Annotated in this window: 65 protein-coding genes and 1 pseudogene (2 of these 66 running past the window's edge); 32 read left to right on the plus strand and 34 right to left on the minus strand. The window is 73.4% G+C overall.

Features of this window, described 5'->3' with window-relative positions; all coding sequences use genetic code 11:
• Window positions 1-2512, plus strand: the 3' portion of a protein-coding gene (locus tag AB0H12_RS24440) for a GH92 family glycosyl hydrolase (RefSeq protein ID WP_499625546.1). It extends 716 nt beyond the left edge of the window; 2512 of the gene's 3228 nt are visible here — the last part of the coding sequence; its start codon lies beyond the left edge, outside the window; the stop codon is at window positions 2510-2512.
• A 140-nt stretch (window positions 2513-2652) separates the two neighbouring features.
• On the plus strand, window positions 2653-3021 hold the full coding sequence (locus tag AB0H12_RS24445) for an STAS domain-containing protein (RefSeq protein WP_230565333.1): 369 nt from the start codon (window positions 2653-2655) through the stop codon (window positions 3019-3021).
• A gap of 53 nt (window positions 3022-3074) precedes the next feature.
• On the opposite strand, the gene AB0H12_RS24450 is transcribed toward AB0H12_RS24445, so the two are convergent.
• From AB0H12_RS24450 to AB0H12_RS24460, 3 genes and pseudogenes are all read right to left on the minus strand, one after another.
• Window positions 3075-5384, minus strand: coding sequence for a hypothetical protein (locus tag AB0H12_RS24450; protein ID WP_499625548.1), 2310 nt, complete (start codon window positions 5382-5384; stop codon window positions 3075-3077).
• The gene (locus tag AB0H12_RS24455) at window positions 5381-6142 is read right to left on the minus strand and encodes a 5'-methylthioadenosine/S-adenosylhomocysteine nucleosidase family protein (RefSeq protein ID WP_499625550.1); all 762 of its coding nucleotides are present in this window, start codon (window positions 6140-6142) and stop codon (window positions 5381-5383) included. Before AB0H12_RS24455 ends, AB0H12_RS24450 begins: the two co-directional genes overlap by 4 nt.
• 19 nt (window positions 6143-6161) lie before the next feature.
• A pseudogene (locus AB0H12_RS24460) lies at window positions 6162-6521 on the minus strand (phosphorylase family protein); the annotation flags it as partial.
• A 238-nt stretch (window positions 6522-6759) separates the two neighbouring features.
• Here AB0H12_RS24460 and AB0H12_RS24465 point away from each other — a divergent pair.
• The 3 genes from AB0H12_RS24465 (at window position 6760) to AB0H12_RS24475 (ending at window position 10160) form a co-directional block, all read left to right on the plus strand.
• A complete protein-coding gene (locus tag AB0H12_RS24465; RefSeq protein WP_499625551.1) occupies window positions 6760-7458 on the plus strand; it encodes an NUDIX hydrolase in 699 nt (232 codons plus the stop codon).
• 79 nt (window positions 7459-7537) lie between these two features.
• Entirely contained in the window at window positions 7538-8401 is an 864-nt protein-coding gene (locus AB0H12_RS24470; RefSeq protein WP_499625553.1) for a TIGR03619 family F420-dependent LLM class oxidoreductase, read from the plus strand.
• A gap of 214 nt (window positions 8402-8615) precedes the next feature.
• The gene (locus tag AB0H12_RS24475) at window positions 8616-10160 is read left to right on the plus strand and encodes a S8 family peptidase (RefSeq protein ID WP_499625555.1); all 1545 of its coding nucleotides are present in this window, start codon (window positions 8616-8618) and stop codon (window positions 10158-10160) included.
• Between the two features lie 81 nt (window positions 10161-10241).
• Here AB0H12_RS24475 and AB0H12_RS24480 read toward each other — a convergent pair whose 3' ends face one another.
• Window positions 10242-12107, minus strand: coding sequence for an ABC transporter ATP-binding protein (locus AB0H12_RS24480; protein WP_499625556.1), 1866 nt, complete (start codon window positions 12105-12107; stop codon window positions 10242-10244).
• A complete protein-coding gene (locus AB0H12_RS24485) occupies window positions 12104-13837 on the minus strand; it encodes an ABC transporter ATP-binding protein (RefSeq protein ID WP_499625558.1) in 1734 nt (577 codons plus the stop codon). The genes AB0H12_RS24480 and AB0H12_RS24485 overlap by 4 nt, the downstream gene beginning before the upstream one ends.
• A 189-nt stretch (window positions 13838-14026) precedes the next feature.
• Here AB0H12_RS24485 and AB0H12_RS24490 point away from each other — a divergent pair, with 189 nt between their 5' ends.
• Window positions 14027-14635 (plus strand): TetR/AcrR family transcriptional regulator, encoded by a 609-nt coding sequence (locus AB0H12_RS24490; protein ID WP_499625560.1) that lies wholly within the window; start codon window positions 14027-14029, stop codon window positions 14633-14635.
• A 6-nt stretch (window positions 14636-14641) separates the two neighbouring features.
• Here the strand turns inward: AB0H12_RS24490 and AB0H12_RS24495 are convergent, their stop codons facing one another.
• The 15 genes from AB0H12_RS24495 to AB0H12_RS24565 all read right to left on the minus strand — a co-directional run bounded on the left by AB0H12_RS24495 (window position 14642) and on the right by AB0H12_RS24565 (window position 36371).
• Complete coding sequence (locus AB0H12_RS24495; RefSeq protein WP_499625561.1) at window positions 14642-15535, minus strand: Vgb family protein; 894 nt, start codon at window positions 15533-15535, stop codon at window positions 14642-14644.
• 201 nt (window positions 15536-15736) lie between these two features.
• Entirely contained in the window at window positions 15737-17182 is a 1446-nt protein-coding gene (locus AB0H12_RS24500; protein WP_499625562.1) for a protein kinase domain-containing protein, read from the minus strand.
• A 359-nt stretch (window positions 17183-17541) separates the two neighbouring features.
• Window positions 17542-18555, minus strand: coding sequence for a hypothetical protein (locus AB0H12_RS24505; RefSeq protein ID WP_499625564.1), 1014 nt, complete (start codon window positions 18553-18555; stop codon window positions 17542-17544).
• Window positions 18556-18642: 87 nt separating this feature from the next.
• The gene (qhpG, locus tag AB0H12_RS24510) at window positions 18643-19986 is read right to left on the minus strand and encodes a flavin-dependent monooxygenase QhpG (RefSeq protein ID WP_499625566.1); all 1344 of its coding nucleotides are present in this window, start codon (window positions 19984-19986) and stop codon (window positions 18643-18645) included.
• Window positions 19983-21314, minus strand: coding sequence for an SPASM domain-containing protein (locus tag AB0H12_RS24515; protein WP_499625567.1), 1332 nt, complete (start codon window positions 21312-21314; stop codon window positions 19983-19985). Before AB0H12_RS24515 ends, qhpG begins: the two co-directional genes overlap by 4 nt.
• The gene (locus AB0H12_RS24520; RefSeq protein WP_499625569.1) at window positions 21311-22177 is read right to left on the minus strand and encodes a hypothetical protein; all 867 of its coding nucleotides are present in this window, start codon (window positions 22175-22177) and stop codon (window positions 21311-21313) included. The genes AB0H12_RS24515 and AB0H12_RS24520 overlap by 4 nt, the downstream gene beginning before the upstream one ends.
• Window positions 22174-23565 (minus strand): hypothetical protein, encoded by a 1392-nt coding sequence (locus AB0H12_RS24525; RefSeq protein ID WP_499625571.1) that lies wholly within the window; start codon window positions 23563-23565, stop codon window positions 22174-22176. The genes AB0H12_RS24520 and AB0H12_RS24525 overlap by 4 nt, the downstream gene beginning before the upstream one ends.
• Window positions 23562-24989 carry a ferritin-like domain-containing protein gene (locus tag AB0H12_RS24530; protein ID WP_499625572.1) on the minus strand — a complete coding sequence of 476 codons (1428 nt, stop codon included), beginning with the start codon at window positions 24987-24989 and terminating at the stop codon, window positions 23562-23564. Before AB0H12_RS24530 ends, AB0H12_RS24525 begins: the two co-directional genes overlap by 4 nt.
• 235 nt (window positions 24990-25224) lie before the next feature.
• Complete coding sequence (locus AB0H12_RS24535; protein WP_499625574.1) at window positions 25225-25602, minus strand: hypothetical protein; 378 nt, start codon at window positions 25600-25602, stop codon at window positions 25225-25227.
• Window positions 25599-27965 carry a CHAT domain-containing protein gene (locus tag AB0H12_RS24540; protein ID WP_499625576.1) on the minus strand — a complete coding sequence of 789 codons (2367 nt, stop codon included), beginning with the start codon at window positions 27963-27965 and terminating at the stop codon, window positions 25599-25601. Before AB0H12_RS24540 ends, AB0H12_RS24535 begins: the two co-directional genes overlap by 4 nt.
• A 103-nt stretch (window positions 27966-28068) precedes the next feature.
• Complete coding sequence (locus AB0H12_RS24545) at window positions 28069-30852, minus strand: helix-turn-helix transcriptional regulator (RefSeq protein ID WP_499625578.1); 2784 nt, start codon at window positions 30850-30852, stop codon at window positions 28069-28071.
• A gap of 81 nt (window positions 30853-30933) precedes the next feature.
• Entirely contained in the window at window positions 30934-31329 is a 396-nt protein-coding gene (locus tag AB0H12_RS24550; RefSeq protein ID WP_499625580.1) for a hypothetical protein, read from the minus strand.
• 446 nt (window positions 31330-31775) lie between these two features.
• On the minus strand, window positions 31776-33899 hold the full coding sequence (locus AB0H12_RS24555; protein ID WP_499625582.1) for an ATP-binding protein: 2124 nt from the start codon (window positions 33897-33899) through the stop codon (window positions 31776-31778).
• An 82-nt stretch (window positions 33900-33981) separates the two neighbouring features.
• Window positions 33982-35481 (minus strand): MFS transporter, encoded by a 1500-nt coding sequence (locus AB0H12_RS24560; protein WP_499625584.1) that lies wholly within the window; start codon window positions 35479-35481, stop codon window positions 33982-33984.
• A gap of 35 nt (window positions 35482-35516) precedes the next feature.
• Window positions 35517-36371 (minus strand): NAD(P)-dependent oxidoreductase, encoded by an 855-nt coding sequence (locus AB0H12_RS24565; RefSeq protein WP_499625586.1) that lies wholly within the window; start codon window positions 36369-36371, stop codon window positions 35517-35519.
• Window positions 36372-36565: 194 nt separating this feature from the next.
• On the opposite strand from AB0H12_RS24565, the gene AB0H12_RS24570 reads away from it, so the two are divergent.
• Window positions 36566-39730: an AfsR/SARP family transcriptional regulator gene (locus tag AB0H12_RS24570; protein WP_499625588.1), complete on the plus strand. Its 3165-nt coding sequence runs from the start codon at window positions 36566-36568 to the stop codon at window positions 39728-39730.
• 349 nt (window positions 39731-40079) lie between these two features.
• Here AB0H12_RS24570 and AB0H12_RS24575 read toward each other — a convergent pair whose 3' ends face one another.
• Window positions 40080-40964, minus strand: a complete 885-nt coding sequence (locus tag AB0H12_RS24575; protein ID WP_499625590.1) for an NAD(P)-dependent oxidoreductase — start codon at window positions 40962-40964, stop codon at window positions 40080-40082.
• Window positions 40965-41268: 304 nt separating this feature from the next.
• On the opposite strand from AB0H12_RS24575, the gene AB0H12_RS24580 reads away from it, so the two are divergent.
• The 8 genes from AB0H12_RS24580 to AB0H12_RS24615 all read left to right on the plus strand — a co-directional run bounded on the left by AB0H12_RS24580 (window position 41269) and on the right by AB0H12_RS24615 (window position 51007).
• Complete coding sequence (locus AB0H12_RS24580; protein WP_499625592.1) at window positions 41269-42825, plus strand: aspartate aminotransferase family protein; 1557 nt, start codon at window positions 41269-41271, stop codon at window positions 42823-42825.
• The gene (locus AB0H12_RS24585; protein WP_499625594.1) at window positions 42822-44075 is read left to right on the plus strand and encodes a cytochrome P450 family protein; all 1254 of its coding nucleotides are present in this window, start codon (window positions 42822-42824) and stop codon (window positions 44073-44075) included. Before AB0H12_RS24580 ends, AB0H12_RS24585 begins: the two co-directional genes overlap by 4 nt.
• The gene (locus tag AB0H12_RS24590) at window positions 44072-45226 is read left to right on the plus strand and encodes an acyl-CoA dehydrogenase family protein (protein WP_499625596.1); all 1155 of its coding nucleotides are present in this window, start codon (window positions 44072-44074) and stop codon (window positions 45224-45226) included. Before AB0H12_RS24585 ends, AB0H12_RS24590 begins: the two co-directional genes overlap by 4 nt.
• A 28-nt stretch (window positions 45227-45254) precedes the next feature.
• The gene (locus tag AB0H12_RS24595; RefSeq protein ID WP_499625598.1) at window positions 45255-46667 is read left to right on the plus strand and encodes a flavin monoamine oxidase family protein; all 1413 of its coding nucleotides are present in this window, start codon (window positions 45255-45257) and stop codon (window positions 46665-46667) included.
• 31 nt (window positions 46668-46698) lie between these two features.
• The gene (locus AB0H12_RS24600; RefSeq protein WP_499625600.1) at window positions 46699-48231 is read left to right on the plus strand and encodes a GMC family oxidoreductase; all 1533 of its coding nucleotides are present in this window, start codon (window positions 46699-46701) and stop codon (window positions 48229-48231) included.
• Window positions 48232-48421: 190 nt separating this feature from the next.
• Complete coding sequence (locus AB0H12_RS24605; RefSeq protein WP_499625602.1) at window positions 48422-48838, plus strand: YybH family protein; 417 nt, start codon at window positions 48422-48424, stop codon at window positions 48836-48838.
• 64 nt (window positions 48839-48902) lie between these two features.
• Window positions 48903-49427, plus strand: a complete 525-nt coding sequence (locus AB0H12_RS24610) for a flavin reductase family protein (RefSeq protein WP_499625603.1) — start codon at window positions 48903-48905, stop codon at window positions 49425-49427.
• Complete coding sequence (locus AB0H12_RS24615) at window positions 49424-51007, plus strand: acyl-CoA carboxylase subunit beta (protein WP_499625604.1); 1584 nt, start codon at window positions 49424-49426, stop codon at window positions 51005-51007. Before AB0H12_RS24610 ends, AB0H12_RS24615 begins: the two co-directional genes overlap by 4 nt.
• Window positions 51008-51061: 54 nt before the next feature.
• On the opposite strand, the gene AB0H12_RS24620 is transcribed toward AB0H12_RS24615, so the two are convergent.
• On the minus strand, window positions 51062-51370 hold the full coding sequence (locus tag AB0H12_RS24620) for a hypothetical protein (RefSeq protein WP_499625605.1): 309 nt from the start codon (window positions 51368-51370) through the stop codon (window positions 51062-51064).
• A 108-nt stretch (window positions 51371-51478) separates the two neighbouring features.
• Here AB0H12_RS24620 and AB0H12_RS24625 point away from each other — a divergent pair, with 108 nt between their 5' ends.
• Entirely contained in the window at window positions 51479-52318 is an 840-nt protein-coding gene (locus AB0H12_RS24625; protein ID WP_230565365.1) for a helix-turn-helix domain-containing protein, read from the plus strand.
• 9 nt (window positions 52319-52327) lie between these two features.
• Window positions 52328-52489, plus strand: coding sequence for a DUF397 domain-containing protein (locus tag AB0H12_RS24630; RefSeq protein WP_230565366.1), 162 nt, complete (start codon window positions 52328-52330; stop codon window positions 52487-52489).
• A gap of 68 nt (window positions 52490-52557) precedes the next feature.
• Here AB0H12_RS24630 and AB0H12_RS24635 read toward each other — a convergent pair whose 3' ends face one another.
• Together AB0H12_RS24635 and AB0H12_RS24640 are read right to left on the minus strand one after the other, a co-directional pair.
• On the minus strand, window positions 52558-54006 hold the full coding sequence (locus tag AB0H12_RS24635) for an aspartate aminotransferase family protein (RefSeq protein WP_499625607.1): 1449 nt from the start codon (window positions 54004-54006) through the stop codon (window positions 52558-52560).
• 1 nt (window position 54007) lies between these two features.
• Complete coding sequence (locus AB0H12_RS24640) at window positions 54008-54382, minus strand: YybH family protein (RefSeq protein ID WP_499625609.1); 375 nt, start codon at window positions 54380-54382, stop codon at window positions 54008-54010.
• A 196-nt stretch (window positions 54383-54578) separates the two neighbouring features.
• On the opposite strand from AB0H12_RS24640, the gene AB0H12_RS24645 reads away from it, so the two are divergent.
• The 3 genes from AB0H12_RS24645 to AB0H12_RS24655 are packed head-to-tail and all read left to right on the plus strand — an operon-like array spanning window position 54579 to window position 81957.
• Window positions 54579-67031, plus strand: a complete 12453-nt coding sequence (locus tag AB0H12_RS24645; RefSeq protein ID WP_499625610.1) for an SDR family NAD(P)-dependent oxidoreductase — start codon at window positions 54579-54581, stop codon at window positions 67029-67031.
• Between the two features lie 8 nt (window positions 67032-67039).
• Window positions 67040-76003, plus strand: coding sequence for a type I polyketide synthase (locus AB0H12_RS24650; RefSeq protein ID WP_499625612.1), 8964 nt, complete (start codon window positions 67040-67042; stop codon window positions 76001-76003).
• Complete coding sequence (locus tag AB0H12_RS24655) at window positions 75904-81957, plus strand: thioester reductase domain-containing protein (RefSeq protein WP_499625687.1); 6054 nt, start codon at window positions 75904-75906, stop codon at window positions 81955-81957. The genes AB0H12_RS24650 and AB0H12_RS24655 overlap by 100 nt, the downstream gene beginning before the upstream one ends.
• Window positions 81958-81979: 22 nt before the next feature.
• Here the strand turns inward: AB0H12_RS24655 and AB0H12_RS24660 are convergent, their stop codons facing one another.
• The 8 genes from AB0H12_RS24660 to AB0H12_RS24695 form a co-directional block, all read right to left on the minus strand.
• Complete coding sequence (locus AB0H12_RS24660) at window positions 81980-82486, minus strand: MOSC domain-containing protein (protein WP_499625614.1); 507 nt, start codon at window positions 82484-82486, stop codon at window positions 81980-81982.
• Window positions 82483-82986 carry a peptide-methionine (S)-S-oxide reductase MsrA gene (msrA, locus tag AB0H12_RS24665; RefSeq protein WP_499625616.1) on the minus strand — a complete coding sequence of 168 codons (504 nt, stop codon included), beginning with the start codon at window positions 82984-82986 and terminating at the stop codon, window positions 82483-82485. Before msrA ends, AB0H12_RS24660 begins: the two co-directional genes overlap by 4 nt.
• A 202-nt stretch (window positions 82987-83188) precedes the next feature.
• Window positions 83189-84817: a glucuronyl esterase domain-containing protein gene (locus tag AB0H12_RS24670; protein ID WP_499625617.1), complete on the minus strand. Its 1629-nt coding sequence runs from the start codon at window positions 84815-84817 to the stop codon at window positions 83189-83191.
• 201 nt (window positions 84818-85018) lie between these two features.
• Window positions 85019-87163, minus strand: coding sequence for a hypothetical protein (locus AB0H12_RS24675; RefSeq protein ID WP_499625619.1), 2145 nt, complete (start codon window positions 87161-87163; stop codon window positions 85019-85021).
• Entirely contained in the window at window positions 87126-87911 is a 786-nt protein-coding gene (locus AB0H12_RS24680; protein WP_499625621.1) for a protein phosphatase 2C domain-containing protein, read from the minus strand. The genes AB0H12_RS24675 and AB0H12_RS24680 overlap by 38 nt, the downstream gene beginning before the upstream one ends.
• Window positions 87912-87919: 8 nt before the next feature.
• Window positions 87920-88753, minus strand: a complete 834-nt coding sequence (locus tag AB0H12_RS24685) for a vWA domain-containing protein (protein WP_499625623.1) — start codon at window positions 88751-88753, stop codon at window positions 87920-87922.
• 88 nt (window positions 88754-88841) lie between these two features.
• Window positions 88842-89276 (minus strand): PPOX class F420-dependent oxidoreductase, encoded by a 435-nt coding sequence (locus AB0H12_RS24690; protein ID WP_499625624.1) that lies wholly within the window; start codon window positions 89274-89276, stop codon window positions 88842-88844.
• A gap of 55 nt (window positions 89277-89331) precedes the next feature.
• The gene (locus AB0H12_RS24695) at window positions 89332-90129 is read right to left on the minus strand and encodes a hypothetical protein (protein ID WP_499625625.1); all 798 of its coding nucleotides are present in this window, start codon (window positions 90127-90129) and stop codon (window positions 89332-89334) included.
• A 125-nt stretch (window positions 90130-90254) separates the two neighbouring features.
• Here AB0H12_RS24695 and AB0H12_RS24700 point away from each other — a divergent pair, with 125 nt between their 5' ends.
• From AB0H12_RS24700 to AB0H12_RS24715, 4 genes are all read left to right on the plus strand, one after another.
• Entirely contained in the window at window positions 90255-90818 is a 564-nt protein-coding gene (locus AB0H12_RS24700) for a PadR family transcriptional regulator (RefSeq protein WP_499625627.1), read from the plus strand.
• Window positions 90815-91435, plus strand: coding sequence for a GyrI-like domain-containing protein (locus AB0H12_RS24705; protein WP_499625629.1), 621 nt, complete (start codon window positions 90815-90817; stop codon window positions 91433-91435). Before AB0H12_RS24700 ends, AB0H12_RS24705 begins: the two co-directional genes overlap by 4 nt.
• A gap of 588 nt (window positions 91436-92023) precedes the next feature.
• Window positions 92024-92527: an inclusion body family protein gene (locus AB0H12_RS24710; protein WP_499625631.1), complete on the plus strand. Its 504-nt coding sequence runs from the start codon at window positions 92024-92026 to the stop codon at window positions 92525-92527.
• Window positions 92528-92758: 231 nt separating this feature from the next.
• Entirely contained in the window at window positions 92759-93607 is an 849-nt protein-coding gene (locus tag AB0H12_RS24715) for an NAD(P)H-binding protein (RefSeq protein ID WP_499625633.1), read from the plus strand.
• A gap of 449 nt (window positions 93608-94056) precedes the next feature.
• On the opposite strand, the gene AB0H12_RS24720 is transcribed toward AB0H12_RS24715, so the two are convergent.
• The gene (locus tag AB0H12_RS24720; protein WP_499625635.1) at window positions 94057-95157 is read right to left on the minus strand and encodes a serine/threonine-protein kinase; all 1101 of its coding nucleotides are present in this window, start codon (window positions 95155-95157) and stop codon (window positions 94057-94059) included.
• Between the two features lie 265 nt (window positions 95158-95422).
• Between AB0H12_RS24720 and AB0H12_RS24725 the strand changes: the two genes are divergently transcribed.
• Genes AB0H12_RS24725 through AB0H12_RS24740 form a run of 4 tightly spaced genes read left to right on the plus strand, consistent with a single transcriptional unit; the run spans window position 95423 to window position 100607 of the window.
• On the plus strand, window positions 95423-96409 hold the full coding sequence (locus AB0H12_RS24725; RefSeq protein WP_499625637.1) for a gluconate 2-dehydrogenase subunit 3 family protein: 987 nt from the start codon (window positions 95423-95425) through the stop codon (window positions 96407-96409).
• A gap of 4 nt (window positions 96410-96413) precedes the next feature.
• Entirely contained in the window at window positions 96414-98207 is a 1794-nt protein-coding gene (locus tag AB0H12_RS24730; protein ID WP_499625639.1) for a GMC oxidoreductase, read from the plus strand.
• 5 nt (window positions 98208-98212) lie between these two features.
• Window positions 98213-99349, plus strand: a complete 1137-nt coding sequence (locus AB0H12_RS24735) for a cupin domain-containing protein (RefSeq protein ID WP_499625640.1) — start codon at window positions 98213-98215, stop codon at window positions 99347-99349.
• A 25-nt stretch (window positions 99350-99374) separates the two neighbouring features.
• Complete coding sequence (locus AB0H12_RS24740) at window positions 99375-100607, plus strand: cupin domain-containing protein (protein ID WP_499625642.1); 1233 nt, start codon at window positions 99375-99377, stop codon at window positions 100605-100607.
• Here AB0H12_RS24740 and AB0H12_RS24745 read toward each other — a convergent pair.
• Window positions 100598-105835: an NACHT domain-containing protein gene (locus AB0H12_RS24745; protein ID WP_499625689.1), complete on the minus strand. Its 5238-nt coding sequence runs from the start codon at window positions 105833-105835 to the stop codon at window positions 100598-100600. The two genes, AB0H12_RS24740 and AB0H12_RS24745, sit on opposite strands and share 10 nt — an antisense overlap.
• A gap of 499 nt (window positions 105836-106334) precedes the next feature.
• On the opposite strand from AB0H12_RS24745, the gene AB0H12_RS24750 reads away from it, so the two are divergent.
• The 4 genes in view from AB0H12_RS24750 to AB0H12_RS24765 are tightly spaced (each overlapping or abutting the next) and all read left to right on the plus strand, a layout consistent with a single transcriptional unit that may run on beyond the window.
• Complete coding sequence (locus tag AB0H12_RS24750) at window positions 106335-108305, plus strand: CHAT domain-containing protein (RefSeq protein WP_499625644.1); 1971 nt, start codon at window positions 106335-106337, stop codon at window positions 108303-108305.
• Window positions 108302-113461 carry a peptidoglycan-binding protein gene (locus tag AB0H12_RS24755; protein ID WP_499625646.1) on the plus strand — a complete coding sequence of 1720 codons (5160 nt, stop codon included), beginning with the start codon at window positions 108302-108304 and terminating at the stop codon, window positions 113459-113461. The genes AB0H12_RS24750 and AB0H12_RS24755 overlap by 4 nt, the downstream gene beginning before the upstream one ends.
• Window positions 113458-114783, plus strand: coding sequence for a hypothetical protein (locus AB0H12_RS24760; protein WP_499625648.1), 1326 nt, complete (start codon window positions 113458-113460; stop codon window positions 114781-114783). Before AB0H12_RS24755 ends, AB0H12_RS24760 begins: the two co-directional genes overlap by 4 nt.
• A protein-coding gene (locus AB0H12_RS24765) for a S1 family peptidase (protein ID WP_499625649.1) crosses the window boundary here: on the plus strand, window positions 114767-115343 show its 5' portion. 395 nt of this gene lie beyond the right edge of the window; the window shows 577 of its 972 coding nt (coding positions 1-577); it begins with the start codon at window positions 114767-114769; its stop codon lies off the right edge, out of view. Before AB0H12_RS24760 ends, AB0H12_RS24765 begins: the two co-directional genes overlap by 17 nt.

Genomic DNA, 115343 nt, shown 5'->3' on the forward strand with positions numbered 1-115343 from the left:
CCAGGGCGGCAACGGCGCCTGGGTGACCTTCGACGCCACGGCCGACCGGGACGTGGTGCTCAAGGTCGGACTGTCCTACACCGGGATGGACGGCGCGCGGAAGAACCTCGCCGCCGAGACCGGGGACTCCTACGACTTCGAGGCGACGAAGGCCGAGGCGCACCGGGCGTGGGTGCAGCGGCTGGACTCGATCAAGATCGAGGGTGGCGCGCCGGAGCGGCGGACCGCGTTCTACACCGCGCTCTACCACTCGTTGCTGCACCCGAACCTGGCCGGTGACGTGGACGGCCGGTACATGGGCTTCGACGGCCGACCGCACGTCGCGGACGGCTTCACGCCGTACCAGAACCTGTCGTTGTGGGACACCTACCGGCCGCAGAACCAGCTGTTGGAGCTGCTGGAACCCCAGGTCGCCCGGGACGTGGCGCTGTCGGTGGTCGCGAGCGGCCGGGACGGCGGGTGGCTGCCGCGCTGGGCGCTGGCCAACAGCGAGACCAACATCATGACCGGTGACCCGGTGACGCCGTTCCTGGTCGAGGCGTGGTCGAAGGGCCTGCTCGCCGGGCACGAGGAAGAGGCGTACGAGCTGCTCAAGCGCAACGCCACCAGCGTTCCGCCGGCGGACTCGCCGTACAACGGGCGCTCCGGTGTGGAGTTCTACCTCGACCGCGGCTACGTCCCGTCCGGTCTGAAGCTCGGCGTCGACTGCGCGCACAAGGGCGGCGACAACGACTGCGTGCACCCGGCGTCCGCCACGTTGGAGTACGCGGCGGCCGACGCTTCGCTCGCCATCATGGCGCGCGGCCTGGGCAAGCACGGCGACGCGCGTGTGTTCGCCGAGCGCGGGCAGTGGTACCGCAACCTGTGGGACGCCTCGACCGGCCACTTCCGGCCCCGCACGGCCGAGGGCACGTGGGTGACGCCGTACAACCCGGTCGACGCCGGTCACCAGTTCCACGAGGGCGGCGCGTTCCAGTACCAGTGGCTCGTGCCGCAGGACCCGAACGGCCTGGTGCAGCTGATGGGTGGACGGCGGGCGACCGAGCAGCGGCTGGACGCGTTCTTCGCCTACGACAAGCTGCTCGCCGACCCGGCCGGGACCGTGCGCGAGGACTGGATCACCCAGCCGTACGACTACTACGGCAAGCCGACGTACAACCCGAACAACGAACCCGACCTGCTCGCGCCGTACTTCTACCTGTCCACCGGCACGCCCGCGAAGACGGCGACCGTGGTGCGCGCGGCGATGACGTTGTTCACCACCGGTCCGGACGGCATGACCGGCAACGACGACCTGGGCACGATGTCGGCCTGGTACGTGTTCTCGTCGCTCGGCCTGTACCCGACGATGAGCGGCGGCGACTTCCTCGCGTTGTCCAGCCCGCAGTTCCCGGGCGCGACCGTCCGAACGGGACAGCAGACGCTGACCATCACCGCGCCGGGCGCCAGTGACGCCAACCGGTACGTCCAGCAGGTGTCGTTCAACGGCCGGGACGTGCGCGAGACGTGGCTGGACTGGGACACCGTGGCCGGCGGCGGCACGTTGGCGCACCGGCTCGGCACCGCGCCGTCGTCCTGGGGCACCGGTGCCGGTGCCGAGCCGCCGTCGGTCAACCGCGCGCAGGCCGACGGGCGGCGGCACGTGGACGCGTCGCTGCGGCAGGCGTCGGCGGTCGTGCCGACCTCGGACGCGCCGCAGACCGTCGAGCTGACCCTGGACGTGCTCGTGCAGGCGCCCGGCACGGTGCCGGTCGGCATCACGGCGACCGCGCCGGACGGCTGGTCGGTGACGACCTCCGGGCAGCTGCTGATCAAGTCGGGCCGGTTGCCGACCCAGCGGTCGGTGCAGGTGGTGGTGACGGTGCCGGCCGGCACGCCGATCGGCCGCTACCCGGTGCGGGTCACCGTCGCGGGGCCGAACACCGTGGTGCGCGAGGCCGTGGTGGAGGTCCGGAAGGCGGCGACGTGCGCGGTGGCGGGCGCGCAGTGCGCGGTCGACCTGGGCGGCGAGCTCAACCACGACGGCACGGCCACGGTCGCCGCGTCCGACCAGGGCGACTTCGACGGCTCGGGCTGGAGCTACGACGCCGCGCTGCTGCCCGCACCCGGCCCGGTGGTGCTGGGCGGCGTGACCTACCAGGCGCCGGACGCGTCCGGCACGGCGGCGAACTTCGTGGAGGCACGCGGGCAGGCGGTGCTGCTGCCCGGCGGCGAGCACTCCGCGCTGCGACTCGTGGCGGCGTCGCACAACGGCCCGGTGACCACGGCCGTGACCATCCGGTACGCCGACGGCAGCACGGCGGAGGCGCCGATGGCAGTCGGCGACTGGGCCGGCTCCGGCAGCACGGTGGTGCTGGAGATGCCACACCGCATCAAGGCCGGTCAGGGCGTGGACGGCCCGCCGGTGCGCCTGTTCGGCCTCTCCCTGCCGCTCGACCCGGCCAAGGCGGTGCACTCCGTGACCTTGCCGAACGACCCGCGGGTGGAGGTGTACGCGATCACGCTGACCTGAGGCCGCCGCGCCGCGGCCCTCGCCCTGCGCCGGGGAAAAGTCCGCCCATCGAGGTTTGCCGGTCGACGAAGCAGGGAATCGGTACGAGGCCGGCGGCCGCCGGTGATCCGATTCGCTGGTGGACTGCCGTGAGGGGCGGAATGAGTCTGCATATTGCCGGTGACGATGACGTGGTCGTGTCGTTCGAACGGCGGGGGGCGGCCTCGGTGCTGGTGGTGCGAGGCTGCGTCGACACCGAAACGGTCCGGGTGCTGCGGGAGCACCTGGACCCGGCGCCGGGAGGTCCGGGTGGCGTGGTGGTGGACCTGAGCGATGTCTCCTTCTTCTCGACGGCCGGCGCGGCGGTGCTGGCGTCGGTGAACCGCCGGGTCCGGCTGCACGTCGTCGTGACCCCGTTGATCCGCCAGGTCCTGCACGAGGCGGGTGTGGCCGACTCGCTCGACCTGCACGACTTCCCCGCTGAGGCCGAGGAGGCGGCGACCCCGTCCCCCCTGCTGCTGGTGGGCTGACGACCGCGCCCTGTCGTGCCCCCCCGGCACGGCAGGGCGCACGGCCCGCCCGGTCAGAGGTCGTCGTCGAGGGACGTGAACGGCGGGTCGTCGTCCAGCCAGGGGTCCTCGACGATCGGCGTCTCGTCGAGGCCGAGCGCGAGCGGGTCGACGTGCGGCGCGGCGTCCAGGATCGACGGGTCCAGCACCTCCGCCCGCTTCCAGTCCTCGAATCCCCGGTCGCGCCTGCGGCGTTCCTCGGTGATCCACCCGCGCCCCTCGACCGCCACGGCTTCCAGGATGCGCAGCGCCGACGTGATCCCGGAGGCTCCGAGGGCCAGCTCCTCCAGCTGTTCCTTGTTCTCCTCCTCCTTGTCGCTGAGCTCCTCGAAGTTCTCCACCAGCAGGCTGATGTCGCGGCTGTTCTTCAGCGACAGGCACAGCGCCCGGCTGTGCACCGTGCTGCGGCGCGAGTCCGGCAGGGTCTTGACGTCGTTGTCCCGCAGGATGACGATCTTGCGCTCCTTGCCGGCGAACTCCACGCCCACCTCCTTGACCTCGACCAGCACCAGCGCGCCGTAGCTGAAGGAGGCGCGTTGCTCGTTGCGCACCGCGGCGTTCTCGAACTGCAGGTCGAACCGGAACTCGCGCACGCCGTTCTCCGTCAGCAGGAAGACCAGCACGAGGTACTCGGAGTAGCGGGGCGGTCCGTAGATCACCCGCGCGCGCTTGGCCCAGGGCAGCCCTTCGGTGAGGACGACGTGCGCGATGACGTCGCGGTTGTACAGACCGGCCCGTTTCATGGCCACGGTCTTGAGGTGGGTCTTGTCGAAGTCGAACCACCGCGCCATCTCGGCGTCCGTCGGGCGGTCGGTGAGCTGCTCGAGCCAACGCCTCCGCCCGGCCCGCTCGTCCTCCAGCAGCGCCTGGCACTCGGCGCGCTCGCGCGCCGCCGCCATCCGGCGGCCGACCAGGTCCGCCGCACCGATGCCGCCCACGAGGACGCCGACGACCGTCGCGATCGAGGTCGGGCCCAACGGCGACACGACGCCCAGTGTGGTGTGGGCGCCCGCGACGCCGCCGATCGCGATCAGGACGCCCAGCAGCCCGGCCAGGTCCTGCACCACCTCGGCGCGCGTGACCTTCCGGAAGCCGAAGAAGCGTCCGGCGGACCACCGGTCCGCCCACCGGCCCACGTGCATCCTGATGAGCCAGTGCAGTGCCCACGCGCTGATCTCGCGCTTGAGTGCACGTCGGTGGGCGTCGCGGTACTCCTGGTCCGGGATCACGGAGCCGTACGTGCGCACGAGTCGTAGGTAGAGCATGTGCGCGCAGCGCTCGGTGTCGCTCCACCACCGCTGCCCCTTGACGTGGTTCTTGGGGCGTTGCCGGACGACCTCCTGTTCGATCAGCGCGCGGATGTCGACGCGGAACCGGGTGCTGCCCAGCCGGTTCAGGTCGTCCACCTCGTCCGGGACGCGACCCGCGCCGTACTCCACCTCCAGCCGCCGCCTGAGCCGACGCGACGCCACGACCCGCGCTCCCAGCCACACGGCTGTCCCGTGCGCGAGGACGACCAGCGAGGTCCAGGCCGCGACCGCGTCCGCCGCCTCGGGCCCGGCGGCGTGCACCGGCAGGACGAGCCCGCCCAACAGGACGAGACTGCCCACCACGGCTTTCACCCAGGTCCGCGGCGGCACGCGGCCGTCCTCGTACGGCGTGACCAGGCGCGGTTCGGCGGGGGTGGCCTCGAAGAACTTCCAGGCCCGCTCGGAGCGGTTGCGGGAGACGCGGGCCTCGGCGATCGCCGCGGAGTTGTCGCGGTCCAGCCGGTCCTGCATCGCACCGCCGATGATCATGCCGAGGTGCCTCGTGATCTCCTCGCGGCGCTCCGTGGCCAGCAGCTTGAACCGGGAGAGCACGTCGTCGAGCGCCTCGCGGTCAGGCTCGCGCTCGTGCTCCTGCGCGGTCACGCACGTCATCAGGTCGCGGATGACGTCGATGGCGGCACGCCAGAGGTCGCGCGGACCCCGGTCGGCGATGTTGGACGCGGTCCTGATCTGCTCGAACTGCGCCGAGCCGAGTTGGTTGATCGAGCGCTCGCTCAGCGTGGCCAGGGCGTAGTGGTAGGCGACCTCGGTGCTCATCAGGCCGGCTCGGACCACTTCGACCATCAGTCCCTCAGCGACGCGCGGCGAACCCCCGGCCAGGTGGTTGCGCGCGACCTCGTACTTGCGCTCGGGCGGGTCGTCCTTGGTGAACTGGTACACGGTCGAATCGCCGTGGAAGACCGCGCCACCGTTGACCACACCGACCTGGACGGTGCGGTTGTTGTCGCCGTCGACGGTGTTCTTGACCTCTGCCGCGCCGTCCTGCGGGCTCACGAGGCACCACCGAAGACCTCGTCGAGCAGGTCGAGCAGTTCGGGATCACCGGCGAAGAGGTCCTCGAGCCCGCCTCGCAGTGCCCGCAGGCGTCCGGCGTCGGCGGGTGCGGTGGTCGCGTGGCGGCGGAGGTCGACCAGGTCGAGCATGGCGCGGGTGAACGCCTGCGCGGTCAGCCGGTCGGTGCGGTGCGCCCGCGCCACCGCGCTCGTGAGGTTCTCCAGCGCGGCGGGGTCCGGCGCGGGGTGTTCGTTGAGCCAGATCCCGCCGTTGATCACACCTGCCTGGATCGCGAAGTTGGCCGTGCCGGACACGGTGTTGTTGACCGAGGGGCCGCCCGGTCCCCGGTCCGGCACCGGGGCGCTCCGGGTGGACGACAGCTCGGCGATCAACGCCCGCATGAACAGCGCCGCGTTGCGCGCCGCCAGCTCCTGCGAACCCCCGCGGTCGGCCACGTCCTTCGCGCCGTCGGCGAAGTCGCTGATCCCCCGGATCGTGATGGTCGGTGTCGAACCGTGCAGGTGGCCGCACTGCGCGACGCCCGCGCTCTCCGTCTCCACGGCGACCGCGTCGTTGAAGTGGTGGCTCAGGTGCCGCGCGGTCGCCGACGTCCTCGTGTTGAGCACGACCTCGCCCGAGGCGATCGGGTCGAAGTGGACCTGCGGGGGTTCCTGGTCGGCGGGCAGCCCGGAGCGCCACGTCGCCGTGCGCCAGCACCCGGGCGGTCTGTTCGAGGGCGTGCGCCGTCTCGTACGCACGGGGTCGGGCGTGGTCGCCGTCGTCCTCGCTGCGCATCGCGTGGTAGCCGTACACGCGGGTGGCGACGACGACGTCCCCGAGGCGCAGCCAGTCCCGCAGACCGCCCGCGACACCCACGAACAGCACGGCGGACGGCTGGAACTCGGTGAGGGCCCGTTCGGTGATGACGGCTGCGGCCCCGTTGCCTGCGCCGGTCAGGGCGACCACGACGTGGTGGTCGGGGTGGCCGGCGAGCACGCCGCGTTCGAAGATCGTCCCGGTGGGATGTCGGTGCGGCCGCACGTCGGCGAGGTGCTGGACGACGGCCGCGCGCTCGACCTCCAACGCCGTGAGGACCACGATCATCTGCTCTGCTCCGTTCACTGGCCGGGCGCGCATGTGACGACAGCGGAAACGGCGCGGTCGGCGGGGCGGGGCCGGCCGGCGGTGGGCGCCGGCGGTACAGCGGTCCGAACCATGACGTCAGTCTGACGATAAGACCGACCCTCGATTTTCGTCAACCTGACGGTTACCGCCGTGCCCCGTGCCCGACGTCGTCTGCACACCGTTGGCCGACAGGGGTTCCGCCGCCGTCCGCCCATTTGTCGTCACAACGACGAGAAGTTAAGGTGGTGCGATGGGCGCCTCATGGACGATCCCGACGGTGGCGATAGCCGTCGACCTCGCGGTGCTCACCGTGCGCGCGGAACGCCTGCACGTGCTGCTGGTCAATCGGGGCGTCGAGCCCTACCGCGGGCGCCTCGCGCTGCCGGGTGGGTTCCTGTCCACTGAGGACGAGGACATCGACGTCGCGGCGGCGCGGGAACTCGCCGAGGAGACCGGGCTCGACGCGGCCGGGCTGCACCTGGAGCAGTTGCGCACCTACGGCGCGCCGGGCCGTGATCCGCGGATGAGGGTGGTCACCGTCTGCTACCTGGCCATCGTGCCGAACCTGCCGCTGCCCAGCGCGGGCGGTGACGCCGAACGGGCGCGGTGGGTGCCGGTGGACCGGGTGCTCGGCCGCCGCCGGCGGCTCGCGTTCGACCACGGCCAGATCATCGCCGACGCGGTCGACCGGGCCCGCGCGAAGCTTGAGTACACGACGCTCGGCACCGCCTTCTGCAACCCCGAGTTCACGATCTCGGAGCTGCGGCGCGTCTACGAGATCGTGTGGTCGGAGGAGTTGGACGCGCGCAACTTCCACCGCAAGGTCACCGGCGTCGACGGTTTCCTGGTGGCCACCGGCAAGCGCACCAGTGGCAACGGCGGGCGTCCCGCCGTCATCTACCGCCGAGGCCCGGCCACGGTGCTGCACCCGCCGATCCTGCGCACCTGAGGCGACGAGAGGTGAGCGCGGTCGGCTTGCGTTGACGTCACGGTCAAGGCTTAGCGTCGCGGTCCATGAGGACTGCCCGATGAAGTTCGCCGTCAGCTACAGCACGCCGCACTTCGGCGTGGACCCCGACCGGCTCGTCGCCTACGCCCGGCACGCCGAGGAGTGCGGCTTCGAGGCGTTGTACCTGCCGGAGCACATCGCGGTGTACCCCGGCGCCGCGGTCGGCGCGCACGAGATCCCGCCGGCGCTGCCCTACGCCGACCCGCTCGACTGCCTGGCGTTCGTCGCGGCGGCGACCCGGCAAATCCTGCTCGGCACGGGTGCGTTGCTGCTGCCGTACCACCACCCAGTGGTCCTGGCCAAGCGCCTGGCGACCGTCGACGTGCTGTCGAAGGGCCGGATGCGGTTGCTGACCGTGGGTCTGGGCACGTTGCCCGGCGAGGCCCGGGCGGTCGGGGTGGACTTCGGCACCCGCGGCCGTCGTGCCGACGAGGCGATCGACGTGGTGCGGTTGTTGTGGGAGGGCGGCGAGGACGGCGTGAGCTTCACGGGCGAGTTCTTCGCCTTCGAGGACCTGTGCAGCTTCCCGAAACCGCTCGGGGTCCGGCACCTGCCCGTCCACGTCGGCGGTTCGAGCCGGGCCGCCGCGCGTCGGGCCGGGCGCCGCGGTGACGGGTACTTCCCCGGCGGCATGCTCATGCCCGACGAACGCGCGCTCCAGTGGGACCTCGCGCGCTCGACCGCGATCGAGGCCGGTCGTGACCCGGCTGCGTTGGACTACACGCGGTGGGGCTCCATCGAGATGTCCACGGACACGGCGGAGGCGTTCGCCGAGCAGGGCGTGACGCGCGTCGTCGTGAGCGCGACCAGCGCGGACCCCGGTGAGCAGCGGGAGGAGTTGTCGGCGTTCGCGGAGAGGTTCGGCCTCGACGGCCGGACGTGACGCCCGGCGCCGCGCGCGACGACCATTCGTGCCACGCGGGACCGGGCGTTCGAACCAGGCGTGCACTGCGGATGACGACGAGCGCGGACGCCCTTCGGCCGCCCGTGGTCGCGACCGCGCGCCGCCGTCCTTCGGGCTGCCGCACCGGCTCGCCCCGCACCCGTGACCGGCGTGTCACGCTCGGTGGTCGGAACTCAACCCTGCGGAGGTTTCGATGAAGCGCAAGATCGTTGTGAACGGGGTGGTGGGCGCGGTGGCGCTCGCCGCCGGTCTCCTGGTCGGCGCGCCACCGGCGGGTGCGGCGGAAGGCGACATCGGGCTCGCCGCCGCCGGCACCGCCGTGCCGGGGCACTACCTGGTGGTGCTGCGGGACGGGGTGGCCGCCCAGGCGGCCGACCTCACCGCCAAGCACGGCGGCACGGTCACGGCCACGTGGCGGCACGCGTTACGCGGCTTCGCCGTCGCCGCGAGCGAACGGGAAGCCAGAAGACTCGCCGCGGACCCCGCGGTGCGGTCCGTCAGCCAGGACGGCCAGGTCCAAGCGGTCGACACGCAGCCGAACCCGCCCTCGTGGGGGCTCGACCGCATCGACCAGCGCGACCTGCCGCTGAACTCCTCCTACAGCTACGACACGTCCGCGGCCAACGTGCGCGCGTACATCCTCGACACCGGCATCCGGACCAGCCACTCGACGTTCGGCGGCCGGGCGTCGTGGGGCTACGACGCCGTGGACGGCTCCAACACCGACTGCAACGGTCACGGCACGCACGTGGCGGGCACCGTCGGCGGCAGCCACTACGGCGTCGCCAAGGGCGTGCAGCTGGTCGCCGTCCGCGTGCTCAACTGCGCGGGCTCCGGCACCTTCGCCCAGGTGATCAGCGGCGTCGAGTGGGTGACCGCGAACGCCGTCAAGCCCGCGGTCGCGAACATGAGCCTCGGCGCCACCGCGTCCGCGGCCACCGCGCCCCTGGAGACGGCCGTGCGCAACTCCATCGCCTCCGGCGTCACGTACGCCCTCGCGTCCGGCAACTCCAACGCCGACGCGTGCGGCTTCAGCCCGGCGCTGGTGCGCGAGGCGGTCACGGTCAACGCGTCGACGAACACCGACGCGCGGGCGTCGTTCTCCAACTACGGCACGTGCACCGACGTCTTCGCGCCAGGTCAGAGCATCACGTCGTCGTGGCACACCGGCGACGCCGCCACCAACACCATCAGCGGCACCTCGATGGCCGCACCGCACGTCGCGGGCGCCGCGGCGCTGTACCTGGCCACGCACCCCGGTGACGCGCCGGCCACCGTGCAGGCCGCGCTCGTCAACGCCTCGACGCCGAACAAGATCACCAACCCGGGCGCGGGCTCGCCGAACCGCCTGCTCTTCACCGGCCCGACGACCGGTGGCCCGTCGACCGTCACGGCGGTCCGCTACTACGGCGGTCGCGACCACCTCACGTCCGTGACCGGCGCCCCGTCGGGCTACGTGACCGAGGGCGCCCTGGGCCGCCTGCTGACCGCCCAGGCCGCGGGCACGCACGCGCTGTACCGGTGCGTGATCGGCTGGGACAACTTCACGTCCTACGACGTGAACTGCGAGGGCCAGACCCGCGTCGGCCTGCTCGGCTACGCCCACGACGGCGCCGTGGCGGGCAGCCACCCGATCTACCGGTGCTTGGTGCGGGGCAGCGGTGACCACATGGAGTCGCCCGACCCGAACTGCGAAGGCCAGATCACCGAGGGCAACCTGGGCTACTTCCTCGACTGAGCGATGACCGCGGGTTCCCCGACTGAGCGATGACCGCGGGCCTCGGCAGTGGCCGGACGTGGCCACTGCCGAGGCGTCGCCTCATACGGCCGCGGCGAACTGGGCCGCGTACAGGCGGTGGTACGCGCCCTCGGCGGCCATCAGCTCGTCGTGGCTGCCCTGTTCCACGATCTGCCCGGACTCCATCACCAGGATCACGTCGGCGTCCCGGATCGTCGACAGCCGGTGGGCGATGACGAAGCTCGTCCGCGACGACCGCAGGGCCGCCATGGCGTGCTGCACCAACGACTCCGTGCGGGTGTCCACCGAACTGGTCGCCTCGTCCAGGATGAGCAGCGACGGGTTGGCCAGGAACGCCCGCGCGATGGTCAGCAGCTGCTTCTCGCCGGCGCTGACGTTCGTCGCCTCCTCGTCGATGACGGTGTCGTACCCGTCCGGCAACGTGCGCACGAACCGGTCCACGTAGGTGGCGCGGGCCGCGGCGATGATCTCCTCCTCGGTGGCCGAGGAGTTGCCGTAGGCGATGTTGTCGCGGATCGTGCCGCCGAACAGCCAGGTGTCCTGCAGCACCATGCCGGTCTGCGCCCGCAGGTCCTCCCGCTTCAACGCGGTGATGTCCACCCCGTCGAGCGTGATGCGGCCCGCGTCCAGCTCGTAGAACCGCATGATCAGGTTCACCAGCGTGGTCTTGCCCGCGCCGGTCGGGCCCACGATCGCCACCGTCTGCCCCGGCTCGGCCACCAGCGACAGGTCCTCGATCAGCGGCTGCTCGGGCCGGTAGGAGAAGCTCACGTGCTCGAACTCCACCCGGCCGCGGCGTTCGGCGGGCAACGACGCCTCCGCCGGGTCCGGCTCCTGCTCCTCGGCGTCGAGCAGCTCGAACACCCGCTCGGCCGACGCGACGCCGGACTGCATCAGGTTCGCCATCGACGCCACCTGGGTCAGCGGCTGGGTGAACTGGCGGGAGTACTGGATGAACGCCTGCACCTCGCCGAGCGTCATCGAGCCGGACGTGATGCGCAGACCGCCCACCACCGCCACGGCCACGTAGCTGATGTTCGACAGGAACATCATCATCGGCATGATCAGGCCGGACACGAACTGCGCGCCCATCGCCGAGCCGAGCAGCTCGTCGTTGCGGCGCTTGAACTCCGCCTCCGACTCGCGCTGCCGACCGAAGACCTTGACCAGCTGGTGGCCGGTGAACGCCTCCTCGATGTGCGCGTTCAACGCGCCGGTGTGCTTCCACTGCGCCACGAACAACGCCTGCGACCGCTTGCGGATCCGCCCGGTCGCCACCACGGAGATCGGGATCAGCAGCAACGCGATCAGCGTCAGCAGCGGCGAGATCGTCAGCATCATCACCAGCACGCCGATGACCGTCAGCAACGACGTCAGCAGCTGGCTCAGCGTCTGCTGCAACGTCGTCGACACGTTGTCGATGTCGTTGGTGACGCGGGACAGCAGCTCGCCGCGAGGTTGGCCGTCGAAGTAGCGCAGCGGCAGCCGGTGGATCTTGTCCTCGACGTCGGAGCGCAGCCGGAACACGAAGCGCTGCACCACGTTGTTCAGCACGCGGCCCTGCCACCAGCCGAACGCCGACGAGATCAGGTAGAGGCCCATCACCCACATCAGGACGGTGGCGAGGGCGGCGAAGTCGATGCCCGCGTCCGACGTGCCGCGCATCCGGCCGAGGACGCCCTCGAAGATGATGTCGGTGGCGTGACCCAGGATCTTCGGGCCGGCCACGGCGAACGCCACGCTGATGACGCCCAGCACGACGACCGCCAGCAACGCGATCCGCTCGCGCCGCATGCGCTGGACGAGTCGGCGCGCCGACGGGCCGAAGTTCTCCGCCTTGCCCATCGGCATGCCCATGCCGGGCATCCCGCCGCCCATCCGCGGCGGTGGCGGGGTCGCGGGACGGGGGGTGGTCGTGGTGCTCATGCGGCCTGCTCCGAGGTCAGCTGCGACTCGACGATCTCCACGTAGGTGGGGCAGGAGTCCAGCAGTTCGTGGTGGGTGCCGATGCCGACCACGGTGCCGGCGTCCAGCACCACGATCCGGTCGGCGTCCAGGATCGTGGACACGCGTTGGGCGACGACCACCACGACGGCGTGCCGCGTGTGCGGTCGCAGCGCGGCACGCAGCCGTGCGTCGGTCGACAGGTCCAGCGCCGAGAACGCGTCGTCGAACAGGTAGATGTCCGGTTTGCGCACCAACGCGCGGGCGATGGAGAGCCGTTGCCGCTGGCCGCCGGAGACGTTCGTGCCGCCCTGGGCGATCTCCGCGTCGAGCCCGCCTGGCATGGCCTCCACGAAGTCGCGCGCCTGCGCGATCTCCAACGCCTCCCACAGCTCGTCGTCGGTGGCGTCCGGCCTGCCGTAGCGGAGGTTGGACGCCACCGTGCCGGTGAACAGGTACGGCCGCTGCGGCACCAGCCCGATGCGCGCGCACAGCGCGTCGGTGTCGATCTCGCGGACGTCGGCGCCGTTGACGAGCACACCGCCGTCGGTCACGTCGATCAGCCTCGGCACGAGGTTGAGCAGCGTCGTCTTGCCGGTGCCCGTGCTGCCGATGATCGCGGTGCGGTGACCGGCCTCGGCGCGGAAGCTGATGTCGCGCAGCACCGGCTCGTCCGCGCCGGGGTAGCGGAACTCCGCGCCGCGGAACTCCACCGAGACCCGGCTCGGCAGTTCGAGCAGCGGCGAGCTCGGCGGCAGGACCGACGAGTCGGTGTCCAGCACCTCGTTGATCCGCTCGGCGCTCACGGCGGCACGCGGGATCATCATCGAGATGAAGGTCGCGAACATCACCGCCATGAGGATCTGCATCAGGTAGCTCAGGAAGGCCGTCAGCGCGCCGATCTGCATCTCGCCGGTGTCCACCCGGAACGCGCCGAACCACAGCACGGCGACGCTGGAGGCGTTGAGCAGCAGCATCACCACGGGGAAGATCAACGCCTGGAGGCGGCCGACGCGCAGCGCGGTGTCGGTGAGCGCGCCGTTGACGTCGGCGAAGCGCCGGGTCTCGGCACGTTCCCGGACGAACGCCCGGACCACGCGGATGCCGGCCAGCTGCTCGCGCAGCACGCGGTTGACCTCGTCGATGCGCTCCTGCATCAGCCGGAACTGCGGCACCATGCGGATCACGATCAGGCCGACCGCGATCGCCAGCGCGGGCACGCAGACGACGAGCAGCCACGACAGGCCGACGTCCTCGCGCAGCGCCATCACGATGCCCGCCACGCACATGATCGGCGCGTTGACCAGCATCGTGCAGCCCATCACGACGAGCAGCTGGACCTGCTGCACGTCGTTGGTGGTGCGGGTGATCAGCGACGACGGGCCGAGCGTGGCGACCTCGCGCGCGGAGAACTCGCCGACGCGGTGGAAGACGGCCGCGCGGACGTCACGGCCGAAGCTCATCGCCACGCGGGCGCTGTAGTAGACCGCGCCGATCGAGGAGGCGATCTGGATGATCGACACGCCGACCATCCAGCCGCCGGTGGACAGGATGTAGCCGGTGTCACCGGCGGCGATGCCGAAGTCGATGATGTCGGCGTTGAGGCTCGGCAGGTACAGCGACGCGACGGTGCCGATCAGCTGTAGCACGAGCACGACCGTCAGTTCACGTCTGTACGGCCGCAGGTGGGCACGCAGCAAGCGGCTCAGCAACGGTGTTCCCCCATAAGAAACGGATCGTGTCTAGCATGTGCAAAGGTAGACCCGTGCGATAAGGAACGCAAAGTATCTAAAGGCTCGGTAAAGGCTTCGTCCGGTCGGGGTTCATGGACTCATGGTGACGGGCTCGTGGGTAGGGGGCTCGTCGGTGACGGGCTGGGCGAGGTTCGGTGAGGGAGCAGGGTGACGGTGACGAAGTCGCGTCGACGTGGGGCGCAGCTGGAGCAGGCCATCCTGGACGCGGCGTGGGACGAGCTGCGCGAAGTCGGCTACGCGCGGCTCACCATGGAGGCCGTGGCCGCCCGGGCCGGCACGAGCAAGCCGGTCATCTACCGCCGGTGGGGCGGTCGGGCGGAGCTGGTGCTGGCTGCGTGGTTCCGCAACCTGCCGGTGGAACCCGAGACGCCCGACACCGGCACGTTGCGCGGTGACCTGCGCACCCTGTTCGACCGCATCGCCCGCCGGGCCGACTCGATGATGAACGAGATGGTCGCGGGAGTGATGGGTGAGGCGTTCCGGCACCCCGAGGTGGCGGCGCTGCTGGGTGAGCGCCTGGCCAACCCGACACCGCTGACCGAGGCCGTGCGGACCATCGTCGACAAGGCCGTGAGCCGGGCCGAGCTGCCGCCGGTCGAGGTGCCGCACCGGGTGCGGCGGCTGCCGCTCGACCTCATCCGCAACGAGTCGATGACCTGCGGCGCCCCGGTGACCGAGGAGACCGTGGCGTCGTTGGTGGACGACGTCTACGTGCCGTTGCTGCACGGGTTGGCGGCCCTCCAGCGGGACGGGTGAGAGCCGTCAGGTCCGGGTGACGCGGGCCAGCGCGCCGGTTTCGAGGGCGATCCACAGCGCGCCGTCGGGGCCGGGGGTGAGGCCGTGGGGTTCCGAGTGGGTCGCGGGGAGCGCGTGCGACTCGACGGCGCCGTCGGTGGTGATCACGCCGACGCGGTTGGCGCCCCACTCGGTGAACCAGAGGTCGCCGCGGCCGTCGGCGACGATGGCGTGCGGGCGCGAGGCGCGGTCGGGCAGCGGGAACTCGGTGACCTCGCCGTCGGTGGTGATCCGGCCGACCTGGCCCGCGGCGATCTCGACGAACCAGAGGGCGTCGTCCGGACCCGCGCAGAGGCCGACCGGTCCGGCCGCGTCCGTGGGGAGCGGGTGGACGGTGACGGCGCCGTCGACGGTGATCCGGCCGATGGCGTTGGCCTGGTTGAGCGTGAACCACATCGCGCCGTCGGGGCCGGCGGTGATGGCCGAGGGGAACGCGCCGGTGAGCGGGAGCGGGAACTCGGTGATCTCGCCGCCGGTGGTGACGCGGCCGATGCGGTCGGCGTTGATCTCGGTGAACCACAGCGCGCCGTCGTGGCCTGGCGTGATGCCGTAAGGGCCGCAGTCGGGGGTGGGTGGGGTGAACTCGGTGATCTCGCCGTCGGTGGTGATGCGGCCGATGCGGTGGCTCTGGTACTCGGTGAACCAGAGCGCGTCGTCAGGACCGGTGACGATGATGGTCGGCCGGCTGTCGGGGGTGAGGAGGTGGGTGGTCGGCGTTCCGCCCGGTGCCAGGCGCCCGATCCCGCTGCTCCGGACCAGGGTGTACCAGAGCGCGCCGTCCGGGCCGGTGGTGATCGCGTACGGGCCGCTGTCGCGGTCGGCGACGGGGTGGGTCTCGATGATGACGTCGGGGCGCGGCATGGTGAGGATTCGTTTCCTGGCGGTCGGTGTGCCCGCACGTGTACGCAGCGTCCCGTCGGGGTAGTCCGGGCGGGCCGTGTGCACGCGTGTCGACACGGTAGGTCGGCTTCGGTCGGCTGGGTCAGACTGGCGCGGAACGTTGAGCAAACCAGCCTCCGCGCCGGTCTGACCACCCTTTTGCGGTCGGCCCGGCGCCCTGGGTCAGTCGGACGTGCAGGTCAGGTCGGGGTCCGGGACGGACGGGCCGTTGGCGGTGAAGCCGAAGGTGGTGGAGCCGTCGGCGGCGAGCTTGCCGTTGTGGGCGGCGTTGGTGACGGTCACCGAGGTGTCGCCGAGGGCGAGGGTGCCGTTCCACAGGTTGCTGATCGCGTGGTCCCTCGGGCGGGGCCAGGTCACGGTCCACCCGGTGAGGGCGCGGCCACTGGCGTTGCGCACGGCCACGTGGGCCTGGTAGCCGCCCGGCCAGGAGTTGGTGATCTCGAAGCGGGCGGTGCAGGTGCGCGGGGTGGTTCCCGTTGTGCTGGTGGTCGCTGTTGCGCTGGTGGTGGGGGTGCTGGTGGCTGTTGCGCTGGTGGTGGTGGAGGCGCTGGTGGTGGTGACGGTGGCGGCGACGCTCGTCGTTGTCGTAGCGGTGATGGTCGTGGTGGTGTCGTCCACGGCCGGTTGGGCGTTGCCGGTCGAGTCCGTGCGGGCCAGGGAGTTGCCGATCACGATGCCGGTCGCGACCAGCACGATGGCGCCGGCGAGGAGGGCGATCCGTCGCCACGGCACGCGGCGCGGGGCGGGCAGCGGGCGGGTGTCGCCGTTCTGCGAGGTGCCGGGCTGGGGGTCGCCGGGCAGCGGCCGTCCTTCCACCACCGCGCCGAGGAGGCCGTGCAGCTCGGCCATCGTCGGCCGTTCGGCGGGGTCTCGGCGCAGCACCCGTTCCAGGACGTCGCCCAGCCGGCCCTGGAAGCGCATCGGGGCGACTTCGCCGTCGGCGATGCGGCGGAGCAGGGCGTACGGGTTGTCGGTCGTGCCGAACGGCGGGTGGCCCTCCAGCGCGGCGTAGAGCGTCGCGCCCAGGGCGTACACGTCGGAGGCGAACACCGCCTCCTGCCCCGCCGCCACCTCCGGCGCGAGGAACGCCGGCGTGCCGACGATCACCCGGGCGTCGGTCACGGTGTGCTCGCCGATCGCCCGCGCGATGCCGAAGTCGGCGATCTTCGCGGTGCCGTCCTCGGCCAGGAGGATGTTGAACGTCGTGACGTCCCGGTGCACGATGCCGTCGGCGTGGGCCGCGGTCAGCGCGGACGCGACCTGCCAGCCGACGCCGGCGACCAGTTCCTCCGGCAGCGGACCGCGTTCGTCGACCAGCTCGGCCAGCGTCTTCGACGGCAGGTACTCCATCACCAGGCAGGGTTTGCCGCCGTGTTCCACGACGTCGTGCACGGTGACGGCGTGCGGGTGCCGCAGCCGTGCTGCGACCCGACCCTCCCGCACGATCCGCTCGACCGCGCTCGGGGAGTCGGCCGCGTTGAGGAGCTTGACCGCGACGGACCGCCCCAGGCGCTCGTCGCGTGCCCGCCAGACCACCCCGGCCGCCCCGCGCCCGACCAACTCCACCAGCCGATACCGCCCGGCGATGACCTCGTCCCGTTCCGACACAGCCAGAAGCTACTTGGCCGGCCGACCACCCGGCCAGCTCTGATCGATCCCGGGTGGCGTGTCGAAGGGCCTGCCTCCGCGCGAGCGGTCCTCACCCGCCCGCCGAACCTGACCGGGAAGGGCGCTCCGCCGGCGGTGATCGACAGCGCGGTCGATCCGGTGGAGCAGGCCGTCGCGTCCGGCCGTCCGCCTGCCTGCCCCAGCGGGAAGTACGTGACGATCCAGGGCACGGGGCCGGGTCTGGAACCCCTGGGCAGCCGGCCGGGGTCGGTTGGACGCCAAGGCCCTGCTCGACGGATGACGGGGTGGGTCGGTCACTCGCCCCGCGCGGCGGCGCGAGTGACCGACCCACCCCGCGGTCAGCTGCCCGCGATGCTCAGACCGGTCCAGGCGACTGCCAGCGTGGTGGCCTCGTCGACGTCGCCGAACAGCTGCCAGCGGCCGTCCCCGGACCGGACCGTGTGCAGCAGCCTGCTCTCGCTGGTGACGATCGCGACGTGCAGCACGCCGCGCGATGCGGTGATCGAGAACTGGCTGACGGTCCCTCCCGGCGCGCCGGTCTGCGACGCGACCTCGTGGAACCGGGTCCAGCCGGTCGACCGGAGCGCGGCGTGGTACAGCCCGCCGTCGCTGCCGACCACGATGGCGTGCAGTTCCGTGCCGACCTGCGCGATGTCGACCGCCTCGGCCGTCGCACCGGACGGCGGGGCGAACGGCACGTCCGGACCCTGCTGCCACGTGCCGTCGGCGTGCCGGACGAAGGACGACAACACGCCGTTCGCCGGCGGGTTGAGGGTGAGCAGGCGCAGGTCGCCGCCGGCGCCCGCGATCGCGAAATCGCTGTCGTAGTCGACCTGGGCCGGGATGGCGGTCCAGGGCGTCCACGTGCCGTCGGCGTGCCGAACCCGGTGGGTCAGGGCCGTGCCGGTGTCCCCGCCCCTCTGCACGCGGTGCAACTCACCCGCGACGGCCGCGAGGTCGACGTCGCTGGTCGGCCCGTCGGCGACGGGGGCCTCCTCGGTCCAGGAACCGTCGGCGTGCCGGATGACGTACCGGTACTCCTGGTAGTACGGCCCCACCCCGTAGTACCAGTTGTGCATCACGTGCTCTTCGGCGCCGACGATGGCCGACACCAGGTTGTTCGAGTAGTGCGCACGCGGCGCGCCCGGGATGGCGTTGAACGGGTACCACGACCCGTCGCCACGTCGGATCGTGTGGGCCACTTCGCCGCCCCTGAGGGTCCTGACCAGGTGGACGTCCCCCGGGATGTGCTGCGCGCTCGGGTCGGCTTGGGCGGGTGCGGTGGCGGTCAGTGACGCCATCGTCAGGGCCGCTATGGCCGGTATCTGGAGCGCGGTTCTTCTGCTTACCATCACAATTCCCCCTTGTGACCACGCCCGGACGGCGTGTGTCACATGCCTAGCACTGGCGGGGAGGAGTGATGGAGCGAATGACGGAATTCATGCCATCACCAGCAGGCCCTGGTCGAACAGCCACTTCGCCGTCTCCTCGGCCCGGTGCGGTGGCAGGTGGGCGGACCAGGCGCGCAGCAGGTCGGCCAGGGAGCGGGCGCGGTCCAGGTAGTCGAGCAGCGGGGCGAGTTCGGTGTCGGCGACGTGGGCGACCGGCGAGGACAGCGCGGGGTGGGTGAGGGCGCGGCGCATGGTGACGATGTCGCCGACCGGGCACGGAGTCGGCACGACGACGGCGTCGGCGGACAGGCGCACGGGTCGGTGCAGGTCGTCGGGGGTGAGCTGGCGGGGCGGCCGGGCGGCGGGTGGTGGCGCGGCTCGCCGACGCCAGAACGGTTCGTCGCGGTGGGGCTGGTGGCGGTCGTAGTGGGCGGCGGTCCAGGTGGCGTGGCGGGCCGCGGTCCGGTCGCGGCTGTCGCGGTAGAAGGCGAGGGCGGCGGCGCGGTCGCCGTCGGTGAGGATCGTGTGCACGGTGACGGCGGCGGCCATGGCGCTGTGCAGCGCGCTGTCCACACCTGACGACGTCAGCGGGTCGAGGGTGAAGGCGGCTTCGCCGACCTTGACGCAGTCCTCGGTGACGGGGTCGTCGTCGCGGTACGCGGTGGCGTCGCACACCGCCACTTCCCGGACGCGCGGGCGATCGGCGAACAGGCCCGTGGTGTCGAGCAGGTGGTGGTAGAGGCGTGCCACGTCGAAGGCGTGCCGGCGCAGCAGGTCGGGGTCGACGAACGCCATCGCGCGGAACGCGCCGTCGGGCAGGGGCGCGCCCCAGCACCACGCCTGCGGCCCCGTGCCGATCCGGGTCGGGCCGGCGCCCGGCCAGGCGGCGTGCAGGGCGAGGGTCCGGGAGCCGGTGGCGGTGGTCGTGCCGCCGGAGACGCGGTGGCGTCCACTGGCGTCCACCAGGAACCGGGCTCGCAGCACGTCGTGGCGCAGCGGGACGTCCCAGCCGGCCGCGGCGCGGCGGGGCCGTCCGGCGCGGGAGGGTTGCCGGACGGACGCACCGGCGGCGCGTGCGGCGGCGAGGAGGGCGTGGTCGAACCGCCCCCGGTCGACGGTGACCGCACGGGGATCGGGCGCGACCAGCCGCGTGGTCGTGTCCTCCCAGCGGGCGAGGGTGCCCTGGGAGGGCAGGGAACCGTCCAAGGCGTCGGGCAGGCCGAGGACGTCGAGCAACGGCCGGACGCCGGGCGACAGCGCCTCGCCCACGTGCGGGCGGGGGAACGGACGGCGTTCCAGCAGCACGACGCGGTGGCCGAGGCGGGCCAGCCGCAGGGCGCACACCGAGCCGGCCGGGCCGCCGCCGACCACGCAGACGTCCCAGGCCGTCATCCGGCGAAGTAGTCGGGGCGGGCCGCGAGCAGGCGGCTGTAGACCGACAGGCAGTGGTGCAGCCAGCCCCGGATGTAGTCGCACGCCGGCCGGCCGCGGCGGATCACCTCGTGGTGGCAGCCGCCGCCGCACAGGTACCTGGCCCAGCAGCCGTTGCACGGTTCCTGCCGGTGCACGTGGCGGTCGGTCAACCACCGGGCGCGCTTGGCGTCGTCCACGCCGGTGGTCAGGTCGCCCATCGCGCCGTCCTCGTCGCCGACGAACCGGTGGCACGCCGCCAGGTCCCCGTCGGCCGACACGCCCAGGTAACCCGCGCCCGCGCCGCACGGGTAGGGCCGGTGCGTGCCGCGGTGGATCTCGCGCAGCGCGGTGACCAGGTTGGTGAACGGGTAGCGCTGCCCGGCGAGCACCCGGCGGACGAACTCCTCGCCGCACGCGGTCATCTGCTCCAGCATCACCTGAAGGTCCCGCGACGCCATCTCGCCGTGCCCGGTGGGCGAGCTGAGCATGGGTGAGAAGCCGACGCCGTGGAAGCCGGCGGCGGTGAACTCCTCCAGCGTGCGCGGCAGGTCGAGGTTGAGCGGCGTGACCGTGACGCGCGCCGAGACCTGCATCCGGCGTTGCGCCGCCAGCAGGGGCGCGACCCGGTCCATGACGCGCCGGTAGCTGCCGCGCCCGTCGCGGTGCGGTCGCAGCAGGTCGTGCCGCGCGCCGACGCCGTCGAGGCTGACCGTGACCGCGAAGCCGTGCGCCTCGAAGAACTCGCCGTCCTCAGGCGTGAGCAGCGTGCCGTTGGTGGTGATGGAGAACGTGACCGGGATCCCGGTCCGCCGCGACACCGCGACGGCGTGCTCGGTCGCGGAACGCACGACCGGTCGGTTGATCATCGGCTCGCCGCCGAGGAACGCGAGGTTGACGCGTTCGCCGGGAGCGGCGTCGCGGAACAGGGTGTCCACGGCGGCGAACGCGGTCGCCTCCGGCATGTTCTTGGCCGGACCGCCGAAGTCGCCCTGCTGGGCGTAGCAGTAGGTGCAGCCGAGGTTGCACTTCTGGGCGACGGCCAGCGACAGCGCCCGCACCGGCGGCGGGTCGGGCGCGAGGTCGTCGACCTGGCGCGGCGCGTCGAGGCCGAGGTCGGCCAGGAGCGCGTCCATCACCCGTGCGTCGGGATCACGGCGGGCGGCGTCGATCCGGTCGTAGAGGGCCTGGCCGACGCCGAACAGGCGGCTGCCGTCGGCGATGAGCACGCGTGGCCCCGCGTCGGTGCGGAGCAGGTGGACGTCGGGGTGGACGGGGGCGGACGCCTCGAACAGCCGGCTCGCGGTCATCGGGCCTCCGGGTCGTCGTCGCGGTGTTCGGGCGCGTCGTCGCCGCCCACGATGAACCGCAGCTCGCCCTGCCAGTCCCGGAACAGGTCGTCGTAGCTGACCAGCCGGGAGTCGTCGCGGCTGTCGAGCACGTACTCGCGGGGCTCGCGGTCCTTGGCGAACCAGTGGTTGCCGGTGCTGGTGCCCGCGTCGGTGTCCTCGACGTTGACGTAGTCCGGTCGGCTGGCGGCCCAGTAGTAGCAGGCGCACTCGCGGTAGTCGTTCTGCCAGGGCGAGCACAGGCCGCGGGTCAGGTCGCCGGGTCCGGCCATCTCCTCGGCGATCACGGCCAGGTTGCCACCGGTCGCCGCGCTCTCCGCGAACAGCCCCCTGACTTGCAGGTGCACCACCTCGAAGCGCGGGTCGGGCAGGCTCGGCGGCTTGCCGACCGGCTTCGGCGCCGGGCCGCTGGTGAACAGGCACGGCACGGTCCGCCCGACGTGGTCGGCCAGCACGTCGGCCAGGGAGTTGGACCACTCCAGCATCGTCACGCCGTCGGGGTTGTCCGCCGAGGTCAGCCGGGACGACCCGCTGCCGGGACGGGTCGGGCCGACGAGGGCGCCGATGACGTCGTGGTCGCCGACGGACAGCAGGCGGCGGCCGACCAGGCGCTCGTGCTCGGGGTCGGCGGCCACGACGTAGTTGTCGGACTCGTGCAGCTCGATGCCGACCAGGAGCCTGCGCCAGATGTTGCGGATGTCGAACTCCAGGCCGGGGAACGCGTTCGAGATCGCCGAGTTCGGCAACGTGCTCGGCGGGTTGCCCGCGGCGTTGTAGTGCAGCTGCGCGGTGAGGTTCATCGGGTCGATCCGGTCGTCGCTCATCGCGGTCCTCCGGTCTCTTCGCCTGCCTGCCGGAAGATCGCCTGCCGGGCGGCCAGGCGGACGAGGTCCACCTGGCGGCGGGTGAGGGCCAGCGACCGGCCGTCCGCGCCGCGCATGAGCGCCGGCATCTTGCGCCTGCCCTTGGCGGTGAGGTCGCCGACCTCGTCGTGGTCGCGCAGCACGTCGGCGAACCACGGCGCGGTGCCGCTGCGCAGGGCGGCGAGCACGTTCTGGTGCAGCGCCAGGACCGCGGCGGAGTCCACCAGGGACGGCGCCATGATCGGCTCGAAGAGCCGGCCGGTGTCGGCCGTGTCCTGCCGCACCATGGTGCTGGCGGCGTCGACCCGGCCGTCCACGGTGTTGCCGTTCATCACCTCGGTGTTCATCAGCCGCACCGTCTCCGTGGCGCGGCGGAGCACTTCCTCGGCCACGGCGCGGGCCTGCTCCAGGGTGTCCCGATCGGTCGCGGCCGGGCCGTGCAACGCCTGGTCGAGCTCGTCGGCGACCGTGCGGATCGGGATGACGTCCGGCGCGTACGCGGGCGGGCCCGCGCCGATGCGGCCGAACGCGGTCAGCTCCCGGCCCGACACCTCGAGCGCGACGTGGACCAGGCCGTCGCACTCGTCGTCCAGGTAGCCCCGGCTGACCCAGGCGCCGTCCGGGCCGTCGTCGCCGGCGTAGATCTGCGCCGGGATCGTCAGCCGCGGGTCGCCCGGCTGGTCGGCGTGGCCGCGCCACTTGCCCCTGGTGGCGTCGTAGAGGAAGTCGACGACGTTCGGGTCCGGGTCGGTGGGGCGGTCGGTGTACGCGGAGCCGTAGACGTGGCCGGCGGCGGGCGTGAAGCGCAACCGGATGCCGGGGAACTCCGGCGTCGGCTTGAGGTAGCGGGCGTGGCCCAGCGGCAGGAACCTGTCGTCGAGGAAGTTGCCGCACAGGCCCATCAGCTCGTGCGAGACGTGGTCGCTGAACCACTCGGTGTCGGCGTCGATCCGGTCGTTGTCGTCGTAGGTGCGGCGTTGGATCTTGTGGTTGCCGACCTGGACGCGCCACCGCACGTCCTCGGGCGTGAGGTCGTTGTCCTGCAACAGGTCGACGGTCAGGGGCTGGAGCACGTCGTCCCCGGTGAGCGCCCAGACCTCGAGGAACGGCGCGACCGGCCGGACCTTGCCGTGCCCGTCGGTGAACCGGAGCACCGCGGGGGTGTCGGCGGCGGTGATCGCGCCGGAGCCGGGGTCGACGCGGAACGTCGGCGCGGGGCGCAGCCGTCGTGGCCCCAGCGGCTCGGCCGGGTCGGTCTCGGCGGTGTAGTTGTCCATCGGCTCGGCGGCCCCGCCGAGCCGTGCGACGGCCAGCGGGGGCAGGACGCGCAGTTCCCGGATCGTCGTCATCGCGTGCACCCCTTGCGGCTGAGGATGTGTTCGATCTGCGCCAGCGCCCGCCGGTCGGACTCGCGCAGCGCCACCAGGTAGGGGTCTTCCGCGCCGGCCGGGTCGGTGCTGCGCAGCTGGTCGGTGAGCAGCTGGGACGCCTGCACGAGGTCCCGTTGCAACAGCCAGCGGTCGTGGTCGTGGTGTGGCAGTTCGAGGCTGTACGGCATCTCGAACGGCGGCCCGGCCAGCAGGCCGCCCGGCACGTCCTCCTCCAGGGGCAGCTGCACCAGGCGTCCGGCCAGGGCGCGCAGGTTGTACATCTCCGCGAACGCCCGGTGCACCAGCGCGCCGCGCCCGGTGAGCACGCCGCCGTTGTCCACCGGACCCGACAGCAGGAACGCGTGGGAGATGTCGGTGAGCAGCATCCGGTAGCGGAGGTTGAACAGGTGGCCCCACAGCGCCGTGACCGGGTTCGTGATCGGGTTGGTCGTCACCTCGGCGGCGGCGTACCCGACCGGCTCCGACTCGTTGAGCCGGTGCGCGGTCACCGGGTTCTGCGCGATCGGGCGGGACACCAGTTCCTGCTGGTCCTCGGGCAGCGCCGTCAGCGCCCGGTAGATGCCGAGGAACCGGTTGAAGTGGGACGTCTCGTCCTGCTCGTCGGCGTCCGGCGCCTCGCCCTGCTCGCCGATCTCGTGCAGCGCCTCGCGCGCCGAGTCCCGCGAGAACACGCCGAAGACCAGCAGTTCGGGCGACTTGACGTCCGGCACGTTCCCGGAGTCCTGCCCGCGCTCACCGCGGGTGTACCCGCGACCCCACTCGTCCCACGACGCCTGGTACGGCAGCGTGTCCGCGCGGAACAGCTCGTCCGGGAGGAAGTCCTTGTTCTTCAGGATCGCGTCGACCCGCCCGTAGAGCGCGCCGACCCGGTTGACGTAGTCGCCCGACGCCTTGGCGGCCCGCTCCTTGATGGCCGTGGCCTCGGGGCCGGACCAGGTGCTCGGGCTCTCCGCGACCACGTACTTGGCGAGCGAGTCGGCCGTCAGCGGTTGGAGGTTGAACGCGAACGGGTAGAAGTCCGAGCCCCACGGGTAGTCCTCGCGGTCGAGGTTGATCGGGCCGCCCAGCACCGTGAGCAGGTTCTGCACGGTGACTAGGTGGCCCATCTCCTCCTTCGCGATGCCGAGGACGACCTCCTGCCACCCGCGCACGTCGTCGCGCAGCCCGGCGGGCACCTGTGGTCCGCCCATCGAGTACGCGGCGAAGAGGTACTGCACCATCAGCGAGTGCTCGATCTCGGCCGCGACGTGCAGCAGCATGACGGTGTAGTCGCGCCAGTTGAACTCCGGCGGCAGGACCGGGCGCTCCTCCTCCGCGTCGAGCGGCCCGGCCACCGACAGGACCGCCATGGCCGGCGCCCGGTCCTCGAAGAGCTCCGGCACCACGGAAGCGAGATGCCTGTGCACCCTCGACCGCATGTCCTACCCCCGTTTCCCCGCCCGACTGTGTGGCGCACGGGCGAGCGTGCCGGCGTCCGGGGACCCGACGCCCTGGTCACGGCCAATGTCAGCCGGGCCGGTGAAACCCGTCATACGGTCGGGTCGCCCGTGCTGACGGACCGTCGCCGGTGACCTCGGTCGCCGCCACGGTCGGGCGACGTCCGTGACCGGTCGGTGGTCAGCCGGGGCGGCGGCGCTGGGCCGGCGACATGGCCACGCCGGAGTCCCGCGCGTCCGGGAGCTTCTCCTCGTCCTCGGCGAGGCGCAGCCTGCGCCCGTCGAGGAACCAGTCGACGGTGAACTTCTTCGACACCGCGACCAGCGTGAACAGCACCAGCAGGTAGGTGGCGAACCCGACGAGCAGGCCGATGCCGTACGCGCCGAACAGGCGGCTGCCGGCGGGGAACAGGGCGAGCACCGCGCCGCCGCCGATGACGGCGACCAGCGCGCCGAGGTCGGCCAGCCGCACGCGGTCGGTCCGGTAGCGGTTGACGAAGTACAGGTTCCAGCCGAGCACGGCGCCGAACGCCGCCGCACCCCACAGCTCCATGGTCATGGTCGTCCCCTCACGCGTTCCCGGCTCGGCACCAGGTTCAGGTCGGCAGGCGCCAAGGCGGTGTAGGCCAGGCCCAACGCGCTGCCGTCACGCAGGACCGCGCGCCGCGCCGCCGTCATCGCCTGCCCGACGGTGTGGCCGTCGCCGAGCAGCGCGGGCAGCAGGGTGTCGGCGAACCGGCAGGCCAGGCCCTCCCGGACGTCGACCTCCGTGCCGACGACGCCCGCCGCGCCGGCCCACAACAGCCGCGGCGTGAGCGGGAACGCGTGGTCCGCGCCGGGCGCGACGGTGCTGCAACCGTTGAGCAGGACCAGCGGCATCGACTGCCACCGCCCGCCGAAGTCGTCGTCGAACTCGGCCGCGGTGAGCCACTCGCCGTCGCCGATCTCGACGTAGCCGAGGCCTCGGTCGTTCACGCCACCGTGGCAGTACAGGTAGATGACGCTCGGCGCCACGGTGCGCAGGTGCTGGAGGAACGCCTCGCGGCGGTTGCTCTCGATCACCTGGACGTGCGGCAGGACGTGCCGCAGTCCTCGCAGGTGGGAGCGCTGGGCGACGAACTGCGGGTCGTCCGCCCGGCCGAGCACCACGACGGGCGGCTCGACCGGCGCCGCGGGGTGGTCGGGCACCGGGACGCGGGGGTCGAAGGTCATCGGGTTGCCGATCGCGAACCGGAAGCCCCAGAACCCGGCCGGGCAGACGACGTCGGGCGATCCGGTCGCGCACCCACCTCGCGCGCACCGGGGCGGGTCCGTGCCGTCGAGGTCGGCGAAGTACGCCTCGCACAGCCGGTACTCGTGGGGATCGAGCCGATCGAGCGGGAAGTCGTAGATCATCGCCGCGGGCAGCCACTCGTCGCTGCTGTCGGGGTGCACGACCTGCACGTGCGCCGCCGTGGCCCGCAGCTCGCGCCACGGCGCCCTGGGCTGCCTGGTGCGGGCCAGGGCGAGGTCCACATCGGTCTGGAAGCGCACGTACACGTCACGTCCGTGCACGGCGGCCTCGCCGAGCAGCGCCGGCAGCAACTGCCGGTCCCAGCCGGCGTCGTTCATCGACCGGTAGATCGCGCGGGCGCCCTCCTGGAAGCGGGCCACGGTGCGCTCGGCGATCCGGGTCGCGACGGACGCGCCGGTGCCGCCGAAGTGCACGTAGAGCCCGTGTTGGTCCGGGCTGTCGTGGTTGACCACGATGCTCAGCGCGTGCGGGCGACCGGTGGCCACGACCGCCGGGTCGAGGCTGAAGCTGCGCACGTAGTCCCGCACCGCCGACCAGCCACGGCCGTCGGCCACCACCAGGAACGACTGCAGCAGCGCGCCCCGGTGGTAGAGGTTGCAGCGCAGCCGCAGCGTGCCGGTGTCGGGCGCGGTGAAGCGGAACGCCTGCGGTGGCACGGGTTGCCGGTCGACGAGCAGGTCGCGCGTCGGCGGGTCGCGCAGCGCGCCGGACTGGTCGAACACGGCCGCCCGCAGGGGCGTCCGGCCTCGTCCCGAGGTGTGCAGCGCGCCGATGTCCAGCCAGAGGACGTAGGCGCGGCCCGGTCGCAACGGCTGGTCCGCGGGCCACGGGCGGCGCGGTCCCGGCCGGTCCGGGGCCAGCCACACGCGCACCGGCCGCGCCCCGGGCGGGCCGCTCAGCGGCGGGCCGCGGGCCTGCAGCAGGGCCAGCACGAAGATGCCGATGGTCGCGGCCAGCAGTGCGGGCAACAGCCAGTCGCGACCGGAGAACGCCGTGCTCGCCGACGGCGGCATCCCGACCGCGGGCGGCGGGGCCGGGTCGCTGGTGGAGGGTCCCGGGGTGCCGTCGGCGGTCGTGGTCACCGCCTCCCCGGACGGCGAGGTCGGTGACACCGACACCGACACCAGCGCCGACGACGAAGGCGAAGACGGCTGCGGCCGCGACGAGGACGACCGCGGGACCGATGGCGATGACGACGACAACGACGACGAGGACAACGACGGCGATGACGATGACGACAGTGGCGTGGTCGGCGACATGACCGGCGCGACCACCTCGACCGTCGCCAACTCGGCCCCGGTGGACGGCTGCCGGAACGCCGACGGCAGCAGGCAGCCGTCGCACCAGACCGTGGCCGTGCCGAGCGGCGCGTCCAGCGGGACGGTCAGCGACACGACCAGGGGCGCCACCTTCCCGGGCTCGCGGGTGCGGCAGCTGCCGGCGGGGAGCTCGCCCAGGTACACCCGGCAGGTCTCGGGCACGTGCCACGTGCCCGTGGTGATCCAGTCGTAGCTCGTGCCCCGGACGACTTCCTTCGGCTGTGCCACCGCCACCGCCACCGCCGCCGGCGCCGCGACGAGCAGCAAGCCGGCGGTGAGCAGCACCGAGAAGGCACGACGCCCGGACATGGCCCCCCTTTGCGGATCCGCGCGATTCGACGAGCGTGGCGACGGCGGCGGCGGACGGCATCGGGGCAACCCCTGATCCGACACCCCGAACGTTGCGCTCCGGTCAGTCCAGGTCGCGCAGCGCGACGGCCGCCGCCGTCCGGCTCAGCACGCCGAGCTTGGCCAGCACGTGCGTCACGTGCGTCTCGACCGTCTTGAGGCTGATCACCAGCTCGTCGGCGATCTGGCGGTTGGTCCGGCCGGTCGCGAGCAGCCTGGCGACGTCGAGCTCCCGCGCGGTCAGCCCCTGCCGCCCCCGGCGTCGGGCGGCCTCGAACGACGGGAGCCGCCTGCCGAGCTTGCGCAGCTCGGCGACGGCCTGGGCGTGCAGCCGGCGGGCGCCGCAGGCCAGGAACTCCTCCGCCGCACCGCGGAGTGCCGCCACCGCGTCGTCACGGCGCCCCGACCGGGCGAGCAGGGCACCCGCCAACAACCGGCTCTCGGCGGCGTCCACGCGTGCGCCGCACTCCTCGAACGCCAGCGCGGCTGCTTCGGCCAACGCCAGCGCGTGGTCCGGGTCGTCGGTGACGTGCGCGGCGGTCAGGCGGGCGACGGCGCGGTGCACGGGGAAGCCGGCCGCGAACGCCCCGACCTCCTCCGCCCACCGCTTCGCCCGGTCGACGCGCCCGTGTGCGAGTTCGGCCGCGGCCAGGAACGCGTACCACAGGGGTTTGCTGAACGGGTCGACCCGCGACAGCGCCGGGCCACCGCCCGCGTCGAGGACGGCGTCGGCGACGTCCGCCGAGGGATCCGCCGCCAACGTCGCCATGCCGTCGAGCAGCCGGGCGATCGTGCGCCACCACCCGACGTCGTGCCCGGCGGCGACCGCGGCGGCCCCCGACCGGGTGGCGAGGTCGAGGTCGCCGACGAGCAGCGCGATCCAGCACCGCGTGCCGTGCGCCATGGCGCTCAGCTCGCCGCTGCCCGAGAGGACCGCCGCCTCCACCGCGTCCTCGGCGCAATCCAGGGCCTCGGTCAGCCGGCCCTGCCGGCGCAGCGCGCACGCGCGGGCGGCCAGCAGGTGGGTGAGCAGGTGCACCTGGCCCGTGCACCTGGCCAGCCGGAGGCCGCGGTCGAGGTGCCGCAACGCCTCGCCCCACCGCTGGTGGTGCAGCTCGCCCCACCCCAGCCAGACCAGCGCGTCCACCCTGTCGGTCAGCGCCTCGTCGGTCAGGGCGTCCACCGCGCGTGCGGCTTCGGCCGCGCACCGGCCCATGGCCTCCTCGTCACCGGTCAGGAACGCCGCCAGGGCGGACATGCCCCGTGCGGTGGCGATCACGGGCCCGTCACCGAGGTCGACGGCCTCCCGCACGACCAGGTCGACCAGGGCCGCGCCGTCCGCGTCGAACGTGCCCGCCATGAGTGACGTGGCGGCCAGTTCCAGCCGCAGCGCCACCGCTTCGCGGCGGTCGTCCGGGCCGAGTCGGACCAGTTCGTCGGTGAGGAGTTCGCGTGCTGCGGCGTGGTGCCCGAGCAGGCGAGCGGCGGTCGCCGCCGGCACCACCGCCCGGACGCGGTCGGCCACCGGTCCGGTCCGCAGCTCGCGGACCGCGCTCGTGGCGACCTCACGGCCTTCGTCCAGCCGCCCGGCGCGCACGAGCGCTTCGGCGAGCCGCACGGTCAGCCCGTGGGTCGACCCGTTCGCGGGCAGCAGCCGCAACGCGGCCCTCAGCCAGTGGGCGGCGATCGCCGGCGACCCGGCCGACGCCTGTGCCGCGGCTGCCACCAAGGTGTCGACGGCGTCGTGATCGCCGAACCGCCCCGCCTGCTCGACGTGGTGGGCCCGGATCGCGAGCGGGCTGCCGCGCCGGTCGAGGACGGCCAGCGCCCGTTCGTGCGCGCCGAGCCGCCAGCCCGGCGCCGCGGCCTCGTAGACGACCTGCCGCACCAACGGGTGACGGAACCGGAACCGCCGGGGCCCTGCCGGGCGGACGAGGTCGCACCGGCACAACGCGTTCAGCGCGTCGAGCACGACCTGCTCGGGCAGGCCGCCGATCTCGGCCGTCAGCTCCGGCTCGAACGGGTCACCCGCCACGGCCGCCGCCCAGGCGACGACCCGCGTCGCCTCGTCGAGCACGTCCAGTTCCGCCCGCAGCGCCGCGCGGATCGTGGGCGGCAGGGGTGCGGCGCCCGCGGTCGGTTGCGCGGTCCCGACCAACGACTCCAGGTACAACGGGTTGCCGCCGCTCACCTCGTACACCGCCCGCCGCCACGACGGCCCACGACCGTGCCCGATCAGCTCCACGGCGTCCGCGAAGTCCAGCGGCCCCAGTTCCAGCCGATGCCCGACGCCCGCGCGGTGCGCGTCCGACAGCGACGCGTCGAGGTTGACCGGCAGCGGCACGGCCCGGTGGGCCAGCACCAGGACGAGCGGGCCGCGAGGTGGCCGGCGCACCAGGTGCGCCCAGCAGTCCAGGGAATCGGCGTCGGCCCACTGCGCGTCGTCCAGGCTCACCACCACGCCGCGGAAGCGGGTCGCCGACTCCAGCGCCTCCCGCACGACGCGGTGCCTGCGGTGCCGCTCGACGGCCCCGGTGTCGTCGCCGGGGTCGAGCGCGGCCCGGTCGGTGGGGGAGAGGGCCGCGAACTGCTTGCCGGCCAGTTCCTCCAGGAGTTCGGTCAGCGCGCCGCAGGGCACTTCCCGGTCGAACTCCGCGCCCCGGCTCGTCACCACCGCGAACCCCGCCGCGGCGGCCATGACGTGGAACGACTCCAGCAGCCGGGTCTTGCCGATGCCGGGCTCGCCGACGACCTGGAGGACCGCCGGACGTCCGCGCCGGGCGGCATCCAGCACCTCCGCCATCACCTGCCGTTCGGCGTCGCGCCCGACGAACACCTCCGCTGTCACGATCCGTGATTCGACCAGGTCAGCGCGGGGGAGTTGAGCGGCGGGGAGGCCGACCACCCGAAGGGGTGACCAGCGGCGGCGCTAACGGACGTCCGCGTCGGGCAGTGCCGCGGCGACCAGGCGTTCGAAGGTGGGGCCGGGGTCGGTCTCGTCGTGGCGGGCGACGCGGTGCAGGAGGTGGCCCTCGAAGCAGGCCGCGAGCGCGGTGGCGGCGCCCTGCGGGTCGCGCGCGCCGAGCCGGGCGAGCGCGACGACACCGATCGCCTCCATGGCCTCGCGCGCCCGGGACGGCGCCTCCCGCAGGCCGGGGGTGTGGCCCGGTTCCATGAAGAGGATCAACCGGGCGGCGGTGGCGGTGCGGGCGGGGCCCGTCAGGTGCTCGAACGCCTGGCACAGCGCGTCGACCAGCTCGGCGGGTGACGTGGGCGCGAAGGCGGTGTCGACCTGGGCCAGGTCGAGTTCGGCGAGCCTGCCCACGACCCCGGTCAGCAGGGCCTGACGGGTGCGGAAGCAGTTCGACGTCGAGCCCTTGGCCGGGCGCGCGCTCGACGCGGGCGCGGGTGAGGGCGCGCAGGCCTTGCGTGCCGACGAGTTCGCCTGGTCGGGCTGGGACCGCTGGGTGCGGCGCCGGCGGCGGTCACGGAATGGGCGGACTGGGCCGCGCCGGCCCGGTTCGGCGGGGTGGCGCTCGGCCGGCGGGTTCCTGGGTGGGTCGTCGAGCCGGTGGCGGAGGGCGGTCGATCGGCGGGCCGCGCGCCCGCTGGTCGGGGGACCGCCGGCTGACCGGTGGCAGCGGTCCGGCGGCTCGTGGTCGGGCGGGTCGCGCGCGGGAGGGCTCGGGTCGTCGGTGCCGGGGGATCGACGACCCGGGTCCGGGGGCCGGACCGGGCGCGCGCGGCGGCTGGCGCGGCCGGTCCGGCCGGTCAGGCGCCGTTCGCGCCCGCCGGCAACCCCGCCAACGCCATGACGTGCGCGGCACGCCGGTCCGGTCGCCAGAGCGTCAGTGGCGTGCTCTCCCGTTCGCGCCGCGGCCACGGGGCGGTGTCACCCGCGCCGAAAGGGCCGTGGTCCGCGGTGGACAGCATGACCCGGCGCACCCGGTCCACCGTGCCGTCCCGCGGCGGGTCCAGGGTGATGGACGCCGCGTGCGGCTTGCCGCCGCCCCAACTGGGCCGTCGGTCCAGCAGCACGGGCCGCGCCGACACCACCACCAGCAGCGGCACGGGGTGGTCGGAGTCCGCCAGGCACTCCACCGCGTCCAGCACCTCCTCCCCCGCCAGGTGCACGTCGCGCAGCAGCACCACCAGCGGCTGGTCGCGGGCGACCAGCTCCAGCAACCGCCGCCACGCCGGCAAGACCCCGGCGTCGGGCGCCGACCGGTCGAACAGCGGCAGCAGCCGGGTCGCCAGCACGTCCGCCTCGGCCCGACCCGCCGCGCACACCGCCGACGACAACCTCGCCCGCACGGTGTCCGGCCCGTCCTCCGGCCGCACGCCGCAGCAGCCGCGCAGCACGTCGGCCACCGCGCCCAGCGGCTCGCCGTCCACGACCCGGCCGTCCAGCACCCGCGCGCCGTCCACCCCACCGGTGAACCGGTCCAGGAACCCGTCCGGTTCACCCAGCACCGTCACCAGGTGCGGCGTCTCGCGGCGCAGGGTCCGGTCCAGCAGGCCGCGCACCACGGCCAGCTCGCTGTCGTGCTCGTCGGCGTGCCCACGACAACCGGTGACCTCCCACGCGCCGTCGGGTGTCTCCGTGCCGTGGAACGCCGTCCCGGTCAGCTCCCGGGTCCGCCGGCAGATCCACACCGCGCCTTCGGGCACGGACGACAGCACCTGGTGGCAGTGGTCCACCAGCGCGCCGTTGACCGTCGGCGGCGCGTCCGGCTCGGTCAGCACCAACGCCTCACCGGTCGCCACCGCGATGTGCACGGCGAGGTCGCGGCTCATCCCGTCGGCGAAGCAGTCCCGCAACGCCAAGGCCGCCCGCACGGCCCGCGTCTCGTCGTCGCCCTGCGCGTACGGCCCGCCGAACACCGCGAGCGACGCCGAGCCGATGGACGTGGCCACCGTGCCGCCCAGTTCCTCGATGCCCGAGCGCGCCATCGCGGTCGCCGCGGCCAGCGCGTGGTCCAGCACGGCCGGGTCGGCGTCGGTGGCGCAGCGGCGCGGCCGGACCCGCACCAACGCCACGGTCACGCGACGCCGTTGAGCGCCCGGCGACGTGCGGGGCGCCGGGATCGGCTCCACCGGCCGCAGGTGCCGGACCACGGCCCGCTCCCGTTCGACGGGCAGTGCCAGCGACGGGTCGTGCGTGAGGATGGCGTGCTGGAGCTTCTGCAGGGCGGGCCCCGGTTCCAGGCCGAGGTCGTCCACCAGGGACGTGCGCAGCCTGCTGTAGACGGCGAGGGCGTCGGCGTGCCGACCGCAGCGGTACAGCGCCAGCATCAGCTGCCCGCACGACCGCTCGCGCAGCCGTTCCGCCTCGACCACCGCCTCCAGCTCGCCCAGCACGGACTGGTGCCTGCCGCACGCCAGCTCGGCGTCGAAGTAGTCCTCCATCGCGTCGAGCCGGGCGTTCTCCACCACGGTCAGCTCGGGCCAGCAGATCCCGCTCTCCACGAGATCGGCCAACGCCGCGCCGCGCCACGTGGCCAACGCCTCCCGCAGCACCTTCGCCGCGACCTCGGGCCGGCCGTGCTCGGCTCGGCCCCGTTCGGCGAGCTCGTGGAACCGGAACAGGTCCACCCGCGCCTGGTCGACCTGCAGCACGTACCCGGGCGCCTGGGTGGACAGCCGGGGCGCGCCCGGCCCGTCGGTCGCCGACAGCGCGGCCCGCAGGCTCCACACCGCGTTCTGCAACATCTTCCGCGCCGAGGTGGGCGGATCCTCACCCGGCCACAGCGCGGACAGCAACTGGCTGGTCGGCACCACCTGGTTCGCCTTGAGCAGCAGGAAACCGAGTGTGGCGCGCTGCTTGATGCCGCCGAGCGAGATCGGTCGCCCGTCGTGCAGCACTTCCAGCGGACCCAGTAATCGGAACTCCATGGTTTCGTTCCCCCAGCTGTTGTCGGACCGGCCGGGGCGGGGGTGCCCGCCCCGGCCACCACGCCTGACGACGAGCTGGACGTCAGGCGTTGCTCGTCTCCGCCACGGGCTCGTGGTCGGGCGCGGAGGACCCGCGCACCAGCACGGCCGTCACGACGGCGATGGCCACGGTGGCCACCGCGCTGACCAACCCGACGACGTTCAACCCGGAGGTGAACGCCGACCTCGCCGCCTCGACCACGTCCGCGCCGCCCACGGCGAGCGCGCCGGCCAGCGACTCCACCGCGTCGGCCGGCATGCCCTCGGGCAGCTCCGACCGGTACACCGCGGTGCCCACGCTGCCCAGCACCGCGACGCCCAGTGCCAGGCCGAACTCCATGCTCGTCTCCGACATCGCCGCCGCGGACCCGGCCCGCTCGGCGGGCGCGGCGCCCACCACCAGGTCGGTGCCCAGCGCCATCATCGGCCCGATGCCCAGGTACACCACGACCAGCCCGGACACCACCAGCGCGAGGCCGCCCGGACCGTCCACGAACGCCAGCAGCAGGTAGCCCACCGCCGACACCAGCAGCGCCGCCGCGACCAGCTTGCCCGCCGCGAACCGCTTGGCCAGCGCGGGAGCCGCCATCGACGACACGATCATCGCCACGGCCGACGGCAGCAGCCACAGCCCGGCGGCGAGCGGCGAGCGGCCGTCCACCATCTGCAGGTACTGCGTCACGAACATGTAGACCACGCCGACGACCGCCAGCCCCACGAGCAGAGCCAGCAACGCGCCCAGGAACGCGGGCCGCGCGAAGAGCCGCACGTCCAGCAGCGGGTCCGGCAGCGACTTCTGCCGCCGCACGAACAGCACCGCGAACACGAGGCCGACGACGACCGCCGCGACCGCGCCCAACCCGAAGCCGTCCGCCGCGACGACCTTGAGCCCGTAGATCACCGGCAGGATCGCGGCCAGCGACAGCAGCACGCTCACCAGGTCCAGCCGGCCCGGCTCGGGGTCGCGCGACTCGGGCAGCAGGATCGGCGCGGTCACCAGCAGCACCACCATCACCGGCACCGCCAGCAGGAACACCGAGCCCCACCAGAACAGCTCCAGCAGCGCGCCGCCGATCAGCGGTCCCGCCGCCACACCGGCCGAGAAGCACGCCGCCCACACGCCGATCGCGACCCCGCGCCGGCCGGGGTCGTGGAACATGTTGGTGATCAGCGCCAGGGTCGAGGGCATCAGGGTCGCGCCCGCGACGCCGAGCAGGGCCCGCGCGCCGATCAGCAGCGCCGGGTCGGTGGCGTAGGCAGCGGCCACCGACGCCGCGCCGAACGCCAGCGCGCCGATCATGAGCAGCTTGCGGCGGCCGATCCGGTCGCCCAGCGTGCCCATCGTGATCAGGAATCCCGCGATCATGAACCCGTACACGTCGATGATCCACAGGGTTTCCGTGCCGCTCGGGCGCAGGTCGGCGCCCAGGTGCGGCAACGCGAGGTAGAGCACCGTCGCGTCGACCGACAACAGCAAGGTCGGCAACGCGAGCACGGCGAGCCCGAGCCACTCCTTGGCCCCGGCCCGTTCGGTGCGGTCCATGTCCTTCCCCTTCCAGCTCAGGCAGGTCAGCGTGGTCAGTCGGGGTGCGGGTCGCGCAGCACCTCGATGAGGCTCGCGAACCCGTCACCGGCGTGGCCCCGTCGGATCGCTTGCTCCACCCGGGCCAGCAGGAAGCCCGGCAGGCCGTCGTCGACCCCGCCCGCCCGGCTCGCGGCGAGCAGGCGCTCGACCACGACCGCCTGGTGGCCCAGCGTCGTGCCGGGGTACTCGCCGCGGTCCACGCCGGCGGTCAGCTCCGGCACGGAGGCCACGACCCGGTGCAGCCACCGCGTGGCGTGCGGCAGGAAGTCGGTGGCGGCCCGGTGCTCGGTCGACACCAGCGAGAGGCCGTGGAGCAGACCGGCCCACGCACTCCACATCACGCCGAGCAACGCCATCTCGTACAGCGCGGGCAGCCCGACGTCATCGCCCAGGTAGGTCCAGGTGCCGCCCAACGCGGCCAACGTCGGCACATGCTCCTGGTACAGCGCCTTCGGACCTCCGTAGAAGGTCATGGTGGTGTCCGCGCCCAGCTCTTCAGCGGACGTGAGGATCGCGCCGTCGATGTAGCCGATGCCCCGTGACGCCGCCCAGGAGGCGGTGTCACGGGCCTCGTCCGCGGTGCCCGCGGTGAGGTTCACGACCACCCGGCCGGTGGTGTCGCCCAGCGAGTTGACGATCTCCCGCATCGCGCGGTGGTCGACCACGCGGACGACCACCAGCGGACTCGCCGACACGGCTTCCACCAGCGTCGCGGCGCGAATCGCGCCGTTGGCCGCCGGCTCGTCGGGACGTTGGTGGAAGCGGTGCCAAACCGTCGTCCGGTGACCCGCGTCCACGAACGCCCGGGTGAGCGCCGAACCCATCGGCCCGAGGCCGATCACCGTCACAGGCGAACGGTCGCCCGCCGTCATCTCCGCCCTCCTCTTCCTGACGTGACCACCGTCGCCGAGGCCCCTCCCGATCACCTCTCGGAGACCTCTCGGCTCTCTCGCTGAGTGTTCGTGAGCACGCTCTCCGTGACACGCGACCTTGATCGGCTGCCGTTATGGTGTGGTTTGTGCGTTTCGGCATCCTGGGGCCCTTGACCGTCTGGACGGAGGACGACTGCGTCGTCCCCGTCCCGGGGGTGAAGGCGCGCACCCTCCTGGCGTGCCTGCTGGCGCACGACGGCGAGGCGGTCTCGGCCGACCGCCTGGCCGACGAGCTGTGGGGCGACTCGCCGCCGAACAACCTGGCGGGCGCGCTGCACACCAAGGTGTGGCAGTTGCGCCGGGCGCTGGAGGACGCCGAGCCGGGCGCGGGGGAACTGGTGGTGTCCCGCCCGCCGGGCTACCTGCTGGACGTGCCCGCCGACGCGGTGGACGCGCGCCGGTTCGCCGCGCTGCTGGCCGCCTCGCACGAGACCGGTGACCTGCGGGCCAGGGCGGCGCTGCTCGGCGACGCCCTGGCGCAGTGGCGCGGCCCGGCGCTCGGGGACTTCGCCGACGCCGAGTTCGCCCGGCCGGTCGTGGCGCGGTTGGAGGAGCTGCGGCTCACCGCGCTGGAGGACCGGGCGGAGGTGATGCTGGGCCTCGGGGAACACGGCCTGCTGGTCGGCGAGCTGGGCGACCTGCTCGCCCGCCATCCCCTGCGTGAACGGCTGCGCGCCGCGCACATGCGCGCCCTCTACGCCGCGGGCAGGCAGAGCGAGGCGTTGGCGAGCTTCGACGTCCTGCGCTCGGTGCTGGCCGGCGAGCTGGGGTTGGAGCCGAGCGCCGAGCTGGTCGCGCTGCGGCAGAAGATCCTGGAGCAGGACCTCCAGCTCACGCCCATGCCGTCACCGATCACGACGGCAGCACGCCCGTTGACCAACCTGCCCGCGCAGATGACGCCGCTGATCGGCCGGGACGCGGCGATCGGGCAGGTGCGGGCGCTGCTGGACGCCGGCCGGCTGGTGACGCTCAACGGCATCGGCGGCGTCGGCAAGACCCGGTTGGCGCTGGCCGCGGCGGCCGAGGTGGCCGAGGGGTACCCGGACGGCGTGTGGCTGGTGGAGCTGGCCACGCTGGAGTCACCCGACGGCGTGGTGGAGGTCGTGGCGACCGTGCTGGGCGTGCGGGACGAGGTGACCGGCGCGGGGCCGCCGATCTCGCTGGCCACGCGGCTGGCCGAGGCGTTGCGCACCAAGCAGTTGCTGCTGGTGCTGGACAACTGCGAGCACGTGGTCGAACGGGTCGCGGACGTGGCCGAGATGCTGCTGATGGCCGCGCCAGGCGTGCGCATCCTGGCCACCAGCCAGGAGCCGCTGGGCATCGCGGGGGAGCGGCTGTGGACCGTGCCGCCGCTGACCCTGCCCGACGGCCAGGGCGTGTCCACGGCGGTGGAGCTGTTCGTGGCGCGCGCGACGGCGGCGGCGCCCGACTTCGTGCTGGACGGGTCCACTGTGGACGCGGTGCACGCGATCTGCCGCCGGCTGGACGGCATCCCGTTCGCGTTGGAGCTGGCCGCGACGCGGGTGCGGGCGCTGGGCGTGCACGAGGTCGCGGCACGCCTGCGGAACCGGTTCTCGCTGCTGACGGTGGGCAGGCGGGGCGCGCCGGCGCGGCAGCAGACGTTGCGCGCGGCGATCGACTGGAGCTGGGAGCTGCTGACCGAACCCGAGCGCGTGGCGCTGCGCCGGATGGCGGCGTTCAGCGGCGGGTGCCCGTTGACCGCGGCCGAGGAGGTGTGCGCCGGGGACGGCGTGGCGCAGTACGAGGTGCTGGACCTGGTGGCACGGCTGGTGGACCGCAGCCTGGTCAGCGCGTCGGACGTGGCCGGCACGCGCCGGTACCGGCTGCCCGAGTCGGTGGCCGCCTACTGCGCCGAGCGGCTGCGCGAGGCGGGGGAGGGCGACCGGGTGCGGGCCAGGCACGCCGCCTACCACGCCGACTTCGCGGTCCGGGTGATGGCGCACCTGCGCGGCCCCGACCAGCGCCGGTGGCTCGAACTGGCTGACGTCGAGGCGGCGAACCTGCGGGTCGCCCTGGACACCGCCGCCCACCAGGGCCGGGCGGACCTGGCGTTGCGCACGGTCAACGCGCTGGCCTGGTACTGGTTCCTGCGCGGACGGCTCGGCGAGGCGACCCGGGCGTTCGCGGCGGCGTTGGCCATCGGGGGGCCCTCCGACCCGTCCGAGCGGGCCAAGGCGCTCGCGTGGCAGGCGGGGTTCAGCCTGCGCGCCGGCGAGTCGACCTACCCGCTGGAGCACTACGACGCGCTGGCCGACGAGATCGCCGACCCGACGGGCCGGGCCACGGCCCGCTGGTTCCTCGGTTTCGCCCGCATCGGGTACGGCGACCACGACAGCAGCGAGAAGCACATCGACCGGGCGTTGAACGAGTTCCGCGCGTTGGGCGACCGGTGGGGCACGGCCGCGGCGTTGGCCGCGCTGGCGACGCAAGCCGTGCTGCGCGGCGACCTGACCGCGACCCAGCAGTACGGCGAGGAGAGCGCGGCGCTGTTCCGCGACGTCGGCGACGGGTGGGGTCAGCTGCAGGCGGGTGACGCGTTGGCGTCGCTGGCCGAGGTGCGCGGCGACTACGACCACGCGGTGCGCGTGCACCGGGAAGGGCTCCGCATCGCCGAGACGCTGGGGTTGTGGTCGGAGGTGTCGACCAAGCTGTCCGGCCTGGCCCGGATCGCGCTGCTGGAGGGCGACTACGCGCAGGCCCGCGAGCTGCACGAGCGGGCGATGCGGCTGGCCGCCGAGCAGAGCTTCACGTTCGGCGAGCAGTTCGCCGAGGTGGGGCTGGGGCTCGGCGCGCGCCGGGAGGGCCGGTTGGACGCGGCCGAAGCGCACCTGCGGCGCTGGCTGGACTGGTGCCGCCAGCTGGACGGTGACGTCGGCGAGGCGTTGATCCTGGCCGAGCTGGGTTTCGTGGCCGAGCAGCGCGGTGACGCGGCAGGGGCGCTGGCCCTGCACCAAGAGGGGTACGCGGTGGCGAAGGCCACCGGTGATCCCCGTTCGCTGGCGCTGGCGTTGGAGGGTTTGGCGGGCGCGCTGATGCTGACCGGTCGGCACGCCGAGTCGGCTGCCCTGCTCGGCGCCGCGTCCGCCGCCAGGGAGGCCGCCGGCGCACCGCTGCCCGTGGCCGAGCGCGCCGACGTGATCCGGATCGAGAGCGCGTTGCGCGTGGCGCTTGGCGACGAGTACGAGACCCACCACGCCCACGGCCGCACGCTCGACCCCGTCACCGCGCACAGCCTGACCGACCGCCGGGACTGAGGTCTCGGGGCGCCGTTCATCGGGCCACGACCGGGAACACCGCTCGCGACCCCGGGCGCGGGAACGCCGTCACGACGATGCCCGGGAGCGGGGCCGCGGCTCCGACCGCAACCGGTCGACGCCGCCGTCCGCGCGGTCCAGCGCCGCCCGCCCACGATTCCTACTGGCGCCACCGCTGCCCCACGTCCGCCCGGTACCCGCCCGACAGCGCGCGCCGGTCGCGGATCACCGTGCACCAGAGGACGGTGACGGCTCACGGAGGCCGCGGCAGGACCGCTCACCCGCGTGGACCCGGCCGGACCGCCGGCGCACGCTCTGGTCGAGAGGGTGGGCGTGCGCCGGTGGCCGGCTACTCGGGCTTGCGCAGCACCTCGAACAGCGAGCCGAACCCGCTGCCCGCGTGCCCGCGCTTGATCGCCTCCTGCGCCCGCTGCTTGAGGAACTCCGGCAGCGCGGCGTCCACGCCCTGGGCACGACTCGCGTCCACCAGGTGCTCGATCGCGATGGCCTGCATGCCGAGCGCCGAGCCCTCGTCCGGGTAGTCGCCCGCGTCCACCTGGCCCGCGATGCCGGGCACCTCGGGCGAGATCACGTGCTCGAACCACGCCTGCGCGTAGGGCAGGAACGCCGCGGCGGAGACGTTCTCCGACTTCACCAGGGCCAACGAGTGCATGAAGCCCGCCCAGGTGGTCCACATCAGGCCGAGCAGCGCCACGTCGTACAGCGACGGCAGACCCGCGTCCTCGCCGAGGTGGGTGCCCGCGCCGGCGATCGTGGTCAGGCTCGCGGAGTGGGCGTCGTAGACCGCCCGCGGCCCGCCGTAGAAGATCAGCGCCTCCTCCGATCCGATCATCGGGGGGATGGCCATGATCGCGCCGTCGACGTAGTCGAAGCCCCGTTCGGTGGCCCACGCGGCCGTCTCCCGGGCCTCGTCCGGCGTGCCGGAGGTCAGGTTGACGACGGTGCGGCCCGAGAGCGCGTCGCCGAGCGGGTCGAAGAGCTCGCGCATCGCGTGGTAGTCGAGCACGCACACGACGACCAGCTCGCTCGCGGCCACCGCCTCGGCCACGGTGGCGGCCCGGACGGCGCCCGCGGCGACCAGGTCGTCGGCCTTCTCGGGCGTGCGGTTCCAGACGGTGGTCGGGTGCCCCACGGCCACGAAGGACTTCGCGAGCGCCGAGCCCATCGACCCCAGACCGATCACTGTCACCGGTGCGCGGTTGTCCGAAGTCATCTGCAAGTTCTCCTCATGCTGTCCTGGTTCAACGGAGGGCGGGTGGTGCTCCCCACCGTCGTTCGCCTACCGCCACACCAGTCTGGCGCGACCCCCTCTCAGGCCGCTCTCGAACCGCTCCGCCACCGGCGAGAGGTCCGCCGGCGGTGCGTGCGGGTAATCGCCCGCTCATCGGCCGGTCACCGGGCGCTCCGGTGAACCTTCGATGACCGCCACCCCCTGCGACCTGCGATAGAACAGCGTCGCTCGCCGAAACCGCGGGCGCGGACCTCCACCTCACCATTCACCTCGATCGGAGTGAGAAATGAGCGCTTCTCCTGGTGCGCCCGAGTTCGCGGACTCCTACCTCGTCGAAGTGCTGTCGGAGTTCGGGCTGGCGCTGAAGTACGTGCGCGCCGAGGGCAACACCCTCTACTACCTGGCCGACGACGGCAGCGAGGTCGGCGTCTTCGACGCCGCGAGCGGGTTCGGATCGCTGATGTTCGGGCACAACAACCCCGAACTGGTCGAGCACGCCAAGTGGCTGCTGGACCAGCAGACCCCCGTGCACGCGCAGTTCTCCGGCTACTCCTACGCGATCGACCTCGCGGCCAAGCTGAACGAGATCATCCGCCGCGAGCTGAAGACCGAGGACAAGTTCTACGGCCTGTTCGGCAATTCCGGCGCCGAGGCCGTGGAGATCACGATCAAGCACGCCGAGCTCGATCGCGGCATGCGGATCAAGGAGCTGAAGGAGGGCATCGAGGCCAACATCGAGGCAGCCCGCTCCGCCCTCGCCGGCGGCGCCCGCGTCTCCGAGGCCGCGGCTGCCCTCGCGGGCGGCGCGGACTTCGACCGGCTCGTCGCCGAGGTACGCCGCCGCAACGCCGAGACCGAGGCGCGCCCGCCACTGTTCCTCGCCCTGGAGGGCGGTTTCCACGGCAAGCTCGTCAGCAGCGTCCAGCTCACGTTCAACGAGGAGTTCCGCGGCCCGTTCAAGGCGCTCGCCGCGCAGGCCCGGTTCATCCCTCGCGACCGCCCGGAGATGATCGAGAAGGTCGTCGAGGAGGAGCGGGCCGCGCTGCTGGACGTCGTCGTGCAGGACGGCGTCGTCGACCTGGTCGAGCGCGACTTCCCGGTGTTCGCCGCGTTCCTGGTCGAGCCGATCCTGGGCGAGGCGGGCATCTTCCCGATCAGCCGGGAGCTGGCGCGGACGCTGCGCGAGGCGTGCGACGCGATCGGCGTGCCGCTGGTCGCCGACGAGATCCAGTCCGGCATGGGCCGTTCCGGCACGTTCCTCGCGGGCACCCAGATCGACCTCGAGCCCGACTACATCATCCTGGCCAAGGCACTGGGCGGCGGCCTGGCGAAGCTCGGCGTGGTGCTGGTCAACGAGCACCGCTACCGCAAGGACTTCGAGCTGATGCACACCTCGACCTTCGGCCGCGACGGCTTCTCCAGCCGCCTGGCGCTGAAGTTCCTGGAGATGCTGGAGACCGACGGCGGCAAGGCCTACCAGCTCGCGGCCGAGCGCGGCGCCAAGGCCGTGGCGATGATGGAGGGGATCAAGGCCGACTACCCGGACGTCGTCAAGGAGGTCCGCGGCAAGGGCCTGATGCTCGGCTTCGAGCTGCACGACCAGAGCAAGTCGGCCGACCCGGAGATCCGCGAGGCGGTCGAGCACGAGGCGCTGGCGTTCGTCATCGGCGGCCACCTGCTGCGCAAGCACCGCATCCGCATCTTCTCCACCGCCTCCAACCTGGAGACGATGCGCTTCGAGCCGTCCATCCACCTCAGCGACGAGGAGCTGGCCCAGGTCGACGCGGGCTTCCGCGACGTGTGCCAGATCCTGCGCGACCAGGACGCGAGCAGGTTCGCATGACCAGCCAGGTCAGCTACCCGGTCATCGACACGGCCGGGCGCGACATCCACGGCGAGTCCGAGCGCCTGCGCGCGCTCGGGCGTGCCGTGCGGGTGGAGCTGCCCGGCGACGTGATCGCGTGGTGGGTCACCGACCACGCGCTCGTCAAGCAACTGCTCACCGACCCGAGGGTGTCCCGTGACACCTACCGGCACTGGCCCGCGTGGGGTGGCGGCGAGAGCGAGCTGGCCCAGACGTGGTCGCTGGCCATGTGGGTCGCCGACCGCAACATGATCACCGCGTACGGCGCGGAGCACACCCGGCTGCGCAAGCTGGTCGCCAAGGCGTTCACCGCACGCCGGACGCAGGCGATGCGCCCGCGCATCGAGGCGATCACCGAGGAGCTGCTGGCCGGGCTGGCGGACGTGCCCGCGGACGAGGTGGTCGACCTGCGCGAGCGGTTCGCCTACCCGCTGCCGGTCCGGGTGATCTCCGAGCTGCTGGGCATCCCGGACGAGATCCGCGACCCGCTGCTGCGGTCCGTGCACGAGATCATGGACACCTCCGCCTCGCCGGAGCAGGTCAAGGCCAACGAGCTGGAGCTGTACCGGCTGCTGCACGAGCTGGTCGCGATCAAGCGCACCCGGCCCGGCGACGACGTGACCACCGGCCTGATCCAGGCGCACGACGAGGACGGCGGCCACCTCAGCGAGCGCGAGCTGGTCGACACCGTGCTGCTGATGTTCACCGCGGGCCACGAGACGACGGTGAACCTGCTCGACCAGACCATCGCCCTGCTGCTGACCCACCCCGCGCAGCGCGCCGCCGTGCTGGACGGCTCGCTCGCGTGGGAGGACGTGGTCGAGGAGTCGTTGCGGCTGGAGGCGCCGTTCCCGAACCTGCCGCTGCGCTACGCCGTGGAGGACATCGACCTCGGCGACGCGTTCATCCCGAAGGGCGACCCGATCGTGATCGCCTTCGGCGCGGCCGGCCGGGACCGCGAGGTGCACGGCGAGGACGCCGCCGAGTTCGACCCGACCCGGCCCACGCGCCGCGACCACCTGGCTTTCGGCCACGGCGTGCACCACTGCCTGGGCGCGCCACTGGCCCGTCTGGAGGCCTCGGTCGGCCTGCCCGCCCTGTTCACCCGGTTCCCGGAGCTGCGGCTCGCGGTGCCGGCCGAGGAACTGCGCCCGTTGGGGTCGTTCATCTCCAACGGCCACGAGACGTTGCCCGTAGTGCTCACCCGAAGCGGGGAGGAAACGCCATGAGCGAAGTGCTGGACGCGGTCCGCGACATCGTGCCGAGGCTGCGCGAGAACGGTGCCGAGGCTGAGCAGAACCGCTGGATCCCCGAGGAGAACGTCGACCTGCTGGACAAGGCGGGCGTGTTCTCGATGGCGGTGCCGCGCCGGTTCGGCGGCCTGGACCTGCCGATGGCCGAGCAGATCGCCGTGCTGACCGAGATCGCCCGCGGCTGCGGCTCGACCGCGTGGACGGCGGTCGCGTGGGTGTCGAGCGCCTGGATGGCGACCCTGTACCCGGACCAGGCGCAGGACGAGATCTTCGCGGGCGGGTCGGTGCGCATCTCCGGTGGCTTCACGCCCACCGCGAAGGCCACGCCCACCGAGGGCGGCTACCTGCTCAACGGTTCGTGGCGGTTCAACACCGGCTGCCGCGGCGCGCACTGGGACCTGCTGGCCGCCATCGCCGAACGCCCCGACGGCACCGAGGAGGAGGTGTTCGCGATGGTGCCCATGTCGGAGCTGACCATCGCGGACGACTGGCACGTGTCCGCCGCGTCGGGCACCGGCAGCTCCACCACCACCGCCGAGGACGTGTTCGTGCCCGCGCACCGCGTCGTCACGGGCGAGGACGCGCTGATGGAGGGCGTCCCCGGTCGCACGCCCACGGCGCAGGGTCGGGCGTACAGCCTGATCAGCTACGTCGTCGCGGAGTCCGTCGCGGCCTACATCGGCATGGCCAAGGGCGCGCTGGAGGTCTTCCTGGAGCGCCTGCCCGGCCGCGGCCTGGCCTACACGTCGTGGACCGACCAGCGGCAGCACCCGTTGACGCAGCACCGCGTCGCGCTGGCCGCGAACAAGATCACGGCGGCGGAGACGCTGTCGGCGTCCTACGTGGACATGCTCCAGCGGCGTGCCGACGCGGGCGAGCAGCCGACGTGGGACGAGAAGGCGGCGGTCCGCGGCCGGGCGGGCACGGCGATCCTGCTCGTCAAGGAAGCCGTCGAGGCGTTGCAGACCATCGCGGGCGCGTCGGCGCTGAGCAAGTTCGCGCCGTTCCAGCGCTACCACCGCGACCTGCTCGGCCTGACCACGCACGGCCTCATGTCGCCCGACATGAGCCTGGAGGTCCACGGGCGGGTGCTGGTCGGCCTCGACCCCGAGACCCCGTTCCTGTAACACCGATGCCACTGGGGGCACGAGAAACATGAGTCAGTTGGTCAAGGCCGCCGGACCTACCCGCCGCGGCTTCCTCAAGGCGCTGGCCACGACCGCCGTCGTCGGTGGCGCCCTGCCTCCCGCCGTCGCGTCGGCGGCGGGCACGGGCACCCGGTCGACCCACGACGTGATCGTCGTGGGCGCCGGGTTCGCCGGTGTCACCGCCGCCCGGGAGCTGCGCCGCCGCGGCCTGCGGGTGCTCGTGCTGGAGGCGCGCGACCGGATCGGCGGCCGGACGTGGACCACCACGTTCGAGGGCGAGCAGGTCGAGCTGGGCGGCACGTGGGTCGACCCGTTGCAGACCACGGTGTGGCGGGAGATCGAGTCCCAGCGCATCGGGTTCGTCGCCGACGCCGCCGCCGAGCGGACGCTCTTCCCGACGGAGAACGGGTTCGGGTTCTTCCCGCCGGAGGAGTCCTTCGGCCGGCAGGGCGAGCTGCTGACGCGGTTCAGCGCGCGCGCCCGCGAGCTGTTCCCCGACGCCTACAACCCGTTGGCGCGGGCCGACCTGCTCCAGGCGCCGGACGCGCTGACGATCCGGCAGCACCTCGACTCGATGAACCTGTCCGCGCTGGACGAGAAGTGGCTCACCGGCGCGACCGGCGGCCTGGGCGGCGGCTCGACGCGGGGCGCGTACACGCAGTTCCTGCACTGGTGGGCGTTGTGCAACTACAACGCCGAGCAGTACTACGGCATCAACACCTACAAGCCGACCACCGGCATGAACGGCCTGGCCCGGTCGATCCTGGCCGAGGCGCAGGCCGAGGTGCGGCTGAACACGCCGGTGAAGTCGATCGCCGACGACGGCAGGCAGGTCACCGTGCGCACCGCGGTGGGTTCGGTGCACACGGCGGCGGCCGTGGTCGTGGCCGTCCCGGTGAACGTGTGGCGCACCATCGAGTTCTTGCCCGGCCTGTCGGCGGCCAAGCTCCAGGCCTCGCGCGAGACGATCGGGGTGCCGACCGCCAAGAAGCTGTGGCTGCACGTGGCTTCCTCGATCGGGAACACCTACGTGCACGCGCCCGAGGGCTACCCGGTGGACACCCTGGTGCCGTACAAGCAGACGTCCCAGGGCTGGCTGATGATCGGGTTCAGCGGCGAGCCGCGGCTGGACGTGAACAACGCCGCGCAGGTGCAGGAAGCCGTGCGGCTGGTCGTGCCGGACGCCAGGGTGCTGTCGGTGAAGGGCCACGACTGGGGCGGCGACCGGTTCGCGCTGGGCGGCTGGTCGTTCCGGCAGCCGAGGCAGCTGACCGGCCTGCTGCGCGCGGCTCAGCAGCCGCAGGGCCGGATCTCGTTCGCCACCAGCGACATCGCCTCCGGGTGGAGCGGTTACGTCGAAGGTGCGATGGAGTCCGGTCTGGTGGCGGCGAAGCAGGTGGCGGTCCAGGTGGCCCGCTGACGCGTCGGGCCCGTTGCGGGGAGGAGTTGCCGTGGTGGAAGCGGAGGAGTTCGACTACGTGGTGGTGGGCGCGGGCTCGGCGGGCTGCGTGCTCGCCGCCCGCCTGACCGAGGACCCGGCCGTCACCGTCGCCCTGGTGGAGGCGGGCGGTCCGGACGACCACCCGGCCATCGGCGTGCCGCTGGGTGCGCTGGAGCTGTTCGGGACGGAGGTCGACTGGGCGTTCACCACCGCGCCGCAGCCCGGCCTCGGCGGCCGGGAGGTGCCGTGGCCGCGCGGTCGGGTGCACGGCGGCTCGTCGGCCACGAACTTCCAGATGTGGGTGCCCGGCCACGCGGCCGACTTCGACGACTGGCACCCGTCGTGGTCGTGGGAGCGGGTGCACCCGCACTTCCGGCGGGCCGAGCGCTGGGCCGGCGAACGCGAAGCCGGTCCGGAGTTCGGCACGGCGGGTCCGCTGTGGATCTCGCCGCAGCGCGATCCCGACCCGAGCAGCACGCGGTTCCTCGACGCGTGCGCGGAAGTGGGGCTCAAGCCCGTCGAAGGCGGGCTGGGCGGTCCGGACAACACCGGGTGCGCGCTCACGCCCGTGACGCAGCGCGAAGGCGTCCGGTGGAGTTCCGCCGACGGGTACCTCAAACCCGCGTCGGGACGGCCGAACCTGACCGTGCTCAGCGGGCGGCGGGCGGAGCGGATCATGCTCGACCCCGACGGCCGGGCCACCGGCGTGCGGCTCGCGGACCGCGCGGTCACCGCACGGCGGGAAGTCGTGCTGTGCGCCGGTTCGGTCGGCTCGCCGCACTTGCTGCTGCTGTCCGGGATCGGGCCCGCGGACGAGCTGCGCGCGGTGGGCGTGACGCCGCGCGTGGACCTGCCCGGCGTCGGCCGCGGGCTGCACGACCACATGATCCTCGACCTGGCCGTGCACGCGCCGGACGCCACCCGCTTCCTCCAGGACGGTCGCGAGCAGTACGAGCGCGACCGGACCGGGCCGTCGAGCTCGAACATCGGCGAGGCGGTCGCGTTCCTGCGCGTCGACGGCGGCGACGGGCCGCCGGACGTGGAGCTGATCTGGTCGCCGATGGCGTTCGCCGACGACGGCGACCCGATCCCCGGCTACACCGTGGGCGTGGTGCTGCTGCGCCCGCGCAGCCGGGGACGGCTCACGGTGGCGTCGGCGGACCCGGCCGTGCCGCCGGTCATCGACCCCGGCTACCTGACCGAGGAGGCCGACGTGCGCACGTACGTCGCCGGGGTGCGGTTCGCCGAACGGGTCCTGGGCGCGGCGGCGTTGAGCGGCCTGCACACCGGGCCGGTCGCGCCGTGGCCCGCGGACGACGCCGTCGCCGACTACGTCCGGGAGCGGGCGACCACCGTGTTCCACCCGGTCGGCTCGTGCCGGATGGGCGACGTGGTCGACGAACGGCTTCGCGTGCGCGGTGTGCCGGGGTTGCGCGTGGTCGACGCGTCGGTGATCCCCGAGGCGCCGCGCGGGCACACCCACGCCCACGCCGTGATGATCGCGGAACGGGCCGCCGGGTTGCTCCGGGAAGACCGCGGCTGACCCCACCCCGCACCCCCTCCGACGACCCGCGCGCCACCCGGCGCGCGGGTCGTCGCGCATTTCCCCGAAAAACGCGCGGTTGATTGCCGAATGAGCGGCCAGTTATTCCGCGGTGAGTGAGCCCACCGGTCGTGCCATTAGCGTGTCCGGTGGGCCAAGCGGAATCCGTGAGGAAAGCGAGGACTCTCCCATGACCGCCCAGATCGACTTGCAGAACCTGGACCTGACCGACGACCCGGATGTCCAGAACGACGTTTTCCTGGCCGCGTTCAACTCGGGCCAGGGCGCCATCTTCGACAGCCTCTACCGGGACGACTCGATCTCCAACCTGTCCGGCGGGCCGTTGACCGGCCAGGCGCGCACGGACGCGATCATCGCGCTGCTGGCGACCAAGCCGAAGCTGAAGTCCACGGTCAAGGCCAGCTACACGGCGGGCGACACCTCGCTGATCATCGTGGACTACGACCTGGAGATCACCAAGGAGGACGGCGGCAAGCAGCGCATCCTCGGCAAGTGCACCGACGTGCTGGTGCGGGGCGAGGACGGCAAGTGGGTGATGGCGGTGGACCGCCCGGTCGCCGACAGCGTCGAGGACATCGAGGGCTGAGCCGCACGCGCGGGCCGCGTCGTCCGGCGCGGCCCGCGCCCTGCTCGCGGGAAGGACGTGTGCGATGGAACTGGCACCCGAGCTGACCGGGGTGTCCCCGACCGAGATGCGCTCCACCCTGGCCCGCTTCGCCACCGGCGTGGTCGTGCTGACCGTCGGTGGCGAGCACATGCACGGGATGACCGCGAACGCGTTCAGCTCCGTGTCCCTGGACCCGCCGCTGGTGCTGTGCTGCGTGGCCCGCACGGCGACCATGCACGGCTCGATCACCGCAGCCGGGCACTTCGCCACCTCGGTGCTGCGCGGCGACCAGGAGGCCAGCGCCCGCTGGTTCGCCGACGGTGACCGGCCCTCGGGACGCCCCCAGTTCGACCGGGTCGACTGGGCGCCCGGCCCGGCCACCGGCGCGCCGGTGCTCGCCGGCTCGCTGGCGTGGCTGGAGTGCGAGCTGGTCGACGTGCACGAGGCGGGCGACCACTCGGTGTTCATCGGCCGGGTGCTCGGCGCGGGCAGGGGCGACGGGCGGGAAGGGCTGGTGTTCTTCGACGGTGGCTACCGGCAGGTCGACACGAGCGAAAGGCGACGATGAGCATCTCCGAGATGGACGTGCGGCCCGCCGTGCGCCCGACGCAGCCGCCGCCGCAGCGCACCATGCGGGCGTTGCGCGACCGGCGGGACGAGCTGGCCGGCCGCATCGCGCTGGGCGACCGGGTGGCGGTGGAGCGCCAGCACCGGTTGGGCAAGCGGACCGCCCGGGAACGGCTGGAGCTGCTGCTCGACGAGGGTTCGTTCGTCGAGGTGGACATGTACCGGCGGGGCACGACCGGCGCGCACACCGACGGCGTGGTCGCGGGCTCCGGCACCGTGGACGGGCGGCGGGTGTTCGTCTACGCGCAGGACTTCACCATCTCCGGCGGGTCGCTGGGCGCGGGGCACGCCGAGAAGATCCACAAGGTGATGGACATGGCGGTCGCCACCGGGTCGCCGATCGTCGCGCTGAACGACAGCGGTGGGGCGCGCATCCAGGAAGGCGTGATGGCGCTCAACGGCTACGGCGGCATCTTCCGCCGCCAGGTCGAGGCGTCCGGCATCGTGCCGCAGATCAGCGTGGTGCTGGGGCCGTGCGCCGGTGGCGCGGCCTACTCGCCCGCGCTGGCCGACTTCACGTTCATGGTGCGGGAGACCGCTCAGATGTACCTGACCGGGCCGGACGTGGTGCAGGCCGTCAGCGGCGAGCGGGTGACGCACAACCAGCTCGGCGGCGCGGACGTGCACGGCTCGCTGTCCGGCGTGGCGTCGTTCGTGCACGACGACGAGGAGAGCTGCCTGGCCGACGTGCGGTACCTGCTGTCGTTGCTGCCGTCGAACAACCTGGAGCCGCCGCCGTCGTGCGAGCCGCCTGACGAGGACGACGACGTGCGGCCCGACCTGGCCTCCCTCGTGCCGGTGTCGCCGAACCAGCCCTACGACATCCGGTCGGTGATCGGCGAGGTCGTGGACGACGGCGAGTTCCTGGAGGTGCACGAGGGCTGGGCGGCCAACGTGGTGTGCGCGTTCGCCCGGGTCGGTGGCGAGGTCGTGGGCGTGGTCGGCAACCAGCCGCTGGTGCTGGCGGGCGTGCTGGACACGGCGGCGTCGCAGAAGGCGGCCAGGTTCGTGCGGTTCTGCGACGCGTTCGCCATCCCGCTGGTGACGCTGGTGGACGTGCCGGGCTTCCTGCCGGGCACCGACCAGGAGTACGGCGGCGCGATCCGGCACGGCGCGAAGCTGCTGTACGCCTACTGCGAGGCCTCCGTGCCGCGGGTGCAGGTCATCCTACGCAAGGCGTACGGCGGCGCGTACATCGTGATGGACTCGCGGTCGATCGGCTGCGACCTGTCGTTGGCCTGGCCGACCAACGAGATCGCGGTGATGGGCGCGGAGGCCGCCGTGAACGTCATCCACCGCAAGGAACTGGCCGCCGCCGCCGATCCGGACGAGCTGCGGCGGGTGCTGGTGGCCCGTTACGCGGACGAGCTGGCGCACCCGTACTACGCGGCCGAGCGCGGCCTGGTGGACGACGTGATCGACCCGGCGCAGACGCGGGCGGCGGTGCGGCGAGGGCTGGAAATGCTGCGCGACAAGCGTCGTCGCAGTCCGGCGCGCAAGCACGGCAACGTGCCGCTGTGACGAGCTGGACGGCTCGGGAGCCGGGCGGCACCAGCCCTCCGGCTCCTGGGCCGGTCACCGGCCGGTGAGGTCCGGCAACGCGCGCCGTTCCGGGATGCCATCGGTGACCCACACCAAGCGGGCGTCGGTGGCGGGCGGGCGGCTGAGCAGGCGGGCGGCGCGTTCGGGCGACCGCAGCCGCATCCGCGTGCCGCCGTTGGCGAGTACGACCTCGGCGTGGTCGGGGAAGGCCAGGCCCCAGGCGGCGATGTCGGCGTCGGTGTTGTCGTGCACCTGGACGACGGCGAACAGCCGGGGCGCGTCGTCGGCCACCATCTCGGCCACGAAGGTGTCCAGGTCGGGTACGAGCTCGGTCTCGGTCATGGCGCAACGCTAGCGATTGAAATTCAGCTTGCGGCTCAAGTGACATGGAGTCCGCTCGATGGAGTGAATGGCAGCGGGGATGCCGGGGCGGTCGGGCAGACTCCGGGTGTGATCACATCCGACCCCGGCCCGATCGTGCAGCGGATCCTGCTGGGTGCCGAGTTGCGCGACGCGCGGGAGGCCGCGGGGCTGTCCAGCGCCGACGCGGGCAAGGCCCTCGGCTGGTACTCGGGGAAGCTGTCGAAGGTCGAGCAGGGCGACCTGCAGGTCAGCGAGAAGGACCTGGCCAAGATCGTCCGGATCTACGGGATCCCCGAGTCCGCCGCTCCGGAGCTGCGGCGGTTGGCTACCGAGTCTCGCCGCAAGCTGCCACCGGCTCGGGTTCCGGAGCACTCGGTGAAGTACGTGAACCTGGAGCGCGCGGCCACCGAGTTGAAGGTCTTCAACCTCGACTGCGTGCCAGGAATCGTGCAGACCGCCCACTACGCCAGGGCGCTGCTGGAGCGGTCGGTGACCGCCTCGGCCACCGACGTCGACCGGATGGCCGAGGACCGGGCGAAGCGGCTGGAGTGGATGAAGTCCGAAGGTGCGCCCCGCCTCTGGTTGGTGCTCAGCGAAGAGGCGTTGCACCGCGAGATCGGCGGGCCGGAGGTGATGCGGGCCCAGCTGGCCGAGCTCCGGGCGCTGGGGAAGCTGCCGCACGTGTGCGTTCAGGTCGTGCCGTTCGACGCCGGTGCGCACTCCTCCCATGGTGTCGCCTTCACGATCCTGACCCTGCTCGCGGGGCGGCCGGGGATCGTCTACGTCGAAGGGCTGACCGCTTCGGACTACCTGGGGCGCGAGCACGTCCGCACCTACAACCTCGCTTTCGACAGCCTGCGGGCCAACGCCTTGAGCGAGCAGCGCACGGTTGAGAAGATCAATCGGCGTATTCGCGAGCTGTCTTAGGAGTGGCCAATGTGGCGGAAGTCGTCGCGCAGTGGTGGGGCGCAGAACTGCGTCGAGGTGGCTCGGTCCGCCGAACGGGCGGCGGTGCGGGACACCAAGAGCCGGGAGTCGGGGACGTTGGTGTTCCGGCCGGGGGCGTTCCAGGCGTTCCTCAACACCCTCAAGCAGTGAGAACGGCCCACCGACCGGGGAACGCGGTCGGTGGGCCGTCGGGGGCAGCCGACCCCTGGGGGTGTGGGTCAGCCGGGTAGCAGGGCGTTCGCGTTGTCGCGCAGCGCGGTGCACGCGGCGCGCAGGCCGGTGGCCAGTCGGTCGATCTGCTCGTCGGTGATGAAGACCGACGGTTCGAAGCGCAGGGTGTGGCCGGCGCTGGCAGTGGGGAAGACGCGGACGTGGTGGGCGTTGAGCAGGTAGCCCGCCAGCACGTAGCCGAGGAGGCCCTGGCCGGCCAGCTCGCCCACCGGGCCCGCGGCGCCGGTCTGGTCGTGGAACTCCAGGCCCAGCATCAGCCCGCGACCGCGGACGTCGGCGACGACGGTCGGGAAGTCGGCCTGGACCGCGCGCAACGCCGACGCCAGCGCCTGGCCCCGTTCCGCCGCACGTCCGCAGGCGTCGAGCCGCTCGACCAGGTCGACCACCCGCGAACCGATGTGGCAGGAGAACGCGTCCTTGGCGAACGTCGAGCTGTGCACCAGCTCGAACTCCGGCACGTAGGCCGACTGCCGGATCAGGGTCACGGCCGCCTTGGCGATGCCGCCGCCGAGTGCCTTGGCCAGCAGCACGTAATCGCCGCGCAGCCCGACGTGCGACGACGCGAAGAACGCGCCGGTCCGCCCGATCCCGGTCTGGATCTCGTCCACCACGACCGGGAAGCCGCCCGCGTCGGCCGCGGCGCGGATGTCGGCCGCCACCTCGGCGTCGAGCACGTGGATGCCGCCCTCGCCCTGGATCGGTTCCACGAAGAACGCGGCGATCACCGGCAGGTCGCGTTCCACCAGTCGGCCGTCGCGGACGTCGAGCAGCGTGACGCGGCACGCCTCGACCTCCTTGGCGACCTCGCCGCCCGCCACGAACCGCGCCTGCGCGGCCAGCGCCCGGAACGGCAGCCGGTAACCGGCGTTGTGGGTGAGCTGCACGCTGCCCGCCAGCTTGCCGTGGAACGACCCTTCGAGCGTCAGGAACACCGGCGGCGCGTCGTACCGGCCCTCGTTGTGCTCGCGGACCCGTTCGGCCAGGTCGGCGGGCGCGTCGGCCAGGTGCGCCTCGATCTCGTCGCGCAGCGCCGCGACCCGCGCGCCGCGGGCCATCTCGGCGTGCTTCAACGCGATCTCGACGGCTTCCGCGCCGGTGCTGGCGAAGATCGCCGAGTACGGCTCGTCGGTGCCGAACTCCCGCCACAGCACGCGGTTCAGCGCGAGGGCCAGGTCGTTGGCGTAGGGGTGGTCGGAGAACTGGGCGTGCACGGGGACCTGCCGGTCCAGCAGGTCCCGGGCGCACCGCACGACCTCCGGGTGGTTGTGGCCCAGCACCAGCGAGCCGTAACCGCCGACGAAGTCCACCACCGGCACCTCGTCGCCGGACGGCCGGCGCCACCACAGCGTGTCCGCTTCGCCGCGCACGTACTCGGCGTCCAGCCCCAGCTGGGACAACAGGCCGCCCAGGTGCGCCTCGGCCAGTCGCGGCTCCATGTCAGTTGTCGCCGAACGGGTTGTCGATGGCGTAGCGCCACTTGCCGTCCGGGCCCCTGCGCAGCACGTCCAGGCCCGTGCCGGACAGCGGCTCCTCGCCCTCGATGTCGAACGACCAGTCGACCACCAGCAGCGCGGTGTCGCCGGTCACGTACGACTCCTTGAGCTCGGCGCGCATCACCGGGCGCTTGGCCATGAACTCCTTCACGGCCTGCTCGTGCTCCGCGCCGCTGATGGGGTTCTCGGGGGCCCACACCGACACGGCGTCCTCGGTGTAGAGCGACAGGACGGCGTCGACGTCGCCCGAGTTCATCGCCCGGACGTACAGCGCGGTCATCTTGGTGGCGTCCTCGGGCAACGCGAAGTTCGTGGTCATGGGGACCAGTCCCTTTCTGGGTTTGGCCGGTTCTGGGTCGGGCCGGAATGACGGCACCGACGTTAACCAGGACTCGGTCACGCGCCGGTAATTCGCCGCCCGGAGAACGCCCGACGACCGTTTCGTGACTGCGCGGGCGCAATTCGTCGGTAGAACCGGAGATCGGAAAACCATCCCGCTCGCGAAGGGCTTGTCGATGACGAACCTGGACGACACGGTCGCGGTGGTCGGTGTGTCCTGCCGGCTGCCCGGTGCGACCGACCCGGCCGCGTTCTGGCGGCTGCTGCGCGACGGCCGGGACGCGGTGACCGAGGTGCCCGCGGACCGGTGGGAGACCCTGTCCCCGGAGACCAAGGCGGTGCGCGGCGCGCGGTACGGCGCGTTCCTGGACCGGGTCGGCTACTTCGACGCCGGGTTCTTCGGCATCTCACCGCGCGAGGCCGCCGCGACCGACCCGCAGCAGCGGCTGGTGCTGGAGCTGGCGTGGGAGGCGCTGGAGGACGCCGGGATCGTGCCCGGCTCGCTGGCGGGCACGGCGGCGTCGGTGTTCGTCGGCTCGTTGCGCGACGACTACGCCGGTCTGGTGCTCGGGCGCGGCGCGATCACGCAGCACACCAACACCGGCACGCACCGGGGCATCATCGCCAACCGCGTGTCCTACGCGCTGGACCTGCGCGGTCCCAGCGTCGTGGTGGACACCGCGCAGTCGTCGTCGCTGGTCGCGGTGCACCTCGCGGCGGAGAGCGTGCGCAACGGCGAGTCGCCGCTGGCCTTGGCGGCGGGTGTGAACCTGAACATCCTCGCCGAGGGCGCGCTGGGCGCGGACAAGTTCGGCGGGCTGTCGCCGGACGGCCGGTGCTTCACCTTCGACGCGCGGGCCAACGGGTACGTGCGCGGCGAGGGCGCGGCAGTGCTGGTGCTCAAGCCGCTGCGCGCCGCCCTGGCCGACGGTGACGACGTGTACGCGGTGATCCGGGGCAGCGCGGTCAACAACGACGGCGCGACACCGGGTCTGACCGTGCCGCAGCCCGCGGCGCAGGCGGCGGTGGTGCGGGCTGCGCAGCGGCGGGCCGGGGTGGACGCCGGGGCGGTGCAGTACGTGGAGCTGCACGGCACCGGCACGCCGGTCGGAGACCCGATCGAGGCGGCGGGGCTGGGCGAGGCGTTCGCCGGTCGGGCCGAGCCGCTGCCGGTGGGGTCGGTGAAGACGAACATCGGGCACCTGGAGGGCGCGGCGGGCATCGTCGGCCTGCTGAAGTCGGTGCTGGCCATCCGGCACCGCGAGCTGCCCGCGAGCCTGAACTTCCGCACGCCCAACCCGGAGCTGCGGCTGGACGAGCACAACCTGACCGTCCAAACGGGACGTTCCGCTTGGCCGCACCCGGACCGGCCGCTGGTGGCGGGGGTGAGCTCGTTCGGCATGGGCGGCACGAACTGCCACGTGGTGGTCGCCGAACCGCCCGCGCCGGCGCCGAACGCGATCGAGCCGGCCACCGCGACCGCCGACGGGTTCGCGGTGGTGCCGGTTTCAGGGCGCACGCCCGAGGCGTTGCGGGCGCACGCGGCCCTCATCCGGGACACCGAAGGCGAACCACGCGACCTCGGCTGGTCACTCGCCACCACGCGCACGTCGTTCGAGCACCGGGCCGTGGTGATCGCGTCCGACCGCGCCTCCCTCGACACCGGCCTGGACGCCGTCGCGGCGGGCGTGCCCGCGCCCAACGTCGTCAGCGGCACGGTCGCGGACGGCACGCTCGGCGTCGTCTTCACGGGTCAGGGCGCGCAGCGCGCCGGCATGGGCGCCGAGCTGCGCCGCGCGTTCCCGGTGTTCGCCGAGGCGTTCGACGAGGTCTGCGCGCACCTCGACCCCGGCCTGCGCGACGTCGTCACCTCGGGCGAGGGCCTCGACGACACCGCCTGGACCCAGCCCGCCCTGTTCGCGGTCGAGGTGGCCGCGTACCGGCTGGCCGAGTCGTGGGGCCTCACGCCGCAGGTCGTGCTGGGCCACTCCATCGGCGAGATCGCGGCCGCCCACGTGGCCGGGATCCTCTCCCTGCCCGACGCCTGCGCCCTGGTGAGCGCGCGCGGCAGGTTGATGGGCGCGTTGCCGGCCGGTGGCGCGATGGTCGCGGTGGAGGCGGCCGAGGACGAGCTGGACCTCCCGGACGGCGTCGCGCTCGCGGCGGTCAACGGTCCGCGCGCGGTCGTGCTGTCGGGGCCTGAGGACGCCGTCCTGGCCTACGCGAGGACGTTGAGCCACCGCACGAAGCAGCTCACCGTGAGCCACGCGTTCCACTCGCCGCTGATGGACCCGATGCTGGACGAGTTCCGCGACGTGGTGCGCGGCCTCACGTTCCACCAGCCGGTCATCCCGGTGGTGTCGACCGTGCGCCCCGACGCCGACCTCACCGACCCCGAGCACTGGGTCCGCCAGGTCCGCGAGCCGGTCCGGTTCCTCCAGGCCGTGCGCGCGCTGGACGTCACCACGCTGGTCGAGGCCGGGCCGGACGGCGTGTGCTCGGCGATGGCGGCCGACGCGGGCGTGCGCGCGTTCCCGATGATGCGCAAGGGCCACGACGAGGTGACCACGGCGCTGACCGCGTTCGCCGCCGCCCACACGCGGGGCGTGCCCGTCGACTGGTCCGCCCTGCACCTCGGGCGGCGCGTGAAGCTGCCCACCTACCCGTTCCAGCGCGAACGGCACTGGCTGGACGAGGAGGCCACGCCGGTCCGGGTCGAACGGTCGGCGGACGTCGCGCACCTGGTGCTGCACCACGTCGCCGCGGTGCTCGGCGCGGACCCCGGCAAGGTCGACCCGCGCCGCCCGTTCCGCGACCTGGGCTTCGACTCGCTGATGGGCGTGGAGCTGCGGGAGAACCTGGCCGCCGCGACCGGCCGCGCCCTGCCCACCGGCCTGCTGTTCGACCACCCCACGCCGCAGGCCTTGATCTCCTACCTGCACGAGGACGAGGTCACCGAGGAGGTGTTCGAGCAGCGCGAGCAGCACGACGAGCCGATCGCGATCGTCGGCATGGCGTGCCGCTTCCCGGGCGGCGTGGAGTCGCCGGAGGACCTGTGGCGGCTGGTCGCCGAGGGCCGGGACGCGATCGGGGAGTTCCCGACCGACCGCGGCTGGTCGGGCGACCTCTACCACCCCGACCCGGACCGCTCGGGCACCAGCTACGTGCGGGAGGGCGGCTTCCTGGCCGGCGCGGGCGAGTTCGACCCGGCGTTCTTCGGCATCTCGCCGCGCGAGGCGCTGGCCATGGACCCGCAGCAGCGGTTGCTGCTCCAGACCGCGTGGGAGGCCGTCGAACGGGCGGGCGTCGACCCGGAGTCGTTGCGCGGCAGCCGGACCGGCGTGTTCGTCGGCGGCACGGCGGCCGACTACGGGCCCCGCATGCACGAGGCGTCCGACCAGGCCGAGGGGCACGTGCTGACCGGCGCGACGCCGAGCGTGATGTCGGGCCGCATCGCCTACCAGCTCGGGCTGATCGGGCCCGCGCTCACCGTGGACACGGCCTGCTCGTCGTCCCTGGTGGCCCTGCACCTCGCGGTGCGGTCGCTGCGCAGCGGCGAGTCCAGCGCGGCCATCGCGGGTGGCGTCACGGTCATGGCCACACCCGGCATGTTCCTGGAGTTCTCCCGCCAGCACGGCCTCGCCGCCGACGCGCGGTGCAAGTCGTTCTCCGCCGACGCGGACGGCACGGCGTGGGCCGAGGGCGTCGGCGTGGTGATGCTGGAACGCCTGTCCGACGCCCGCCGCAACGGGCGCCGGGTGCTCGCCGTCATCCGGGGCAGCGCGATCAACTCCGACGGCGCGTCCAACGGCCTCACCGCGCCCAACGGCCGGTCCCAGCAGCGCGTGATCCGGCAGGCGCTGGCCGACGCCGGGCTGGAGCCGTCCGAGGTGGACGTGGTGGAGGCGCACGGCACCGGCACGTCGTTGGGCGACCCCGTCGAGGCCGAGGCCATCCTCGCCACCTACGGCCGCGACCGCGACGAACCGCTGTGGCTGGGCTCGCTCAAGTCCAACATCGGCCACGCGCAAGCGGCGGCCGGCGTCGGTGGCGTGATCAAGCTGGTGGAGGCGATGCGGCACGGCGTCATGCCGCGCACCCTGCACGTCGGCGAGCCCACCCCGAAGGTCGACTGGACGTCGGGCAAGGTCGAGCTGCTGGCCGACGCGCGCGAGTGGCCCGCGCCCCGCCGGGCGGGCATCTCGTCGTTCGGCATCAGCGGCACCAACGCGCACCTGGTGCTGGAGCAGGGTGACGTGCACGAGCCGACGCGCGCCGAGGTAGCCGCGCCCGTGCCGTGGGTGTCCAGCGGCCGGGACGCCGAGGCCGCCGTCGCCGGCCTGGACCGGGTCCGCGGTCGGACCGACGTCGCCGAGGTGGCCCGCGCGCTGGCCGGACGCACGCGCTTCGACCACCGGGCCGTCCTGGTCGGCGTCACGCCCGAGGACTTCTCCGGCGCCGCGCCGCTCACCGGTCGCGCGGTCCCCGACGGCCGCACGGCGGTGCTGTTCACCGGGCAGGGCGCGCAGCGCGCGGGCATGGGACGTGAGCTGTACGAGACGTTCCCGGTGTTCGCCCGCGCCCTGGACGAGGTCGTGGACGCCTTCGCGCCGCACCTGGACGTGCCGCTCAAGGACCTGATGTTCGGCGACCGCCCGGAGCTGCACGAGACCCGCTGCACCCAGCCCGCCCTGTTCGCCTTCGAGACCGCCCTGTTCCGGCTGGCGGAGCACCACGGCCTCACCCCGGACCTGGTGGCCGGGCACTCCATCGGCGAGCTGGTCGCCGCCCACGTCGCCGGGATCCTCACGCTCGACGACGCGGCCAAGCTGGTCGCCGCGCGCGGCCGGCTCATGCAGTCGGCCCGCGGCGGCGGAGTGATGATCTCAGTGCAGGCCGGGGAGGACGACCTCGGCGAGCTGCCCGACGGGGTGGTGCTCGCGGCCGTCAACAGCCCGACCTCGCTGGTGCTGGCGGGTGACGAGGACGCCGTCACGGCGTTCGCGAGCCGGTTCCCGCGCGCCCGCAAGCTCCAGGTCAGCCACGCGTTCCACTCGCCGCACATGGACGACGTGCTGGACGAGTTCCGCTCGATCGCCGCGACCGTCACCCACCACGAGCCGCGGATCCCGGTGATCTCCACGGTGACCGGCGAGCCGCTGGTCCCCGACGCCGACCACTGGACGCGCCAGATCCGCGGCACGGTCCGCTTCCTGGACGCCGTGCGCGGCCTGGAGCGGCACGGCGCGACGGTATTCGTGGAGGTCGGCCCGGACGCGGTGCTCGCGCCGCTCGCGCAGGCCGCCGGCGTCACGGCGGTGTCGCTGGGACGCGCGGGCCGGCCCGAACCGGTGACGGCGGTGTGGGGCATGGCGCACGCCCACGCCCACGGCGCGCCTCTGGACGTGGCCTCGTTCGTGCCCGGCGCGGACCGCGCCGACGACGTGCCGACCTACCCGTTCCGCCGCGACCACTACTGGCTCACCGACCGGCCCCGCGCCACCGGCCTGGTCACCACGGTGGTGGAGCTGGCCGAGCGGGACGAGGTCGTGCTCACCGGCGAGGTGTCGTTGACCGCGCAGCCGTGGCTGGCCGGTCACGTGGTCAACGGCTCGGTGCTGGTGCCGGGCACGGCGTTCCTGGAGCTGGCGCTGGCGGCGGGGGAGCGGGTCGGCCTGCCGCGCGTCGAGGACCTGACCCTGGAAGCTCCGCTGGTCGTGCCGGAATCCGGGTCGGTGTCGGTGCAGGTCACCGTGCGGGAGGGCCGGTTCACCGTGCACTCGCGCCAGGACACCTGGCAGCGGCACGCCTCCGGCACGCTCACCGAGGCCGCCACGCAGGCCGAGTCGTTCCCGTGGCCCCCGGAGGTCGACGAAGAGCCGATCGACGACGCCTACGACCGCCTGGCGGCTCTCGGCTACGACTACGGCGACCCGTTCCGCGGCCTGCGGGCGATGTGGCGTGACGGCGACACGGTCTACGCCGAGGTCGCGATCACCGCGCCGGTCAAGGACTTCGCGGTCCACCCGGCGCTGCTGGACGCCGTGCTGCACCCGCTCGTGCTCGAACCGGCCGACGAAGGCCGGATCAGGCTGCCGTTCGCGTGGAGCGGGGTGGAGCTGAACGCGGCCGGCGCGACCGGGCTGCGGGTCCGCATCACGCCCGACGGCGCCGACACCTTCGCCGTGGACGTCGCCGACCCGGCGGGCGTGCCGCTGGGCCGCATCGACGGCATCACGTTGCGCGCGGTCGCCAAGGACGCCCTCGCGGGCAGCTCCACGTTCGCGGTGACCTGGACCGAGGTCGCGGGGGACGAGCCGGTGGGCGACCTGGTGGTCGTGCCGCCGGCCGGGACCGACGACCCGCGCGCGGCCGTGCGCCGGGCGTTGGGGCTGGTGAAGGACTGGCTCGCGGAGGAGCACGACCCGGGCGACCGGCTGGTGTTCCACACCCGGCGGGCGGTCGCGGCCCAGCCGGGCGAGCCGGTGGACGACCTGGCCAACGCCGCCGTGTGGGGTCTGGTGCGGGTGGTGCAGTCCGAGCACCCGGACCGCGTGGTCGTGGTGGACGCCGAGGACGCCGACGCGGTGCCCGCCGCCGTCGCGACCGGTGAGCCGCAGGTCGCCGTGCGGGACGGCCGGTTCCTCGTGCCGCGCCTGACCCGGACCGAGTTGGGCGAGCCCGTGCGGCTGCACGGCACCGTGCTCGTCACCGGTGGCACGGGCGGGCTCGGCGCGTTGGTCGCCCGGCACCTGCACGACCAGCACGGCGTGCGCGACCTGCTGCTGGTCGGCAGGCGCGGCCTGGACGCACCCGGCGCGCGGGAACTGGCCGAGGAGCTGGGCGCGCGGGTGGCGGCCGTCGACGTGGCCGACCGCGAGGCGTTGGCCGAGCTGCTGGCCGGTGAGCGGATCACCGCCGTCGTCCACGCCGCCGGCGTGCTGGACGACGCGACCACCACGGCGTTGACCGACGACCAGGTGGACCGGGTCCTCGCGCCCAAGGCGCTCGCCGCCCGCCACCTGCACGAACTGGCGGGCGACGTCGAGGCGTTCGTGCTGTTCTCGTCGATCTCCGGCGTGCTCGGCACGGCGGGCCAGGGCAACTACGCCGCCGCCAACACCTACCTGGACGCCCTGGCCGCGCACCGCCGCGCGCAGGGCCTGCCCGCGGTGTCGCTGGCGTGGGGTCTGTGGGACGCGGGCATGGGCGAGACGCTGGGCGAGTCCGACCTGGCGCGCTGGGCACGTGCCGGTGTCGCGCCGCTCGACCCGAAGCGCGGCCTGGCGCTGTTCGACCGCGCGCTCGCGGGCGACGCGGGCCTGCTCGTCCCCGCCGCGCTGGAGCCGTCCCGAGTGGACGGTGACGTGCCGCCGCCGTTGCGCGGCCTGGTGAAGCGGCGCACCACCAAGACCGCGTCGACCACGTTGACCGAGGCGAACGCGCTGGACCTGGTGCGCTCGCTGGCCGCCGCCGCGCTCGGCCACGCCGACGGCGCCGCGGTCGACCCGGAGAAGGCGTTCCGGGACCAGGGCTTCGACTCGCTTGCGGGCGTCGACCTGCGCAACCGGTTGATCGCGGCCACCGGGCGCAAGCTGCCCACGACGCTGGTCTTCGACCACCCCACGCCGACCGCGCTGGCCGCGTTCCTGGTGGCGGGCAACCGGAAGGCCGAGCGGAAGGTCTCGGCCCGCGCGGACGAGCCGATCGCGATCGTCGGCATGGCGTGCCGCTACCCGGGCGGGGTCCGGTCGCCGGAGGACCTGTGGCGCCTGGTCGCCGAGGGCCGGGACGCGATCTCGGAGTTCCCGACCAACCGGGGCTGGGACGTCGACGCGCTGTACGACCCGGACCCGGAGAAGCTCGGCACCACCTACACCCGGCACGGGGGGTTCCTGCACGACGCCGACCTGTTCGACGCGGGCTTCTTCGGCATGTCGCCGCGCGAGGCGCTGGCGACCGACCCGCAGCAGCGGCTGCTGCTGGAGACGGCCTGGGAGGCGTTCGAGGACGCGGGCATCGACCCGACGACCCTGCGCGGCAGCCGGTCCGGCGTGTTCACCGGCGTGATGTACGACGACTACGCCTCACGCCTGCCCGAGACGCCCGACGAGGTCGAGGGCTTCCTGCTGGCGGGCAACACCTCCAGCGTCATCTCCGGCCGGCTCGCCTACACCTACGGCTTGGAGGGCCCGGCGATCACGGTCGACACGGCGTGCTCGTCGTCGCTGGTGGCGCTGCACCTGGCGGCGCAGGCGCTGCGCAACGGCGAGTGCGACCTGGCCCTGGCGGGCGGCGTCACGGTGATGGCCGGGCCGAGCACGTTCGTCGAGTTCTCCCGCCAGCGCGGGCTGTCGGCGGACGGCCGCTGCAAGTCGTTCTCCGCCGACGCCGACGGCACCGGCTGGTCCGAGGGCGTCGGCCTGCTGGTGGTCGAGCGGCTCTCCGACGCGCGCGAGCGCGGCCACCGCGTGCTGGCGGTCGTGCGCGGCTCGGCGGTGAACTCCGACGGCGCGTCCAACGGCCTCACCGCGCCCAACGGGCCGTCGCAGGAACGGGTGATCCAGGCGGCGCTCTCGGCCGCCCGGCTGACCCCGGCGGACGTCGACCTGGTCGAGGCGCACGGCACCGGGACGAAGCTCGGGGACCCGATCGAGGCGCAGGCGCTGCTGGCCACCTACGGCCAGGACCGCGAGGAACCGCTGCGGCTGGGGTCGTTGAAGTCCAACATCGGCCACGCGCAGGCGGCGGCCGGTGTCGGCGGGATCATCAAGGTGGTGCAGGCGATGCGGCACGGCGTGATGCCGCGCACCCTGCACGTCGGCGAGCCGTCCCCGCACGTCGACTGGTCGTCCGGCGCGGTCGAGCTGCTGACCGAGCCGCGCGAGTGGCGCGCCGGCCGTCCGCGTCGCGCGGCGGTGTCGTCGTTCGGCATCAGCGGCACCAACGCGCACGTCGTGCTCGAACAGGGCCCGGAGCCCGCGCCGGCCGACCGCGCCACGCCCGAGGTGGTGCCGTGGGTGCTGTCGGCCCGGGACGACGAGGCGTTGCGCGCCCAGGCCGCGGCCCTGCACGCCCACCTCGCCGAGCACCCCGACCTGGACCCGGCCGACGTCGGCCTGACCCTGTCGCGCCGGGCGCTGCTCGACCGCCGCGCGGTCGTCGTCGGCCGGGACGCCCTGCTCGGCGACCTCGCCATCGGTGACGGGGAGGGACGCGGCAAGACCGCGTTCCTGTTCACCGGCCAGGGCAGCCAGCGGGTCGGCATGGGACGGGAGCTGTACGAGACCTCGCCGGTGTTCCGGCAGGCGCTGGACGACGTCTGCGCGCACCTGGACCCGGTGCTGGACCGCCCGCTCAAGGTGGTGCTGTTCGCCGAGCCCGACTCGGCGGACTCGGCGCTGCTCGGGCAGACCGCGTTCACGCAGGCCGCGCTGTTCGCCGTCGAGGTCGCGCTCTACCGGTTCGTCGAGCACCACGGGGTGCGCCCGGACTACCTGTTCGGCCACTCGGTCGGCGAGGTGGCCGCCGCGCACGTCGCCGGCGTCCTCGACCTGGCCGACGCCTGCACGCTGGTCGCCGCGCGCGGCCGGGCCATGCAGTCCGCGCGCGACGACGGCGCGATGGCCGCGATCGAAGCCACCGAGGACGAAGTGCGGTCGTCGCTGCACGGCGTGCTGGCGGTGGCCGCGCTGAACGCGCCCCGCTCGACCGTCGTGTCCGGTGACGAGGCGGCGGTGGCGCGGGCGGTCGCGGAGTGGTCCGCCAAGGGCCGCCGCACGCGCCGGTTGCCGGTCAGCCACGCGTTCCACTCGCCCCACATGGACGAGGTGCTGGACGCGTTCCGCGCCGACCTGGCCGACGTGGTGTTCCGCGAGCCGTCGATCACCGTGGTCTCGGACGTCACGGGCGAGGTCGCGACCGTCGAGCAGCTGCGGTCGCCGGAGTACTGGGTGCGCCACATCCGGGAGGCCGTGCGCTTCCTGGACGGCGTGCGCACGCTGGAACGGCTCGGCGTGACGGAGTTCGTGGAGCTCGGGCCGGACGGCGTGCTGACCGCGTTGACCCGGCAGTGCCTGGAGCGGGAACCGGGTTCGGCGGTGGCGGTGCTGCGCGCGGGCCGGCCGGAGCTCGACCACGCGCTGTCGGCGTTGGGCGTCCTGCACACCCGCGGCATCCCGGTGACGTGGGACTTCGGCGACGCACGGCCGGTGACGCTGCCGGGCTATCAGTTCCGGGGACGTCGGTTCTGGCTGGACGCGCCCCGCTCCACGCGCTCGGCCGGCGAGTTGGGGCTGTCCGACCCCCGGCACCCGTTGCTCGGCGCGGCGGTCGAGCTGAGCGGTGGCGACACCGTCGTGCTCACCGGACGGGTGTCGGCCGGTGGCTGGCTCGCCGACCACCGGGTGCGGGACGACGTGCTGCTGCCCGGCACGGCGCTCGCCGAGATGGCGCTCGCTGCCGGCGCCTACACGGGGTTCCCGCACCTGGCCGAGCTGACGTTGTCCGCGCCGTTGGTGCTCGGCAGCGCGCAGGTGCAGGTCACCGTCGGTGCGCCGGAGGGCGGTCGTCGTCCCGTCACGATCCACTCCCGTCCGGATGCCGACTCGCCGTGGGAGCAGCACGCGGCCGGCGCGCTGGCCGAGGACGTCCCCGCGGCCGGTGAGTTCTCCTGGCCCGCCGATGCCGAGGCGGTGGACCTCGACGGTGTCTACGAGCGGTTGGCGCCGCACGGCTACCACTACGGGCCGGCGTTCCAAGGGCTGAAGGCGTTGTGGCGGTCGGGTGACGACCTGTTCGCCGAGCTGGTCCCGCAGGAGGGCGACGGGTTCCTGGTGCACCCGGCGGTGCTCGACGCCGCCCTGCACGCGTTGCTGCCCGGGGTGGCGGACGACGACGCGCAGGCCGTGCTGCCGTTCGCGTGGAGCGGGGTGACCGTGCACTCCACCGCGCCCGCCGTCCGCGCGCGGGTGACCCGGACCGGGTCGTCGGTGGCGCTGGTGCTGGCGGACGCGGCGGGCCGGCCGGTGTTGACGGTGGACGAGCTGGCGTTGCGGCCGTTGGGCGGCCGGGTGGCCCGGGACGGGCTGCACGCGCTGACCTGGCGGCCCGTGACCGTGCCCGGTGACCTGCCGCCGCACGGCCTGACCGTGCACCGGGTGCCGGAGCTGGACGCGCGTGAGGCGGTCCACCACACGCTCGACGTGCTGCGCCGGGCGGACCGGCCGCTCGCGGTCGTGGTGCGGGACGGGCTGGAGCACGCGGCCGTGCGAGGTCTGGTGCGCAGCGCGCAGGCCGAGCAACCCGGCCGGTTCAGGCTGGTCACCGCGGATGCCGACGACCTGGTGGACACGGTGTTGCGGTTGGGCGAACCCGAGGTCGCGGTACGCGGCGGGGAGGTGTTGGTGCCCCGCCTGGCCCGCACTCCGTCGGCCGACCGCCCGGTGGACTGGGGCGCCGGGCCGGTGCTGATCACCGGCGCGACCGGCGCGTTGGGCGCGGTCCTGGCCCGGCACCTGGTCACGACCCACGGCGTGGCGGAACTGGTGCTGCTGAGCCGGCGCGGTCCGGATGCGCCGGGCGCGGACCGGCTGGTCTCCGAACTGGACGCGAAGGTGCACCTGGTGGCGTGCGACGCGGCCGACCGGGACGCGCTGGCGGCGGTGGTGGAGCAGTACCGGCCGACGGCCGTCGTGCACACGGCGGGCGTGGTCGACGACGGCACGCTCACCGGGCTCACCTCCGAGCAGGTGGACCGGGTGCTGCGGCCCAAGGTCGACGCCGCCTGGCACCTGCACGAGCTGGCCGGTGACGTGTCGGCGTTCGTGCTGTACTCGTCGGTCGCGGGCCTGCTCGGCACCGCGGGCCAGGCCAACTACGCGGCGGGCAACAGCTACCTGGACGCGCTGGCCGAGCACCGGCACGCGTTGGGCCTGCCCGCGACGTCCCTGGCCTGGGGCCTGTGGGAGACCGAGAGCGAGCTGTCCGGCGGTCTGTCCGAAGTGGACCTGCGGCGGCTGGCCCGGTCCGGTCTGTCGCCGTTGGGCGCGGACGAGGCGATGGAGCTGTTCGACGCGGCCCTGGCGCACGGCGCGCCGGTGCTCGCCGTGACCCGGTTCGACCAGGCGGCGTTGCGGGGTCGGGACGACCTGCCCGCCGTGCTGCGGGACGTGGTCCGCGCCCGCAAGGTCTCGCCGGCCGCGGCGGCTGCCGACGTGGCGGACCTGGACCTGCCGGCGGTGGTGCGGACGCAGGTGGCGGCCGTGCTCGGGCACGACGACCCGGACGCGATCGACACCCGTCGGGCGTTCACCGAGCTGGGCTTCGACTCGTTGACGGCGGTCGAGCTGCGCAACCGGCTCGGCGCGGCCACCGGGCTGACGCTGGCGACCACGGTGGTGTTCGACCACCCGAGCCCGGACGCGTTGGCCGAGCACCTGCGGTCGCTGGTGTCGGCCGACGAGGAATCGCTGGTGGACCGCCTGGAAGCGGCGGTGCGCGCGGGCGAGCTGGACGACACCGCGCTGGACCGGCTGCGCACCCTGCTCGGCGCGGGCACCGCACTGGACACCGACCTCGACTCCGCTGACGACGACGCGTTGTTCGCGCTGGTCGACGAGCTGGACTAGGAGACGACGTGGCTGACGAGAACAAGCTCCGCGACTACCTCAAGCGGGCCATCGCCGACGCGCGGGACGCCCGCAGGCGGTTGAAGGAGGTCGAGGACCGCGACCACGAGCCGGTGGCGATCGTCGGCATGGCCTGCCGCTACCCCGGCGGCGTCAGCACGCCCGACGAGCTGTGGCGGCTGGTGGCGGAGGGGCGTGACGCGATCACGCCGTTCCCGACCAACCGCGGCTGGCCCGCCGACCTGCACGACCCCGACCCGGACCGGGTCGGCCGGTCCACCACCGGGCACGGCGGCTTCCTGCACGACGCCGACCGGTTCGACGCCGGGTTCTTCGGCCTGTCACCGCGCGAGGCGCTGGCCGTGGACCCGCAGCAGCGGCTGCTGCTGGAGACCACCTGGGAGACGGTGGAGGGCGCGGGCATCGACCCGGAATCGTTGCGCGGCAGCAAGACCGGCGTGTTCGTCGGCGTGATGTACAACGACTACGGCTCGCGGCCGAACCTGCCGCCCGACGACGTCGAGGGCTACCTGTTCAGCGGCAGCGCGGGCAGCATCGCGTCCGGTCGGCTGGCCTACACGTTCGGCCTGGAGGGCCCGACCGTCACCGTGGACACGGCGTGCTCGTCGTCGTTGGTCGCGGTGCACCTGGCGGCGAACGCGCTGCGCCGGGGCGAGTGCACGCTGGCGGTGGCGGGCGGCGCCACGGTGATGTCGACGCCGACCGCGTTCATCGAGTTCTCCCGGCTGCGCGGGCTGTCGGCGGACGGCCGCTGCAAGTCGTTCTCCGACCACGCCGACGGCACCGGCTGGGCCGAGGGCGTCGGCGTGCTGCTGCTGGAGCGGCTGTCCGACGCGCGCCGCAACGGCCACCGCGTGCTGGCGGTGATCCGGGGCAGCGCGGTGAACTCCGACGGCGCGTCCAACGGCCTGACCGCACCGAACGGCCCGGCGCAGGAACGCGTGATCCGGGCGGCGTTGTCGGCGGCCGGCCTGTCGCCGTCGGACGTGGACGTGGTGGAGGCGCACGGCACCGGGACGACGTTGGGCGACCCGATCGAGGCACGTGCGGTGCTGGCCACCTACGGCCGGGACCGCGAGCATCCGGTGTGGTTGGGGTCGCTGAAGTCGAACATCGGGCACGCCCAGGCCGCGGCCGGCGTCGGCGGGATCATCAAAGTGGCGCAGGCGATGCGGCACGGCATGATGCCCCGCACGCTGCACGCGGAGGAGCCCTCGAGCCACGTCGACTGGACGGCGGGCAAGGTCGGGCTGCTGACCGAGGCTCGCGAGTGGCCGCGCGGCGACCGGCCGCGGCGGGCCGGCGTGTCGTCGTTCGGGTTCGGCGGCACGAACGCGCACGTGGTGATCGAAGAGGCCGACGCCACGCCGGCCGAGGGCGTGCCGGAGGTCGTGACCGCCGGCGAACCGCCAGCGGGCGACGCGGTGTCGGTCGCGTCTTCGGAGGGCTCCGAGGGCGACCCGGGATCGCCGGCGCCGTTCGTGCTGTCCGGTCGCAGTCCCGAGGCGGTGGCGGAGCAGGCGCGGAGGTTGGCCGAGGCCGGGGCGGCCGGTCGGGACGCGGCGTTCACGGTGGCCACCCGCACGCCCATGCCGTACCGGGCGGCGGGCACCGACCTGGGCGACTTCCCGGCAGCCGTGATCCCGCCGCGCGGCAAGGTGGCGTTCGCGTTCACCGGGCAGGGCGCGCAGCGGGTCCGCATGGGGCTCGAGCTGGCCGAGGCGTACCCGGTGTTCGCCCGCGCGTTCGACGAGGTGTGCGAGCACCTGCCCGTGCGGGACGTCGTCGAGTCCGGCGTGGACCTCGACCTCACCGGCAACGCGCAGCCCGCCCTGTTCGCGGTCGAGGTGGCGTTGTTCCGGCTGGTGGAGTCGTGGGGCGTGCGCCCGGACTTCCTGGTCGGCCACTCGATCGGCGAACTCGCCGCCGCGCACGTGGCCGGTGTGCTGTCCCTCGCCGACGCCGCCGCGCTGGTCGCCGCGCGCGGCCGGCTGATGCAGGCGCTGCCGACCGGCGGCGCGATGGTCGCGGTCCGGGCCGCCGAGGACGAGCTGGACCTGCCCGAGGGCGTGGCGGTCGCCGCGGTCAACGGGCCGCGCTCGCTCGTCCTGTCCGGTGCGGAGGACGCCGTCCTCAAGGCCGCCGACGGGCTGCGCGGCAAGCGGCTCGCGGTCAGCCACGCGTTCCACTCGCCGTTGATGGAACCGATGCTCGACGAGTTCCGCGCGGTCGCCCGCACCCTGACCTACCACCAGCCGCGCATCCCCGTGGTGTCGACGGTGGCGGAAGGCTCCGACTGGACCGACCCCGAGTACTGGGTGCGGCAGGTCCGCGCCACGGTCCGCTTCCACGACGCCCTCGTCGCCCTGCGCGACCGCGACACGCGCACGGTGGTCGAGATCGGTCCGGACGCCGTCCTGAGCGGTCTCACCGCCGCCGCGTTGGACGACGTCAAGGCGGTGCCGATGCTGCGGGCCGGCCAGCCGGAACCGCTCACGGTCGCGAACGCGCTGGGCGAGCTGCACATGCGCGGCGTCGACCCGGACTGGGCGGCGGTGTTCCCCGGCGCGCGCAAGGTGCCACTGCCGACCTACGCGTTCCAGCGCAAGCGGTACTGGCTCGCGCCGTCCGCGAGCGGTGACGTGTCGGCGGCCGGCCTCACGTCGTCCGGGCACCCGCTGCTCGGCGCGACGGTCGAGCTGCCCGACGGCGCGACCGTGCAGACCGGCAAGCTGTCCCTGGCCACCCACCCGTGGCTGGGCGAGCACCGCGTGCACGGCACCGCCGTCGTGCCCGGCACGGCCCTGGTCGAGCTGGTCGGCGACGTCGCCGACCTGACCGTCACCTCCCCGCTGGTCGTCCCGGACACCGGCGCGGTGACCGTCCAGGTCGTGCGCACCGCGACCACCGTCGAGATCCACTCCCGCCGGGACGACGAGCCGTGGACCCGGCACGCCACCGGCACCCCCGACCCGGCCGACCACCCCGTGGACCACCTCGCCGAGTGGCCGCCCGCCGCACCCGAGGTCGCCGTCTCCTACGACGGCCTGGACCGGCACGGGTACGGCTACGGACCGACGTTCCAAGGCCTGCGCAAGGTGTGGCGCGCCGACGGCGAGATCTTCGCCGAGGTCACCGCGGACGTGCCGCCCGCCGGGTTCGCCGTGCACCCGGCGCTGTTCGACGCGGCGCTGCACCCGCTGCTGCCCGGCCTGGTCGAGGACGGTCCGGCCCGGTTGCCGTTCTCGTGGTCCGGCGTTCGGTTCCACAGCACCGCGGGCACGTCGTTGCGCGTCCGGATCACCCCGACCGGACCGGACTCGGTGGCCCTGCTGGTCACCGACAGCACGGGCACCCCGGTCGTCTCCGTCGCCGACCTCGTCCTGCGCCCGCTCACCGGCCCGGTCACCGGCACGGACCTGCTGTTCACCCCCACCCCCCGGTCCGCACCGGCCCACGTGGACCGCGTGTTCACCGTCGAGACCCCGAACGGCCCGGTGCCCGAGCAGGTCCAACACGTCACGCACCAGGTGCTGGCGGAACTGCGCGACTGGGCCGCCGGATCGGACGGCGTGCTGGGCGTGGCCGTCACCGACGACCTCGCGCACGCGGCCGTCGCCGGCCTCGTCCGCAGCGCGGCGGCCGAACACCCCGGCCGGTTCGTGCTGCTGCGCGACGGACAAGCCCTGGAACCCGTCCTCACCCCGGCCCCCCGCACCGGGCACGACGGCCCGGGCTGGGACACGGTCCTGGTCACGGGCGCGAGCGGTGCGCTCGGCGGCGCCGTCGCCCGGCACCTGGTCAGCCGGCACGGCGCGCGCAAGCTCGTGCTCCTCAGCCGCAGCGGCAAGGCGCCGGACGTCGAGGGCGCGGAGGTCGTGTCGGTGGCGTGCGACGCGGCCGACCGCGACGCCCTGGCCGCCGTGCTGGCCGAACACCCGGTCACGGCGGTCGTGCACGCGGCGGGCGTGGTGGCGGACGGCACGCTCGACTCGCTGACCCCCGACCAGGTCGACCGGGTGCTGCGGCCCAAGGTCGACGCCGCCTGGAACCTGCACGAGCTGGCCGGCGACGTCGAGGCGTTCGTGCTGTACTCGTCCATCGCGGGCGTCCTCGGCACGGCCGGGCAGGCGAACTACGCGGCGGGCAACACGTTCCTGGACGCGCTGGCCCGGCACCGGCATGCGCTCGGCCTGCCCGCGACGTCCCTGGCCTGGGGCCTGTGGGAGTCCGACAGCGCGATGTCCGGCGGTCTGTCCGACGTGGACCGCAAGCGGATCCGCCGGCTCGGGCTCAAGCCGATCGCGGTGGACGCGGCGCTGGCGGCGTTCGACGCCGCGCTGACCACCGGCGAACCGGTGCTCGCGGTGACCGGGCTGGACCGCGCCGCGTTGCGCGACGACCCGCACCCGGCGTTGCGGGAGCTGGCGCCGAAACGCCGTGCCGCGAGCAAGCCGAAGACCCTCCCCACCGACGTCCGAGCGCTGACGGACCTGGTCCGGTCGCACGTGGCGGCCGTGCTCGGGCACGCGGACCCGTCCGGCGTCGACGCGCGGCGGGCGTTCAGCGAGATGGGCTTCGACTCGCTGACGGCGGTCGAGCTGCGCAACCGGCTCGCCGAGGCCGTCGGGCGGCGGCTGCCCACGACGCTGGTGTTCGACCACCCCACGCCCGCCGCGCTGGCCGAGCACCTGGCGGGCGCGGTCAAGCCGGCCGAGGAGAAGGTGACGGCGGCCGACGAGCCGATCGCGATCGTCGGCATGGCGTGCCGCTACCCGGGTGGTGTGCGCACGCCCGAGGAGCTGTGGGAGCTGGTCGCCGAGGGGCGGGACGCGATCGGCGAGTTCCCGGTCAACCGGGGCTGGGACCTCGACCGGCTCTACCACCCCGACCCGCAGCACCCCGGCACGACCTACACCCGGCACGGCGGGTTCCTGCACGACGCCGACCTGTTCGACCCGGAGTTCTTCGGCATGTCCCCGCGCGAGGCGCTGGCGACCGACCCGCAGCAACGCCTGCTGCTGGAAACCGCCTGGGAGGCCCTGGAACGCGGCGGCATCGACCCGACCTCCGCGCGCGGCACGAGGACCGGCGTGTTCACCGGTCTGATGTACCACGACTACGGCACCGGCGGCGCGTTGCCGCCCGAGCTGGAGGGTTACCTGGTCGGCGGCACGTCCGGCAGCGTCGCGTCCGGCCGCGTGGCCTACGCGCTGGGCCTGGAGGGCCCGGCGATCACGGTCGACACGGCGTGCTCGTCGTCGCTGGTCGCGCTGCACCTCGCGGTCAGCGCGCTGCGGCGCGGTGAGTGCGACCTGGCGCTGGCGGGCGGTGCGACCGTGATGGCCACGCCGACCGCGTTCGTCGAGTTCTCGCGGCAACGCGGCCTGGCCCCGGACGGCCGCTGCAAGCCGTTCGCCGCGTCGGCCGACGGCACCGGCTGGGCCGAGGGCGTCGGCGTGCTGCTGGTGGAACGCCTGTCCGACGCCCGCCGCAACGGGCACCCGGTGCTGGCCGTGGTGCGCGGCACGGCGGTCAACTCCGACGGCGCGTCCAACGGCCTGACCGCCCCGAACGGTCCGGCGCAGCAACGCGTCATCCGGGCGGCGCTCGCCGCCGCCGGCCTGGAGCCGTCCGAAGTGGACCTGGTGGAGGCGCACGGCACCGGCACGACGCTGGGCGACCCGATCGAGGCCGAGGCGCTGCTGGCGGTGTACGGCGAGCGTGACCGGCCGTTGGCGCTGGGGTCGCTGAAGTCCAACATCGGCCACACCCAGGCCGCGGCGGGCGTCGGCGGGATCATCAAGGTGGTCGAGGCGATGCGGCACGGCGTGCTGCCGCAGACCTTGCACGTGGACGAGCCGTCGCCGCACGTGGACTGGTCGGCCGGCTCCGTGGAGCTGCTGACGCGGGCCCGCGAGTGGGTGGTGGACCGGCCGCGCCGGGCGGCGGTGTCGTCGTTCGGCATCAGCGGCACCAACGCGCACGTCGTGCTCGAACAAGCGCCGGCGGAGGACGAGGTCGAGCGGGTCGACGGGCCGGCGCCCGTGGTGGTGTCCGCCCGCACCCCGCAGGCGTTGGCCGATCAGCTGGCACGGCTGGCCGCGGCCGACGTCCCGGTCGCCGACCTGGCCCACACGCTCGGCACGGGTCGTGCGCTCCTGGAGCACCGGGCGGTGGTCGCGGCTGAAAGCCCGGCCGACCTGCGTGACGCCGTGACGTTGCCCCGCGTGCGCGACGGCCGGACGGCGTTCGTGTTCACCGGGCAGGGCGCGCAGCGGGTCCGCATGGGGCTCGAGCTGGCCGAGGCGTACCCGGTGTTCGCCCGCGCGTTCGACGAGGTGTGCGAGCACCTGCCGGTGCGTGAAGCGATCTCGTCCGGCGACGGGCTGCACGAGACCGGGACCGCGCAGCCCGCGTTGTTCGCGGTCGAGGTGGCGCTGTTCCGGCTGCTGGAGTCGTGGGGCGTGCGGCCGGACTTCGTCGCCGGGCACTCGATCGGCGAGATCGCCGCCGCGCACGTGGCCGGGGTGCTGTCGCTGGCGGACGCGGCGAAGCTGGTCGCGGCACGCGGCCGGCTGATGCAGGCGTTGCCGCGCGGTGGCGCGATGGTCGCCGTGCAGGCTGCCGAGGACGAGCTGGAGCTGCCCGAAGGCGTGGCGGTGGCCGCCGTGAACGGGCCGCGCTCGGTCGTGCTGTCCGGTGTCGAGGACACGGTCCTGGCCTGCGCGAAGCCGTTCAAGCACACCCGGCTCACGGTGAGCCACGCGTTCCACTCGCCGCTGATGGACCCGATGCTGGACGACTTCCGCGCGGTGGCGGAGGAGCTGACGTACCACCGGCCGGAGATCCCCGCGGTGTCGACCGTCGGTGACGACGCCGACTGGACCGACCCGTCGTACTGGGTGCGGCACGTCCGCGAGCCGGTGCGGTTCCACGACGCCGCACGCACCCTGCTCGACCGCGGCGTCACGACGTTCGTGGAGCTGGGCCCGGACGCGATCCTGACCGGTCTGCTCGCGGCCGTGCTGCCCGAGGGGCACGCCGCGCTGCCCGCGCTGCGGCGCGACCGCTCCGAGCGGCGCGCGGCCGTCGAGCTGTTCGCCCACCTGCACGCCCGGGGTGTGGCGGTGGACTGGTCGGCGTTCCCGGGACGGCGGACCGTGCTGCCGACGTACCCTTTCCAGCGCGAGCGGTACTGGCTGTCCGCCAAGCCGCGCACCACGAGCGGACACCCCGTGCTGGACGTGCCGGTGCACGTGGCCGACCGCGACGAGGTGCTGTTCACCGGCACCCTGACCGAGCCGCTGACCGGCGCGGGCGTCGCGGACCTGGTGTGGCACGCGGGCCGCGAGGTCGGGTTCCCGGTGGTGGACCTCGACGTCGCCGCGCTGCCCGGTGTCGGCCGGGTCCAGCTGAAGGTCGGCGAGCGGGCCGGCGACACCCGGCCGGTGAGCGTGCACGCGTGGCAGGACGGGTGGGTCGAGCAGGCCAGGGGCACGCTCACGGCCGGTCCGGCGGTCGACGCCGAGGTGGACCTGTCGCTGCTGGCGCGCGAGGACGTGGAACCCGCCGTGTGGCGCGGCCTGCGGGCCACCGCGCCGGGCACCGCCGTGCGCGTCGACGGCCCGGTGTTCCGCGACGAGCAGGGCAACGAGGTCGCCCGGGTCGACTCGGTCGAGTTCCGCGCGCTGAACGGCGTGCCGCTGTACGAGGTGGACTGGGTGCCGGTCGAGCTGCCGGGGGCGGACTCGACGCCGGACGTGATCCGGGTCGAAGCCGGCCCGGACCCGGTGGCCACCGCGCACACCGCGACCCGGCACGTGCTGGCCGAGCTGCGCGAACGTGCCACGGGCACGGGGCGGGCGGTCGTGCACACCCCCGACCCGGCCGATCCCGGGGTCGCGGCGGTGTGGGGCCTGGTGCGGGCCGCGCAGGTCGAGGCGCCGGACCGGATCGTGCTGGTCGGGGGTGACGGTGACGTGGCCGCCGCAGTGGCGTCCGGCGAGCCGCAGGTCGTGTTCCGCGACGGGCGGGCGTTCGCGCCCCGGCTGGTCCGGGTGACGGCGCAGGCCGTGCCCCTGCCGGCGGACGCGGTCGTGCACCGGCCGGAGCCGCCCGCGCGGGCCACCCTCGCCGGCCTCACCGACGACGTGCTCACCGACGCCCTGCGCGCGACCGCCGAGGAGGCCTGGCGGCTGCACGGCGAGACGTCCGGGCACCTGGTGCTCGCGGCCACCGTGGAGGGCTTCGGCGCGGCCGGTCACGCCCATTACGCGGCCGGGGTGGCGTTCATGGAAGCCCTGGCGCACCAGCGTGCCGCGCAAGGGCTGCCGGGCACGGCGGTGATCGGCGGGTCGAACCCGGTCGTCACCGATCGGCCCGCGGTGGTCGCCGCGCCGCTGTCCGAGCTGCCGCGCACCGCGTTGCTGCGCGACCTGGTCCGCGCGCCGCGGGTGCCGTTGGCCGAACGGCTGGCGTCCGCCGGCGACGGCGAGCGCGGCCGGGTCGTGGAGGAGGTCGTCCGCACCCAGGTGGCGGCCGTCCTCGGGCACGGCGACCCGCGCCGGGTGGACCTGGAGAAGCCGTTCAGCGACCTCGGCTTCGACTCGCTCACGGCCGTGGACCTGCGCAACCGGCTCACCGCCGAGACCGGCGTCGCGCTGGAGGCGACCCTGGTGTTCGACCACCCGACGCCCGCCGCGCTCACCGGCGTCCTGCTCGACCGCCTCACGCCCGACGAGGCCGCGCCGGTGCTGACCGAGCTGGACCGGCTGGAGGCGACGCTCGCCGAGGTGGACGACGAGCAGCGGCAGCAGGTGACCGTGCGGCTGCGGACCATCCTGTCCCGCTGGGCCGAGCCGGAACCGGCCGACGTGCGCACCGACTTCGACTCCACGGCCGAGCTGTTCGACTTCATCGACAACCAGCTCGGTCGCGCCGCGCGCTGACCACCCACGACATCGAGGAGAGTGCAGTGTCCAACGAGGAGCGGCTGGTCGAGTACCTGAAGTGGGTGACGGCGGACCTCCAGCAGGCCCGGCAGCGCATCGCCGAGCTGGAGACGCCCGAGCCGGTCGCGATCGTGGCGATGGCCTGCCGCTACCCCGGCGGCGTCACCTCGCCCGACGACCTGTGGCGGCTCGTCGCCGAGGGGCGGGACGGCATCACGCCGTGGCCGACCGACCGCGGCTGGGACGTCGACCGGCTCTACGACCCCGAACCGGGCGTGCCGGGCAAGACCTACACCCGGGAAGGCGGGTTCGTCGACCACGCCACCGAGTTCGACGCCGCGTTCTTCGGCATCTCGCCGCGCGAGGCGCTGGGCATGGACCCGCAGCAGCGCGTGCTGCTGGAGACCGCGTGGGAGCTGTTCGAACGGGCCGGCATCGACACGACCGCGTTGCGCGGCAGCCGCACGGGCGTGTTCGCGGGCGCGGGGGAGCAGAGCTACCTGGGCCTGGCCGGGCCGGAGGAGCTGGAGGGCTTCCTGATGACCGGCAAGCTGGGCAGCGTGGCGTCCGGGCGGATCGCCTACACGTTCGGCTTCGAGGGCCCGGCGGTCACCGTGGACACGGCGTGCTCGTCGTCGCTGGTGGCGCTGCACATGGCGGTGCGGTCGCTGCGGACGGGCGAGTCGACGTTGGCCGTGGCGGGCGGCTGCACGGTGTACGGCTCGCCCACCGGGTACGTCGACTTCTCGCGCCAGCGCGGTCTGGCGGCGGACGGCCGGTGCAAGTCGTTCGCCGCGGCGGCGGACGGCACCGGCTGGTCGGAAGGCGTCGGCCTGCTGCTGCTGGAGAAGCTGTCCGACGCCCGCCGCAACGGCCACCCCGTGCTGGCCGTGATCCGGGGCAGCGCGGTCAACCAGGACGGCGCGTCCAACGGCCTCACCGCCCCGAACGGCCCCGCGCAGGAACGCGTCATCCGCGCCGCCCTGGAAGACGCCCGACTGTCCACTTCGGACGTCGACCTGGTGGAGGCGCACGGCACCGGCACCCGGCTCGGCGACCCCATCGAGGCGCAGGCGTTGCTGGCCACCTACGGCCAGGGCCGTTCGACGCCCCTGCTGCTGGGATCGCTGAAGTCCAACATCGGGCACAGCGTGGCCGCGGCCGGCGTCGGCGGCGTGATCAAGGTGGTGCAGGCGATGCGGCACGGCGTCGCGCCGCGCACCCTGCACGTGGACGAGCCGACGCCCGTGGTCGACTGGTCGGCCGGCTCGGTGGAGCTGCTGCGCGAGGCCCGGCCGTGGCCGGAGGCCGACCGGCCCCGGCGGGCGGCGGTGTCGTCGTTCGGCGTCAGCGGCACCAACGCCCACGTGGTGCTGGAGCACGTGCCCCAGGAGCAGGCGCCGGCCGCCGAAGCCGACGGTGAGCTGCCGTTCCTGCTCTCGGCGCGGTCGGCCGAGGCGCTGCGGGCGCAGGCGGAACGGCTGCGTGCCTTCCTCGCCGACCGGCCCGACGTCTCACCGGTCGACGTCGCCTTCACCCTCGCCGCCGGCCGCACGGCCCTGGAACACCGGGGCGCGGTCGTGGCCCGTGACCGGGACGAGCTGCGGGCCGCGCTGGAGGCGTTCGACGGCGGTGCGTCCGTCCCGCAGCGGGGTCGGACCGCGTTCCTCTTCACCGGCCAAGGCGCGCAACGCCCCGGAATGGGTCGTGACCTGCACGAACGCTTCCCGGCGTTCCGGCAGGCGTTCGACGGGGTGTGCGCGCTGCTCGACCCGCACCTGCCCGCGCCGCTGAAGGACGTGGTGTTCGGCGACTCCGACCTGCTGCACCGGACCCGGTACACGCAGCCCGCGCTGTTCGCGTTCGAGGTGGCGTTGTTCCGGCTGCTGGAGGAGTGGGGTGTCCGGCCGGACCACGTGGCCGGCCACTCGCTCGGTGAGCTGACCGCCGCGCACGTCGCCGGCGTCTTCTCGCTGGAGGACGCGTGCACGCTGGTCGCGGCACGCGCCCGGCTGATCGGCGAGCTGCCGGAGGGCGGCGCGATGGTCGCCGTGGCCGCGCCCGCCGCGGAGGTCGAGCCGCTGCTGACGCCGCGGGTGGGGCTGGCCGCGGTGAACGGCCCGGCGTCCGTCGTGGTGTCCGGCGATGAGGACGCGGTGCTGGAGGTCGAGGCCGAGGTGCGGGCTCGCGGTCGCCGGACCAAGCGGCTCACGGTGAGCCACGCGTTCCACTCGCACCGGATGGAGCCCGCGCTGGAGGAGTTCCGCCGCGTCGCCGCGCGGATCACCTACCACGCGCCGGTGATCCCGATCGTGTCCAACGTGACCGGCGCGGCCGACGCCGACGTGACCTCGCCCGACTACTGGGTCCGGCACGTGCGCGAGGCGGTGCGGTTCGCCGACTGCGTGCGGACGCTGGCGGAGCAGGGTGTGACCACGTTCGTGGAGGTCGGTCCGGCCGCCGCGCTGACCCCGATGGTGCGTGAGACCGCGGACGCCGCCGCGGTGGCGTTGCAGCGGGACGGCCTGGTGGCCGCGTTGGGCGAGCTGCACGCGGCCGGCGTGCCGGTGGACTGGCGCGCGTTCTTCGCCGGGACGGGCGCGCGGCACGTGGAGCTGCCGACCTACCCGTTCCAGCGGCAGCGGTTCTGGGTCGAGCACCAGGAGTCGGTCGACGTCGCGGAACTGGGCGTGACGCGGGCGGACCACCCGCTGCTCGGTGCGGCGGTGCCGGTGGCGGGCGCGGACGAGGTCGTGTTCACGGGCAAGGTGTCCGTGCGCAGCCACCCGTGGCTGGAGCGGCACCGCGAGCACGGTTGCGTGGTGCTGCCGTCGTCGGCGTTGGTGGAGTTGGCGATCCGCGCCGGCGACGAGGTCGACCTGCCCCGGCTGGCGTCGATGGACGTCCTCGCGCCGATCGTCGTGCCGGACCGCGGCGGTGTGCTGGTCCAGGTGCGGGTCGCGAACGGGCAGCTGACCGTCCACACCAGGCTGGACGGCGACTGGGCGCTGAACGCCGCCGGCACCCTCGCCCCGGCCACCCGGCCCACCTGGCCGGACGACGCGGAGTGGACCGGGCTGGAAGCCGTCGCCCCCGACGGCTTCCGCCTGCACCCGTCGCTGCTGGACGCCGCCCTGCGGCTGGTCGGCGACGGCGACGCGGTGCACTGGCGTGATGTGGAGCTGCACGCCGTCGGCGCGTCGGACGTGCGGGCTCACGTGGACGGTGACCACGTCCTGCTCGCCGACCCGAGCGGGGCGCCGGTGGCCACGATCGGGTCGGTGCGCCTGCGCCCCACGGCCGCCGACGCCGTGGCGGACGCCCTGCTGCGCCCGCAGGACGCGCTGCTGGACGTGGCGTGGGAGCCGGTCGAGCTGCCGCCGTCCGACGTCACGCCGCGCGTCCTCCGGTGGCTGCCCGACGGCGACCTGCACGCCCGGGCCGCGTCCGCGCTGGCCGACCTGCGTGGTGACGCGCCGCTCGTGGCGGTGACCCGCGGCGCGATGCGTGACGTCACCGACGTGGACGGCGCGGCGCTGTGGGGGCTCGCGCGGTCGGCGCAGTCCGAGCAGCCGGGCCGGATCGTGCTCGTGGACGTCGACGACGACCCCGCGTCGGAGGCCGCTGTCCCGGCCGTCGTCGCGGCCGGCGTGCCGCAGGCGGTGGTGCGGCGCGGTGTCGTGCACGTGCCGAAGCTGCGGCGCGCGCAGGCCGGCCGGACGGCGTGGCCCGTCGACGGCGCGGTCCTGATCACCGGCGGCACCGGCACGCTCGGCGCGATGGTCGCCCGGCACCTGGCCCGGCGGGGCGTGCGGGAGCTGCTGCTCACCAGCCGTCGCGGTCCGGACTCGCCCGGCGCGGCGGACCTGCGCGACGAGCTGACGTCCCTGGGCGCGTCCGTCCGGATCGTCGCGTGCGACGCGGCCGATCGCGCTCAGCTCGAGGCTGCCATCGGCGACACCCGGCTGACGGGGGTCGTGCACACGGCAGGCGTCATCGACGACGCCCTGATCAGCGACCTGACCCCGGAACGGCTCGCCGCCGTGCTGCGGCCCAAGGCCGACGCCGCCCGGCACCTGCACGAGCTGACCCGCGGCCACGACCTGACCGCGTTCGTGCTGTTCTCGTCCATCGCCGGGGTCATCGGCGGCGCGGGCCAGGGCAACTACGCCGCCGCGAACGCCTACCTCGACGGCCTGGCCGCGCACCGCGCCGCGCTCGGCCTGCCCGCGACGTCGGTCGCCTGGGGCCTGTGGGCCGAGTCCAGCGGCATCACCAGCGGGCTGAGCGAGCTGGACCGGGCCCGGATCGCGCGCGCCGGCTTCCGGCCGGTGGAGACCGAGCAGGGTCTGGCGATGCTCGACGCCGCCGTGGCGTCGGGCGTGCCGGCCCTCGTGGGCGCGCCGCTGGACCTGGCCGCCCTGCGGGCCCGCCCGGACCAGGCGCCGCCGCTGCTGCGCACCCTGCTGCCGCCGGTCCGGCCGGTCGCGCGCACCGGCGCGCCCGTGCCGGACCTGGCCGAGCTGTCCGCGGACGAACGGCGGGCGGTGGTCGGCGAGCTGGTGCGGCGGGAGGTCGCGTCCGTGCTGGGCCTGTCCGGCGAGGTGGAGGACAAGCCGTTCTCCGACCTGGGCTTCGACTCCCTGCTGTCGGTCGAGCTGCGCAACCGGGTCGCTGCCGCCACCGGGCTGGCCCTGCCCGCCACCGTGGTGTTCGACCACCCGACGCCCGGTGCGCTGGCGGCGTTCCTGGCGGGCGCGGCCGGCGCGGCGGACGTCGACTACGACGAGGTGCTGGCCGATGACGTCCGGCCCGCCGAGCAGGTGGTGCGCACGGTCGACGCGCCGGAGAACGTGCTGCTCACGGGCGCGACCGGGTTCCTCGGGGCGTTCCTGCTGCGGGAGCTGCTGAAGGCGTCCGCGGCGACCGTGCACTGCCTGGTGCGCGCCGCCGACGAAACCGAGGGCCTGCGCAAGGTCGAGGCGAACCTGCGCTGGTACCGGCTGTGGGACGAGGTGGACGCGACCCGCCTGCGCGTGGTGCCCGGCGACCTGGCCCAACCCCGCCTCGGCCTGTCCGAGCAGACCTACGACCGGCTGGCCCGCGAGGTGGACGCGGTCTACCACGCGGGCGCGACGGTGAACTGGCTGCGGCCGTACGCCGAGCTGCGCGCGCCGAACGTGCACGGCACGCAGGAAGTGCTGCGCCTGGCCGCCCGGCACCGGACCGTGCCGGTGCACCACCTGTCCACCACCGGTGTGTTCGCCGGTGCGCGTGAACCGGGCGTGCCGCTGACCGTGGACGACCCGACGGGCCCGCCGGACGCGCTGCCCAGCGGCTACCTGCGCAGCAAGTGGGTGGCCGAGCAGCTGGTCGCCCAAGCGGCCGAGCGGGGGCTGCCGGTGCGCGTGTACCGGGTCGACCTGGTCTCCGGCGACCAGGTCAACGGCGCCTGCCAGACCCGGGACTTCGTGTGGCTGGCCACCAAGGGCCTGATCCAGGCGGGCGCGGTGCCCGCGGGCCTGGACGGCACGGTCCCGATGGTGCCGGTCGACTACGCGTCGGCCGCGGTGGTCAGGCTGTCGCGCGAGTCGGGCGGGGTGTTCCACCTCTACAACCCGGGTCGGGTGAGCTGGCGGGAGATCGTGGCCCGGCTGCGCGCCCGCGGCTACCGGCTGGAGGAGCGCGGGTGGGCGCGGTGGCGGCGGGACGTGCTGGCCGACCGCGACAACGCCCTGATCCCGCTGTTGGACGCGTTCGAGATGATGGTCGCCGACAACGCGGGCTTCTACCCGGCGGTGGACGTGTCGAAGACCGAGCAGGCGCTGGCGGGGACCTCCATCACCTGCCCGCCGATCACCGGCGACCTGGTCGACACCTACATCAGGTTCTTCGCCGAGACCGGCTACTACCCGCCGAGGCGGGAGCCGGCACTGGTCGCGGGCGCGTGAGGGGTACCGGCGACCCCGCTGGTCAACCGGTCAGGACTGCCGGGCCGAGGCGGAGCAGGCCGTCGTCCAGTGGGACGCACCGCTTGCCGCCGCGGCCACGCAGTGCCTTCAACGCGCCCGGCGCGATCACGGCGTTCATCCAGCCGCAGGGGTTGGCGGGCCGGTGGGTCTCGAACCGCACCGGCCCGTCGCCCGAGTCGAGGGTGAACACGGCGCCGCGGTCGAGTCCGTCCACGTCGAACCCGCGCAGCACGATGTTGCGCCGCACGACCAGCGGGCTCGGCGTGGCGTGCAGGCCGAGCCCCCCGGTGACGTGCTCCAGCGACTCGACGGCGAAGACCGTGACGGCGGCCGTTCGGTGTGCGGGCCGGTTGAAGTAGCGGTCGCCCACCAGACCGAGACCCGCCCGGACCACGACGTGGTCGCGCGAGACCGGCTCGGGGTCGTGCCGCGGCCCGTCGCCCGGCCGCCCCTCGTAGGCGTGCACGGGCGACACGTGCAGCGCCACGATCTCGACGGTCGTGCTCACCGCTCGCCGAGTTGCCACTCAGGTCGGACGTAGTGGCAGGTGTACCCGTTCGGGTAGCGCTCGAGGTAGTCCTGGTGCTCCGGCTCGGCCTCCCAGAAGTCGCCGGCCTGCGCCACCTCGGTGACGACCTTGCCCGGCCACTTGCCCGACGCGTCCACGTCGGCGATCGTCGCCTCCGCGATCCGCTTCTGCTCGTCGTCGGCGTAGAAGATCGCCGAGCGGTAGCTCGTGCCGATGTCGTTGCCCTGGCGGTCGCGCGTCGTCGGGTCGTGGATCTGGAAGAAGAACTCCAGGATCTGCCGGTAGCTCAGCTGGGCCGGGTCGAACACGATCTCGATCGCCTCGGCGTGGCTGCCGTGGTTGTGGTACGTCGCGTTCGGGACGTCGCCGCCGCTGTAGCCGACGCGGGTGGAGACGACGCCCGGGTGGCGGCGGAACAGGTCCTGCATGCCCCAGAAACACCCGCCCGCGAGAACGGCCTTCTCGGTCACGGTAGCCATGTGGCGCTCCACTCCTCAGTCCGAAATATCTCCACCAGCGTGAACGCTCCCGTGCCTCGCTGTCATCCCGGGGTGGCTGTGACCCGCGGCTCGGCGTGAACGGCCAGGTCTCCGCGTGAACGGCCAGGGCCCGGTGCGGAGGTCGCGAGCCTCCGCACCGGGCCCTGACCGACTGCGAGCAGGCGGGTCGACTGCCCGGCCGCTACCTGGCCGTGCAGGTCGGCGTCATCCCGGCGCCGTTCCCGGTGGCCTGGTAGCCGAACTCGGTCGACTGGCCCGCGGCGAGGTTGCCGTTGAAGCTGACGTTGGTGAAGTTCACCGCGCCGGTGTTGCCGCTGCGGTTGACGTTCCACGCGTTGGTCACCGTGGCGCCGGACGGCAGCGTCATGGCGACGGTCCAGCCGCTGACCGGCGAGGAGCCGGCGGTGACCTTCACCGTGGCCACGAAACCGCCGGTCCACTGGTTCAGCGACACCGTCGCGGTGCAGCCACCGGGCTGCGACGACGTCGTGGTGGTCGTCGTGGTCGTGGTCGTCGTGGTGTCGCCGGTGGTTGTGGTGGTGGTTGTGGTGGTGCTGGTGGGGCCGGTGTCGAGGGTGGGGGTGGTCCAGTCGCGCCATTGGGCGAGGTTGCCGGTGGCTTTGCTGTGCATCTGGATGACGCCGGTGTGGCTGCCGGTCTTGAGGAGGTACTTCTGGACGGTCTGGGTGATGTGGGTGCGCCATTCGGTGCGGTTGGCGCAGTGGTTGCCGTCGGTGACGTTGGAGTGGTAGGTGATGTTGGCGCCGGCGCCGAGGGCTTTGTAGACCTCGGCGCCGCCCAGGGCGGCGACGCTGGCGGAGCGGGGGCCGAGGTTGGCGATGTGGGGGTTGTCCATGATGAACAGCCCGCGCGGGGCGACCATCGCCACCAGCGAGTGGGTGTCGAGGGGTGTGGCGTTGGGGTTGGTGGTGTAGGGGCTGAAGGCGTCGCCGAACCAGGGTTGTTCGCCGTAGGCGCTGGCGAGGGTCTGGCCGCCTTCGGCGTTGACGGCGCGGTAGACGGGCAGGCCGGCGGTGCCGGACTCGATGGGCATGGTCAGGGCGACGCGTTGGTCGAACACGCCGGCGGCGAAGGCGCCCTTGCCGAAGCGGGAGCAGCCGGTGACGCCGACGTCGGCGCGCAGGACCGTGCCGCCGGAGGATTCGATGACGTCGATGACGCGGGACACGCCCCAGGCCCAGGCCATGAGCAGGCCGGTGGGGCTGGTGTTGCCGTACAGGGTGTAGAAGGCGCCCTGTTTGTTGCTGCGGGGGGTGCCCTCGCGGCCCACGGCGTAGGGGTCGAAGGTGACGGTCGCGGCGCCGGCGGCGCGGATGGCGGCGGTGTCGCCGCCGAACCCGCCGTAGACGATCACCACCGGGAACGGGCCCGTGCCCGACGGCAGCTGCACACCGGCCGAGAAGCTCGCGCTGCGGCCGTTGTGGGAGACGTTGACCGTGATGGTGCTGCCCGACACCGTCCCGGTCACCGACGCCGGTTTCGCGGGCTTGTCGCCGTAGACGTGCCGCTCGGCGAGTTCGCGGATCTCCGCGCGCCGGCACCGCCAGTCCGACCGCGACGTGATCCGCCGACCGTCGAGCTTCGTGAACGGATCCGGCAGGCGCGAGTTCGACGGGAACGACCCCGGCAGGCCGACCGGGCAGTCCGCGCCGTCGTCCTCCACACCCGCCAACGCCACCACATCACCCGCCGCGGCGTTCGCGGCCGTGGACCGCGCCACCGCCGTCACCGCCCCGGCCAACGCCAACACCGCGACCGCGAACACGAGCACCGCCGAACGGACTCTCACACGGCCTGAACTGATGATCACCAGGGCTCTCCTTTGAGACGAGGTGCAGACAGGAACACCGGACAACGATTCGCAGCGGCGACCTAAAGTTTCGAACAGTCGGCCGAAACGTGTCAATGAATCTCGGTGCTCCGCTTCAGTTCGCGGTCTCACTTGGCGAGCGCCGAACGTGGCAGCGGACCGTGGCGCGGTGGCGAGAAGTCAGTTCCGGCCGGTGAGGAGGAAGCGGAGGTACCGGCGGTAGGTGATGGGCCGGAACGCGTCGGCGCGCGTGACGCCCTCGGCGGCGGCCCGCTCGGCGCGTTCGAGGCGCACCGCGGCTTCGGCCACCGCCCGGTCGTGGTCCACGCGGGTGTGCGCGGTCGTGGTGTTGGCGGTCCTGATCTCGTCCGCGAGAGCGACTTGTGCGGCGCGCAGCTCGGCCCGCAGCTCACCGAACCGCGCCTCGGCCTCGGCCAGCACCTGCTGGTGCTCGGCGTCGAGCCGGGTCCGTTCCGCGGCGAACCGGATCCGGAGCGCCCGTTGCTCCACCGGGGTCAGCGTGGTGGGTCGACCGGCCTCGACCTCGGCGGTCCGCCGTTCCCGCCACTGGTCGATGAGCACCGCGGACACCTCGCCGACCCTCGCGGCGCTCACCGCGCGACCGTCGACCAGGACGAAGATCGCCACCCGGTCCAGACCGTCCGCCTCGTAGCGGACGCCGACGAAATCGGCCGCGGTGCGGATGCCGACGGCTTCGAGGTTGGCGATCTGCTTCGGCCCGACGCCCTCGACGCCGGCGGTCGCGAGGCGGAACTTCGCCAGTTCCGCGCGCAGGTGCGCCTTCTGCCGCCGGACCAGCAGCCGCTGCTCCTCCAGGTGCATCCGGGCCAAGGACCCCTGCCGGTCGCGGTCGATGCGGTCCAGGTGCTCCTTCACGGTCCGCTGGTGCGCGCGGAGGCGCTGGTCGTGCCACTGCTGCAGGCCCCGACGCCGCCGGTCCTGCTCCGCCTTGGCCTGTTCGGTCGCTTCGGCGACCTCCCGGGCGGCCCGGTCGACCCGCGCGGCCTGGGCGGCGGCGGCCAGGCGGGCGTCGGCGAGCCGCTTGCGCTCCGCCCGCGCGGCACGGGCCCGGGTGGACTCGGGCTGACGCCGGTAACCCGCCGCCGTGGCCGCCGCCCACGCCAGCACGGCGGACACGTCCGCGACCGCGAGCGCCTCGTCGACGAGGATCGCCGCCGGCACGCCGAACGGCAGCAGCACCGCCAGCACCCACGTCAGCGCGGCCAGGGCGGGTGTGCGACGGCCGAACCGCACCAAGGGCGCAGGCGCGGGCAGGTGCGGTTCGAGGCGTTCCGCCACCCACGCGGGCAAGCCGGGGCCGACCGGCTCCGGGTTCCCGAAATGCTCCACGCCGGATAGCTCCACGCCGCCGAGGCGTTCGAGCGGCGGTGGCGCGGCGCGGTGGTGGAGCAGGATCTCCTGGAAGCGTTCGGCGAGTCCCCGTAAGCGCGCGTCGGGGTGACCGGTGAGCGTGGCGAGCCGGAACGAGCCCGCCGGGTCGACGAAGTCGGACTCCGCGAGCAGCAGGTGCTCGGCGTCCTCGTCGCGCAGCTGCCGCCACAGCGAGGGATCGGTCGCCAGGGCCACGAGCGACAGGTAGACCACCCAGGACGAGAACCGGTCGACCTCCGGGCCGAACTCGGCCGCGGTGCGGTCGGGCGACTGGTAGTTGCGGTGCCCGGTCTCGACGGCGGGCAGCCCGGCGAGCGCGGGCACGTACACGCCGTCGTAGTCGACCAGCTTCATCGAGCTGTCGGCGGTGATCAGGAGGTTGCCGTGCTGGAGGTCGCCGTGCCCGACGCCCGCCGCGGCGAGCCGGTCGACCAGGTCCGCGAACCGCTCGGCGACGCGCGAGACGGCCGCGGAGTCGTCGACGTGCCGGTCGATCCAGCGCAGGAGGTTGACCCCCTCGATCCACTCCATCCGCAGCACCGGGCGCCAGACGCCCTCCACGAGGATGCCCCGGCCGAGGTAGTCGAAGCCGACCGTCCAGTCCTCGTCCAGGCGCGCCAGGTGCTCGCCGACGGCGCGGTAGCGGGCGGCCTGCTCCGGCGCCTCGCGGGTGAAGCACTTGATCGCGTACCGGGTGCCGTCGGCGGCCGTCACCGAGAAGACGCCGGCGAAGTTGCCGGAGATCGCGCGCGGGCGGCCCAACGCGTCGACCCGCACGTCGGCCCCGGCGAGGTCGGTGCCGCGGAAGCACAGCGCGGTGTCCTGCAACGCCTCGACGTAGGTCGCGCCCGACGGTAACGCGGGGGCGGGCTCGTCACCCGAGGTCGACGTGGACGACGGTGACATCGTCATCGCGCATCAGCCCCTCCGCCCGTGCGTTGGCCAGCCAGGCCGTGAACCCGTCGAGATCACTGGATCGCGTGAACTTCGCCAGCACCTGCCACGGTCGGTCGCCACGGTCGGCCGCCCGCAGGAACCAGGCGGCGAGCGCGTCCGTGCAGAGGAAGAACCCGTCACCGCGCTCCGCCGTGCCCGACACCGTCCGCACGTGCCGCGCCAGCAGCTCGTGGTCGCGGTTGAACGCGTTGACCAGGCCCGGCGCGTTGTCGAACGCCTCCGCCGACTCGATCGGGACCGCGCGCAGCAGCCGGTCGTCGCGGGTGTGGAACAGGCAGCTGTCACCCAACGCGGCGACATCCCACCGGGTCACCCCGGACGGATCGGTGTCGAACCGCGCGGCGAGCACCGTGGCGTGCGGGCCGCGGTCCAGCTTGGGCTGCTCGTACCACGCGATCGGGCGGTCGTCGGCCTCGCGCCCGGCCACGTAGTCCGCGAGCCACTCGCCCCACGCCTCGCCTGCGCGCACCAGCGCCGCGGCGAACCGGTCCACGTCCCGCAGCGCGCGGTCGTCTTCCCGCGCGGCGTCGGCGACGGTCCGCGTCAGCAGGTCGGCCCACTCACCCGCGAGCAGGCTCTCCGACGCGCCGTCGGCCACGGCCGCGAGCACGGGCCCGTCCGGGACCGCCACCACGTGGGCGGCGTCCTCGAACTCCCGCGGTGTGCTGCCGCGCTTGGGCACGCGGAGGGAAGAGGTGACCATGCCGCTGCTCAACGCAGGTCCGTCGCACGCGTCCCGATGTCCAGGAACTGCACGAGCGAGGTGATGTCGGCGTTGTAGACGAACCCGCGCGCCAGGTCGCCGGCCGGCACGCCCTGCTGGAGCGCGTAGAAGCGCATGTGGGGCGGCAGCAGGCTGGACATGCCGAACAGGGTGCGCGCGTAGGCGTCCGGCAGTGCGACATCGGTGTCGGGGAACGTCACCGGCACGGCGTTGGCCGCGGAGACGTGCAGGTTGAACAGCAGCGCCGCGCCGTCCGCGGTGACGTGCGTCTGCACGCCCCACGCGGCGCCGGCCGGGTCGCCGTCGGTGGACTCGCCGTCGGTCAGGTTCAGCACGATCGGCGGGAAGCTGTCCGGGTGCCGGGACACCCAGTCCGACACCAGCGACTCGGCCGAGGTCAGCGCGCGGCACATCGGCGTGGCGCCGTGGGCGACCGGGTCGACCCAGACCGGGAAGCGGGTCGTCGTCTCGACCAGCCCGCCCGCGCCGTCCGGTACCTTCTTCGTCCGCTTCTCCACCCGCGCGGGCTTCTCCGCGACCTGGCTGAGCGGCACGAGGTCGCGCCCCGCGAGCGGGCCGGTGAACGCGGAGCCGACCGCGTGCCCGTAGCCGATGACGGCGACGTGGAAGTAGTCGCGGACGCCCTCCTCCTTCGCGCACTTCACGCTGAGCTCGGCGAGCAGCCGGTTGATGGCGTCGGCGACCACGTCGGCCTTGCGCTGCTGCCCGCCGCCGATCGGGTCGTTCATCGACGCCGACTGGTCGACCAGGAACACGAAGCAGGACGGGTTGGCGCGGCTGATCTCGGCTGCGTAGGTCACGAAGGGTGTCCACCTCTCCCACGGGACGGTGTGTGGATCACCCGAAAGGCTAGCGCCAACCGGGGCGGGCAGGTCCCGGTGCCACCACTCAGCCCTCCGGCAGGATGCCTCGCCGGAACGGCTCGACGCCGACGGTGTGGCGCACGTGGGTGGGCTCGACCAGCACCATCACCCGCCGTTCGCCGGGGATCCGCCACTCGTACCGCTCGGTCCCGAGGTACTTCCGGGCCAACAGGTCCATGCCGCGCTCGGCCTCGTCGCCCACGACGAACCGGACCGCGCGACCCCGGATCTCCACTCGGTCGTACGGGTTGTCGGTGCTCACGCAGGACAGCGACAGCCGCGGGTCGCGGCGCAGGTTCTCCTCCTTCACCCGGCCGAGCGCCGTGTTGAACACGACGTGGTCGCCGACGAGGTCGACCCACATGGGGGTCACCTGCGGCGAGCCGTCCGGGTTCACCGTGGCCACGTGCCAGAACGTCGGCGCCAGCAGCCGTGCCTTGACCTGCTCGTCCAACTCCACGTCGCCCTCCGCGCCGAAGACACCTCGACCGATTATGTCGGGACACCGCCACGGGTCAGTTCGTGCATTCGGGTTGCCGGTCCGGGGCCGGATCGGTCACCGCGGGGCAGTGGGTGGAGGTGCGGGTGGGGCTCATCGTCCACGTCGTCGTGGCCGGCCGGTACCCCATGCCGCCGCCGTCCTCGGTCGCGAAGAACACGTCCTCGCCGCCGTTGACCGGGACCATGCGGAACCCGCCGCCCTCGGCGACGCCGATCTCGACGCGGTAGGCGAACGGGCCGGTCGTGCCGGTCAGGTCGATCACGACGTCGAAGCCGGCGTCGGCGCCCGGCTCGACCTGGTGCCGTTCCTCGAAGGTCAGCGGCCGGGGGTCGCCGTTGACGTGGAAGCGCGCCTCGGCGGGCTCCGGGAACGGGGGCGTGGCGCCAGGTCGGGGCAGGCACAGGAGCCGGACCACGGGCGCGTGCTCACCGGGGTAGGGCGTCGGATCCGGCACGACCCGCATGTAGGTGCTCTCGATCGTGGTGCGGCGGTCCGCCGAGAAGGTGACGGTGTGCGCGGCGTCGCCGACGGGGAGCGCGCCCTCCCGCAACGCCCAGGCGTGCAAGGCGCGGCAGTCCGAGACGTCCTCCGGCGGGGTCCGGCGGGCCACCTCCTCCGACGCCATCAGGAACCACCCCTGCTCGGCGTCGCGATCGCTGATCCCGACACCGACCCGCACGTCCGCCACGGCCGCCGGCGTGTCCGTCGAGGGCGACGGCGCGTCCGGCCCGGACCGCCGCAGGAGCACCAGGCTCGCGACGAGACCGGCGGCGACGCACACGGCGAGCACGGCGGTCGTTCGGGTCTTCACCGGAACATCCTTCCCGCGCCACGGGGCTGTCCGTCCAGTTTGTCTCCGGTGCCGGCGGTGGCGCTCGGTGAACACGACCGCGGTCCCCGGTTCCGCAGACGTTATTCTAGTACTAGAATAGTCGGGTGTCCTCGGAGCTGACCCCCGCCGAACTGACCCTGCTGGGTCTGCTGGTCGAACGACCCCGGCATGGCTACGAGCTGGAAGAGGTGATCACCGCCCGCGGCCTGAGGGAGTGGACCGAGATCGGGTTCAGCTCCATCTACTACCTGCTGGGAAAGCTGCGCGACCGCGGCTTGGTGGCGGAGGTCGACCCGCCGACGTCCGGCCGGGGCAAGGCCCGCAAGGTCTTCGGCCCGACCGAGGACGGACGCCGGGCGTGCGCGCGGGCGGCCGAAGCGGCCGTGGCCGAACTGCGGCCGGTGTTCCCGCGCGTCCTCGTCGGGCTGGCGAACCAGCCCGTCATCCCGCCGGAACGGCTCCGCGCCGCGCTCGCCCGCCGTGCCGCCTCGGTGGCGGAGAAGATCGCCGAGCTCCGCGCGACCGTCGCCGCCCAACCGCACGCGCCCCGCTTCGCCCGCGCGATCTTCGACTACTCCCTGGCCCAGTTGACGGCCGAACAGCACTGGCTGGCCGCCTACCAGGCCGAACTGACCGATTCACCCGACCAGGAGGACGGCGGACGATGAGCCCGGACCGCTACGACGTCAAGCGGGAGCTCAAGCAGCTCTACGCGCCCAAGAACACCGACTGGGCGCTCGTCGACGTTCCCGAGCAGCAGTTCATCGCCGTCGACGGGCGCGGCGACCCCAACACCAGCGCCGAGTACGCCAACGCGGTCGAAGCGCTCTACTCCGTCGCCTACACGATCAAGTTCGCGAGCAAGCGCGACGGCCGCGACTTCGTCGTCGCGCCGCTGGAAGGGCTGTGGTGGGCGGACGACCCGGCGGTCTTCACCGCCCGCGCCAAGGACTCCTGGCACTGGCGGATGCTCATCAGCCAACCCGACTGGATCACCGAGGAGGCGATCGCGGAAGCCAGGCGGGTCGCGTCGGCCAAGAAGGAGCTCCCCGCCATCGGCGGCCTGCGCCGCGAGGTCCTGCACGAGCGGACCAGCGCCCAGGTCCTGCACATCGGGTCCTATGACGACGAAGGGCCGATCCTGGCCAGGCTCCACGACGAGTGGCTCCCGGCGAACGGGCTGCGGATGACCGGGCTGCACCACGAGGTCTACGTGGGCGACCCCCGCAAGACCGCGCCCGCGAAGCTCAGGACGGTGCTGCGCCAACCCGTCCGGCCCGGCTAGGCGACGTCGTCGTGGTCGCGGGCAAGGGCCACAAGACCGGCCGGGGTGCGCGGCGGTCGCGATCACCGGTGAGCCGGCCGCCGTGAGCCGCCGTTGGAGCTCCGAGGTGAGCAGCAGGTTCGCGAGTTCGGACTGCTGCTCGACGTGAGCGACCCCGGCGAACCGGGCTCGTGCGGTTCGCGACTTCCAGGGCATCGCCACCATGGTCAACGGCAACATCGTCAAGCCGGCACTGCTCGACGGCCTGGTGGGGGCTGCGGTCGACCAATCCTGCCGGTGCCCGCCCGGGTGACACCTGCTCGGGTGAAGTATGCCCGCCTGCCGGACGTGCCGAGCGTGGCGCCGAGTCGTTCGACGCGCCTTTTTCGGCTTCACGCGCGGGTAGGCCCTACTTTCCGTTGCATAACCGTAGCGCATTGGGGTGACGTGCGCAGTCCACTGCACCAGGAATTCGAATACTTCGGTGATCGAACGCGGGTGGTGTGAGGCGAATGGATCACTGGTACGGACGATTGACGCCCGAGGCGCGAGTGCGGAACTGTATTGGTAACGGATCTTCCGCTGAGTGTGGCAGGGAGGAACTAACGTATGGCGGATTTCATCAACGTGCTCATCGTGATCGATGCTGAAACCATCATCGAGAGGTACGGCAAGAACTCCGATCCGGACCGGCCGACGTTGATTCCCGACAGCAGCAGCCTGATCTACATGACCACGCGGCAGGATCACATCATCGGTTCTCCGGGCAGCGAGTTGACGGTCAAAGCCTCTCCGGACGACATCATCAGGTGGCGTGAGACGACGTTGTCCCTGAATTCCAGGTACACGAGCGTCCTCTACAAGTTCGATGCGTCGTCGGGAGCGAACCTGATCGACACGCCCGAGGCGAAATCGGTGGTCGTCAGCGAGCCGCTGCCGAACAGCCACGACCCGTTGCACCCCACCACCCAGAAAATCAACAGCTTCTACTGGCAGTGCACCGTCCTGGAAACGGGGTCGGTCACCTACCACTTCAGCTTCATGATCCTCGACCACACGGGCGCGAAGCAGGGTTACTACTACTGGGACCCGTTCATCAGCATTCAGGACTGACGTACGTCACGAGATGGCGGGGAAGGCCTCCCGGAGTTCGCGCAAGAGCACGTCGTACCGGCCTGGGCCACAGGGTGGCCAGGGTCGACCAGAGCGAGTCGAACGCCACGGCGCCATCATAATCGTCCACACCGTTGAGACGATCAGGCAAAGCCACGCGCCGTTTGCGCATCTCCTGTCTGGCTCGTCCGGCACACCGTGATCTACATCGACGTATGGGAGGAGCCGGAGATGGACGGCAGAACGGTATGGGTAGAAGGTGCGACGGGTAAGGCGGGCAGGCGCGTGACAGCGGCACTCGCCACTGCGGGCGTCTCGGTGCGTGCTGCGAGCCAGCACCCCGGCGAACCCGCGGAGAACCTGACTCCGACCCGGTTCGACTGGTACGACGAGTCGACCTGGGCGGAGTCGGTCGCCGACTCCGACGCGCTGTTCGTCAAGGGACTCGACTCCGACGACCACGCCCCCGACGTGATCGCACGGCTGATCGCGTCGGCACCCCGGGCCCGGCACGTGGTGCTGATGTCGGCGCTCGGCGTCGACGAGGCACCCGTGACCGCGCCGCGGCGGGTCCTGGAGGACGCGGTGCGGGAGTCGGGTCTGGAGTGGACGATCCTGCGGCCGAACTGGCTGATGCAGAACTTCGACGAGGACGAGGCGGTCTTCGCGAGAGCGATCCGCGAGGACGACGAACTGTACGCCGGCAGTGGCGACAGCCGCGTGGGCTTCGTCGATGTCCGCGACGTCGCCGCCGCGGCCGCGGTGGTGCTGACCCACGACGGCCACCACGGCCGGGAGTACGACCTCACCGGACCCGAGGTGCTGACGTTCGACCAGGTCGCCGAGGTGCTCGCCAAGACATCGGGACGCCCCGTTCGGCACGTCGACGCCGACCTCGACCAGCACCGCGCGCACTTCGCCAGGTCCGGACGCCCGGACGCGTGGGTCGACCACATGATGCACCTGTTCGCACTGATCCGCGCCGGTGTGTTCGACGCCGTGACCGATGATGTCGAACGGCTTACCGGGAAGCCGCCACGCAGCCTGGCCGGGTATGCCGAGGAGGTCTTCGCGCGCTGACCCGCCCGGCACGGCAGCGGGTCGGCGAAGTCGCGGTGAGCAGGCGGTGAGCTGCGGCGACACGCGGTCGGAGGTGTCGGTGCGGGCACGGCTTGTGGTGATCACAACGGTTCCCCGGGTCACGTGATCATCGCTGAGCCGTGCCCCGCGTCGGCATCTTGTGATCGCCGCTGTCGCCGACCACCTGGGCGGGGCGGAGCTACCCGATCCGGTCCTGCTCGCCCCGGGCTTGCGGGAGTTGCACACCCGACGCGACCACGTCACCGAGTTGTCCGTCCGCGGCGCGCCGGGTGTCGACCGTGAAGGGCAACCAGACCCCGACCCGATGAGCCGGCCGCCTCCAGCCGTGCCCGCGCGGAGGCCCGTTCGCGTTCCTCTCGCGCCAGGCGCTGCGCCGCTCACCGAGGTCTGCGCCGGTGAACTCCTTTCCCCGAGGTGGTCGGTCCGGTTCAGGCGAGGCCGGGGAAGGACTCGCGGAGCTCGGCGAACAGGACGCCGTAGCGACGGCGGCCGAACGTCTGGACACCCGCCCAGAGCGCCTCCAGGGCGGCCTTCAACGGGTTCTCCTCGTGGGCGGCGAAGATCGCGGGCAGGGCCGTCGCCTGTTGGAGGACGTCGTGCTTGCCGTCCAACGAGGGCATCGGCGTCCGGGGGATCCGCTCGTCGGCGAGCAGCAGGTCCAGGAGCTCCCCGAGCGGCCCGTCGCCGAACGGTGGCGGCAGGGGCTCGCCCCGGTCCATCGCGGCCAGGGCCGGCGCGATCCAGTCGACGTCGGCCAACCCGGCCTCGGTGAACGCACGTCGGGCCGCCCAGCGGGCCACGTCCCGCTGGAGCGCCGGACCGGCCTCCGCGATCGCCTCGCCCAACGGGCGGTCCAGCCCCACCACCAGCAACGGCGTCCCGCGCAGCCGCCGCAGCCCGTCCGGGGGCAGCCGCCCGCCCCACCGGCGTTCCTCCGCCTCCAGGCGCGCTCGCGCGGCGACGCGGTCCTGTTCCTCGCGCGCCCGGCGCAACGCCTCGGCCTTCTCCTCGGCGGTCGGTGGCGGCGGCTGCCGGGCGGCGTACCGGTGCCAGTAGGCGGCGTGCTCGCTGGTCCGCCGGACGATCCGGTCCGGCTCGGGCGTCGCCGGCCAGAACTGGAGCAGGTAGCGCTCACGTGACGGGCTCGGGGGATCCGCGGCACGCGCGTCGTCCATCCCGATCGCGCAGTAGCGGACGCGGTAGTCGATCGGCGCCAACCCGTCCAGCGGCCAGGAGTTCTCGTACGCCCAGCTGTGGAGCGCGGTGGGTCCTGCAGGGCGGAAGGACACCTCGACCACGTCCTCCCACTCCTCGCCCACCGGCGGCGCCTGGTCGTGCGACTCGACGGTGAAGTCCACCTCACCGACGTCCGTGCCGGTCATCAGGAACAACGTGCCGGGGACCGCGCCGCCGCACAACCCGTTGGCCTGGCCGCCGAAGCACTCGTCCATCCCGAACGAGCCCTCGCCGCCGGCCACGTAGAGCTGCCCGTAGTCCGCCCAGGCCGGGCCGCTCATCAGCGTTCGCACCCGTGACTCCCTCCCCGAAGATCCGGTCGACCGACATCATGGCGGAGCCCACCGACAGAACCCGGCGACCCGGACAGGTCGTGAAGGTTATTCGTTACGGCGGAGGCGGGATTTTCACCCGGTGCGCTGAATCCCACGGCGGCTGGCTAACCGCGGCCCCACCCCGCGCGACGTCCCCAGTGCGCGCCGCGTTCTGCTCCGCGCCGTCCATTCGCGACCGGGCCCGGGGCCCGCGCTCATCAGGTGGGTGAAGACCATGCCCGTCGTGCGGGTTGCCCGAGACGACCAGTACGTGCTCAACCACACCACGCGCTTCCTCGCCCGCGACGCGGGCGACGTGGCCGAGCCGTTCCACCTCCCGGTGGTCGACACCCACTGGGACGGTTCGTCGGCGGAGACGTCCTACCGCTTCAACGACGTCACGTTCGCGCACCGCGACGACCAGGCGCGCGAGGTCGGCGTCGTGGGCACGTTCGGCGACCTGCACACGCCCGTGCCGCTGCGCCAGGTCCGGTTCCTGGACGAGCCGACGGGCCTGTGGGCCGTCACCGTGCGCGTGGGCAAGGGGCAGGTGCACCGCTACCGGTTCGCCGTGGACGGTCGATCGGTGCTCGACCCCGTGAACCCCCAGCGGCAGCGCGGCGACAACGGCCAGGAGTGGTCGCGGTTCTTCACCCACGGCTGCGCCGTGCCGATCAGCTTCGACCGCTGGGAACTGCGCCTGCTGGAACGCCTGGTCACGCAGGTGCTGCCGTTCCAGCTCGCCGAGAACCGGCGGTTCCTGGGCGACTTCTACCACCGGCTCAGCCGCTCCGAGCGCGACCGGCAGTTCCCCCTGGCGTTCCTCATGGACGAGTCGGTCGGCGTGGTCAACTTCATCGACAAGCTGCTGGCCCGCGAGGAACGGCACAACCTCGACGACTACAAGACGTGCCTGCGGCTGATCGACGGCGTGCTGCGCGCCCGCTTCCCCCGCCGTGAACCGGCCGAGCTGGGCAGGCAGGCGTTCATGGACCTGTACGACGAGCTGGCCGCGAACGACGTCCCGGGCTGGGACACGGGGCGGTACGGCGAGCCGCGCCACTTCCTGGTCCTGCTCCGCCGCCACGCGATGACCGGCGCGTTCGCGCACCCCAAGCACGGCGGCAACAACGGCGCGGCGGCGTGGGCCTACCTCGCCGAGCGCTTCGAGTTCGACTGGCGCTCGGCGCTCGAAGCTCCGCTGGGCCGCAACACCGACTACCGGGGATGAGACCATGGCCGACGAGGCGTTCGACGCGGTGATCATCGGCAGCGGCGCGGGCGGCGCGCCCATCGCCCACGCGCTGGTGCGGGCCGGCAAACGCGTGCTGGTGCTGGAGAAGGGGCCGCTGTTCCACGCCCAGCACACCAGCTCCGACGGCCTGTCGGACTTCAAGCGGGACGAGGAGTTCGCCACCGGCGCGGAGAAGGTGCTCCGCGTCCAAGGCGTGGCGAACACGGGCGTGTCGTTCTACTCCAGCCACGTCGAGCCGGACCTGAACGACGAGCCGCACGTCTACCGCGACAGCGACGGCCGGGACAAGGTCACCATCGAGGGGTACACGGCGCAGGTCGTGGGCGGCGGCACGCAGCTCTACGGCGGCGTGTCGCTGCGGTTCGCGCCCGACGACTTCCGGCTGCGCACGGTGAACCAGGGGCGTTCGGACCTGCGCGACGACGTGAACGGCGACGTCGCCCGGGAGGCGCGCGACTGGCCGTTCGGCTACGACGAGCTGGAGCCGTGGTACTGCCGCGCCGAGGACCTGGTCGGCATCAACGGCACCCGGGACGGCCAGCTCAAGCCCGTGAGCGTGGACCACTACCAGAAACCGCTGGAGCCCAACAGCATCAGCTCGCACGTCGCCGTCGGGATGGACGCCCTGGGCTACCGCCGTTACCGCACGCCGCTGGCGGTCATCACGGAGGACCACGTGCCGAGCGGGCGCACGGTGCCGCTGGACCGCGAGTCGATCAAGACCGCGTTCGTGAACCGCTACGGCGACCCGTTGGGCCTGAAGTCCAACACGTGGGTCTCGCTGCTGCACCCGATCTCGACGGAACCGGGGTTCTCGTTGCGCGCCAACTGCGCCGTGACGCACCTGTCCGCGACGGACTCGCGGGTGACCGCCGTGCACTACCGCGACCCGCTCGGTCGCGAGCGGACGGTGAGCGGCACGGTCGTGGTGGTGGCGTGCAGCGCGATCGAGTCCGTGCGGCTGCTGCAGCTGTCCGCCGCGCTGGACGACGGCTTCGCCGCCCGGATCAACGGCAACGACCTGCTCGGCCGCTACTTCCTGACGCACTGCTTCGGCGGCGCGTCGGCCCGCGTGCCCGGCCGCCACGACAAGTCGCGCACGCTCGACTCGGACTGGGCCACCGACGCGTGCGCCGCGCCGGAGTTCGTGCGCGCCAACAACCTGTGGGCGGGCGGCGCGATCTACAACAACACGTCGGACTCGGCGCTGCCGATCAGCATGGCGCGCACGTGGGCCGCCAACGACATGGACACGATGTGGAAGGGCTACCTGTACGACCTGGACATGCGGGGTGACGCGTTCGACGGGTACCTGACCGAGAACTTCGGCCGCCAGCTGTCGGTGGCGTTCATGGCCAACCAGCTCCCGCTGCCCACCAACCGGATCACGCTGCACCCGACCGTGCGCGACAAGTGGAACCGGCCAGTCGCCCACATCGACAAGGGCTGGCACGGCCACGACCGCGCGGTGATGGACGTGCTGGCCGAGCAGTGCCGCCGCATCCTCGCCGCCGGTGGCGACGGCGTGCAGGTGATTGGGTACGGCCACGTCGGCAACGACGTGCGGCGCATCGCCAACCACGTGCTGGGCGGCGCGCGGTTCGGCGCGGACCCGGCCGACTCGGTGCTCGACCCGGACTGCCGCGCGTGGCGGTTCGACAACCTCTACGTCACCGACGGGTCGTTCATGCCGACCTCCGGCGGCGCGAACCCCACCCTGACCATCCAGGCCAACGCCTTCCGCGTCGGCGACCTGCTCACCACGAGGGTGTGACGGCGATGGACCCCGCGTTCGACGACATCTTCACCCAGCCGGAGAACGAGATCTTCCGGGTCGTGTTCTTCCCCGACCGGATCTACCACTCGCGTTACCTGCACGCCTCGCGCAGTCCCCGCTACCGCTACGACGTGGACGAGGTGCGCAACGGCCCGGAGATCACCGCGATGAAGGGCAGCGTCTACCTCGACGGCACGCGGCTGTGCTCCGTGCTGCGCCTGGAGTACCGCGCCGGACGGCTCACCGAACTGGTGCGGGAACGCGGACGCCGCCTCGGTCCTTCGGTGAACGCGTGGGTGCGCCTGCTGCCGGACGACGCCGCGCTCACCGCCGACGCGACCGTGACCTTGCGCTACGACAAGGCGGTGGACGCGTACGCGGTGGAGATGTGGGACACGCTGGAGCCGCCCGAGCACATCCACCACGACTACCGGGTGCTGCCGCTCATGGGCGCGAACGCCCCGATCACGCGTCCGCCGTCGCTGTCGTCCGCGTTGGTCGACATCAAGGCGCTGCGCCGGCTGGAGGTGGCGTTCAGCGAGGTGGCGATGACCACGCCCACCGGTCACCCGGTGCCGGACGTCCAGTGGGACAACAACTTCCTGCGCTCGCACCAGGAGCCGCGCGACCCGTCGCCCTCTTCGGACCGGAACACCGTGCGCGACCTGAACTACCTGCTGGACTACCAGCGCGCGTGGTTCATCCCCGACTCGGCTCAGGTGCCGCCGGTGCGCTACCGCAACGCGATGATGGACTCCGACAACCCGGAGGCCGGCGACGGCAACGTGCTGGACATGCGCTGGCTCGTGCAACGCGAGCTGGGCGGCGACCTGGTGTTCTTCCACGAGGTGACGATCCCGCCGGGAGTGGTCGAGGGCACGCACCGCCACATCGGGTCCGAGGAGCTGTACTACGTGGTGTCCGGCCGCGGCCGGGCCTACCTGGGGGTGGACGACGACCCGGCCGCCGCGGGGCAGCCGATCGTCGAACGGCACGTGTACGGCATCGGCCGCAAGCAGTGCCGCGAGGTGGCCGTGGGGCCGGGCAGCACGCTGTTCACCAAGAGCGGCGGCATCCACGGCATCCGCGCGGACGGCGACGAGCCGTTGAAGTTCGTGGCGTTCCTGTACCAGCCCTGAAACCCCTGAATGGGAGGTGACCCCCGTGCGGATACCCCAAGGTGACGCCGTGCGCCGCGTCGAGCCCGGTGCGACGCCGGACTACTCGTCCGACAACCCGCTGGAACGGCTGCTCGCGGTGGTGCAGGAGACCCGGCTCGCCGCCGAGCTGGAGTGCTACGCCACGCCGTCGTTGCAGTACCTGCTGCCGCAGGAGTGGCTGGAGCTGTACGGGCCGAGCAGCCCGAACACCGACGTCCTCGACCCGGTGGCGCAGGACTTCAAGACCGACTTCCAGAAGCAGAACGTCGCCGACTTCCGGTTGGGCGACACCAGGGCGGTGCGCGGGTGGGCGTTGGCCGGCGACTGGACCGGGCCGTTCCTGCACCTGTCCTACCGGGCCGGCCCGGACAGCGCGCTGGCGCGGTCCCACGGCGGATCGCTCGGCGACCGGGTGCTGGTGGAGGTGGCGGTCGAGGGTGGTGGCCGGGCCGAGGTGGAGGCGCCTTACGACCCGGACAGCGGGCGTTACGTCGCGGAGCTGTGGGGTTACCCCGGCGACGACCTGGAGTCGCGGGTCGGCGCGCGCGGCAGGCAGTCTCTCAAGCTGGGGATCCTGCAAGCGCGCCCGGACCTCGCGCGTGGCGCGCCGGACGCGTTCGGCCGCGCCGGGTTGGACGGTCGGGACATCCGCGAGATCGCGCCCGACCACCTGCTGCACCCGGTCCGCCCGCTGCGGGTCGTGCTGCGGTGGCGCAGCGCGGATCGTTCGGCCGAGGTCGGGCCGGTGGCGCTCGCGTTCCAGATGGTGGTGCGCGGGTGGGACGCGTTCCTCGAGGTGGGCCGGAGCCCGAACCCGCACGGCGGCATCGGCTTCCTGGAGTACCGCAACCTGCTGTCGAACTACTTCCGGTTCACCGGCTCCGGCGAGCTGGGGCGCGGGCTGGAGCCGTACAACCTGGACGCGTTCGGCCGCAAGGGGGTGGGCGGGCAGGAGCCCTTCCTGGCGGTCGACTACATGGACCTGCACGTGCTGGACGCCGGGTGCGGCATCGGCCTGCACCGGCACCGGGACAACTCCGAGGTGTTCCTCATGCTGGAGGGCGAGGGCTGGATGGTGATCGGCGACTGGGCCGAGCCCGACACCCGCGACCGGTGCTTCGAGGTGCGCCTGCTGCGGGCGGGCCACCTGGCGTTCCTGAAGGGCGGCAACCTGCACGGCCTGGCCAACCCGTCGGACCACCAGATCTCGCTGTTCATGTTCGGCGGCTACGACTGACCACCGTTCGCCACGCCGAGCTCCACCAACAACGCCCGCGCCTCGGGACGGCACAGCTCGCTCCACCGCGCCAACGCCCGTGCCGCTTTGACGCGGACGTGACGCGGGACCGCCGGGTCGTGCGCCACGTCCCGGGCGACGATGGCGGCGGCTTCGCGGTGGTCGCGACGCAGGCCTGCTGCGGCCGTCGCGGCACGCAGCCGGGCACCGGGTCGGAGCGTGCGGTCACGTGCCATGTCCCGCAGCGCGATCGCGCCCTCGGCCGGGTCGAACACGCCGATGGCCTCGAACACCTGGATGCGGACCAACGGGTTCTCGGCGGTGCGGAGCCGCCTCAGCAGGTGCACGACCTGTGCCCGCAGGTCGGGTCGTGCCACGCCGAGCCTGCGGGCGGCGTCGACCCGGGGGAGGACCGGCAACCCCTCGTCGGTGGCGATCTCCCACAGGCACGCGGCTGCGAGTTCGCGGCCTCGCTCGCCGAACCTCAGGAGGTCGTCGGCCGCCTGCCAGCGCAGGGTGGGTCGACAGGTGGGATCGGTGGCGATGCCGTGCAGGACGCGAACAGCGGCGGCGCGGTCCCCCATGGAGTGGTGGCGGAGCCGCCACGCGGCCTGCCACCGGATCTCGGGCGACGTCCGCCCGTCGTCCCTGATGGCTCGCAACCGTCGCAGACCGCCTGATCGTCGCAGCGCGTAGAGCAGGTGCACGCGATCCGAATCGGACAGCTGATGGCCTTCTGCCCAGTCGCGCAGCAGCGGAACCAGCCGTTCGGGCGTGTCGCCGGTCAGGGTGTGGATCCGGCTCGCCGAATTCTTGCGGTAGCGCCACGGTCGGGCACCGCTCTGGGCCGCGGTGTCGTCCTCGGCCAGCAGGTGGTGGCGACCCGCCCCCTTCAAGCTCATGAGTGCTTGACGAACGTTGTAGCGCAGGCTCGGGCCCCACGTCGTCCCTTCGAGCACCCGGACCGCTTCGGGACGCATGCGGGGCGACAGCCCGGCGAGCGCCGCGGCGGCTCTGACCCGGGCCGCCGGCATCGTCTCCACCGCGGTGATGAGCTCACGGAGCACCGCTGCCGCCTCGACGGCCGGCGTGGGCGCGGTCCACTCGCTGAGGTCACCGACCCGCTGGGCCGGCGAGGCGGTGTGGTCGGCCAGGAGATCGCGTTCGGCGCGGAGTCGGTCCTTGCCCCACAGCGCGGGGATCAACTGACGGCGTTCCTTCGGGCCGGCCGCCGGATCGTCGACGATCGCCTGCACGAACCGGACTACTTCACGATCGAGGGGTACGCGGTGCACGAGCCATTCGAGGGCGTTCGCACGTTCCTCGACGGTGAAGTCCGGGCTCGTGGCGAACCTCCGCAACGAGGAGAAGGCCACCTCGGCCCGAGCCGGGTCCAGCACCATCAGCTGCCACGCGGCCTCGGCGCGGTCGCGCACCGGTTGCGCCTCGTCGTCGAGCACCCGGGCGTGGAAGACGACCGCCGCCCCGACCGTGGTCGGGTCGTGCTTGGCGAGCATCGTCACCGCGTCCGTGCGCCACGCGAACTCCAGAGCTGTGTCGGCGGCTTGCCCGCGGATCTCCGACAGCGCCTCGTCGCGCGAGCCGGGGTGCACGTCGGCCAGCACGTCGGCGGCGGCCAGACGCCGTTGGCGGTCGGAATCCCCGTCGGCCAGGCGCGCTCGGAGGGCGGGCACCAGGTCGGCGCCGAGCTCGGCCAGGGCCTTCACGCGGGATGTCCACGTGGTTGACGCCGTGTCGGCGTTCTCCCTCATCACCACGGCGACCGCGGTGTCGATCGCGGCCGGGTCCGCACGGGCCAGCTCCACCGCCGCGTCACCGCGGTCCGACAGGGGCAGCAGGTCGTCGGCGACGACGCGTCGCAGGCCGTCCACGACGACCGGGTCGGACCGGTGGTCCAACACCTCCATCGCCTTCGCCACCTGGCACAGGGTGGCGGCGTTCGCGTCGGGGTCGTTCGCCAGGGCACGCAGGGCGGCTGCCACCTCGGCGCGCAGACCCGCGCCGAACTTGCGGGCGTCCCTGGTAATCAGGTGCAACCACGAGTCCGGAACGATCCGCCCCTCGATCATGCGCACGATCCCGTCGACGACCCGGCGGTGGAAGGGCCGTCCCAGCATGAGCAGGGCGGATGCCGCGCTGTGCCGTGCCCGGCCCTCCCATCCCGGGTCACGCAGCACCGCGATCATCGCGGCGGCGTACGCGTCGCGGTCGGTGACGTCGGCGTAGTTGAAGGTCGGGTAGTCGCGGTACGAGGCCCAGAGCGCCGCCTGCCCCGGTGCGACCAGCGACAGCACGGCGGCGGAGGTCCGCTCGTGGAACCCGGTGCCCAGGCGTCGCAGCGTGCGCCACGCCATCAGTTGTGCGTCGGGGTCCTCCTGCCTGGTGGCGATCTCCGACAGGTGGTGGGCCACCTCTTCGTGGAACTCCGGGCCCAGGCCGATCAAGTGCGAGCCGGCCTGGATGCGGATCGGGGCGTCGGTGGAGCGGTCCGTCAGCGTCGCGCGCAGGGAGGCAACCGCCGGCGCCCGATGGGGCTCGCCCAACGCTGCCAGCTTGGCGACCGCCGACAACCTGTCGTAGAAGGACGCCGTCGGGTGGGTGGTCACGCCGCGCAGCGTGGCCGCGGCTTCGTCCCGGTGCTCCGGGCCCAGGTCGGCGAGCGCCTGCGCGGCCCACAACCTGCCGTTGGCGTCGGTGGTCCAGTCGGCGAGGAGCGCGTGCAGGAGGTCCGAAGCCTCGCCCTGCGCCCCCATGTCGGCGAGTGAACGGGCGATGGCCGACCGCGTATAGGAATCGATGTCGAACGTCCTGGACAACGCGAGCAGGTGGTCGACGGCCGCCACGCGGTGCTGTGGCCCCAGCTCGGCGAGCGCTTCGGCGGCGGCGACCCGGTCGGCGCGTCGATCGGAGACCAGCCGGGACAACGCGGCGACGGCTTCGTCGGAGCGCTGTGGTCCCAGGGACGCCAGGCCGACCGCCGCGTCGCGCAACCCGGCGCTGAAGTCGGTGCGAGTGCGCAAGACCTCGCGGAACACGTCGGCGGCGCGCTCGTGGTGCTCGACGTCGATCTCGACCAACCCCGTCGCGGCGTGGACGCGGGCTTGGTCCGGGGCATCGGGGTCGTCCAGCACGTCGGTGAGAACGGTGACGGCGTGGTCGCGCGACTCGCCGTCGAAACCGGCCAGGACGACGGCGGCGCTGCGCAGTTGCTCGGCCGTGGCCGAAGGAGAGGCGAGGATGGCCCGCAGGCCGTGCTCGGAGGCGCGGTGGCCGTCCGGGCCGCACTCGGTCAGCGCCTCGGCCGCGGCGAGCCGGTGTTCGACCGGGATCGCGGAGTCGTCCACGACGCGCCGGAGCAGGCGGGCGGCGTCGGCGGACTCGGCGCCGCGAAGCCTGGTCGCGAGCGCCGCCGCCGCCTCGACCCGGGAAGGCCACGGCGCGTCGTCCGAACCCATCAGGTCGCGCAGCCACGAAGCGGTGCCGGGGTGGTGGGCGGCACGGCTGGTCTGCGACAGGATCTTCAGCGCGGGGTGCTGGGTGGTCATCGCCCACGCCCGCACGGTGCCCAGGAAGTCGTCGACCGCGACCGGTCCGGCCGGCAGGTGCCGGGCGAGCAGGCGGGCGGCCAGGAGGTGCTGGTCCGAGCCGCCCGCGTGCAGGTGTTCGAGGAGGCGGTCGGCTTCCGCCGGGTGCAGGCGGGTGTGGTGCAGCAGCACGGCCCTGGCGTGGCGTCCCCGGTCCTCGGCGCGAGCGGCGTGCAAGAGGCTCGCGAAGTCGGCGTGCGCGGGGTCGAAGCGGTCGGGGAGCAGGCGGGCCTTCGCGGTGGCGGCGAGGTGCTCGGCGAAGCTGTGGTGCAGGAACCGCAGGTCGTCGCCGCGTCGGCTGAACGGACCCACCGCGGCGAGGTAGGTGATCAGGTCGTCCTGCCAGGTGCCCGCGAGGTCGGGCAGGTGGCGTGCGGCCCAGTCGTGCGCGGCGTTCACCAGCGAGGTGTCGGCCTCCAGCCGCACGCGACCCAGGTGTTCCAGCAACGCGTCGCGCACGGGTTCGAACGGGCCGGGCTCGGCCGTGTGGGCGGTGCGCAGGAACTTCAGGTACGCCTCGTACAGCTCGTACTGGTTGTCCGGCAACGGGCGGTTGCCCGGCTGCTCGAAGATGATCGCGGCGATCGTCGCCAGCAGCGGCACGCGCGCGAGCTCGTCCAGGTGGGCGGCGCGGATCTGGCGCACGAACCGGTAGGCGCGGTCCCGGTCGCCGAACCAGTTGCGCGCGAACTGCCGCAGCGCGCGTTCGTCGAACGGTTGCAGTTCGTAGCGGGCGGCGCCGATGCGCTGCAACGGCGCCAGGGCCGCTCCCTCGATCGGCCTGGTCGTGACCACGACCCGGTAGGGCGACGAGGGCTCGGCGGTCCACGCGGCCAGCACGGTGGCCAGGCGGTCCCGTTCGGTGGTGTCGGCGACCTCGTCCAAGCCGTCCACCAACAGCAGCCAGCGGCAGCCGGCGATCCGCCCTTCCAGGGTGCGCGGGTCGAGGGGGGAGGCCAGCAGGGCCCCGTACTCCACGCCGGCGCTCTCCGCGACCGCCTCGGGGAACGGTCGGCTGAGCCGTCCGGCCAGCTCCCGGGCCGTCAGGCGCAGGGGCACCACCCGTTCGGCCGTCAGCGGCGGTTCGCCGTCGCCGGACAGCCACCGCTCGGCGACGTCGGCGGCCAGCCGCAGCGACAGCGTGGACTTGCCCTGCCCGGGGCCACCGGTGATCACGACGTGGTCGTCGCGGTCCAACGCCTCCCAGATCGTCCGGGTGGGCGCGCGCACGGCCAACCGGGTGATCGGTGGGCTCGGCGGCTCCACGACCTGCCCGCGGCCGTCCACGATCGGCACCGGCCGCGACGGCTCCGACGCGAGGTCCTCCGTGCCGGTGCCGAGGTCCTGGCGCACGTGCACCGTCACGAGTGACGACCGCCGCGGGCCGGGCAGCCGGTAAGGCATCTCCTGGGCGGTGTCGACCTGTGCCCGCAGCAGGAACCGGACCGGCGCGGGCAGCCCCGGTAACGCCGGATCGTCGTCGGCAGGAGCGACCAGGGACCCCTGCTCGGCTTCCGCACCGGTCACGGTGATGTGCACGCCGCCGTGGATCGTGCCGGCCAGCACAGCGGCTCCGTGCACGTCGCCGCCGATCCGGTTGGCATCGGTGGACCGGGGGCTCATCTCCACCCTCGACCCCTTTCGCTCGCGGTGAACGCATGGTCCCACGGGATCCCGCGTCGGCGGACCCGGTCCGGCGAGGAGGCCTTGCCGCCGCCGTCTGCGCTGGTCGCACCGCTCCGCCGAACGGCACGGCCAGCCGGACCGCACCTCGGGGTGAACCGCGGAGTTCGACCGCAACGCCGCTTCCCGACTCCACCCCAGGATCCCGTTCCCGCACCTGCGCCCTCCGGCACGTCGTTCGGCCGCAGCCTGCTCGCGTCCCTGGTCCGGGCGGGTGCCGTGCTGGTCGCGGTGGTCGCGATCGGGGGACCGCCGGCAGGCCTGAGCCGTCCAGCCGGTGCGAACGTGCTGTGCCCACTCGACTACCGGTTGCGCTCGATGGCGGTACGCATTAGCGCTATCGGGTGACGCGTCGTAACCCCGCCTGGTCCAGGGCCGACTCCAGGTATAGGCGGCCGGCGGGGAGGACGCCGTGTCCGGAACGAGTGGGTGAGCCCCTGTGGACGCGTTGATCGAGATCACGCAGCCCGGCCAGGGAGCCGACTACCGGGTGGACCTCTACCTCGGTGACGACGGCGTGTGGCCGGCGGAGCCGACGGCGTCGGACACCGTGCCGGTGGACCTGGCCGCCGGGTCGCTGCCCGTACCGTCGACCGGTGCCACGGCGTCGGACGCGATCGTCGGCTTCCTGCACGCGAACCCGGAGGCGCAGTCGTTCGCCGACCTCGGCCTGCACCTCGGTCGGCTGCTCCTGCCGCCGAACGTGCGCGAGCACTGGTCGCGGCCGGGGGTGGAGCGCACGTTCCTGTGCCTGGCGCCGGCGCTGCGCCGCCTGCCGTGGGAATCGGCCAGGTCCGCGCACGCCCTGTTCGTCCAGCCCGACCACCCGTTCATCCGGCTGCACCGGCGCGTGCCGGGTGACGACCCGATCGCCGACCCGCTGCCGATCCGGGTGCTGGTCGTGCGCGGCGATGACGACGACGACATCGGGTCCCGCGACGAGATCCGGGAGATCAAGAGGGTCGTCGGCGGCGCGCCGGGCCGGATCGAGGCGGAGTTCCTGTCCCGGCCGACCGAGTCGGACCTCAAGGCGGCCTACCGGCGGGTCGTGCCGCACGTGCTGCACTTCATCGGGCACGGCACGCGCAAGGCGAGCACGGGTCAGCCGGCGTTGCGGATCGTCCCGCCCGGCCGCGAGGCGTGGTTGCTCACCCCGACCTACATCGGCGACCTGCTGAGCCGTCCCGCGCCGCGCCTGGCGATCCTGAACGCCTGCCGGTCCGGCGAGACGGCGGACGCGGTGGCGTTGACCGACGTGTTCCTCGACAGCGGAGCCGCCGCCGTCGTCGGCATGCAGGGCGACATCCGGGGCACGGCGGCGGCGCTGTTCGGCGGCTCGCTCTACCGCGGCCTGCTGGACAACGAGCCGGTCGACCGGGCCGTGACGACGGCACGCGAGGCCGTGTACGCCGCCACCGGCGTGTCCGACGGCGCCCGGGACTGGATCCTGCCGAGCCTCACGCTGCGGGTGCGCCCCGACGACGTGCTCCCGGACCTGTCCGCGACCGGGGCGCGCGCGGTGCGGATCGAGCAGCAGTTCGAGAAGGAGGTCGGCGCGTTCGTCAACCGGGTGCACGAGCGCCACAAGCTCCTCAAGGGCGTCGACCCGGGCGTCGGCGAGCCGCTCGAACCGCTGCTGCTCGTGGTCGGCGAGTCGCAGGTGGGCAAGACGCGGCTGCTGAACTGGCTGCGGCGGCGGTGCGCGGTGCGCGGGAGGCGGGTGAAGTACGTCAGCTTCGACCGGCCGAACCCGGTCGAGGTGCTCGGTGACCGGCCCACCAGGTTCGACTTCCTGGAGGTGCTGTACGCGATCCGGGACGTGGCGGAGGACCTGCCCACCCTGCCGGAGGGCGTGGCGTCGGCGTTCGACCGGTTCAACCACGACGTGGTCCACCTCGCGGAGGGCAGGCTGCCGCCGGACCCGCCCGTGCCGACGCCGGAGCCGGCGCGGTGGCCGCGGCTGACCGGCGGCACCTCGCACCACGTCGCGGCGACGTTCGAGTCGTTCCGGGCGTGCCTCGGCCGCGCGGCGCAGCCGGAGCCGCTGCTGCTGGTCTTCGACCACGTGGGGAACGTGCTGGACTCGGCGTTCCGGCAGCAGCTGTACGACCACCTGATCCGGCACGTCGCCGACGGCGAGGTGCCCAACCTGAGCCTCGTGGTCGTGATGACGAACGAGCAGTTCGCCACGCACTGGCCGGAGCTGGGCGGCGGCACGCGGGTCGACCTGGACCGCATCGAGGCGGAGGAGTTCTCCGCGCTGGCCGAGGACGTGGTGCTGGCGGTCGGCCGCGCGATCGGCGACCCGCACGTGCAGCTGATCGAGGCCATCGGCAAGGGCGTCGCCACCGGCAAGTGGAGCCCCGCCGTGCTCGGCGACCTGGAGAACATCGTGAGGCGGATGCGATGAAGCCGATCGACGCCGAGCTGTTGCGGCGCCTGGCTCGGGGTGACTCCCTGGAGGACGTCCTGGCGTCGCTGCGACCGGCGGACCAGTGGGACGTGCTGCGGCGGTGCGCGGCGGTCCGCTCGTTCGACCGGGAGCTGTACGACAAGGTGCTCGTCGCCGACGTCGAGGACGCGCCGCCGTTCGGCGCGGTCGTCACCGCGCCGGAGGTCGAGCCGATCCAGGGCACGCGGGAGGCCTACCGGCTGCGGCCGGGCGCGAAGGCGCGCTACTGGAACGGCTGGTGGCCCGACGGGGCCGACCCGCGGGCCGTGCCCGAGGAGCTGCGGTCGCTCGTCGATCGCCTGGCGCGGCACTACCGGGCCGCCCACCAGCCCGTCGACCTGCTCGAACAGCTGGTGCTGGTCGACCACCGCGCCGCCGCCGAGCTGTTCGTCCGGCTCTACGCCAAGGCCGACCACCGGCACGATTTGGCGTTGTGCCAAGAGCTGATCGACGTGCTCGGCGCCGAGGACCGGGTGCGGCTGATGGGCCCCGAGCTGATCGCGCTGCGCCACGACCGGGCCGCCTACCTGCGCACCCGCGGGCTGTGGTCGACCGAGTACCTGCAGTCGGCCACGTTCCTCGAGAGGGCCGGGACGACGGCCACCTACCAGCGGCTCGTCCGGGGCGACGGACCGCGGGTGGTGGTGCTGCACGGCCCGTCCGGGCGCGGCAAGACGATGGAGCTGCGCTGGCTGGTGTCCCGGGTGCTGGTGCCGCGGCGCGTCCCGTGCGTGCTGGGGGACTTCGACGTGCTGGACCCGGTCAACGTCGCGCGGTACCCGTGGCTGCTGCTGGTGGAGGCGGCGGCGCGGCTCGACCAGCAGCTCGCGGCGGCGCCGTTCACCGAGTTCCTGGAGCGGTACGCGTGGACCGGGGTCATCTCGCGGCGCCAGGTCGCCGACCCGGGCCGGGTGGCCGCGGCGAGCAGGCGGCTGTGCGACGAGCGCGACCGGCTCGGCGCGCACGTGCTCAGGGACTTCGTGCGCACGTTCAACGAGGCGATGGCGGGCCGCCCCGCCGTGATGGTGCTCGACGCGTTGGACCGGGTGTACGCGAACCGGTCGCACGAGGAGCTGGACGGCCTGCTCCGGCAGCTGTTCCGCCTGTACCGCGACTGCCCGGCGATGCGGATCGTGCTGGCCGGCCGGTACCCGATCACCGTGCCGGTGCTGCCGGCGGCGGTCGATCGGCACCTGGTCCCGTTCACCGACGACGACGCGTCGCGCTACCTGGCCGACCGCCGCCGCATCACGCGCGCCGACCTGCGGCACGCGATCGTGGCGAAGGCCGGGGGAGAGCCGGTGGTGCTGGCGCGCCTGGCCGACCTGGTGCAGCAGCGGCCCGACATCACACCGGCCGAGATCCGGGAGTACCGGGCGGACCTGACCGCCCTCGTGCTCCAGGTCCTGCGGCCGATCGCCGACCCGGGCCTGCGGTGGCTGCTGCGGTACGGGATGGTGGCGCGGACGTTGAGCCTCGACTTCGCGTGTGAGGTGCTCCAGCCGTGCTTGCGCGCCGCCGCGTCCGGCGAAGTGGACCTCGACGACCCGAGCGAGGACGTGGTGCCGGGCGGCGAGCCGGCATCGTTGTTCCCCGCCACCGCCGACGTGGACGTCGAGCGGCTGTGGCCGCGGCTGACGGCGTTCGCGGGCACCACGTCCTGGGTCGTGCCGGTGCCGGGCGAGCCGGGCTCGCTGCGGTTCGTCGACGCGGTGGCCGAGCCGATGCGCCGCCTGGTGCGGTCGCACGCCGTCCACGACCGGCTGCACGCCGACGCGGTGGCGTTCTTCGAGCGCAAGGCGGAGGCCGACCCCGACCGGTGGGACCGGTGGACCCGGGAGGCGGTCTACCACCGGTTCCGGCTGGAGGGCCCCGCCGCCGCGGCCTACTGGCGCGCCGCCTTGGACGAGGTGGAGCTGGGTGAGGCGCACCGGCGGGCCGCGTTGGCCGAGGAGGTGCTGGGTCCCGACTACGTCGACGTCGAGGCCGACCCGCGCCGGGGGGAGGGGCACAGGCCGATCGTGACCCGGGAGACCGTGGTGGAGGCCCGGTACGAGCTGGCCGCGGCGCTCACCCAGATGGCCAGGCTGGGCGGTGTCGAAGCGGCGGACCAGCTGTGGAGCCGGGCCGAGGAGAACTTCTCCGCCGTCGTGCGCGACCGGGACGGGTTCGGCGCGGACGTCGTGCCCGACTGGCGGCTCGCGTACGTGCGCGCCGCGCTGGCGCTGAAGTCCGGCGACGTGGCCACCGCGCGAGCCGAGCTGGAGCGGGCGCTGCGGCGGTCGTCCGGCACCAAGGACGACGTGCGGCTGCGCATCCTGCTCGGCGACGTGCGGATGATCCTCGGCGACCGGCACGCGCCCGACGAGTACCGGCGTGCGGCGGAGGCGGCGGTCCGCGTCGGCGCCCAGCGGTGGGAACCGCCGATCCGGCTGCGGATCGTGAAGGCGCACCGGCACTTCGGGCACCTGGCGGAAGCGATCCGCGAGCTGACCCGCGTCCGGCGCGGCGGGCCGTTGAACGCCGAGCAGCAGCGCCGCTCCGGCCTGCTCGCGGTCGAGCTCGGCCTCGCCGCGAACCGGCTGGAGTGGGCGGCTTTCCACGCGCGACGGGTCGCCGCGCGCGACGGTGACTGGGAAGGGCAGGCCGCCGGCGCGAGGGTGGCGTTGGCCGCACGCAGGCCGCTGCTCGCGCTCGACCTCGCGCACCGCGCCGAACGCGCCGCCCGCGGCACCACCGGCTCCGCGCTCGCGCGCGAGCTGACCGGGGTCGCCGAGGGCGTGGTGGCGCACTACGGGAAAGCCTTGCACGCGCTGGAAACCGCACGGTCGCGGTGGCGTCGCGAGGGTGACCGCGCGGCCGTCGCCCGCTGCCACACGCGCTCCGCGGTGCTGCTCATGCGGGAGGTCGGCAACCTCACCCTGGCTGAGCACCACCTGGCCGAGGCCGCCGAGCTGACCACGCGGGGGACCGACGCCTGGTGCGGCGCGGAGTTGGCCCGGGTCGAGCTGCTGGGCCTCGCCGCACGGCCGCACGAGGCGCTGGACGCTGTCGCCGCCGTGATCGGCGAGCTCCACCGGCGGGCGCGCCCACCGTGCCTGGTGGCACGTGCCGCCGTGGAGGGGCTGGCGATCGACCTGCCCGACGGGTTCGGGTGGTTGCCTGCCGAACTGGTGGCGCGGCTGCGCGAGATCACGCCGGCGTCCGCGCGCCTGGTCGTGCTGGACGAACTGCGCCGCGTGCCCGACCCGCACGACGACTCGGCGCGGGACGCTTGGCGCGAGGTCGCGTCGCTGGTGCGGTTGGAGACCGACCGGCTGCGTGCCACGGACCGAGCCCTGCTGGACCTGAGGTCGGCGGAGGTGGACCGGCTGGCCGGCGATCGGGCGGCGGCGGAGCGGAAGCTGGCCGAGGCCCGCCCGACCGGTGGCTCGTGGTTCACGCTCCGGGAGTGGTCGCGTGCCGCGGACCGGCTGGGACTTCCCGCGCGAGGCGACGTCGAGGCGTTCCTCCGGGAGTTCGGCGACCACCCGATGCTGTGCGCGGCCTTCCTGGTCGAGCGCGCGGAAGCCCTGATCGCGCTGGACGAGTCGGACCTGGCGGACGCGTTGTTGCGCCGGGCGGCGCCGCTGCTCGTCGCCGCCGACGAGCGGGAGACCCAGTGGCACGCGAGGTCGCACTACGCCGACAGCGTGATCGCGGAGAAGTCCAGCCGGGAGCCGGAACCGAAGCTGGTCCGCGCCGGTGCGGCGTTCGCCGCGCTCGGTGACACCCGCCGTGCGGCGGTCGCGTCCCGCTTCACACGAGGGCGGATCAGCACGACGCTGCGGAGCGCGCGCGGGCGGGTGCGGCTCGCCGTCGAGGACGGTGCGCTGGTCGTGGGGACGTTCGTCCCGCCCGACGTGGACACCACCGTCCGCCACGACAACGCGCTGGTGGACGCGATCCTCGGCGCGGACCACGGGCGGGTCGGCTCCGGGCCCCTCGCCGAACGGCTGCGGGAGGACTGGCAGGCGACGTGCGCCGGGCTCGGTTCGCTGCTCCTGCCCGGTCCGGCGCTGCGGGCGCTGCGGGGCCCGTTCGACCTCAGGTGCGACGTCGAGGACCGCAGGCTCGGCCCGGTGCCGTGGGAACTGGCGCTGCGGCCGGACGTGCGGCGGCTGGTGGTGCTCGACCCCGCCGTCGCCACGTTCCACCGGGCCGTGTCGCGGGAGGCCGCCTACCGCGACGAGATCAGGTTCGTCCAGGTCGGCCTCAACCGGGTGGCGGACGCGGACCTGGCGGCCGACGGCGACCTCGGCCCGCACACCAGGGAGGCGTTGCGGCGCTACCAGGGGGCACGGGGGCTCACCCCGGACGCCGACCTCGGCGCCGAGCTGCTGGACCGGTTGCAGCGCGACCTCGCCGAGCCGGTCAAGCCGGTGGCGGTGCTGGCCCAGCCGAGCCGGTCGTCGCAGCTCGACTCCGCCCGCGGGCACCTGAACTCCGGCGTCGACCTGGCCCGCCTGTACGGCAGCCACGGGTTCGACGTGGAGTCGGTCGAGAACCCCACGCTGGACCGGCTCGCCGGCGCGGTGACCCGTGCGGTCCGCGGTGGGCGGACGCCGGCGGTGGTGCACCTGGCGGGCGGGCTGCGCGAGTCCGGCGGCGGCGTCGCGCTCACGTTCCTCGCCGGTGGTTGGGCGGCGGAGGCGTTCACCGCCACGCCGACCGCCGAGGAGATCCCGGTGACAGCGCTCAACCGGGTGCTCGCCGCCGTGCCGCGTGACGCGTTCCGGCCGCTCGTGGTGCTCGACGTGAACCGGCCGTGGGGCTCGGACGACGCGATCTCGTACCTGCTGCTGCGCAACGCCTTCGCGGGCGACCTGTTCGCCCTCGGCCGGTGCGCGGGCGTGCTGGGCACCGGCCTGGCCGGCGACGGCGAGCACGAGCTGTGCGACGCCGTGGTCGGCGCGATCGCGGCCGGCCGGCCGCTGGCCGACGTGGCGGGCGGGCTGCGTTCGCCCGCACGGCACGCCACCGGCCTCGACCGGGTGCTGCCGTCGGCCGGTGTCGCCCTGCACACGCACCTGCCGTGGCTGCGGCTCGTGCCCGCACCGGGAGGACGGCCATGACCACCACCGACCGCAAGGTCGCCGAGCTCAGGCACAAGCTCGCCGGCATCGACGCCGACTTCGCCCGGTGGCGCGCCGAGACCGGGTCGGGCCGGGTCCTGCGCAAGCACCACACGCAGGTGGTCCGGCTCACCGACCGGCTCGGCGGGGTGGTCGCGCGGATCGGCGCGGAGCTGGACGCGGTCGCGGCCGACGGCGCCGACGTCCTGCGGGAGTGCCGCCGGCTCCAGCTGCGGATGCTCGAGGTGCACCGGCTGTGGGACTTCTACCGCTCGAAGCTGAACCTGCGGTACGTGGAGTGGTACCGGCCATTCCTGACCGCCGTGGACGAGTTCGCCTGGCGGTGCTACGAGCCCGCGGCGGCCGGCCGCGACCGCGAGGCACCGCTGGTGCACCTCAGCGGCGAGTTCAGCCCGTTCACGCACCTGCGGGAGACGCCGTTCGCGGTCGAGGACGTGCCCGACGCCTTGAACACCGCGGACTTCCTCGGCGTGGTCACGCGGTTGCCGATCCCGATCATCGGCCTGCCGTGGTACCAGCTCGTGCACCTGCCGGACGCGGTGGTGATCGGGCACGAGGTCGGGCACGCGGTGGAACGCGACTTCGGCCTGCTCGGCACGGTCCGCGCGCTGACCAGGCCGGTGTTCCGGACCATGCCCGAAGCCCGGCGCGACGCCTGGGACACGTGGCTGCCGGAGGTCTTCGCCGACCTGTACGGGGTGCTGGCGGCCGGCCCGGCGTTCGCGTCCGCGCTGGCCGACCTGCTCGTCGTGGACGACGCCCGGACGGCCGCCGAGGTCGACGGGCCGGTCCTGGTCCACCCGCACGCGGCCGTGCGGCTCGCGTTGACCGCACAGGCGTTGGCGGAGACGGGTTTCCCGACGGCGCGGACCCCGTGCGGGCAGTTCGAGGACGACATCGCCCCGATGACGACGGCACTGCTGGACGGTCCTCACCCGGGCCTCGGCGACCGGCCGCTGCGCGAGGTGATCGCGTTCACCGCCGACCAGCAGCGCAACGCCGTCACCGCCGCCGACGGCCTGGTGGACCACCAACGGCCGGAGACCAGCGACGTCCGGTGCCTGATCGCGGCGGCACGGCTGGCGTTCGACCGCGAACCCGCCCTGTTCGCCCCGCCGCCGCCCGACCGCGTCAACGCCCAGGACCTGATCCTCGACAAGGTCGCGAAGGCCGTCGGGGACGGTTCACGCGCCGACGTCGGCGAGGAGGGACCGGCGGTGGACGACCGGGCCGCCGGCGCGGAGCTCTACGACCTGATCGACACGATGATCCGAAAGGCCCACGATGACCACCACGACTGAACGACCGCAGGACCCCATGGCCGCCGTGGCACAGCTCGCCCGGGTGGTCGCGGGCGGCGACGAGCAGCGGTTCGTGCTGGTGTACCACGCGATCGCCAACCAGGTCGACGGCTTCCTCAACGGTGACGCCGCCGAGGGCTACCGCCTGGCCCGCTCGCTGCTCCGCCGCGGCGTGTCGCCCCTGACCAGGTCGGCCGTCGCCACCGAGCCACCGTCCGACAGCATCTTCACCGACCCGGTGTACCTGGCCAACATGCGTGCCGTGGTCGAGGACCACGCCCGCATCATCGGCGGCGTGCCCACGGCCGACTTCCCCGAGTGCGTCGCCATCGGCAGCGCCGACGCGTGGTGCTGCTCGGGCACGCTCGTCTCGCCGAACGTCGTCGTCACCGCCGGGCACTGCGTGGACGGCGGGTGCGCGGCCCGCGTGTTCATCGGCAAGGACGTGGAGTTCCCGGAGGACGGCGAGGTGATCGACGTGGAGACCGCGCTCGCGCACCCCGACTACCGCCCGCCGCGGCCGACCGGGGACATCGCCGTCCTGGTGCTCTCGCGCCCCG

This window comes from Actinosynnema sp. NPDC023794 (genome assembly GCF_040639675.1).
GTDB lineage: Bacteria > Actinomycetota > Actinomycetes > Mycobacteriales > Pseudonocardiaceae > Actinosynnema > Actinosynnema luteola.

What these genes read in the sequence shown, in the direction of transcription:
- AB0H12_RS24560 (WP_499625584.1), bottom strand. Translation starts at nt 35,481, where the DNA reads ATGGACCGCACCGAACGGGCCGGGGCCAAGGAGTGGCTCGGGCTCGCC.
- AB0H12_RS24595 (WP_499625598.1), top strand. Translation starts at nt 45,255, where the DNA reads ATGAGTCAGTTGGTCAAGGCCGCCGGACCTACCCGCCGCGGCTTCCTC.
- AB0H12_RS24620 (WP_499625605.1), bottom strand. Translation starts at nt 51,370, where the DNA reads ATGACCGAGACCGAGCTCGTACCCGACCTGGACACCTTCGTGGCCGAG.
- AB0H12_RS24575 (WP_499625590.1), bottom strand. Translation starts at nt 40,964, where the DNA reads ATGACTTCGGACAACCGCGCACCGGTGACAGTGATCGGTCTGGGGTCG.
- qhpG (WP_499625566.1), bottom strand. Translation starts at nt 19,986, where the DNA reads ATGACGGCCTGGGACGTCTGCGTGGTCGGCGGCGGCCCGGCCGGCTCG.
- AB0H12_RS24710 (WP_499625631.1), top strand. Translation starts at nt 92,024, where the DNA reads ATGGCGGATTTCATCAACGTGCTCATCGTGATCGATGCTGAAACCATC.
- AB0H12_RS24730 (WP_499625639.1), top strand. Translation starts at nt 96,414, where the DNA reads ATGGCCGACGAGGCGTTCGACGCGGTGATCATCGGCAGCGGCGCGGGC.
- AB0H12_RS24505 (WP_499625564.1), bottom strand. Translation starts at nt 18,555, where the DNA reads ATGGTAAGCAGAAGAACCGCGCTCCAGATACCGGCCATAGCGGCCCTG.
- AB0H12_RS24470 (WP_499625553.1), top strand. Translation starts at nt 7,538, where the DNA reads ATGAAGTTCGCCGTCAGCTACAGCACGCCGCACTTCGGCGTGGACCCC.
- AB0H12_RS24745 (WP_499625689.1), bottom strand. Translation starts at nt 105,835, where the DNA reads ATGAGCCCCCGGTCCACCGATGCCAACCGGATCGGCGGCGACGTGCAC.
- AB0H12_RS24475 (WP_499625555.1), top strand. Translation starts at nt 8,616, where the DNA reads ATGAAGCGCAAGATCGTTGTGAACGGGGTGGTGGGCGCGGTGGCGCTC.
- AB0H12_RS24715 (WP_499625633.1), top strand. Translation starts at nt 92,759, where the DNA reads ATGGACGGCAGAACGGTATGGGTAGAAGGTGCGACGGGTAAGGCGGGC.
- AB0H12_RS24445 (WP_230565333.1), top strand. Translation starts at nt 2,653, where the DNA reads ATGAGTCTGCATATTGCCGGTGACGATGACGTGGTCGTGTCGTTCGAA.
- AB0H12_RS24680 (WP_499625621.1), bottom strand. Translation starts at nt 87,911, where the DNA reads ATGGTCACCTCTTCCCTCCGCGTGCCCAAGCGCGGCAGCACACCGCGG.
- AB0H12_RS24605 (WP_499625602.1), top strand. Translation starts at nt 48,422, where the DNA reads ATGACCGCCCAGATCGACTTGCAGAACCTGGACCTGACCGACGACCCG.
- msrA (WP_499625616.1), bottom strand. Translation starts at nt 82,986, where the DNA reads ATGGCTACCGTGACCGAGAAGGCCGTTCTCGCGGGCGGGTGTTTCTGG.
- AB0H12_RS24585 (WP_499625594.1), top strand. Translation starts at nt 42,822, where the DNA reads ATGACCAGCCAGGTCAGCTACCCGGTCATCGACACGGCCGGGCGCGAC.
- AB0H12_RS24580 (WP_499625592.1), top strand. Translation starts at nt 41,269, where the DNA reads ATGAGCGCTTCTCCTGGTGCGCCCGAGTTCGCGGACTCCTACCTCGTC.
- AB0H12_RS24760 (WP_499625648.1), top strand. Translation starts at nt 113,458, where the DNA reads ATGACCACCACCGACCGCAAGGTCGCCGAGCTCAGGCACAAGCTCGCC.
- AB0H12_RS24640 (WP_499625609.1), bottom strand. Translation starts at nt 54,382, where the DNA reads ATGACCACGAACTTCGCGTTGCCCGAGGACGCCACCAAGATGACCGCG.
- AB0H12_RS24630 (WP_230565366.1), top strand. Translation starts at nt 52,328, where the DNA reads ATGTGGCGGAAGTCGTCGCGCAGTGGTGGGGCGCAGAACTGCGTCGAG.
- AB0H12_RS24735 (WP_499625640.1), top strand. Translation starts at nt 98,213, where the DNA reads ATGGACCCCGCGTTCGACGACATCTTCACCCAGCCGGAGAACGAGATC.
- AB0H12_RS24515 (WP_499625567.1), bottom strand. Translation starts at nt 21,314, where the DNA reads ATGACCGCGAGCCGGCTGTTCGAGGCGTCCGCCCCCGTCCACCCCGAC.
- AB0H12_RS24540 (WP_499625576.1), bottom strand. Translation starts at nt 27,965, where the DNA reads ATGTCCGGGCGTCGTGCCTTCTCGGTGCTGCTCACCGCCGGCTTGCTG.
- AB0H12_RS24610 (WP_499625603.1), top strand. Translation starts at nt 48,903, where the DNA reads ATGGAACTGGCACCCGAGCTGACCGGGGTGTCCCCGACCGAGATGCGC.
- AB0H12_RS24495 (WP_499625561.1), bottom strand. Translation starts at nt 15,535, where the DNA reads ATGCCGCGCCCCGACGTCATCATCGAGACCCACCCCGTCGCCGACCGC.
- AB0H12_RS24465 (WP_499625551.1), top strand. Translation starts at nt 6,760, where the DNA reads ATGGGCGCCTCATGGACGATCCCGACGGTGGCGATAGCCGTCGACCTC.
- AB0H12_RS24705 (WP_499625629.1), top strand. Translation starts at nt 90,815, where the DNA reads ATGAGCCCGGACCGCTACGACGTCAAGCGGGAGCTCAAGCAGCTCTAC.
- AB0H12_RS24555 (WP_499625582.1), bottom strand. Translation starts at nt 33,899, where the DNA reads ATGGAGTTCCGATTACTGGGTCCGCTGGAAGTGCTGCACGACGGGCGA.
- AB0H12_RS24535 (WP_499625574.1), bottom strand. Translation starts at nt 25,602, where the DNA reads ATGACCATGGAGCTGTGGGGTGCGGCGGCGTTCGGCGCCGTGCTCGGC.
- AB0H12_RS24590 (WP_499625596.1), top strand. Translation starts at nt 44,072, where the DNA reads ATGAGCGAAGTGCTGGACGCGGTCCGCGACATCGTGCCGAGGCTGCGC.
- AB0H12_RS24615 (WP_499625604.1), top strand. Translation starts at nt 49,424, where the DNA reads ATGAGCATCTCCGAGATGGACGTGCGGCCCGCCGTGCGCCCGACGCAG.
- AB0H12_RS24635 (WP_499625607.1), bottom strand. Translation starts at nt 54,006, where the DNA reads ATGGAGCCGCGACTGGCCGAGGCGCACCTGGGCGGCCTGTTGTCCCAG.
- AB0H12_RS24755 (WP_499625646.1), top strand. Translation starts at nt 108,302, where the DNA reads ATGAAGCCGATCGACGCCGAGCTGTTGCGGCGCCTGGCTCGGGGTGAC.
- AB0H12_RS24675 (WP_499625619.1), bottom strand. Translation starts at nt 87,163, where the DNA reads ATGACGATGTCACCGTCGTCCACGTCGACCTCGGGTGACGAGCCCGCC.
- AB0H12_RS24525 (WP_499625571.1), bottom strand. Translation starts at nt 23,565, where the DNA reads ATGACGACGATCCGGGAACTGCGCGTCCTGCCCCCGCTGGCCGTCGCA.
- AB0H12_RS24520 (WP_499625569.1), bottom strand. Translation starts at nt 22,177, where the DNA reads ATGAGCGACGACCGGATCGACCCGATGAACCTCACCGCGCAGCTGCAC.
- AB0H12_RS24645 (WP_499625610.1), top strand. Translation starts at nt 54,579, where the DNA reads ATGACGAACCTGGACGACACGGTCGCGGTGGTCGGTGTGTCCTGCCGG.
- AB0H12_RS24480 (WP_499625556.1), bottom strand. Translation starts at nt 12,107, where the DNA reads ATGAGCACCACGACCACCCCCCGTCCCGCGACCCCGCCACCGCCGCGG.